Source organism: Cytobacillus sp. FSL W7-1323 (assembly GCF_038595015.1).
GTDB classification, from domain to species: domain Bacteria; phylum Bacillota; class Bacilli; order Bacillales; family Cytobacillaceae; genus Cytobacillus; species Cytobacillus kochii.
In genome coordinates, this window is record NZ_CP151998.1 from 1,727,167 (window position 1) to 1,842,509 (window position 115,343).

A 115,343-nucleotide genomic window follows, 5' to 3' on the forward strand; every position below is an offset into this window, starting at 1 on the left:
GCAGATTTAGATGAAATCGTTGCACAAGGATTATTAGGAAAAGAATCAGAAGAATATATTGGTCCCGAAAAAGAATTCTCCAACGTAGGTTTAAACGATTTAAGGATTTATTTATCTTATCTTAAAGAAAATTACACAAAGACATTATCATTAGCTAAATCATATAATGTTAATCCCATGGGGTATTACGAAGCCGTATATTCTCATAATGAACATATTAAAGAATTTAATGTTTCTTTCTTACGGAATGATGGAGAATCCTTTAAGATGAGATTAAATGATTCAGAATTAGGTTTTCTTATATTAGATGCAACTCGATATTTGGAACATCGAAGTAATTTAGGGGTATCAATTAATAAGTCAAACGAAGAACAATTAAGGACAATTGCCACTTTATTAAGTCGTGCAAGTGATAATATTCATAGCCATATCGCAAATTCGAATTTCGAGGAAGATAAAGATGGAAGCTCCTGAATCAACAAGAAATCAATTTGGTATAATAAACGGTGGGAAGGATGGAATGGCACGTCCAAACACTAAAAGTGAAGTAACGAATAAATTTGAGATATCAAATACTCCTAAGAAAAGGGAGGATAACAGTATGGATGAGGGTTATAAATTAATTATTGAAAGATTAGATAAAGATGCAAGAGAAAGAGAAGCTCGCATATCTAGGGATGCAAGAGAAAGAGAAGAGAGACAAGAAAAAAGATCATCAGAATTAGAAAACAGACTTACTCAGTTACACATTGATTCTTTAGATAAGGTTGAAAAAAGTCTTGAAGCTAGTTCATCCCTGCTCAAGAGTGAATTTAAAAATATAGAAATTCAAGTTGGTCAAATAAAAGAGCAAGTAAATGAAATCCATAATAAGACTAGATTTTGGGTTAATTTAATTGTACCGGGTATTGTCGCAATTGTTGTAGGAGTTGTAACAGCCTTGTTGACAAGAGGTTAATATCAATCAAATTCTCTTAACAAACTTTACTAAAAATAAGTATAGCCCTTCTCATTGAGAGGGGCTAATTATCTTATAATTTACTAATAATCATTTGATCTTCATATTGTATGAATTTACTAAAGTTATCATCAATGTATTTAATCCCTTTTAATTTTAGATGGTCCTCTAAAATACTCAACTCTGTTATTTGAATTTCACTAGAGTAATTTGTTACTTTTTGTAAAGTACTGTTGTTAACATCATAGGTATATACATTACCGCCCACATTTACTGTTCCCCAACCAAAACCGATTATTAGAGCTATAATATTCTCGTTAATCCATTTAGCGTATTTAGGAATATTTTGATCTTTATCAGGGCCAACAATTTCTGTTATGTACCCATTTTCTAAGTTGTATAAATACAGACTACCCGGACATTCCCATTCCAATGGAGATATATAAATTGCCTTTTTTCCATCAGACGAAAATTCGGGTTTAGATGGGAAATCATTAGTAATAGTTGTTTTCTTACCAGATGGATCAATTTGATAAATTTCATTTTTAGTTTCATCATGAATTAGTTGAAACAATATTATCGCTCCCTTCAGGTAAAGTGCCGGTTAGTAATAATTCCTTAGTTTCTGGATATGCTATTATAATTTCTTCAATTGCTACTAACGGTATTACCTGTATCTTAAGATTATTATTTTTATTTAGATAGCTTATGTAGTCAATTTGACTTGCTGTTAGATTAACAGGTATTACTAATACCCAGAAATCTGGTTCATGTTGCTCAGCAGTTAGTATCTCATTAACTATTATATTTTTCTGTGGAAAAGCAGTCCACTTTTTACATTGAAAGACCCATCTCCTTTCATATCCCATATGAAACGGTAACTCTTCATAAGTGGTAGCTACAACATCTCTACCTGTGTCACCACCACCTCGACCAAACCACTCCCTATTTCTAAATCCGATTTTTGGTAAAATATAATAAATGAATTTCTCAAAGTCTGTAGGATTTACTTCTTTCCAATTTATCATATTTAATAACTCCTAGTTTCTTTATAGTAATAATTTATCAATATATGTTGAACTTTTCAAAAATTTAATTGAACAATTCAACTCACATGAAAACTTAAGAAAATCAGAAATACTTATCTTCGTTCTAGGCATTCTTCCTTCTTAATAAAAATTCATTTCTTTGGTTAAAAGGCAATTTAATCGAAAGAAGCTCTTTAACTCTAGAATTCGAAAACCAAAATTTTTTTTAAGAAATTTAAATAAGTTCTACAACTTCAGTTATATTCTCAGGTGAGATACAAACTTTTCCTTGTAAGAAAACCATAAAGTTTTGACCTGGATCCCAATAACCTGTGTTTTTGAATAAAACATACTCAATTGCCTTTAAAACATAATCTGATGGTTCATAATAATCGACATGCTCAAAGTTTACAAGCAGTGATAGTTTCATCGGTTTAGCACTTTTCTTCCATTCGCTAACTATTTCGGGCATTTTAATAAGATCACTAATATCCCATATAAACTCTGGACATTCCCTAATATGCCCCACATTTGAATTATTTTCAGCATCTTCCTTTATTAGGAATCCGTTTATACAGTTGTCATTGTTAAAACGATGAAAAAGCATCTTATCTGTAAATTCTTTGCCCTTAAACCTAATTATTGGTGGTGAATTTATCTCATAATGAATCTTAATTCCTAAATCAGCAAAGAAATCAGATAAAATACCCTTTGTAATTATAGATTCTAAATTCAAGATTCCGTTTTGTCGAAAGCTACTATCATCTATTCCCGTTGTAAGATGAAACATAAGTAATTTGTCAGGAAGAATTTCGTCGACTTTTAAATTAAAATAATTTAGTATATCATCAATATATAAATTATCATAATGCCAAAGTTTATCTTTATTAGTTATTCGGTACTTATTGCTTTTAATAAATGATATTATATTCACCTCATCAGTTTTGAGTAAGTCAGAGAGAGATTTTATTGTTGTTTCGACAGTTGAACAGTTTAATATACGCAATTATGTCACCTTCATATATATTATAATAATATCAATCAAGTATTTTTACTTCTGGCTGTTTGTTAATTAAACCTCTCAATCGAGGTGGGCTCCCATTCTTTCAAAGGCTTTCTGTAACGCTCGTTTTTATTGTATCACCCTCAACTTTTATCCCACCGTTGTCAGATGTTCCAACAACACTTACTGGCTGACTTTGAGCAAAAATATAGTATTTATCACCTTTCTCATCAGTAACAGAAACATACATGTCCTCAGGTTTCATGACATCATTCCTTTTTTACATAATAGTTCTCTTTGTATGTTAAAAGTCCTTTTTGAAAAACAAAAAACCCTTCTGATCTAGAGAGGGTGTTACTTAATTGAAGGAAGTTCACTACTAATAAGTCCTTTAGCTTCTGCAATAGTCTCTTTAAATGTAACTCCTATACATTTAATTTCGAGTTCTCCTTTTTTGGCAGTTACTGTAACTGTATTTTCATCTGCATAAATATGATAAGTAACGCCATCATCAATAAATCCCAATGGCTCATATTTCATTAAAACATACCTCTTTCCTATAATATGTAATTATATTAACAAAAAATAGGTAAAAAAGTCCCGTTATTTGCTCAGGTAAAAGTTTAAAAGTTCCTCACACTTATTCCTAATCCTTGGATTAAAATAATTATGCTGCTCATCATAACCTTTGTAATGGAACTCATACATGGTAAATGATTCATCATGTCCAATCTGGCTTACTCTCATATTTCCTTTTCTCATCTTGTTTTTTACTTCTTTCAAATCACGCTGAACGTTCTTTATTGTATTTTCCATCAAGGTAATATAAGGCTGTTTAATCTTAAACGGGGACCTTTCAATGATCTTTAAATCTCTTTCAAGGATGATAATAATCATCGGTAAGTATATAGCTTGCTCTAGTACATCACGATCAGCTTCATTAATCCTAGTCATGTTGTTAAACCCTTTCGACTGATATCACTTCATCAATGTGGAATTTTAAGATTCTTAAATTGTTCGTTTCCAAGTGAATGCACATATTAATATGATCGATTTTATCGACAATGCCCTCAAAGGTTTTTGTGGACCCATCAACCCAAATGGTCATTTTGATTGTAAGGGTGTAGTTTAATGATTCCATCGTTATTATCTGTATTTCCTCAAGTTCTTGCTCATCTAATTCTGGCTTTTTTACTTTTTCGTATTCGGCTGGTATCTTCTTAAGTAATTCAGTATGTTCGCTCATAAAGAACCCTTGCCATTTCATTTTTCCGCGGTCACGAATCATAAACTACATCTCCTTTTTTAATATTATATGCGAACTTTTGTTCTTAATTCAATTGAAATCGAACAAAAGTTCGTATAAAATAATGGTAAGGGAGGGCTAATCGATGAAAGGTTTACTTATTAGAGGAGTTAACAATAAAGAAGAATTAGAAATGATTTATCTGGATAACAAGGGAGATATCAGCCAGAGAAGAATTAAAATTTTGGCCGTTTACGAAGATTACTTTCGTGCATATTGTTTTACCAAGAGACAGCAGCGCACTTTTAAGGTAAGTAATGTCTTATCGATTGGTCCAGTCAGGATAGTAAGGAGAGGAGCTTAATCATGGGAGTGAAAATGCCGAAGAAGTCAAAACCACAAAGACCTTCAAGGGATGAATTTGAATTAGAAGAGCTGGGAAATGCAGTAGTTGAAGCGCATAGGGAGAAAACTGAAGTCTTAATATTGTTGTGGCAAAGAGATCCTGTACAAGGGAAAATTGTTAAACTTGATGGTCAATCTCAATTAATACATATTGAAAGTAATTATGAAACGATAAAGGTTAAATTTATAGATATATTATCGATACAGAGCGCACCTCAATGAGAGAGCGCTTTTTTGTTTGAAAAGTATATCACACATTTTTGCATGTTTATTAAAAGTGTTAGAGCACGGACTGGTATTCAGAATGGAGCGCTCGGGTATGCGCTTATACAAATTATGCAGATGCTGTTGAAGGATTTGAAGGAGCTTGGAGGTGCGATTTAGTGATGAAAAAACCAAAAAAAATCTATTCCGACCCCAAACCGACCCCAAATAAGAATTTATATATGGATTTATAAAACACAAAAACAAAAATAAAAGGTCGATAACCCCTTTAATACCAAGGGTTATCGACCTTTTATAATTAGCGTCCCAGATAGGAATCGAACCTACGACCTACAGCTTAGGAGGCTGTTGCTCTATCCTGCTGAGCTACTGGGACATATATTGTTTTTTTCTTTTGACAATATAAAATTATATACCTATATAAATAAACGGTCAATAATAAAGCCTTTGAAAATTTTTAATGATTTTTATGGTTTTAAAATAATGGGGAAAGAGCGCCCATAGATGTATAAATTATAAAAGGCAGTAGTTACATAGCAATGTAACTACTGCCTTACCTATTTAACCAATTCGGTATTTTCTACGATAATATCGAAAGATCGTTCTAATCTGTCTCTTTAGTTGTTTAAACCGTGCAGTGCTTAACTCAATCAGCGGCTGAGTCACTGCGGTGACCCATTTGCTTGATAATAGCAAAGTAAGCACTAAGGCGAGTCCTGCTAACAAGAGAAAACTTCTTGCATCATTGAAGAAATCCTGCACTTCACTTTCTCTAAATACTCGTACGAAAAACCCGTGAAGAAGATAAACGTATAATGTGTTTTTACCTAGCTTTGTAAATGAATAATGTCTATTAGGCACAAAGGCAAAGAAACATGCCATCATCATCAAACTGAGTAAATAGAAACCTAATCTAGTTAACATGGACGAAATAGATGCATCATCAACGACGGAATATGGCTTTGACCCAAGTAACCATTCATAGTTGATGTTTGGATTAAAGTAGAATAACACAAAGACAGCTACAAAAATACCAATCGCACCGATGCGAACCGATGGTCTAAATAAAACTTGGAAATGCTCTTTCTTCATTAAATAACCTAGTAAGAAGAATGGGAAAAACACAAAAGTTCTAGATAAGCTCAAATAGTTTGTAACCCAATCAGCATATCCTACAGCTAGCCCAATCGCAAAAGAGAGGATAATGGCTACACTAGGTTTGAATTTGGCAAATATCAATAACAATAGATGCCAGAAAAATAAAGAAATTAAGAACCATAGCGACCAATGTGGATTAAGCGGATCCACGTTAAAGGCTGCACCTTGATGTAAGAAATAATAAAAGACCGAATAGATTAGTTGGAAAATAAGGTATGGCAAAATCAATTTTTTAGCTATTTTTTGAATATATCCCTTTTGATAATACCCTTTTGCAAAAAAGCCTGAAACTAATATAAATGCAGGCATATGAAATGTATAAATCACTTTGTAAAGCGTATAAATTGTTTCACTATCTTCAATAAAAGAGCGAATCAAATGTCCGAATACCACAAAGAAAATAAGAATAAACTTTGCGTTATCAAAAAAGTAATCACGCTGTCTCATAAATCCTCCTTTATTAAAGACCCCCTAAAACATCACTTATTATATACCCATTATGTAAGAAAATAAATCAATTCAAACATGTGAACGAGTGGATAAAAATCCAAAACATGGACATGTAAAGGTAATATGGCATTGAAATGTATAGGTATATATAACTATTTTTAGTTAAAATACTACTTCAATATCCCCTTTTTATCGATTATAATGTTAGCAGAATCTAGTATAATAGAATCATTATTGTTAAAAGGGATACATTTTTTTAAAAGGAGGAATTATATTGAAATTACTGAAAAAATGGCGTTTAAAACAAAGTAGCATCCCCTTTTTAAATGCGATGTTAATACGGGTGTCCAAGTCAGATAAATGGAGAAAGTTAAAAATCGGTCAAAAGTATGGGGTAGCTTTGTGGCTTACTTTAGGCGTATTCACTATATCAACGATTTTGTCTTTTATTATGCTTGTCTACAGTACCTTTAAACTTAATGAAGCAGAGAAGGCAAGTGAAAGAGCGCTAGAAATCGCTGATATAGGCACAGATTTCTACTTAAAAGGCGGGACAATTGGGAATTATATTATTGATTCTAATCCAAAACATTTAAATACATATGAAGATTTAGAAACAGACATAAAGAATAAACAACAAGAAATACAAGCAATGATCCAATCGGAAACAGCACAGGAAATGTTTGTTAAAATCAATGAATATGATAAAGAAGTAAATCAATTATTTTATGATGAAATCGCACCAAATGTGAAGTTACAACATGTACGCGAATACCGCTTAGGGAAGTTGCAGGTGGATAATTACATCGAGCAAACAATGAATACATTAGATGAACTAACATCTATTATTAAGGAAGAGCAGGAATCTGCCATTAACCAAGCGAGTTGGATGATGATCGTTTCAATTGTTATCTTAGTACTGTCACTAGTACTATCAGCAATTTTCGGATTTTTTAGTCATAAAATCGTGAATAAACAATTAGCTTATCGTCTTACAAAGGTTGTGACAGCTTCAAAGGAAATAACAAAAGGAAACTTAAAAGCTAGTGATATTCATTCGAATAATCAGGATGAAATTACAGAAATCGCAGACGCTTTTAACCAAATGAAACACCAGTTGCGCCAAATGATTCAAGAAATGCTTACAGTTTCACAAAGTTTAAATGAGAGAAGTGTTCACCTTGGTGCCGTTTCATCTGAAGTCGCAGCTGCTAGTCAAGAAATATCGGCGACAATGGAGGAATTATCGGGAGGAGCAGAAGAGCAAGCAAGTGCAAGTGCGGATTTATCAAAAATTATGGAAGATTACTTATTTAAAGTGGAGAATGCAGAAACGAAAAGTGTTTCTATGCGTGAAGCAGCCTCAAATGTGAAGAATATGACATTAGCAGGAAATGAATTGATGGAAAATTCTAAAGAGCAAATGAATAGGATAGATGAAATAATTAATGATTCGATGCATCGAGTGAAAGGGTTAGATCAAGAAACGAAACAAGTAAATAAGTTAATATCTGTGATACATGAAATCGCTAACCAAACGAATTTATTGGCATTAAATGCGGCGATTGAAGCTGCGAGAGCAGGAGAGCATGGCAAGGGCTTTGCTGTTGTTGCGGAGGAAGTAAGAAAACTTGCTGAAAAAGTCTCCTATTCAATAAGTGATATCACTTCAATCGTCAATAAAATTCAGTCAGAGTCTGTTGGAGTCGTAGAATCGTTACAAGCCGGCTATGAGCAAGTAGAGATTGGTAGTAATAAAATTCATCAAACAGCGAATACCTTCCAAAGTATATCAACTGCCATCACTGATATCCATGGAGATATCGAACATATTTCATCAAGTATGGTAGAAATGCTAGATAATTCAGTTGGGATGAGCGAATCTATAGAAAATATCGCTGCGGTTTCTCAACAATCAGCAGCTGCAGTAGAAGAGACGAGTAATTCTGTTACACATACAAATGATTCAATGGAAAACATTCAGCTATATGTACAAAAGTTAGTTGAAATGGCTAATACATTAAGTAAACTTATAGAAAAATTTAAACTATAATGGGGAAAACAAGTATTCTGCTAGTTTAAGCGGGTACTTGTTTTTTTATTATGAATAAAAAGGATTATGGCGATTTTTGTAGAATAACCTCGTGGTAGAATAATTTGTTTTAGGGGGTAAGGTAGTTTGCCAACATCGAATAGTTCTTTTGAAAGACAAAAGTTGTTAGAAAAGCTCTCAAATGATGAAGGAATCTATTCAGAGCTCTTTATGGAAGCCATAGATGGAATCATCCTATGGGAGGATGGTGGTAATATTGTACATGCGAATGAATCAGCGTGTCGAATATTTGAAACTTCATATAATGAAATTACAAAATGTAAGATTGAAGATTTTGTTGTCGATAAAGATAAAAAGTACAAGGAAATCCTAAATGTATTATATAAAAGAGGGGCAATAAGAGATGAAATTCTATTCTTTATGCCTAACGGACAATCTAAGATTTTAGAATTTACAATGAAATTACAATCTTACACTGGTTTTCATATGGGTATTTTTCGTAATGTGAGTGAGCGAAACCAAATGGAACAAGAGTTAAGAAAGAGTGAATTGAAGTTTAGAAGAGTATTCGAGGGTACACTTGAAGGTATCATTTTATGGGATAACGAGGGAGTGGTACAAGACGTTAACCCTTCTGGAGAGAAAATTTTAGGGGCAAGTCGTGAAGAATTAATCGGAAAGTCGTTAAAACATATGATGGCTAGATTTTCTGGGAATTTAGATGAAATGAGAGAGATCATCACACAAATAACAATGAACGGTTCTTATGAAGGAAGGATACAACTACAAGGTAAGGGAAATGAAAATAAATTATTTGAGTATTTAGTTAACTATAATTTGTTTTCAGAGTTTACAATTTCTACATTTAAGGATATAACGGATAAAGTCGAAATGGAAGAAAGATTAAGAAAGTCTGATACACTGAATGTATTAGGACAACTTGCTGCAGGTATTGCTCATGAGGTGCGCAATCCAATGACTGCAGTAAAAGGATTTATACAATTGCTTGAGAACTCATTAAAAAAAGAATCTGATCATGATATGTATTTTAATATTATTTCAACGGAACTCGCAAGAATCGATTCTATTATTAATGAATTTCTTTTTTTAGCAAAACCACAGGCCGTGAGATATATGGAGAATGACATAATTAACATTATGCGCGAAACGGTTAAGTTATTAAATGCTCAGGCCCTACTGAATAATATCCAATTCCGTACTTATTATGAATATGGTTTACCAAAAATGATGTGCGAAGGAAACCAACTAAAAAAAGTTTTTATAAATATTATAAAGAATGCAATTGAAGTAATGCCGGATGGTGGATATATCACAATTACCATTAAACGTCTTGAGGATCAAACTGTAAGAATTTCAATTCAGGATGAAGGTGGAGGAATACCACAGGATAAGTTAGAAAAGCTAGGACAGCCATTTTATACTACAAAAGAAAGGGGAAATGGTCTTGGATTAATGGTTTCATATAAGATTGTTGATGAACATAATGGGGCAGTACAAGTGGAAAGTAGTGAGGGAGTAGGAACAACTTTTCATATTATTCTTCCTATGAATAATTAATTTTTTTAAAATATAAGTAGGAAGAATGTAATTTATGTTTCAAAATTAGATATATATCTAATTAGATATATGTTAAAATGGATTTATTCATAACTGTTGTTAAGAAAAGGAGTGAAGGATTATGCAATTAAACCGCATTGTTGCATTTCATAAAACCATGGGCGATCCAACGAGAATAAGAATTGTTTATTTGTTATCAAAAGGGCCATTACACGGACAAGCAATAGCAGGAAAGTTAGGATTAACACCACCAACGATTACACATCACCTTCATAAATTAAGGGATATTAATTTAGTTTATACAAGAAGAGAAAAAAATACGGTCTATTATTATTTAAACGAAAAGATTATTCTTCATCAAGCTGTTACATTAGAGAAAATCATTAGCCAAAAGGAGGAGTTAGAAGAAATGGAGCAAGACAACGCATATAGAAAGAAAGTACTAGACGCTTTTATTCAAACTGATGGAAAATTAAAATCTATTCCTGCTCAAAGAAAGAAAAAGCTTATCATTTTTGAACATATGGTAAAAGGGTTGAAAAAAGGTGTGAAATATGAAGAGAAAGAGATAAATGAATATATTAAAAATTTTCATGATGACTTTGCCACGATTAGAAGGGAATTTATTACGAATCAATATATGTATCGTGAGAATGGGATCTATGAAGTAAATCCACCAGAAATGTGGGCGAAAATAGAATAGTAGTAGTTGGCCTACTTTAGACGGCAAAATCCACTGTTGTGAGTGCTGGTTGGCCAAGTATAAAAGAAGCTGCGAACCTAATTTGGCTCTAAAAAATACGAGCAAATGCTGACAGATATATAACAGTATTTGCTCGTATTTGATTTTAGCTAGTCATGTATTTCTTGAAAATATTAATAAAATTCAGGTTTGCGATCATCGAAAACAGGGATGGTTTTCCTGACACGATCAACCTCCGAAAGATCAATCGTCGCTGTGACAATCTCTTCTTTTTCCGTACCACTTTCGAGAACTTCCCCCCAAGGATCAATGATCATCGAATGTCCAGCGAATCTATTATTAGGATCCTGCCCTACACGGTTACAAGCAATCACATAACATTGGTTTTCAATCGCTCTTGCCCTTAATAATGTTTGCCAATGATCGACTCTTGGTTTTGGCCATTCTGCTACAACAAAAATAGCTTTGGTCCCGTTTAATGTATGTGCTCGAAACCATTCCGGGAAACGAATATCGTAACAAATCATACCGGCTACTTTCTCACCATTAATATTAAAGCTGCCTTTTTCTTCTCCCGCAGATAAAAATTTATGTTCATCCATTAATTTAAATAAGTGCATTTTATGATATTCTTGTAGCAATTCTCCGTTTTTATCAACTGAAATCATCGTATTAAAGTATTCCTTATCACGCTTAGTAGCAACTGATCCGCCTACGATATGGACTTGATATTTTTTTGCTAAGTTTTTTAAGAATTCAATTGTTTTTTCACCTTTAACATCAGCAGTGGACGACAAATTTTCTAGATCATATCCAGTTGTCCACATTTCTGGTAGGACAATAATATCTGGATATGGTTGAACTTCACAAGCTTCCTTTACTTTTATTTCTACATGCTTATAGTTTTCTTCAGGATGGCCAAATTGTATATCCATCTGTATACAAGCAATATGTAATTTCATCGTTAAAACTCCCTTATTTCAATCTTATTTATACTTTAAATATATACGATTTTTAAAAAGTTTACTACTGTTAATGATTTTAAGTACTTGTCGAAAAGTAATGCAAACTATTCTCAGAAAGTGTCGAATCATGTTGATATAAAAAAAGATTGTCTTATTTTGCGAATCTATTTACTTTTATAAAAATTCTTGTAATAATTTCTCAAGTAGACAAAAAATAATCGAAAGCAGGACAAATTTAGGAGGAGAAAAGTTGAAGTTAAATCAAAGGGAATTATTGGACAAGATTCAAATGAAAAGAGAAATTATGATGAAATGTGCGTGGAAAGTAGGTATTAATGACAAATTAACTATCCAGCATAGTCAGGAACTAGACATGCTTATATATGAATATCAGAAGGCAAAAATAAACTCCGAGCCCCGTAGGACCCGAGAATTTAAGTTAAATATTAAACAATACCATGTAAATATAAAAACAAAAGCTGTATGAAATTAAAAAAGGTCAATTAATAAGATCATGAAAAGTAAACCAATGATAAAAGAATAGGTAGATGTTCTTTCATGACCATCTCCATGGCTCTCTGGGATTAATTCCTTATAAATAATAAATAGCATGGCTCCTGCGGCAAATGAGAGCCCATAAGGGACAAGTGAAGCAACATAAGAGGTTAAATAAAATCCTAATAAGCCTGTGAAAATTTCAATTGTACCTGTTAAAGTGGCAACAATAAATACTTTAAGTCTACTAATTTTTTGGTTGACCAAAAATAAAGCAACTAAGAATCCTTCAGGTGCATTTTGCAAACCAATGGCAAATGCAATTAAATTACCAGTGTCTCCTCCGTTTTCGGACGCATAACTAACACCAACAGAAAGTCCTTCTGGAATGTTATGAAGTGTAATAGCAGCAACAATTAACATCGCTTTTTCATCAAATTCAATCCCTTTTTTGTTATGAGCGATGTCAATATGTGGAATGTTTTTTTCTAGCAATGTTAAAGTTAAAACCCCTAGAAAAATTCCTACGACTAATGGTAAAAACCCTCCTGCATTTAATGCCTCTGGAATAAGACTCATTGTTGAAGCAGCCATCATAATACCTGCAGTAAATGCGAGTAATATATCACGCCATTTATGTGTCATCGATTGGCCAATAAACAAAATAATCAATGCACCAAGTCCTGTAGACATAGCTGAAAGGATTGTTCCATATAGCACTTCTGTCATTTTATAAATCACCTCTTTAGAATCATCCCTGATTTTTATCAATAAGATGCAGTAATCATTTAGCCTAGTATATGCATAATTAAGGAAAGAGGTCATATAAAAAATGTGACCTCTTCTTTAATGTCAATTATGAATAGTAACTAACATTCATTAATCATTCATTCCATTCAGCAATTTTTTGATCTGATGGTAATGATAGGGTGAGGAACCCGATTAAAGGAAGTAACCCAGTGAACATCATCGTCTGGTTTATACCAACCCAGTCACTTAAATAACCTAATGCAATCGATCCAATTGCACCCATTCCAAATGCAAATCCAACTGTTAAGCCAGACATCATACCGATTTTACCAGGTACTAATTCTTGTGCATAGACAACTGTTACAGAAAAGCTAAGCATCAGTATAAAGCCTGTAAGTGCCAAAAATACAAACGCAATACTAGCTGGCACAAATGGAATGAGTATGGAAAATGGACAAGATAGGGCCAATGATAAAAATATAACTGTCTTACGTCCAAATTTATCTGCTAAAGGTCCTCCGAAGAAGGTACCAATAGCACCAGCTAATAAAAATACAAATAGCATTGTTTGTGCGCCGCTGATAGAGAATTCATAATTCTCAATTGCGTAAAAGGCATAAAAGTTTGTCATCCCAGAAACATACCAAGATCGGGCAAAAATAAGAATGAGCACAATAGCTAATGCTATTTTTACTGATTTAGTAAGTGGTTTATGTGCAGCTACCTTTTTCTTTGCCTTTTTATTAGCTGCTTGCAATCTTAGATTTTTAGCATACCAAATGGCAATATAGGCGAGAAAACAAACAGCTAAAAAAGCGGCAATAGTAAACCATAAAGCTCCTTTTTGTCCAAAAGGAACGAGTACCAAGGCGGTAATTAATGGGGCTAGCGATTGACCGCTATTTCCACCAACTTGATAAATGGATTGGGCTAATCCTCTTCTTGGACCAGCGGCCATGTAAGCAACTCTTGAGCCCTCAGGATGAAAAATAGCAGATCCTAATCCTATAAATATGACGGAAATGATAATCCATTCATACTTAGGCGCAAAAGCCAATCCAATGATACCGAATAAAGTAATGGTTAACCCAATGGGTAAGGCAAAAGGCATTGGTTTTTTGTCTGTCATGTTGCCAATAACAGGTTGAAGAACAGACGAAACAATATTTAATGCAAATGCAATCATTCCTAATTGGGTGAAACTTAGTCCCATTGATCTTTCTAAAATAGGGAACATTGCGGGGATTATCGCCTGAATGGCGTCATTTAGCAAATGACAAAGCCCAATAATAAATAAAATACGATAGCTAGTATTTCCTTGTTTAGGAAGGGCTTTAAGAGAAATAGCTTGGCTCATTGGAAGGACTCCTTTTATGTAATAATAATTCAATATACGAAATAATTATTGGAGTTAAATGAACAAAAATCAAGTCTTTCTTTAAAAAAATTGAAATATTCTAAAAGACATCCTTTTCAGTTACCATTTGTACTTCTATCCTCAAACATTAGTTGTATGTGAAATACAACTATTTTTCATCCTTTTTTATTTCTTATTGCTTGAAAGACTACGTATGTTAGAACTTAGTCGAATCCTATGACATTTAGCTATCATATAAAAAACAAAAAGTAGGAAATGGAAAAAATATAGGTTAATTCCTTTTTTATTAGCCTTTCCAGCAGAAGGAAACATATCCATCTTATAAGGGAAGCAAATCTTTTATAAGGCTTCCCTTATGATTGATATGTTTATGAATCAAATGAATGAGAATCTAGCGGTAAAATGATCGTCACAACTGTACCGTTAGAAGCACTACTTTCGATTGTGATTTCTCCCTTATTTGCTTCGACAATCCTTTTGCATACAACAAGTCCAAGACCTGTACCATAATCTTTAGAAGTGTAAAAAGGTTCAAAGATTCTGTCCATCTCTTTCTTTGGTATACCTACTCCAGTATCCTTAATGGTGAGATAACAATGATGAGCGCTTGTTGTGAGAGATATAGACAAATATCCATTACTACTCATTGACTCAAGAGCATTTTTGGCGATATTTAAAAACACTTGCTTCATTTGATCTTTGTTGCAATATATTCCTACGGGTTCTTCTGGTAAAGAATCTTCATAGTGGATATTGGCTAAGTTGGCTTCAGATTTAATAAGTGGTTCTAGTTCACGTATAATGTCTTGTACATAAATATGTTCTTTCTTTTCAATTGTCGGTTTCCCAAGAATAAGAAACTCACTAACGATTTCATTGATACGACTGATTTCATTATTTATAATAGAGAAATAATACTGATCTTCTTCTTGTTTATGTTTCTCTGATAATAATTGGATTAAACCTTTCACACCAGTAAGTGGATTCCTGATTTCATGGGCTGTACTTGCAGCTAAATTTCCGACTAGCTCTAGTTTCTGTATTTCATTTTCTTTCTCAGCATTTTTGGCATGTTTTTTTAACATGAAATATTTTATAAAGAAAAAGAAAATATGAAGTAATATAAAAAGGGGAAAGAAGAAGATTGCTGTACGCTTAAGTAAATTACCGCTAGCGACATCTGACACACTCACTTCAATATTCCAAGGTAGACGATCAATTGGTAAAGTATAAACTTGATCATTCTTACCTATACCACCATTCATATTCATTATTTGCTTACCACTAGAGTTCGTAATGGAGATGGAAGCATCAGGAGTAAGCATCCTCATAATATTTTGCATGTAATCTACTCTTAAATGTGCACCTACAATTCTTTCTAGTTGGAAATTAACATCGAGAATAGGGTTTGCAATCCCGATGACCTGTTGTTCAGGTGTTAATGTTTCCACTTCTTCGGATATAATTAAATCATTCGTGCGCATAATTTCTTGGATATACGGATCATTATTAAAGTCATGATCCTTTAATAATTCTGATGTTCCTGTTTCGAAGGTACCTGTTGCGTCAAGGAGAAACATACTGCCATATCTCATGTCAGTTAATTGTGTGCTTCTTACTACTTCACGAACAGTTTCCATATCATTTTGAGCGTCAATTGATAATGCTAAAATATCTAATGTGGTAACTGTTTCAGAGATGAATTGATCCCAGTTTTTTTGATGAATGGTTGCAATCCACTTTGCGTCATTTAATCTTTCTGTTTCATCACGGTCTGTTACATAATGATAAATAGTAAGCATTCCTAGAATAGACGGCATAATAACTATAATTACATATAGGAAATAATTATTCTTTCTTTTCATTTTCTTTTTCTTCTCCATAAAATCGGATCCATGAGTATTTTTAGTAAAAATATAGAAATTGACAGTATGCTGTTCGTTACTTATAATTAGTTTGAATTCAATAATCTCTATTTTAAATTATTTTAGGAGGATTGGAGACATGACAGAATCTAGCCAATCACTCAAACTATATATTGTGCTTTCAAGAGCGAATAGAGCGATTAATGAAATTGTTAATCGTAAAATTCAAACCTATGGATTAAATCCAACTGAATTTGCTGTACTAGAATTACTATATCATAAAGGTAATCAACCTTTACAGCAAATAGGTGGTAAAATTTTGCTTGCTAGTGGAAGTATTACGTATGTAGTTGACAAATTAGAAAGTAAAGGGTATTTGCGAAGAGTTGCATGCCCGAATGATCGAAGAGTGACTTATGCTGAAATATCGGAAGATGGTAAGGCGTTTATTGAAGACGTATTTCCAGGCCACGAAGAGTATATTCATGAATTAATGAGTGAATTAGATGCAGAAGAAAAAGAGACAGCTATAAAATTAATAAAAAAACTCGGGTTATCTATTAGTAATCGATAAAAACGGTTCATACAGAATCGTTTTTTTCTTTTATTATAGAGTTGTGAACTTTAGTGAAGTAATTCTATGTTAAAAGAAAATTGAAAATTTCTAATTAAATTTAATCATTGTTGGTCGCTACTTAAGTCCTGAGCATAATTTAATAATAAATATGCAGGATTTTATAATCTATTATAGAAAGAGTTAACTTGCTTAAAATTTTTTTCTTCATGAAAAACATACAAATTAGCGATTATTACTTGGAGGTGTAGGGAATGAAATTTCCTGAATATGAATACAAAAGGCCGCAAATGGACAAAGCAAAAGTTCAATTTGATGCTGCACTACTGGCATTTAAACAAGCAAAAACAGCTGAGGAACAAATAGAAGCGATGAAAAAGATTAATCGTATACGAAATAAATTGTATACGATGTTAAATTTGGTTATGATCAGGCATTCGATTGATACGAATGATCAATTTTATCAACAAGAACAAGATTATACAGATGAGATAGGCCCAGAGATAGAAGGACTTAGTACACAATTTTACGAAGCACTAGTGCAATCTAAGTTTCGCGAAGAGCTCGAAAACAAATGGGGCAAACAGTTATTTGCTTTAGCTGATAGTGAATTGAAAACTTTCAAGCCGGTAATTGTACCATTACTACAAAAGGAAAATAAACTGACAAGTGATTATAATAAGTTGATCGCTTCCGCAAAAATAAATTTTGATGGCAAAGAATTAACATTAGCGCAGCTAGATCCATACATAGAATCGAAAGACCGCCAACTAAGGAAAGAAGCGAGTGCGGCTAAGTTCCAATTTTTGGCGGATAACGAACATAAACTAGACCAAATCTATGATGACTTAGTTAAAATAAGAACAGAGATTGCTCATCAATTAGGGTATGAAAACTTTGTTGAACTAGGGTATTATCGAATGCTTAGAATTGGATATGATGCCAATATGGTTGCAAAGTTTAGAAAACAAGTGGAAGAGTTTATTGTCCCGATGGTCGCTAAATTAAAAGAAAGACAGCGCGTAAGAATTGACGTGGATTCATTAAAGTATTTTGATGAACCGTTTAATTTTCTTTCTGGCAATCCAATGCCTAAAGGCTCTTCCGATTGGATTATTAATAAAGGGCAAACGATGTATCAAGAACTTTCACCAGAGACAGGCGAATTTTTTGATTTCATGATTGATAATGAATTAATGGACTTACTCGCGAAGAAGGGGAAAGAAAGTGGAGGCTATTGTACATTTATTGAGGATTACCAAGCACCATTTATCTTCTCTAATTTTAATGGGACATCAGGGGATATTGATGTTTTAACACATGAAGCAGGTCACGCTTTTCAAGTTTACGCAAGCAAAGGTTTTGAGATTCCTGAATATATATGGCCAACACATGAAGCGGCAGAGATACATTCAATGAGTATGGAGTTTTTCACTTGGCCATGGATGGATACGTTTTTTAAAGAAGATGGAGACAAATATCGCTTTGCCCATTTAAGCAGTGCCCTAATTTTCTTGCCTTATGGCGTAGCTGTTGATGAATTTCAGCATTGGGTTTATGAAAACTATCAAGCTACTCCAGCGGAAAGAAAAGCAGCATGGAGAAAGATTGAGAAAAAGTATATGCCTTATAAAGATTATGAAGACAACGAGTATCTAGAAAGAGGCGGTTATTGGCAAAGACAGGGCCATATTTATAGCTCGCCATTTTATTATATAGATTACACGTTAGCGCAAATTTGTGCCTTTCAATTTTGGCAAAAATCACAAGAGAACCATGAAGAAGCTTGGAATGATTATCTTCATTTATGTAAACTTGGCGGTAGCCAATCATTTACAGGATTAGTATCTGAAGCAAATCTGATTTCTCCTTTTGAAGATGGTTGTGTAGAATCCGTTGTTGGATCAATTGAGAAGTGGCTGAATCAAGTCGATGATAAAAAACTTTAAAGAATGATGTGGAAAAAAGGAGAGGCAACAAACCTCTCCTTTTTTGATGAAATTATCCTTTTATCGAATGACAATCATATCTTCTTTTAAAACTGCGGTTAATTCGCTTTGTTCTTCCTCATCAATAATTTTGTCTGCAATCTTATCTTCTAATTGTTCCTGAATGACCCTTCTGAGAGGGCGGGCACCGAATGCAGGGTGATAACCTAATTGTGCCAATTTTGCTTTTACCTCATCTGTCACACTTAGGTGTATATTAGATTGTGCTAAGATTAAATTCAATTCTTCTAATAGTAAATCAGTGATAATAAGAAGATGCTCTTTGGTTAATGATTTAAATTCAACAATATTGTCAACTCTGTTTAGAAATTCAGGTTTAAAGAATTGTCCTAATGAGTCGAGTATACTTGCTTCATTCCAAGCGTTGTTATCCGTTGCAAAGCCGACTTGGACTTCTTTTGTTTGAACACCGGCGTTACTTGTCATAATAATAACGGTTTCGTTAAAGTGTACAGTCCTACCTTGACTATCTGTTAAGCGACCATCTTCAAGTATTTGTAGAAAAAGGTGCTGCACATCGGGATGTGCTTTTTCAATCTCATCTAATAGGATAATGCTATACGGATTTCTACGTACTTTCTCTGTTAATTGTCCTGCTTCTTCATGACCAACATATCCTGGAGGAGAACCAATAATTTTCGCTACACTATGTTTTTCCATATATTCACTCATATCAAGTCTTATCATAGATTCTTTTGTACCGAATAATTCTTCAGATAATGTTTTCGTTAATTCTGTTTTACCAACACCTGTTGGTCCGACAAATAAAAACGATCCGATAGGTCGATGTTTAGATTTAAGACCTGCACGACTTCTTCTAATAGCTTTTGCTACTTTTTCGACTGCTACTTCTTGGCCAATAACTTTACGGTTTAGATTTTCTTGTAAATGTTTCATCTTAGATTGTTCATCTGTCATTAATTTTCCGATTGGTATACCGGTTTTATCTTCAATGATTTTTTGGATATGTTCGACTTCTACTTTCGCTCTTTCTCTTGTGTTTGAACCAAGAGCCTTCTCCAATTCTGTTTCTTTATCTCTTAATTGAGCTGCTTCTTCATACCTTTCTTCTTTAAGCAACTGTTCTTTTTGCTTTGCTATTTCTTTTAAACGCAATTCAATATCCTCATCAGATGAAACACCTAATGTTAGGTTTAATTTTGAGCCAGCTTCATCCATAAGGTCAATTGCTTTATCTGGTAAGAAGCGGTCTTGAATATATCTTGACGATAGTTCTACACAAGCTGTGATGGCTTCCTCTGTATAAATAACATCATGGAAGCTTTCATAATTGTCTTTTAATCCTTCGAGGATATGTCTTGCTTCCTCTAAACTTGGTTCTTTGACGTGAACTGGTTGGAATCGTCTTTCTAATGCTGCATCTTTTTCTATTTTTCTATATTCAGAAAGAGTAGTTGCCCCAATTAATTGCATCTCACCACGTGCTAGTGCAGGTTTTAAAATATTGCTAGCATCCATTGATCCTTCAGCTGAACCCGCACCAACTAATAAATGGATTTCATCAATAAAAAGGATTATGTTTTTTCGTGTTTGTACTTCATTTATTAGTTGTTTCATTCTTTCTTCAAATTGACCTCTAATACCTGTATTCGAAACAAGGGAGGCCACATCTAACAAGTAAACTTCTTTATTGAGTAATTTCTTTGGTACATCACTATTAGCTATTTTTAGTGCAAACCCCTCAGCGATAGCTGTTTTCCCCACACCGGGTTCACCGATTAATACTGGATTGTTTTTACTTCGTCTATTTAGTATTTCAATTACTCGTGCTATTTCTTTATCTCGACCAATCACGGGATCAATGAGACCCGCTCTAGCCATTTGCGTTAAGTTTTTAGCGAATTGATCAATGAATCCACCACTACCACTTTGTTTTCTTTGAGATGGTTCATTCGGTTGTTGACTTTGATGATGAGTATTTTGCTCATTTGTCAATTGTTTAAAAAGATCATCGAATGGTATAAAACCTGAGAAACCATTCATCGTCGGACCAAAGGCAGGAAGAGATTGTTTTTCATTCTCGTAACAGCTTTGACAAAGACGAATGGTTGTCTCCTTACCATTAATCGCATATCTCATATTGACATTCGCTTCATTTTGTTTGCATGCTTGACATTTCATTAAAGTTTCCTCCTTTTGACTTTGACTAACTTTGACCTTATGAATACAGTATACTTTGACCTTATTTGACTTTCAAGTATTTTGATTATCTTTTTTATTAAAATTAGAAAAAAGGTATTCCGTAAGAAAAAGCTCGTCTTTGTTTGTCCTTCTTTACATATATTGTGGAGAAGGAGGAGATCGACTTGACGAAAATTAATTGGGGAGCTTCCTTTCAAATCGCAGCAGTTTATGTAGGGACTGTTGTTGGCGCAGGGTTTGCAACTGGGAGGGAAATCGTCGAATTCTTTTCGAGATTTGGTTTTATTGGTTTAATTGGGATTTTAATGAGTGGATATATATTTGTGTTTTTAGGATCAAAACTAATGATCATTGCTGCAAAAATAAATGCAAGATCTTTTCAAGAGTTAAATACACATTTGTTTGGAAAGCATTTTGGTTTAATTATCAATGGATTAATGCTCATCATGTTATTAGGTGTCTGTGCTGTTATGCTTTCAGGTGCAGGTGCTGTGTTTGAAGAACAACTAGGGTTATCTAAATCAATTGGTGTGGTATTTACAATTGCTTTATCAATTATAACAATGCTTGTAGGTATAAAAGGATTATTTGCCGTAAACGTTGTTGTCGTTCCTATGATGATCAGTTTTAGTTTCATCTTATTGTTTTTCTCTATTCAACAGCCTTTCTTTTTAGAAAATATTTTATATATTCCTTTTGCTGAGGATGGTTGGAAATCAGTTGTATCTCCATTTACGTATGCCGCATTTAATTTAATGTTAGCGCAAGCTGTGTTAGTTCCAGTTGCTTCGGATATTAAAGATATACATACGATTAAATGGGGAGGATATTTTGGTGGGATTGCACTAACAATGATTTTAGTTTCTAGTCATTTGTCATTGGTGAATATTCCTAATTTAGAAAGTTATGAAATCCCTATGGCAGCTATTATGAAGTCACTTGCGTCTTCAATATATTGGATATTCGTATTTGTTATTTATGGTGAAATATTTACTTCAGTAATTGGAAACGTTTTTGGAGTGGAAAGGCAAATTCGGCAATATTTTAATATTCCTACGGTTGTAACAGTGATTGGGATTTTTACCATCTGCTATTTCGGTTCATTCATTGAATATGGAGAACTGCTTTCCTATTTATATCCTTTATTTGGTTATATTAGTTTAACATTTATCATCTTATTATGGATGAAAAAAGAGACTGACAGCTAGGACAGTCTCTTTTTTTATTAATTTGTATGAATCGTTTTTGCCATTTCTATAAAAGCATCTTTATAGTTAGTATCTTCATTCTTATTAAATAAAGTCAGCTTTACTTGGGCTGAATCATTGTGGATAATAAATGCCGTTACTGTATCGGTTTCAGATGAAGCTTCCATCATAACAGCATCTTTGAAAAAGTCATCTTGAGGAAGAGAAGGATGCTCTACTTCTTCGTTAACAGATTGAAGTTGGATCATTGTATTCTCCTCAAGTTGTTTCATGTCTACTTCTTCAGGAAGTACCTCAATTCGCATAAACACCTCAGATTGATCATTTAAATGAAGGATATCTTTATTTGGTTCCTCTGCAGTTAAGGTGAAATCAGGTAAAACATGTAAAGAAAACGCTTGATTGTCACTTTCTTTAAGAAAAGCAGTTTCTTCTTTTGTTTCACCGTCTATTTCATATGATAAATTTTCCTCCATCACGCGAATTTCATTTTCACTTTTTTGGCTATCTTCTTTGTTTTCATTTTGATTTTGATCTTCATCTTCATCTACTTCTTCATTTGGTGGATTACTATTATTATTTTCACCATTGCCATTGTCTGTTTCTGATGTTCCGCATGCTGCTAATAGAAAGATAGCTAAGGGAACAGTTAACAATTTTAAAAAGTTCTTCAAAACAAATTTCCTCCCTAAGTTACGTGATCAAAGCATTAGACGAGAAATGCTGCGTACTTGTTACAATTTTCCTCTAATAATTTTGGATGGAGCTAATAGCTAAGAAATAGTAAATATATGCTTACGACTATTTTACAAAATCTTTCTGGTTATACTAGAGGAAAGAATACAAAAAGGAGCAAGGAAAATATAATATGTGAAGTGATAAGTAAAACAATGCTTCTTTTCCAAAGGTAAATGGTTCCCCAATATAATCCTGCTATTAATGCTGCCAGTACCAGAGCCCATGAGCCTGAATAAAACTGTACAGAAGCAAAAAGAATAGAAGAGATGCCAACAGCAAGAAAACCATTGGTATAGTTCATTACCCTCTTTTGTACAAATCCACGCCAGAAAATTTCTTCACCTGGAGCGAAAAGAACTATTAATAACAAATACTGCCATATATTCTTAGCTCCATAATAACTATAGAGCTTTGCAACAGGTTCTGTGATCGAAAGGCCAATAAAACTTAATCCTGTATAACCTAACCAAAAAATGCCATATAGAAAAACCCCTGATAAAGTACCCCATAATAAGTTTTGGGTAAAGGTTTCTTGATGATCTAGTTCTATACTTATAATGGCAAAACTAATAAGAAATAACATGGTGGCACTAAAGATATACCAGAAGATTGATTTGTCCTCAAATGTGAAATACATTAGTACATGTGCAAGGACGATCCCGACAATTAAGCGAATGTCAGGTGAATTCTTACGCATTTCATATAACCCCTTTCATGCAAGCCAATCATTATTCTATCAAAAAAGCAGTAAAAAAAATATGATTATCTCATTTGAGGATTATATTTATGACGAATATATGTCAAAGAGAAAGAAAAGGTTGAGTATATAGGTAGAACTGGAGTAGAGAGATGGTATGGGTGATAACTATATATTCTGTCTGAAGGAACTAGATGTTAGCATCGCAACTTTCATTGATGTAGGAGTAGCAGAAACAAAAAAATCCAAACAAATCTGAATTCTTATGAAGGAATTCACTTTGTTCGGACTTTTCTTTTTAATGAAATGTCGATTATTTTATAGTTATTTCTCGGATTTATATTAATTTTCTTGGACAATTTTATAGTTTTTATGATTTACTACTGTCCTGTGTTCTAATTCTAAATCTCTGTAGTTTTCCATATAGCTCAAGTCAACGATGACGGAGTTCTCATTTACTTTTTCGACAATGCCTCTTAAGCCATCTCTAAATTCAATAATGTTTCCAACTTCAGCTTTTTTCACATAAATTGCCCCTTTTCTTTCCAAATTTTTTGTTAATAACCATTTTGCACTAAAACTGTTTATTCGTAAAGGAATTTACACTAATAATACGAAAAATACAAACCCTTTTGTGTGACGCGTCTACATTTTCCACCTTTGCTGTCATCCATAGTTCTTACGTTGATTTATAGATATAACCTAAATCTATTTGATTCTCTTTAAAAGAGCGCATTTTTTTTATAAAATAGAAGGAAGCAGAGGTGAATAATATGGATGCATCATCAATAGATGAAATCATAAACAAATTAAAGAACAAAGAGATTGAAGAGTACTATGTGAAAAAAGAAGATTTTTTAACTTTTCGCTCCGTCATTGTAAAAAGGGAAGATTTTAAATACATTAGAGGAATTGCACAAAGAGGTGGGGATGTTATTTATCAATATTTAACTGAACCTAGAAGTTAAAAAAGGTTTGTTTTTTATACATGTGATATAGTAAAAGAATCCTAAAAAATATGTTATTCTAATGGATATCTATATTACATATAAGAGTGATGAAAAAGGAGATCGATGAAAATGATAGAGAAAAAATTTATTGTAACTTCACCAACAGGAATTCATGCTAGACCAGCCACACAATTGGTGCAAACAGCGAGCAGATTTACTTCAGATATTCAATTAGAGTATAAAGAGAGAAAAGTAAATCTAAAATCGATTATGGGTGTAATGGCATTAGCAGCTGGCAAAGGTGCGGAAATTACTATTATCGTTGATGGTAACGATGAAGAGGCAGCTATTGAACAACTTGCTACAATGCTTAAAGAAGAAGGTCTTGCGGAATAATGGCTTTCTTACAAGGGATACCTGCATCAGAAGGAATCGCTATTGCAAAAGCTTTTCGCTTTGAGCCAATTGATGTGAAGATCGAGTGTAAAAAGGTCGAAAACAGTACGATAGAAGTTAACCTTTTTTATGAAGCACTCGAAAAAACCGTTGATGAACTAAAGCAAATTAAAGAGCATGCGAGTACCGAGGCAGGAATTGAAAATGCTACAATTTTTGATGCACATCTTCTTGTTTTGAGGGATCCGGAATTAATTGAACCAGTGATAGATCGGATAATGAAGAAACAGTATAATGCAGAATTTGCTGTGAAAGAAATAACCGATCACTATATTCATTTATTATTACAAACTGAGAACGAGTATTTAAAAGAAAGAGCAGCAGACATTAAAGATGTTGCCAATCGATTGCAGGCACATCTTTTAGGGATACCTGTTTTTGACCCAGCCATGGTGACGGAAAATGTAATTATTGTATCCGAGGATTTAACACCATCAGACGCAGCACTTTTGAATCCTAGCAAAGTGAAAGGGGCAGTGACAAATGTGGGAGGTAAAACCTCTCACGCTGCCTTCATTGCCCAATCACTTAATATTCCCTCTGTTGTGGGTACAAAAACGGCCTTAGGTGATATCGAGAATGGTGATGTACTTGTCGTTGATGGGTATACTGGTATCGTTCATATTAACCCGACGCCTGAATTGATTGAAGAATATGAAAAGAAACAGGAACAGACTTTAAGAGATTTGTCCGAACTATCTTGGTTAGCAAAAGAAAGAACGATTTCACTCGATGAGCAATATTTCTCTATTGTTGGAAATATCGGTAGTATGGAGGAAGCAAAAGGGGTTATCGAGCATGGGGGAGAAGGAATCGGCTTATTTAGAACCGAGTTTCTTTTTATGGAAAAAAAGCAATTACCGACTGAGGAAGAACAATTTCACGTTTATAAATCGGTTCTAGAGTCTATGGATGGCAAACCGGTAGTTGTTCGAACTATTGATATCGGTGGCGATAAAGAACTGCCATATCTAAAATTATCAAAAGAAATGAACCCTTTTTTAGGCCTACGAGGAATACGCTTCTGTTTAGGTGAACAATCAATTCTACGGACACAGTTACGCGCATTAATAAGGGCAAGTGCGTTTGGAACATTAAAGATTATGTTTCCTATGGTTGCTGTAATTGAAGAGTTTAGACAAGGCAAGCTTATGTTCAAAGAAGAATGTGAGAAACTGATAGAAGAAGGGGTAGAGATTGGTCATATAGAACTTGGTATGATGGTCGAAATTCCAGCTACGGCACTAATGATTGAGGCATTTGCAAAAGAAGTTGACTTTATCAGTATTGGTACAAATGATCTCATTCAGTATACATTGGCTGCCGATCGATCTAATGAGCAGGTTTCGTATTTATATCAACCTTACCACCCTGCTATTTTACGACTCATCAAAAATGTCATTGATGCTGCCCATAAAGAAGGGAAATCCGTCAGTATTTGCGGTGATATGGCGGGCAATGAGGTCGCAATACCATTATTAGTGGGAATGGGCTTAGATGAGTTCTCTGTTCACTCAGCAGCCATTATTAAGACCAGAGCGCATATACGTAAGTTAAATAAGGCAGAGATTGAGAAAAAAATAGATATTCTCCTTAATTTGCCGAATGCTGTTGAAATTGAATCGGCACTAGAGAATTTTTTCTATAAAAAGTTATAAAAAATGGTTTAGGTTCTGACTGATGCGGGTAATTCTTAAATATGCACTTAAGAAAACCTTAAGTCAGCTAAATCATTCTCATTTTCCCCTTATTAGCTAGCCGATTGGCTAGCTTTTCTTTTGTTCTAAATATGGTGTATTAGGGTAATTATGTGAGGATATTTTTTATCTCGTTCAATAAGAGTATATGGTAGATAAAAAAACCGAACAAAGGTATTGTTCGGTTCAATAATTTTGCTAAAAACTTATTAGTTACAACGATTTTATTGATTTATTTCTTTTGAATTGTGATTGTCCAAGCTGCATCTCCAAGTTGTTCATAGTTGGTTACTTGGTGACCAGCTTCTGCAGCCCAGCGTGGAAGACTTTCAGTTGCTTGTGTACAATCAAATTGAATAATTAGTTCATCTCCTGATTGGATCGATTCAATTGCAGACTTTGCTTCCACTAATGGAAATGGACAAACTTGACCCATTACTTCTAATGTTTTTTGCATGTTTGTTTCCCCCTATACAGCTTGTTGTGATGTCGTACTTTGAGAAGCACGTCTTTTCTGTGGTCTAACATAGACAAAGTAGGCAGCGGTCCAAGTACCTAAAATAATAAATAAGAGACCGATCCATCCTTGCCATGTCATCATTGAAGTCATTACTAGTCCATTGCCTATTGAACAGCCACCGGCAAGGCTAGCTCCAAACCCCATCAATAATCCACCAATAAAACTATTTATACCTGTTTTTTTATCAGGCATTCTAAAACGAAATTCTTTGCTGCCTTTGGCTGCGATAAATGATCCTATGAAGATTCCTAATACAAGAAACACTCCCCAGTTAATAAATGCAGCATCACCAATCACTAAATATTGTAGAATGTTAGCAGATGGTGTTGTAATGCCTAAACCAAACATTCTACCTGTAGCAGCGCTTAGTGGCCATGCAAGGAGAGCGATTAGCCCAACAAGAATTGCAGTGACAAATGGATGCCATCTTTTTTCAAACAATAAATGGCTAAGTCCAGTACGTTTAGGTTTTAAAGATGGTATCGCAATTTTTGGCTTTCTAAGCTCTCGATAAACAAGACCGCCAGTTATAAGTAATAAAGCGATAATGAAAATCCAGTTGCTTATACCAAATGTAGCAGCAATTGAGTTTTCCGGTAAAGTAATTGAACTTATTTCTGTATTTAAAGGTGCGAGTACGCCTGTTTTCATAACCGCAGCCATTACCATATAAGCGAACAGAGCAATCCAGCTACCTAGTAAACCTTCTCCCGCTCGATACCATGTACCAGTCGCACAACCACCTGCTAATACGATGCCGATACCAAATACAAAAGAACCAAAGATAACTCCTAACCAAGCGAAATTACCAGCAGTGAAATCGATGATTCCTAATTGAATAAGAGTAAACACGCCAATACTTTGCACGCAAATAGCAATGAGTAAGGCATAAAACATTCGATTATCTTTTGCGATGAACATATCACGGAAGCCCCCTGTTAAACAGAAGCGCCCACGTTGCATAACAAAGCCTAATAACGCACCGCAAATCAATCCAGTTATTAACATTTGTATCATATTTATCCCCTCTAATTCCGAGTAAACTTATAAGCCTTTACGAATTATGATGATAAAGGATAGACAGAAATATTGTCAAGGGTTTTTTAAATAAATGAAAATAGATGTATGAATAATTGTTGTTAAGTTTGACAATAACTGGATTAATCGTATCTGGAAGGGGAGTAGAAAATGTTGAGTCGTCGAATATTTATCGTATGCCTTCTCTTTTTTCTTAGTGGATGTACGAGTAATGATCAGCAATCAATTATTAATCATCACGCAGATGCTTTATTGACGAAAACAAATGAATTACAATTTAGATTTCAGTTAAATGATAAAGTGTTATTAGAAGAAGAAGCTTATGTCATTAAAGTCAATATTCATAATAAAGAACTAGCCTTAGCTTTAGGGGCAGATGAAATCTTTTATGGTAATGAAAACGGGCAAGCGGTAGAAGTGATTGAACCTGAAGGGAATAAAGATTTCTTCATCTATATGGAACCCATACCACTACAAAAAGATTTACATGTTTTTGACATTGAAAATATGATTGAGAATCAAGCAGTTTCTATCGAAATAATCAATAATGAGCATAGTGTGGCGAAGGGTTATTTAACTCATTTTTCTTCACAACTTTGATAAACCGTTATCTTTCAAATAGTAAATATAAATGATAGAATAATCAATATATTTATTTTGAAGGAGAGAGAGAATGAATAAAGAAGAGACGAAGATTGGTTTTATTGGTACAGGAGTGATGGGGAAGAGTATGGCTCTCCATTTGATTAAAGCAGGCTATACAGTCCTGGTCTATTCACGTACAAAAGAAAAAGCAGCTCAATTAATATCTCAAGGGGCTAGTTGGATTCATTCACCTAAAGAATTAGCCAAGCAAGCAAACATTGTTATTACTATGGTTGGCTATCCTGATGATGTGAAATCAATCTATCTAGGTGAAGAAGGATTAATTGAAAATGCAAATCCACATACTTATTTAATCGATATGACAACGTCAACGCCTACTCTTGCGAAAGAAATTGCTGAAAGGGCAAAACAAAAAGAGATTTATGCAATTGATGCGCCTGTTTCAGGTGGAGATATAGGTGCTAAAAGTGGAAAATTGTCTATTATGGTGGGTGGTGAAGCTACTGCCTATCAGGCAATTTTACCAATTCTAAAATATATGGGCGAAAACATTGTCTATCAAGGAGTTGCTGGAGCTGGACAACATACAAAAATGGCCAATCAAATAGCAATAGCCTCGAATATGATCGGTGTTTGTGAGGCGATTATTTATGCAGAAAAAGCAGGATTAAATAGTGAGAACGTATTAAAAAGTATCACTAGTGGGGCAGCTGGGAGCTGGTCACTTTCTAATCTTGTCCCACGAATGATTTCTGGTGATTTCTCTCCAGGTTTTTATATAAAACACTTTATTAAAGATATGACAATTGCCTTAGATGAAGCGGAAAAAATGGGAATGGAAACACCTGGCCTAAGGTTAGCGCGAGAAATGTATGAAAAATTAGCTGCTGAAGGAGAAGGGGATAGTGGAACACAGGCATTATATAAATATTGGGAAAGATAGTTTTTTATAAAAAGAAAAGCTTTGTCGGCAGGAAGTGGGCCGACAAAGCTTTTTTATTGTTTTTCAAGAAAAGAAGCTAATCGATTTAAACCCTCTTCCAATGTAGTCATTGAATAGGCAAAAGATAATCTAAAATAACCTTCCCCGTAAGAGGAGAAAGCACTGCCAGGCACGACAGCGACACCTGATTGCTTCACTAATTGTAAACAAAAATCGAATGAGGATATTTGTTTCGATGGAATTTTTACAAAAAAGTAAAACGCTCCGTTCGGTTTAACCACCTCAAGATTCATCGCTTTTAGGCGCTGAAAAACATAATCCCGTCTTTTCTTATATTCTTCCTTCATGGGGAGAGCATCATCTATCCCTTTTGTTAATGCTTGTAGCGCAGCCATTTGCGAGATAGATGAGGCGCAAGTCACATTATATTGATGAACTTTTAAGATATGCTTAGCTATTTTCTCTGGAGCAAATAATAACCCGATTCGCCATCCAGTCATGGCATGTGATTTTGATAAGCCGTTAATGACAATGGTTTGCTCTTTTAATATTGAGCCAATGGAGAAATGTTGCGAATCAAAGCTTAACTCACTATAAATTTCATCTGCAACAATAAAAATATCTTTTCCTCTTATTAGATGCGCAATCTCTTCGATTTCACCTTTAGATAAACTGACACCAGTTGGATTTGATGGGTAAGGTAAAATAATTGCTCTTGTGTTTTCATTGATAAGAGGAAGTATGACGCTTGCTGTCATTTTGAATTGATTTTTTGTTATATCTGCATAGACGGGTGTTGCCCCGCAGAGGCGAATAATAGGCTCATAGCCGGGATAAACCGGGCCAGGAAGAATAACCTCACAATTTTCATCTAATATTGTTCTTAAAGTAATATCTATTGCTTCACTAGCTCCTGAAGTAACAATCACTTCAGTTGATTCATCATAATCTAACTGATATTTTTCTTTAACAAAATTAGTTGCTGCTGCTCTTAATTTCAAATCGCCCGCATTATGTGTATACGATGTATAATCTTCATCAATCGCTAATTTAGCTGCTTCTTTTACATGTGTGGGTGTGGAAAAATCAGGTTGTCCGATAGTCAAAGAAATCATATCTTTTGTATCTGAGACCATATTAAAGAATTTTCTAATACCCGAAATTTCAATGGATTTAACTTTTGGATTAACTAAATGTTCCAATGGATTCACCTCAAATTAAAAATAATGAGAACGGTTCAAACATATTTATATGTAGTGTAGTTATACAAACCATTTGCGAAAAAAGATTTATTTTAATTGATTTTGTTGTCTTTCTACATTGATTCTTTTCCGAATACATGGTTTTATCTCTTTATTGTACAAAAGTTTTCCTATAGGATAAACCTTTTTCTTATGTAGCTTTATTTACAATTTCTTAACTGCTAATAAATAAGGTTTTAGAAAAAAGAGATAAAATAAATTCTAAAAAATGGTATGATGAAAGAAAAAATTACCTAATTTTAATTTGCAAATGTAGAGGGGAGAATGAGAGTGGAAATAGAAAGAGGATTAAAAAAGAAAAAAGGAAATCAATCGTGGAAGGCATATTTAACCTTACCCATTATTTCATGGGCATTATATGATTTTGCCAATACGATTTTTTCCTCCAATATTAATACCATTTTTTGGCCATTTTATATGCAGGAAATTATCGGGAATAATGAAGTACAAGAACAATTAGCGAATACTTTTATTGCTTACGCGAATTCAATAGCCAGTTTTTTATTGGTGATTTTTAGCCCATTGTTTGGTGTCCTCATTGACAGAACAGGGAGAAAGAAAAAATATATCGTTATCTTTACCTTGTTATCTGTAAGCTTTACCATTTTAATGGGCATATTTGCAGAGGTAAATTTGACAAGTACCATCATGGGTGTTCCTTTGTATTTAGCCCTCGTAATAGTCTCATTTATTATAGCGAAGTTTTTCTTTCATTCAAGTCTTGTTTTCTATGACACGATGATAGCTGATTTAGGGAAAAAAGAAGATGTTCCTCTTATATCTGGATTTGGTGTTGCTATAGGATATTTAGGTACATTACTAGGGTTAACTGTATATTTATATGTAGGAAACAGTGATTTCCATCATGCTTTTATTCCAACTGCCATTTTATTTTTATTATTTTCATTACCTTTATTCTTTTTTATAAAAGATAATCCGAAAAAAGTACAGGTCGAAAACAAAGCTTCTTTCTTGTCAGGATATAAGGAGATTTATAAAACTTTTAAAGAAATAAAATCACATCGGGTAATTTTTACATTTATGATTGCTTACTTTTTCTTAAATGATGCCTTAGCAACAACAATCGCAATGATGGCACCTTATGCGAGCACCATTGTTGGCTTTTCTGCAGGAGAATTTATCCTACTGTATTTAGTTTCAACTGTATCAAGTATTATTGGCTCTTTTATTTTCGGTTATATTACCAAATCAGTTGGTGCTTATCGGGCCATTAGATATGTGAGTCTGCTCCTATTAGTTGCTTTAATAATCGGTACTTTTGCCGTTAATGCCTGGATGTTCTGGATAGCTGGTAGTATGTTTGGAATCGCTCTAGGATCCATGTGGGTAACATCGAGAACTTATATTGTCGAACTTACACCAGAAGATAAGAGAGGCCAGTTTTTTGGATTATTCGCGTTTTCCGGCAAAGTCTCATCGATTATTGGCCCGTTTATTTTCGGAACGATTACGTATCTGCTTGCTTCTCACGGTAGTATAGCTAGTAGGTTTGGGATGGGCTCCTTAATCGTCTTAACGCTAGTGGGATTATTCTTCTTAAATAGGATTAAGCCTGAAGAGAACTAAAAATCTACTTCTTCTTATCTATACTTATTGTTTTTAGCCGATATAAGCTAAGGGTAAGAAAAAGATTGAGAGGAAGACGTTTATATGATTTCAGAGAGACAATCAGTTGTAGAAAGCGGCATGAATGAACTAGAAATAATTGAATTCAAAGTAAATAATCAACATTATGGAATGAATGTTTATAAGGTGAAAGAAATTGTTGCACCATTGGCGATTACGCCTATTCCACATGCCCATCCATTTATTTTAGGGATTACACAACTAAGAGGTGAAGTTTTGCCCGTTATTAGCTTAAGAAATGCATTGGTTTCCAATCAAGACTCGTATACACAAATTGTTAAAGATGACAGTAGTTTTCTCATTGTAGAGTTTAATAAGCAAAAGGTAATATTTCACGTAGATGAAGTAAGGCAGATTCATCGTCTGTCATGGGATCAAATTGAAAAACCTGATGATATTTATAATAATGATAATAGTTATACACTTGGCGTAGTAAAACAATCAGAAAATATGATTCTAATGCTTGATTTTGAAAAAATCCTGACTGATATCAATCCCAATATTGGTTTCTCCAAAGATGATTTACAAGCGGATATTGCTGGTGATAAAAAGAATGCGAGAATTGTTATTGCTGAAGATTCCCCAATGCTACGCAGTATATTAAAAGAAACATTAAATAAGGCTGGCTTTCAGCAGTTACTTTTCTTTGAAAATGGAGAAGAATGTTATAACCATTTAGCATCTGATAAAAATAAAGTCGATCTTGTTATTACTGATATTGAAATGCCATTAATGAATGGTCATTTTCTGACAAAATATATTAAGCAAGATAGTAAACGGCAATCCACACCTGTAGTTATTTTTTCATCGCTTATTACGGAAGATCTTCTACATCAGGGAAAGAAGGTTGGTGCAGATGCACAAGTAAGTAAGCCTGATATCCAAAACCTTGTAAACGTCATTTTAGAGTTATTGTAAATAAAGTGACAGGTGCACATTATTGCTTGGCATTTTCTCATTTACTTGTTTGTTTAAGCTTAGAATTTAATTAGATTCCATTTTTATCTCTAGTAGAATTGGATTTTCTCCAATATAAAAACCGAACCATTTGCTGTGACCTCACGTAAGTAGACAGGTTAAGATATCTGAATACTTACGGGAGAGCGCCAATTGGTTCGGGTTTTTTGGTGTATAGCTTTGTTTAGGTAGAATAAACTAGACTTCAATCACTTCATTTTTATTTAAAAAGGTAAGGTACTATTTTAGAAGTAGGATTCCCCTAGTTTTTTAAATACAGGTTTTTCATATTTATTTGATTTACGATTATTTGGATGATGTTGGCCTTCTTTTAAACCGGTATAAGTCATGAGTAGCTTTTTGGCTTGGCTTAAAGAAATAGAGGAGCGTGGATTTCTTACTGACGAGTCCAGGTTTCCTAAATGGGGCAACGCTGTAAAATCCATTTTTGAAGGTGGTAAGTGAAAGGTGTAGGCACCACACTTAATTAATACGTCTGATTGTTGTTGGCTATTTTTTGGGTTTCGTGAATAATGTAGACCAATCTTTTTTGCTTTACCCTCCTTCAGAAGTTTTTGTAGCGAATCATGTTTCACTTTATATAAAAACTTCGGATTTGGAGCCGTTTTGGCGTGACGGTTAACGGTGAAGATTGCTTGTGAGAGGTTTTCTACCGTTGGTTTTAACTGAGGGTGGTGCTCATTGCTTGCAGAGTTCAATTGAAGTACTCCTTTCATATTTTAGAAAAAATTAAATTATTAGTATACATTATACCCCTTTTTAAGGAAATACAAAAGGGTAAGTTCAAATACGCTATAATTTATTAAGTAATAACGACTGAAGTTCCATTGGGAACTAAACTAGCTAATTCAAGCACATCACTATTATGCATTCTAATACATCCTTTCGAAACAGCTTTACCTATTGAACTCGGGTCGTTTGTGCCGTGAATGCCGTATCCCTTCTTAGAGAGTGATAGCCATAATGCCCCAAAAGGACCTCCAGGGTTTGGTTCACGGTTAACGATAACGAATTGACCTACAGGTGTAGTTGTTAACATCTTACCAACTGCAATCGGATATGTTTTCACTAATTGTCTGTTTTTGTATAAGGAAAGCGTTCTTTTTTCTTTGGATACAACAATAGAATAGGGAATATCTGATGAATTAGGGAGTCCAGGAATTATTATTTGTTGCCCGATATAAATAACTGATGGATTAACAATAGCAGGGTTTGCTAATAGTAATTGGTGATAGGGTATACGGTAATTTGCAGCAATCAGCTGCATCGATTCTCCAGGTTGAACAATATGATACATTTCCGATCCATCCTTTCTAGAGAAGGGTACCATATATATATGATAGGAGAAGTTGTAACATACATTTTTTTAAATGAATAGGAATGTGGTGGATTATTTTTAAGGTGAGCTTTCATTTTAATGAATAACTCACCCAATATAATAAAAAAAACGATGTTATTGACTTTTCAAAGTAAAGATTGTTAGTTCGGGCCGACAGAGAAAACGAAAAGGTAGTCTTGTTGTCCCAATTCCTCTATTAACGTATAATTTAAGTGGTTTTTCATCCCCTACATCATAAAAACCTTCATAATAAACTTCTCCAAAGGGTGGCTTTACCAGTGCACCAATGAAGGGGATTTGAATTTGTCCACCGTGACTATGGCCGCTAAATTGAAAGTCTACATGATATTGACTTGCTTCATCAGCTAAGTCAGGGGCATGTGATAGAAATATATGATACCCGTCATTAGGTATGTCCGCAAAAGTAGTTTGGAAATTTGGTTTACCGAGCATCGCATCATCAATGCCTGAAATATATATGCTCTCATTATTAATGGTTACTTTTTTACTCTCGTTAAGTAAAACCTCAAATCCCGACTCTTCCATTATCTCTCTGTAAATATCAGAACCATATCCACCGTGATCATGATTGCCATAGATAGCAAATTTACCAATCGATGCATGAAGTTTTGATAATATGGGACTAATTTGATTGATGTAAGGATACTCATTAGGTTTGTCCATTAAATCTCCAGTGAAGAGAATTAAATCAGGCTGGAATGAGTTAATTTTATTCATTAATTTTTTGAGTTCATTTAAGTCATAATGAAAGCCTAAATGTGTATCACTGAATTGTACAACTTTTAAATTATGAAAAGAGTGGGGTAATTGAGGTTTGATGATGTTATGATGAATTACTTGTAAATATTTCGGCTCAATATCACGTGCATAAAAAAAGCCACCAGTACCGATAGCGGCTAGAGCTACGAAAGATCCCATACTTTTTTTTAAAAAACTTCTCCGAGTCATTTTATCTGCCATTACATTATACCAACCAATCTCTTTAATATACTCTCTCATACTATCAAATATATGAACGAAAAAACAGCAAAGACCAATATTTCCAATCATTGATAACAATTTGTAATAATTAACTAGAAAAAATTGTAAGGGTGTATAGGTTAATAGTTTTTACACACATATATATAATTTTAATTTTCGACCTATTGGCAATATGTAGGGGAGAATATGATATAATGGGATATCGTATTAAAAGTTCAGATAAATGGGAGTGCCACTTTATGGAACCATTAGAAATCTTACAAGACAGCAAACATATTATGCCGTATTTTTTTCCGATATTTAGTGCGGATGAGCATAGAATTATCGGTTATGAAGTGATTGGTAAGTTTATAACTGAAAATAATGAGATTGATTTGAAGTCATTTTTAGCTGACGATTCCATACCAGAAGAATATCGTAATAAAGTCGATGATATTTTGCTGGAAAAAGCGTTAGAGCATGCTATTCAAATGAAAGATGATGTAATGATATATATTAATCGAAATGTTGATTTGCTATTAAATCAAGATAGTGAGCATCTACTGAATATTTTAAAACAATATGAGGATCAAGGTATTGCGTTAGATCGAATTGTCATCAGTATGACGAAAAGAACACCTATCGATGATGATTTTGACTATTTGGATCATTTCATTAGTTATTATCGTACATATGGCATTAAAATTGCCATCGACAATTTAGGAGAAGCGAATAATAATTTAGAGCAGATTGGGAAGTTAGCACCAAATATTTTAAGAATTGATTTAAAAGCTTTACGTTCTTCATCAAATAATCATCATTATCAAGAAATTCTTTATTCTCTATCGATGTTAGCCAGAAAGATTGGTGCAACATTATTATTTGAAAATATTGATATGGATTTTCAGTTACAGTTTGCTTGGAGAAATGGTGGGAGATATTACCAAGGAGACTATTTACATAAAGCTGGAAGTGTATTTGTTGATCGAGATATCTTGAAGGAAAAATTAAAAGAAAAATGTCATCAATTTATCACCTATGAAAAGAAAAAATTGCACTCATTACACACGATAACTGAAAAGTTTAACGAAACGATGACAGAATACTTACAGAAAAACCATGTATATGAATCTTATGTGCCATTCCTGACAAAACTAGCAACGAAGTTAGATCATGTTGCCTTTAGGTTATATATTTGTAATGAAGATGGTTTTCAACAAACACCAAATATTTTTAAGAAAAATAAGAATTGGATACAACAAGATGAATACATGCATAAAAATTGGAGCTGGAGACCATATTTTTTAGAGCATATAATGAGAATGAAAAGTAATAAAAAAGGTTTATTGTCAGATTTGTATACAGATATTGAGACGGGAGAAACAATTAGAACTTTTTCTTTTCCGTTAACAGCAACAGAGTATTTATTCGCAGATCTTTCCTATGATTTTTTATATGAGAGAGACGGGCTATTATAGGTAAAGGCAATATCAACCAGCATAATTCATACTTTAGCGCACATCCTATCTTTACTAGAACGTATTATGTAAAGGAGTGAAATAGGGTGAGCGGCTGGTTAATTGCTTTAATAGTTATTTGTTTAGTTCTCATCGTTTGGTCATTGATATCCACTTCATCTATATTAAAGGAAAAAGCATCAACGAATAAGGAACTGGATGCAGACATCCCCGATGAGGTGAAGAAAAGACCTTATTTATTCAATCCTATCCTTGTCGTCTATGTTGTTTTTTTTGTTGCCTTAGCAGCCATTACAATCTTTTACGTTTTTCGATAATTTCCTCTAAAAAGGCTTCCTCTTTTGACCTGGAAGCCTTTTTTATTCATTGATTATTCTTCTATATCTAATAATTCTTTTAGCTTTTCTAAATTAAATCCGCTAATCACTTCGTTTTCGATAACGACCGTTGGGGTTGAGTAGGAATGATATGTTTGTGTTAGTTCTTTCATTGCTTTAGGGTCTTTTTTAATATCTTTTTGTTCAAAAGAAAATCCGTAGTCTTTTAAAAACATTTTAGTAATTTCACACGGTGGGCATTCTGGTTGTGTATAAATAGTAATTGATTTCACGTACAATCATTCCTCCTGAAAAGTCGAACTTTGAAAAAATCTGGACTTTTTTTATTCTTTTACTTGTGTAATCATACCATATTAATTATCCTGTTAATATTGGCATGTGAAAAAAACGGTTTAGTAACCGCTTTTTTAGAAGTAGGATAAAAACATGCCTAGAGAGAAACCTTAAGTTAAAGGGTTGTTTTGGAAAGGAGATAAACAATTGTCACAATTACAAGGCATATTGACTAGATTAAAGAATTTACAAGAGCAGGCAACTGGCTCAGAACCCACACAGAGATTTTTTGAGGTGAATGGTGAAAGAAAATGCCAAGTTACTTATCATCCGAAAAACGAAACATTCGAATTGGAAGTTTACAATGACAAAGAGAAGCCTAAACGTTATCAATTTGATAATGTTGATATGATAACAATTGAAGTGTTCGAGCTCATTCAGTAATCATACCCTTATAAGCGGAGAGACCAACTAAATGGTCTCTTTTTTTTATTTGATATAAAAATTACGGGTAAGGAAGGCAAAACTTATCACCACACCACCTGCTCTTGCTTACGTAGGGATACAAAAAAGCGAACATTCAAGATGATATTCAATCCTCCAAAATACAATGAGGGGCTAATAAATGAATGAAGCAACAGATAAATTATATTTAGAGAGTAAAACATGTTATCGAGTTAAATAAGGATTTGTCTTCTTCATTCCCATCGGCTAAATAATTTCATCGTTCTTCGGTCATTCTATAAAAGAGGTGATGTTGATATGGTACCAGAGGTTATTTGTCCAAACTGTGATAGAAGAGCGAAGATGGATAAAACACTTACTGCGCAATCAAACCAAAACTTGATTTTTCATTGTCCTTACTGTCAATATCGTAGTAGAAATATTCATACAAGTAAAGGATAGGTTTATGGGGTAAATATAAGGCAGATATGAGGAAACTATGATAAAATCATAATTGAATACAAATCATTAAAGTTTGAGGAGTTTTCAAATTATGATCAGTCTCCACAGTGAAGAGTTTTTAGAAATTGATATTAAAGACTTGCTCATTCCTTCAGAGCGAGTGGCACATGTTCAAATCGGCAATAATTTAGAGCACACCCTTTTAGTTTTGACGAAAAGTGGTTACACAGCTATTCCTGTCTTAGATCCTCACTATAAGCTCCATGGATTGATTAGCACTCCAATGATTATGGAATCTATTCTTGGGTTACAGAGAATTGAATTCGATCAATTGGAAGAAAAGCGTGTAGAAGAATTTATGAATCATGATATACCACGCCTAAATATTAATACTTCTCTTAGAAATGCCACAGGACTATTAGTCGATCATCCATTTATTTGTGTTGAAGATGATGAAGGGTACTTTGAAGGTATTCTTACCCGTAGATCCTTATTAGTTCAACTGCAAAAAGCATTGCATAGCAAAAAGAAGAAGGACTAAAGAGCTCCCAAAAGATATTGGGAGCTTCCGTCTGTCAAGATTATTCCCCCACTTGCCCGAATGTGAAGGTGAGTGGTGTGAGTTTTAGAGGTGGTGAACGTCAAAAGTGGCTTCTCTATCGGAATTCCATATGTTAAGTGTACTTGCACAAGAAATGAATATGCGTAAAGCAGCTGAACGTTTGTTTGTATCACAACCAGCTCTTTCTCAAAGGTTACAAAATATCGAGAAAGAATGGGGAAGTAGATTATTCGTACGATCTCAAAAGGGATTGTCCTTAACACCAGCAGGTGAAATGGTCATCAAGTTTGTAAATGAGGTCGTGATAGCTGAGGAAAAGGTAAAAGAATCGATTCAGTCTTTAAATACTGAAGTATACGGGACATTGAAAATTGCTGTAGCTTCCATTGTCGGGCAAAATTGGTTACCTCAAGTATTAAAGAAATTTGTTAATACCTATCCTCAAGCGAAAATATCCTTGATTACAGGCTGGAGTAGTGAAATTTTAAGGTCACTTTATGATGACGATGTACATATTGGGATTATTCGCGGTACACCAGATTGGAAAGGTGTTAAGATACCTTTATTTAAAGATAGTCTGTATCTTGTTGATACAGAGATTAAGGATACAAATCAAATATTAGAAACCGATCGGCCCTTTATTCAATTCAAAAGTGATTCAAATTATTATCAAGAGATACAAGACTGGTGGCTAAGGAAATTTAAGACACCACCGAAAAGGACGATTGTAGTCGATCAAATTGAGACCTGTAAACAAATGACCTTAAACGGGATAGGTTATGCGATATTACCTGCCATTACATTAACGGGGATGGAGAAAAATATATTTATTAGTCCCCTAGAGGATGAAAACGAACAACCTATTAGTCGTGATACATGGTTACTTGGATATGAATCAGCTTTTGAGCTGAAGCAAGTACAAGCATTTGTCGAATTAATTAAGCAACATATAGCTGAAGAACAAAAATGATAATATCACTTGTTTTCAATGCGTTAGTTTGTTAAATTAATTCTAGTTAGTTTATACATATATGAACATCAAAGGAGGAATTACAATGAAAATGATGGATGCAAATGAAATCATTTCTTTTATTCAAAATAGTACAAAATCTACACCTGTAAAAGTCTATATTAAAGGTGATTTAGAGAATATCGATTTTGGTAGCTCAAGTCAATCTTTTCTGAATGGTCAAAGCGGTGTTGTTTTTGGTGAATGGGCTGAAATTGAACAAGCAATTAAGAATAATGAAGCGAAAATTGAAGATTATGTAATCGAAAATGATCGCCGTAATTCTGCTATTCCATTATTAGATATGAAAAACATTAAAGCACGTATTGAACCAGGTGCAATCATTCGTGATCAAGTTGAAATTGGCGACAATGTGGTCATTATGATGGGTGCTTCTATTAATATCGGTGCTGCTATCGGAGAAGGAACAATGATCGATATGAATGTTGTTCTTGGTGGACGAGCAACTGTCGGTAAAAACTGCCACATTGGTGCAGGTTCCGTATTAGCAGGTGTGATTGAACCCCCTTCTGCAAAACCAGTTATTGTTGAGGATGACGTAGTAATTGGGGCAAATGCAGTTATTTTAGAAGGCGTAACAGTTGGTAAAGGTGCTGTTGTTGCAGCGGGTGCAATTGTCATTGATGATGTAGCACCTAATACAGTTGTAGCTGGTACACCAGCAAAGGTCATCAAACAAATTGATGAAAAAACAAAATCAAAAACAGAAATTAAGCAAGAACTTCGTCAACTTTAATCATAAGGTAAAATGAATATAGAAAAAGCGTGGAAGTTTATTTCCACGCTTTTGTATATGGAGGAGAATGGTAGTTGATTGATAATCTATTTGTGAGAATACGCCGAGACTTGCATAAAATACCGGAACTAGGATTTCAAGAAGTGAAAACACAGAAATATTTATTAGAATATATTGCCTCATTGGATCAAACGCGAATGGAAGTAAAAACGTGGAGAACTGGTATTATCTTAAGGATTAAGGGCTTGAATCCGTCCAAAACGATTGGTTACAGGGCAGATATAGATGGTCTGCCAATTGATGAAGAAACAGACTATCCTTTCCAATCTACGCATAAAGGAAATATGCATGCCTGTGGTCACGACTTTCATATGGCAATCGCACTTGGTGTAATAACTAATATCGTCAATCATCCAATTAATGATGATATGGTATTTATTTTTCAACCTGCTGAAGAAGGACCAGGTGGAGCCAAGCCGTTATTAGAATCAGCAGAATTTCAACAATGGAAACCTGACATGATTTTCGCTTTGCATATTGCACCAGAATACCCTGTTGGTACAATCGCTGTGAAAGAAGGACTGTTGTTTGCTAATACGTCAGAATTGTTTATCGATTTAAAAGGCAAAGGTGGCCATGCAGCGTATCCTCATCAAACAATAGATATGGTCGTAGCAGCATGCTCTTTAGTTAATCAACTTCAGACCATTGTTTCAAGAAACATTGACCCTCTTGATAGTGCTGTTGTAACAGTAGGAAAAATCACTGGTGGTACAGTACAAAATATTATTGCTGAAAATGCAAGAATAGAGGGAACGATCAGAACGCTCTCACCAACATCGATGAACAGAGTAAAACAAAGAATTGAGGCTCTTGTACAAGGAGTAGAAGTGGGCTATGAATGTCAAACAACAATCGATTATGGAAGTAATTATTATCAAGTATACAATGATGAAGTGTTAACCGCCGATCTCATGCAATTCACAGAAGGCCATAATGAAGCAAACCTATTTATTTGTAAAGAAGCGATGACTGGTGAGGACTTTGGTTATATGCTACGTGAAATTCCCGGTTTTATGTTTTGGCTAGGAGTTAATTCTCCTTTTGGTTTACACCATGCACGTCTTAAGCCGGATGAGGGAGCAATTAATTTAGCGATTAACTATATCGGTGATTACTTGAATTATAAAGGGAATAGGGCGTAATCATTTCACATCAATCGAGCGCACGCTCAATTATTTTCATCGCCTAGCTCTTTTTGATAATATAATAATATAGATAATAAATTGAATAATTTAGAATAAATCCTAATTTAAATTCATTTTAATTTACCTTGACTATTATCAATAAGAAATGTATAATTATTATCGATGAACAAGTTGCAAATGAGAATATACATATCAATTCTTGTTTAGTACATAATTACTGGAGGGAATTAATCATGGCAGAACGTATGGTAGGAAAACAAGCACCAAGATTTGAAATGGACGCTGTATTGGCTAATAAGGAATTTGGTAAAGTAAGTCTTGAAGAAAATATGAAGAATGATAAATGGACAGTTCTTTTCTTCTATCCAATGGATTTCACTTTTGTTTGCCCAACTGAAATTACTGCAATGTCAGATCGCTATGATGAATTCGAAGATCTTGATGCAGAAGTAATTGGTGTATCAACAGATACTATTCACACTCATTTAGCATGGATTAATACTGATCGTAAAGAAAATGGACTTGGTGATCTTAACTATCCATTAGCTGCGGATACAAACCATGTTGTATCACGTGACTATGGTGTCTTAATTGAAGAAGAAGGTGTAGCACTTCGTGGGCTATATATCATTAACCCTGAAGGAGAGTTAATGTATTCAGTAGTAAACCATAACAACATTGGCCGTGACGTTGATGAAACCCTACGTGTGCTTCAAGCACTTCAAACGGGTGGCCTTTGCCCAGCTAACTGGAAACCAGGTCAAAAAACTCTATAATTCATTTAGAGTCTTATAAACCCATTGTTGGGTTACATAAGAAAAGAGGCCTAACATTCGTTTGTTAGGTCTCTTTTCTTCAGAGTTATATATTCATGAAGGGAGATTGACTATATGAAATTACGTGCGCCAATGCCTGAATTAACGGGAGCAACAGAATGGTTAAATGGACAAGTGACAAAAGAGGAGCTTATTGGTGAAAAGCCAACACTTATTCATTTTTGGTCTATCAGTTGTCATCTATGTAAAGAAGCCATGCCTCAAGTGAATCAATTTAGAGATGAATATAATGGAAAGTTAAATGTGATTGCTGTTCATATGCCAAGGTCTGAAGATGATCTAGATTTAGAAGAAATCAAGAAAGTGGCTGCAGAACACGATATCACACAACCAATTTATGTTGATAGTGAACATAAATTGAATGATGCCTTTGAAAATCAATATGTCCCTGCTTATTATGTATTTGATAAAGAGGGTGTTCTTCGTCACTTCCAAGCGGGTGGTAGCGGAATGAAAATGTTAACAAAGCGCGTTAATCGTGTGTTGGATGAAATGGAGAAAGCTGAATAAAGGGTAGCTTAAAAGCTGAGATTCATAAATCTCAGCTTTTTTTATTGAAATCGAAAAGATAAAATGAATCACTACATTTATGGCTTTTCCATTCATAAATGTGGTAGAATAATGTTCGTTAATAGGTGATAATTCGGAGGTTTACTTATGAGAAAAAACTTTGTTGTCATTGGTCTAGGTAGATTTGGTGGTAGTATTTGTAAAGAGCTAACGGAACAAGGGATGGAAGTAATGGCCATTGATTCGAATGAGGCAAGAGTGAATGAGTTTTCAATTATTGCCTCTCACGCAGTAGTAGGTGATACAACAGATGATGCTGTTATTAAAAGTTTGGGTTTACGTAACTTTGATCACGTAATTGTAGCCATAGGAGACGATATTCAAGCAAGTATACTGACAACATTAATGTTAAAAGAAAATGGCGTTAAAAAAGTAACTGTTAAAGCTCAAAATGATTATCATGGCAAAGTATTAAGTAAAATAGGGGCAGACGTCATTGTGCACCCTGAAAGAGATATGGGGATTAGGATTGCTCATAAGTTAGCCTCCAATAGTATACTTGATTATTTAGAGTTATCTGATGAGCATAGCATCGTTGAAATTGAAGCAAATGAAAGAATTGGCGGCCATTCGATTATTGATTTGGATATAAGAGCGAAGTATGGTGTGAATATAGTAGCAATCAAACGCAGGTCAAGTATTATTGTCTCGCCACAAGCTACGGAAATTATACAATATAAAGATGTACTTATTGTTATTGGGGCAGATAATGATATTAATCGTTTAGAAAAAAAGATGTTAAGCTAAAAAAAAGCATTCGAGGTAAACTCGAATGCTTTTTATCATACTTCCATAATGATAGGTAGTATCATTGGACGGCGTTTTGTTTTTTCATATAAGAACGGAGCAAGTGTATCTGTAATTTCATTTTTAATCTCAGACCATTGTGTTGTTTTTCTTTCCATCACTTTATTTAAATGTTTAGCGATTAAGGATTGTGCATCATTGATAAGGTCTCCAGATTCTCTCATGTATACAAATCCTCTGGAAATTAAGTCTGGGCCAGCAGAAATCTTAAACTCTTTCATGTTAATACTAACAACAACCACAACTAGTCCTTCTTCTGATAGAATGCGGCGGTCACGTAGAACAATATTTCCTATATCGCCAATACCATTACCATCGATATACACATTACCTGATGGGATTTTCCCTGCAACTTGAGCAGTCTGATCACTGAGGGCTAGCACATCACCATTGTCCATGATGAAAATATCTTCTTCATTCACACCACAATCTATAGCTAGGCCAGCGTGCATTTTTTGCATGCGATATTCACCGTGTATCGGCATGAAGAACTTTGGTTTAATTAATCTTAACATAAGCTTTTGCTCTTCTTGTCCACCATGTCCTGATGTGTGAATATTATTTAATTTACCATAAATCACTTCGGCACCAGCGCGTGAGAGACGATCAATTGTTCTACTTACACTAATCGTATTACCAGGTATTGGTGAAGAAGAAAAGACAACAGTATCACCAGGGTGAATCTGTATTTGGCGATGTGTACCATTTGCGATTCTTGAAAGTGCTGCCATCGGTTCGCCTTGACTTCCCGTACAAAGGATAGTGACTTGGTTAGCAGGTAGACGATTAATTTGCTGTGCATCAATAAATGTATCTTTTGGTGCAGTAATATAACCAAGCTCTTGACCAATATTAATTGCAGCTTCCATACTTCTTCCGAACACTGCGACCTTTCTTCCGTTCCTTACAGCTGCTTCTGTTACTTGCTGAAGACGATGAATGTTCGAAGCAAAGGTAGCAAAGATAATTCTACCCTCTACTTTACGGAAAATATCTTGAATGCTATCTCCGACTTTTCTTTCAGACATCGTAAATTCAGGAATTTCACTATTTGTACTATCTGAAAGTAAGCAAAGGACACCTTCTTTACCAATCTCAGCGATTTTAGTTAAATTAGCAGGTTCGCCAACTGGCGTAAAATCAAATTTAAAGTCTCCAGTATGAACGACTTGACCTGGAGGAGTTTTTACAACAATCCCATAAGAATCAGGGATACTATGCGTTGTTCTAAAGAATGTCACAGAAGTTTTTCTAAATTTAATGATATCATCTTCCTGAATCTCATATAACTTCGTCTGTCTTAGTAAACCATGTTCTTCAAGCTTATTTTTTAATAAGCCTAGTGCTAGTTTTCCACCATAAATGGGGATATTTATCGTTTTTAATAAATACGGAATCCCGCCGATATGGTCTTCGTGTCCGTGCGTAATAAACAAACCTTTAATCTTGTCTTCATTCTTCTGTAAATAAGTGTAATCAGGAATAACATAGTCAATCCCTAATAATTCATCTTCCGGAAATTTAATTCCCGCATCAATTAGGATAATCTCATCTTGGAATTGTACTGCATACGTATTTTTTCCGATCTCTCCAAGACCACCAAGAGCGAATACAGCAGTCTGGTCATTTTTAACAAATTTCATAAATTATTCAATCTCCAATACTTTAAAATCTTGATGGTCTTGCTCATAAGCTAAGTAGTCACCTTCAACTGCTGTAACAAACTCAATATTGATTGGACGCGTTTTTAGTTTAGTTCGGACGTCCCTTTCATTTTTACCTTCTACATACACGGTTTTTGTGTGCTCACGTACAGGCACTTCTTTCGCGGACTCTTGATAGTAAACTTTAAATAACATAGGGTATCTCTCCTTATTCCGTAGTCTTTATCTATATTTTTAAAAAGTAACATGAGATATAGGATAAGATATCGTCACATGTAAGTATATTAAGGAAAAAAGACTGCTCATACATTGACTAATTATTTATTTTTAGTATGGTTACCTACCAAGGTAACAAAGACCTTTTTTAAGGAATCAATGTTTAGCATTACTTACTCGACTTTACATCGTATGTTTAAATAATTTATAGACTAAGCCAAATAGTTGTCTTATATACTTAACATCGTTGGATTTCTTAACACAATCTTATGTATTTACTTAGTTAAAGCGTTAATTGTATAATAAAATTAAATCAGTCTAGAGGCTTTCATCATCATGCCCATTCTTATTTATGTCTAAAACAGTGACTTTTTATTTTACGAATTGCTATTTCATTTCTGAAGTCATGTATGTAATTAAGTGTATTGATTATAAATTTACAATAATGAAGGAGCCCTTCGCAAGTTTGAAGGGCTCAAAATCCGTTTTCACTACTATTTGTCATACTTTAAACACTCTTCGATTCAATTCCCTTAATCCTATTGTATACGATATGTCTGTAAAGTAAAGCCTTCGGTTAGAGTTTTAGTAAAAAATGTTATTGACTGTAGTTGTTTGACATATTAAACAAGAAGGTTATAAGGTTTTAGTGGTGGAAATCGTAATAAACCGAAATCATTTATCATGTAGGTAGAAAAAGGAGTTATAAAATGAAAATTGTATTTTTTGATATAGACGGGACTTTGCTCAATAAAGAAAATGTTATACCTGATTCAACGAAAAAAGCGGTCAAGCAGTTACAGGAAAATGGCATTTATGTAGCGATTGCTACAGGAAGAGCTCCATTTATGTTTAAGCATATTAGAGAGCAATTAGATATTGAGTCTTTTGTTAGTTTTAACGGTCAATATGTTGTGTTTGAAGGAAACGTCATCTATAAAAACCCATTAAATAAGGTCCAGTTAAGACAATTAGAGAAACATACACATAAAAATGGTCATCCGATGGTTTATTTAAATGAAGAGACAATGAAGTCATCTGTTTCTCATCACCCATATATTCAAGAAAGTATGGATAGCCTAGATTTTCCACACCCTGAAGAAGATGCTATTTTCTATGAAAAGAAAGAGATTTATCAGGCACTTGTTTTCTGTAAACATGAGGATGAAAGCCTATATTTAGATGGTTATGACGAGTTTGGCTTTGTAAGATGGCATCGTGTATCTACTGACGTTGTCCCAACTGGAGGTACAAAAGCAGAAGGGATAAAAGAGATGATTAAGAGACTAAACATCAGTATGGAAGATGTATACGCTTTTGGTGATGGTTTAAATGATATTGAAATGCTTGAGGCCAGTGGTGTCGGTGTTGCTATGGGAAACGCTTTTCCAGAAGTTAAAAAAGTCGCAAATATGGTGACAGAACATGTAGATGAAGATGGGATATGGAAGGGTTTAAGAAGGCTGGAATTAATATAACGAAAGACCTGGGTAAAGATTAAAATGGAGGGGAGTAATCATACTCTCCTCCATAACTCAAGTACTTTACATTCTTTCTATCGCAATAGCATTTTCAATCGGTTTGAAAGGGTCTTCTTGATTTATATGGTCATAGAACATCACACCGTTTAAATGATCAATTTCATGTTGAAAACAAATAGCAGGTAAGCCTTTTAATCTTATTTTAACTTCCTCATTGTCAATGTTATACCCTTTAACTGTAACTCGTGCATACCTTGGAACAAACCCTTCAATCGCCTCATCCACTGAAAGACAGCCTTCACCAGCTGTTAAATATGCCTTCTCAACTGAATGGCTAATAATTTTGGGGTTGAAGAGTGCGTAACTGATTAAGTTGTTTTTTTCATCCGAACAATGAACGGCAATCATTCTTTTTGATACATTTATCTGTGGAGCTGCTAACCCTATTCCTGGCCTTAATCCATATTGCTCCGCAATGACAGGGTTTTGACTATTTTGTACATACATCATCAAATCGTTTAATAGTTTCTTGTCCTCTAAAGAAGCTGGTAAAATAACATCTTCGGCTACTTTCCTTAACACAGGATGACCATCCCGGACAATATCATTCATCGTTAACAAAATCTCAACACTCCTTGAAAAGGTAAATATCATGTTTTTGTATTTTTTAAGATTTATTGAAAAGTTTTAGTGAAATAAGGATGTCTTATGTTCCCTATCTTTTCAATTGAAAAGGTAATGAAATAAGTTTACCAAACAAAATTGAAAAAGTTAATCTAATCATTGACTTATTCTGTATGTAAAGGTGTAGATAGTATCTACACCCTCCTAATACTAGTTCCAAAGAGCTGCCCCTACGATAATCAATAAAATAAAGAGAACGATAATTAAAGCAAATCCGCTTCCACCACAACCGTTTCCACAACCAGCATTACCGTATCCATATCCATACATATGTTTATACCTCCAGCATTTTTCATTTTCATCCTTAGCGGACGATTAGTATAGGCTATGACCATGAGAAGCAAATTGTATGGGCCAGCGCCTAAAGCATAGTTCAAAATAACAAGAATATATATAGTACTAGTTAATAATTGTAAAATGTTTAAAGTATCGATATAGTAGAAGTGATAAACGACAAATATTTTTATAATTAGACAAGTTTATGCAAAGAGAGATACATAATGGTCTAGACAAATTTATGTGGAGGGATAGGATGTATAAGAAAGTAAAACTCATTGGACTAACAATGGTCGCAAGTATCATATTCCTAGGTGGTTGTAGTCAAAGTCCAAAAGAAGAGATGCTCAATACGTTAGAGGAAGTTGCGCAAGCTGAACAAGAATTCAAAAATCAACAGGAGCCTCTTGTAGAAATTGAGAAAAAAGAAAAAGAAATTTATGATCAAATCATTGCTTTAAGTATGAAAGAATTCGATCAAATTAAAGAACTATCAAATGAGGCGATTGAACTTGTTAATGAACGACAAGAATTAATGAAAAACGAAGAAGGTAGCATTAAAGCTTCGCAAAAAGAGTTCGAAAAAACGGAGAAGCAAATAAATAAAATAGAAGATGAAGATTTAAAAAAGTCAGCTGATGAATTATACGATGTTATGATGCAGCGTTATGATGTACACAGTGAATTATATAATCATTATATGAATTCAACTGAAATGGACATCGAATTGTATGAGCTATTTAAAAAAGAAGATGTTACATTAGAACAGCTTGAAACCCAAATTGAGAAAATTAATCAATCATATGAGAAGATTGTAGAAAATAATGAAACATTTAATGAGAAAACGAAAGAATATAATGATAAGAAGCTTGCGTTTTATAAAGATGCTGGTATAGAAATGGAAGAGAAAAAAGAATAGTATACGTTAAAAGAGTATATGTAACGAGCAAATTCAATAATATGGATTTGCTCGTTGTTTGTTTATATAATTATTTTCCTTAAAAAAGTGATCTTTTGATTAATAAAACTTTAAAAGTTACAATCTGTTTTTGTGAGGGAGATCAATATGTGCTCAAAGATTTTGGTAGAGTTTATTCAGACTAGTATACTGGAAAGTTTCGAAAAAGCGGATTATAAAATAATGAAAATAGTCTAATTATATCTCTTTTTATGAATATTACCTTTATTATAACAGATGGATAAAACCTCTCTTTTATATAGTACAGATTAAGACAGTTAAAGTTTTAAATTTTCATTTATTATTATTTGAAATGATTTAAAACCAAAAAAATAAAGGTTTTCACAATTGACGAATGAAAAACCTTATATTAAAATAAATGCAAACGAAGAAAAGTGTGTCATTCATTTTTGTGATACAACTAGTACAGTTTGAAGAAAAGAAGTTATAATAATAAAGACGTTTTTTTTGTTGGTATTTGTGGAAAACTATACTATGTGTTGTCATCAGACAAATATAAACGTGATATTCTCCATTTGATAATCAATTAAGCGTTTTTAAAATAAGAAAGGGTGACTTTTTATGGCTTCAAAAACGAAAAAGGCTAGTTTAGATGTAAAGAAGCAACTTGAAAAAGTAGAAGATCAATTTGAAACACTGCAAATTTTAGATGAAGAAGGTAAAGTTGTTAATGAATCAGCAATGCCAGATCTAAAAGATGAGCAATTACAAGAACTAATGAAACGGATGGTGTACACACGTATTCTTGACCAACGTTCCATTTCTTTAAATAGACAAGGTAGACTGGGCTTTTATGCACCAACTGCTGGACAAGAAGCATCTCAACTGGCTTCACAATTTGCTTTAGAGAAAGAAGATTTTATTTTACCTGGATATAGAGATGTCCCTCAAATCATTTGGCATGGCCTTCCGCTTGCTCAAGCATTCTTATGGTCTAGAGGTCATTTTGAAGGTGGAAACATCCCAGAGGACGTCCATGTGATTGCACCACAAATTATTATTGGTGCACAATACATTCAAACTGCAGGAGTAGCATTAGGAATTAAGAAACGTGGCGAAAAGAAAGTAGCGATTACTTATACTGGTGATGGTGGAGCTTCACAAGGTGATTTCTATGAAGGAATTAACTTTGCTGGTGCCTTCAAAGCACCTGCTATTTTCATTGTTCAAAACAATCGCTTTGCCATTTCAACACCTGTAGAGAAGCAATCTGCTGCTAAAACAATTGCACAAAAAGCGGTTGCTGCAGGAATTCCTGGTATTCAAGTTGATGGTATGGATGCTCTAGCTGTTTATGCTGCTGTTAGTGAAGCACGTGAGCGCGCTATTAATGGAGAAGGACCAACATTAATTGAGACATTAACTTATCGTTACGGTCCTCACACAATGGCTGGCGATGACCCGACGCGTTACAGAACAAGTGATCTTGATAATGAATGGGAAAAGAAAGATCCACTTGTTCGCTTCCGTAAATTCCTAGAAGGCAAGAAGTTATGGAATGAAGATATGGAAAACGAGGTCATTGAAAAAGCAAAAGAAGATATAAAAGTGGCTATTAAAGAAGCTGATAGCACACCAAAACAAAAAGTAACTGACTTAATTAATATTATGTATGAAGAAATGCCTTATCACCTTAAAGAACAATATGAAATTTATAAAGAGAAGGAGTCGAAGTAAGCCATGGCGCAAATGACAATGATCCAAGCAATCACTGATGCACTTCGTACAGAACTTAAGAATGACCCGAATGTATTAGTATTTGGAGAAGACGTAGGCGTAAACGGTGGAGTGTTCCGTGCTACTGAAGGTCTTCAAAAAGAATTCGGCGAAGAGCGTGTGTTTGATACACCATTAGCGGAATCTGGAATTGGCGGTCTTGCAGTCGGACTTGGTTTACAAGGCTATCGCCCAGTTCCTGAAATTCAATTCTTTGGATTTGTTTATGAAGTAATGGATAGTATTTCCGGACAGCTTGCTCGTATGCGCTATCGTTCTGGAGGAAGGTATAATGCCCCTGTTACTATTCGTTCACCATTTGGAGGCGGTGTACACACACCAGAAATGCATGCTGATAGTTTAGAAGGATTGATGGCTCAACAACCTGGTTTAAAGGTCGTTATTCCTTCTTCTCCATATGATGCAAAAGGTCTTTTAATTTCTGCGATTCGAGATAATGATCCTGTCATCTTCTTGGAGCATATGAAATTATATCGTTCATTCCGCCAAGAAGTACCTGAAGAAGAATATACAATTCCACTAGGTAAAGCTGAAGTGAAACGTGAAGGTAATGACATTTCAATTATTACTTATGGTGCAATGGTTCATGAAGCTTTAAAGGCGGCTGACGAATTAGAAAAAGAAGGACATTCAGCAGAAGTGATTGACCTTCGAACAGTTAGCCCAATTGATATTGAAACAATTATTTCTTCAGTTGAGAAAACAAACAGAGCAATTGTTGTGCAAGAAGCACAAAAACAAGCTGGTGTTGCAGCAAATGTTGTGGCTGAAATTAACGACCGTGCGATTCTTAGCTTAGAGGCACCTGTATTACGTGTAGCAGCACCTGATACTGTGTTTGCTTTTCCACAAGCGGAAACAGTATGGTTGCCGAACTATAAAGACATTATTCAAACTGCAAAAAAAGTAATTGAATTTTAAATAAAATAGGGAACGTGACCCCTAATTTTTTTAATAACTATGATACAATAGGATGGTGAATTTAATTGGCATTTCAATTTAGATTGCCTGATATCGGTGAAGGTATCCATGAAGGCGAAATCGTCAAATGGTTTGTAAAAGCTGGTGATGAAGTTCAAGAAGATGATGTTCTTTGTGAAGTTCAAAATGATAAAGCGGTAGTTGAAATACCTTCTCCTGTAAAAGGGAAAGTAGAAGAGATTCACGTAGAAGAAGGTAGCGTAGCCACTGTTGGACAAGTACTTATTAGCTTCGATGCACCTGGTTATGAAGACTTAAAGTTTAAAGGTGACCATGAAGAAGAAGAGTCTGAGGAAAAGAAAGAAACAGAATCTCAAGTTCAAGGAACTGCTGAAGAAGGAGAAAGTGTAGAAAAAGAGAAAACAGCTCCTAAAGATGAAGACAAAAAAGAAGGAAAAGTCATCTCTGAAACAAACACTGATTCTAATCAGCGTGTTATTGCTATGCCTTCAGTACGTAAATACGCAAGAGAAAAAGGTGTAGATATTCAACAAGTAAGCGGTAGCGGAAAAAATGGACGTGTGGTAAAAGAGGATATTAATCTATTCTTAGAAGGTGGAAATGAGCAACAAGCTGACACTGAGCCTCAACAACAAGACGCTTCGGTTGAAAGTAAGGAAGAGGAGAAATCCCAAACTCAGTCTATTCCTGAAGGAAGCTATCCTGAAACACGTGAAAAAATGAGTGGTATTCGAAAAGCGATTGCTAAAGCAATGGTTAAGACGAAGCAAACAGCTCCACATGTGACATTAATGGACGAAATCGATGTAACAAAATTAGTTGCTCATCGTAAGAAGTTCAAAGAAGTTGCCGCAGAAAAAGGAATTAAATTAACCTTCTTACCTTATGTAGTAAAAGCATTAACAAGTGCATTACGTGAATATCCAGTCCTTAACACTTCTCTAGATGAAGAAGCGGGAGAAATCGTTCACAAGCATTATTACAATATTGGTATCGCTGCTGATACTGATAGAGGGTTACTTGTACCAGTGGTTAAAGATGCTGACCGTAAATCCATATTCACTACGTCAAATGAGATAAATGAATTAGCTACAAAAGCAAGAGATGGAAAACTTTCAGGAAGCGAAATGAAAGGTGCTTCTTGTACGATAACAAATATCGGCTCTGCTGGTGGTCAATGGTTTACACCACTTATTAACCAACCAGAAGTAGCTATTTTAGGTATCGGTCGAATTGCTGAAAAAGCAATCGTCAAAGATGGAGAAATTATCGCAGCACCAGTTCTAGCATTATCATTGAGCTTTGATCACCGCATCATCGATGGCGCTACTGCTCAAAATGCACTAAATCACATCAAGCGTTTACTAAATGACCCAGAATTATTGCTAATGGAGGCGTAAGAAATGGTAGTAGGAGATTTCCCAATTGAAACAGATACTATAGTAATTGGTTCAGGTCCAGGAGGATATGTGGCAGCCATTCGTGCCGCACAAACAGGACAAAAAGTAACAATCGTAGAAAGAGGTGAAGTAGGGGGCGTATGCTTAAACGTTGGATGTATTCCATCTAAAGCATTGATCTCTGCTGGTCACCGTTATGAAACGGCTAAAGAATCAGAATCAATTGGTATTACAGCTGAAAACGTAAAAGTTGATTTCTCTAAAGTCCAAGAATTTAAAGCTGGCGTAGTTAAAAAGTTAGTAGGCGGTGTTCAAGGCTTACTTAAAGGGAACAAAATTGACATTGTTAAAGGTGAAGCGTATTTTGTCGATGCCAACACGTTACGTGTAATGGATGACAATTCCGCACAAACATACACTTTCAAAAATGCGATTATTGCAACTGGTTCAAGACCAATTGAACTACCAGCATTTAAATATTCTAAACGTGTATTAAATTCTACAGGGGCGCTAGCGCTTGAGGAAATTCCAGAAAAAATCGCTGTTATTGGCGGCGGTGTAATTGGTGTCGAGCTTGGTGGTGCATACGCAAGCTTTGGTTCTCAAGTAACTATTCTAGAAGGTGCAGATGATATTCTTCTAGGTTTTGAGAAACAAATGACAACACTTGTGAAAAAGAACTTAAAGAAAAAAGGTGCAGAAATTATTACTAAAGCATCTGCAAAGTCAGTTGAAGAAACTGAAAATGGTGTAAAAGTAACTTATGAAGTAAAAGGTAAAGAAGAGGTTTTAGAAGCTGATTACTTATTTGTTATGGTTGGTCGTCGTCCTAACACAGATGAACTTGGCCTTGAGCAAGTAGGTGTGAAAATGACTGATAAAGGCGTCATTGAAGTTGACAAACAATGTCGTACAAATGTAAATAGCATTTTTGCTATTGGTGATGTTGTGGCTGGACCTCAACTAGCACATAAAGCTTCGTATGAAGGTAAAATTGCTGCTGAGGCAATTGCTGGTGAACCGTCTGAAATTGACTATCTTGGCATTCCTGCTGTTGTATTCTCAGAACCTGAACTTGCAACTGTAGGCTATTCAGAAGCCCAAGCAAAAGAGGAAGGTCTTGAGTATACAGCTGCTAAGTTCCCATTTGCTGCAAATGGTCGTGCATTGGCTCTTGATAGCACAGATGGTTATGTGAAGTTAATTACGCGTAAAGAAGATGGATTAGTAATCGGTGCGCAAATCGCTGGTGCAAATGCATCTGATATGATTGCTGAGCTCGGCTTAGCAATTGAAGCGGGAATGACTGCAGAAGATCTTGCGATGACTATTCATGCTCATCCAACTTTAGGTGAGATTACAATGGAAGCAGCTGAGGTTGCTCTAGGTACACCTATTCATATTGTAAAATAATTATTTTACAAATAGCTGTTTATATGATGAACTGCACCACAAATGTTTGCTACATTTGCTGGTGCAGTTTTTTTGCATAAAAGTGGCTGTTTAAGATAAAATTCCCGGAATGAAAAAAATTCAGATTATTGATAAGAGTGACTTATGTTATTTTTCATAATGTAGGATAACCCAGATCTCACAACGACTAAAATTCTACATGAAATTAGCACTTTTTTCACTTAATTGGAAATAATACGGAAGTTTTTGGTATATGTTGTATGGTACAATGGAAATATCGTTCTGTTCGCATGCATACAATGATAGAAATAAAAGTGCAAATTTTCAGGACGGTGAGGGTATGAGGCTATATACGGTCGTTATTTTACAGTTAATCATATGGAGTGGTTATACATTTGTTGAATGGTTATCAAAATATGACAAATTAAGTATGAAGGTCATCATCCTGCTTATATTTGTTTATTTTGCTATGGTATTGGGTAATCATTTATTACATTCAAAAATGAGAACAGTATTAGCTACTTCTATTAGTATTAGCGTATATTTATTTTTCTATTTCATTATGTTCTACATAGATGATCTAATAAGATAACTTTTAACAAAAGAATTGCTTGAGAGGAATGAATGTGATGAAGAACAGTTTTTTCGTTTTATTACTTAGTCTTGTTTTAGTTGTTACAGCATGTGGTAATGAAGAAAAAGAAACAACGAATGAGCCAAAAGGCGATGAAGCGATAGAAGAAACAGAGCATGAGGAAGAAACGGCACAAGAAGAAAAGGATGAAGAAGTAACTGAAGAGAAAGAAGATTTGGCAGAAGTTGATGTCCAACCATCATATATCGTTAATGAAAAAACATGGAAGGTTGAGCCGATAAAAGATGCTAATGATAAAGTTGTATTGTTAACGATTGATGATGCACCGGACAAGTATGCATTGGAAATGGCAAAAACATTAAGGGAAAAAAATGTGCCTGCTATTTTTTTTGTCAATGGTCATTTCCTGCAAAGTGAAGAAGGTAAAAAGACATTGAAAGAAATAGCTGATTTAGGTTTCCCGATTGGTAACCATACATATCACCATGAGAACTTAACAGAGATTTCAGAAGATAAGCAAAGAGAGGAAATCATTTCTTTAAATGATTTAGTCGAGGAGATCATTGGAAGTAGACCACAGTTTTTCAGAGCTCCGTTTGGGGCGAATACAGACACTAGCTTGAGAATTGCTAAAGAAGAGAAAATGATACCAATGAATTGGACTTTTGGGTATGATTGGGAAGTAGATTACCAGTCAAAAGATGCATTAGAAAAGATCATGGTAGAGAACCCTTATTTGAGTAATGGAGCTATTCTATTAACACATGATCGTTCATGGACCAATGAAGCATTGGAAGGAATTATTAATGGCATACAAGAGAAGGGCTATGAGTTTCTAGATCCAAACAAAATACAAAAAGAAAAAGAGGCAGCTTAAGGCTGATCCTCTTTTTCTTTTCTTGTTGCCCGCCCATTAATAAATCGTGAAGTAATGGAGTAGATCGAGAAGAATAATAGAAAGTAGCTTAAAATATTTAAAAGAAATGGAACCCATTGGATACTCGTCTCAGCGTCAAGGGGTGAGGTGAATTCTATTACTTTCGGGTAGGATGATGTATCGTCTGAAACGGTTACGCTCTGTTTGGCATATGGAAATGGCCCCCCAAACAAAAATGATTGTTCTAATGGTTCTGGTACATCTTCGAGATATTTACTAAAAATAAAAGGCGAGATGAATGTGAAAATAAGTGCAATGATTAAAGTAATTATGACTGGTTTTCGCATGAAGATTATAACCCCTCTAGCTGAAGTATTTTTTTCATTGTAGTTTTCTTTTGTAGTAGTACATGACTCGTCCATTGAATAGATGAAGCTCGGCTTGTAGTTTTTTAGCGAGAAATTTGCAATATTCATTTGCTTTTCCTTTATCGCCGAACGTCGCTACTTCAGGCAATGTAAAGCAAATATTTGTTTGAATCCTCGGTGTATCATCATTATCCATTATTTTTTCTTTTTGAATAGAAATAAGGATGGCACGATATCTTTCATTTTCAGAATAGAGAGTAATTTGTTCCCCTTGTTTCTCATTAGAATCAATGATCTCATATGGGAAAGCAGCTTGACTATAGGCCCAATCCACCTGATTTCCAGTTTTCGCAGTGATGTCTTTATAATATTGGAAATAACCTCTTAGTTCAGTTGTTGTAATTGTGTCAATCTTGGATGCAGGCACTAGCTTAATCGATGCATATGCATTCATTTAAAAAAGCCTCCATTCAAAAATCCTTAGGGTATACACTATATCTATTCTATCACCAGTGAAATATATGTGACAATGAAAATGTTGCATAGAGATCAAAGATAAATTATAATAATATTCAAATTATTTAAAGGAGGGTGGATATGAAGTTTTTAAATCAAATGTATGATGATTTAGAGGATGTACATGCCAGATTTGTTGGCTTTTCTTCTTCTATTACTCGCTACGATTTTGCCATTTTTGCGGTCCCTTTCTTTACAAAACCCCTTGTGGTTTGCTTGCAGACGAGTTGTTCTACTCTCCTCGATATAAAAGATCTTGATGATCGCCATTACCTCCAAAAAGCTTTTCAAATTGAAAGTAATGAACAAACAGCTGAACTTATTCAATTTTTTAAGCTTGAATTAAATAAGTAAGGTTGTAGATAAATCAAGGTTAATAAGGTACAAGAAATCAGTTAATGTGCTGATTTCTTTTTCTTTTGTGAGATTTAGTATGTCTTATTTTATCGTTATTAGTTAAAAAAAGGGCTTGATAAGTTAAATAGTATGTATTATTATAATATATATGATGAAAACGATTACAATGAATGATGAAAGGATGGATGAAGAATGGGTACCATCGTTTGTCAAATATGTGACGAAACTATTGAAGTTTTTGAAGATGAAAAGGTGACAGTTTTATACGGTCAATGTGGATGTAAAAACGAGCATAGCAAGATGCACATTGAAGAATAGATGATATATTAAACTATTAATCTTTATAATAAACAGAGTGCAAATGCCATAGATTAAATCTATGGCATTTTTTATTGGGTTCTTATCATAATAATTTTCCATAAAAAATGCGAATCAAATATGTCATTTGATTCGCGATAGAAATGTGAAACTAAGCCAATTATCATTTTATCTCGAGTTTTATTTTATCGCTTTATGTTCTTTAATTACTCGAATATATTTAAAATCATAATCTTCTGGTCCCTGGACTGGCAGTCCGGCTTCCATATTTGTTTTGATATAGTTAAGGTTTTCCTTTGTAATAATCTCCCCAGGAGTAAAGATAGGAATACCTGGTGGGTATACCATAATGAATTCAGCAATAATTCTACCTTCTGATTCATCAAAAGGAACAAGTTCACTATCAGCATAAAATGCATCTCTAGGAGATAGTGCTAATAATGGAATATTGGGTAATAACACTTGCGGGTTTACTTTCGCTGCTTTCCCGTGTCTTTCTTTAGATAGCTCTTTCAAGGCATGAATAAGCTTATCTGCATCAGTTCTATCATCACCAGCTGTGATGATACAGAGAATATTATATAGGTCAGATAATTCAACTTCGATATTGTAATGCTCTCTTAACCATACTTCTACATCAAACCCACTTATACCTAAATCTTTCACAGATATGATTAATTTTGTAGGGTCGTAATTAAAGGTTGCATTTGTACCAAGAATTTCTCTTCCTACACAATAAATATGTTCAATTTCGTTTAATTCTTTCCTCATATATTGAGCAAGCTCAATAGTTTCCTCGATAATTGCTCTTCCTTCAGTGGCTAAACGTTTTCTAGCAACATCTAATGAGGCAAGAAGTAAATAAGAGGTAGAGGTAGTTGTTAGCATGCTAAGTATGGACTGTACCCTTTTTGCTGACACTCTCGTACCCTTTAAGTTAAGAATGGAGCTTTGTGTCATAGAACCACCTAGCTTATGGACGCTCGTAGCAGCTAAATCTGCACCAGCTTGCATGGCAGACAATGGAAGCTCATCATGAAAATGAATATGAACACCATGTGCTTCATCTACTAATACAGGAATATCGTACGAATGGGCCAAATCAACAACTTCCTTTAAGTCACAGGCAATACCAAAATAAGTAGGGTTAATAACAAGTAACCCTTTGGCATCTGGATGTTGTTCTAACGCTTTCTCAACAGCATCAGTTGTAATACCGTGTGAGATACCTAACTCTTTATCAACGACAGGGTGGATAAAGATAGGGGTTGCGCCAGCAAAGATAATGGCAGACATGACAGATTTGTGCACATTTCTTGGTACGATAATTTTTTCTCCAGGACCACAAACAGCCATAACCATCGTCATAATAGCACCACTCGTACCTTGTACGGAAAAGAACGTATGGTCAGCACCAAAGGCTTCAGCTGCTAAGTCTTGTGCTTCTTTTATGATGCCTGATGGGCGATGCAGGTCATCTAGTGGACCTATATTTATCAAGTCAATAGAAAGTGCATTTTCTCCAATGAAATTTCTGAAATCAGGATCCATCCCTCTTCCTTTTTTATGTCCAGGAATATGAAATTGAATCGGTTCGCGTTTTGCGTGGGAGAGAAGTCCATTAAATAATGGTGTTTCTGTTTGAGACAATTAAATTCACACCTCTTTAAACAATCAATTTTGCAAACAAACAAGTGAATTATAGCATTTATCCTTCCTCCTGCATAGAAAGATAAACAAAAATTTTTATTGCGCTAACTTTGCACTCCATTCGTTAGGATAGATAGTTAACACTCCATCATCTTTATAGGATTCAATTATCCGTATGAAATGATTCATTTGAGTGGATTCTTCCCATACTAAGATATATGCATATCCACTAAATAATCTTGTCTATGTTTTTTTAGATTCTAAAATTTAGCATATGCTTGCTCTTCTTCGTTAACTCCCGTACAATCAGCATGTAATCTAAGTGAGAGGTGTTTATATGGAGTATCAATATCCAATGGAAAGCGATTGGTCAACAGAAGAAATTATAGATGCGATTGCTTTTTTTCAAGCAGTCGAAAAAGCTTACGAAAAAGGTATTCAACGTGAAGATTTCATGGCTGCTTATCGTCGTTTTAAAGAAATCGTACCGGGCAAAGCACAAGAGAGAAACCTTTGTAATGATTTTGAAGAAATAAGTGGGTATTCTTCTTATCGCACGGTTCAAATGGCAAAAAAAGCAGATGAGAGTAGTAAAATTAAAATGTAATAAGAAAAAGCAGTAAGAGACGGTTTGAACCAGTCTTCACTGCTTTTTTCTTTTTATAAAATGATTAAACTTTACAGAGGTTTATTACAATTTATAGAGGGGTATAACTTTTTTAAAAACACTCTCTGTGTAAGTAATAAATTCAGAAGCAGAAAGTTTAATTGCTTCTTCTTTTGTCATATTTATACCACAGAGTAACTCTGCTTTTTTGACATTCTGTAGTCGAACAAACATGTTTTCTAGCTCATCCTTTGTAAGGTCGCTATGTTTGATCACTTCTGGTTTCGTGTGATCTAATGACCAAACGAAGTCTTGTGGGATATCATCATAGATTTTATCTATTTTGGTTTGCAATTTTTCAGCAATCTCAACTTTATTCGGTGCTTCATAAATAATGGCAAACCAGACAAATACATGCGTTTCCCACAGACCAATCTGAAAGTGAGGAAGCATCTTATAGCCTCTTGTATTATTGGCGAAAGCGACCCAAGTATCATTTGGTGGATTTTTTGTCCTTCTCGCATGCTTAGCCACATGAGGAATCATTTCATCACCTGTTTCTGCAGAGAGAAAAGGGGAAAATGTTTCTCCAAGTGCTTCAAGTTTGGGTCTTACTGTTGCAATTAAGGCTTCCATTCTTTCTTCTAAACCATCAATTGTAAAAACATCGAAATCTTCTTTCTTAAATCCATTAAATGTCATATGTAAACACTCCTTAAACCGTTTTACTATGTCGCATATTGTAGCATAAAACCGGGAGAGAGAACCAATTTTGTACACCAAAATAATAATCAATTGGGTAAAATCATCTTCTTCATAGGTAAACGTACAATTTTGTTGCACTGTGAAAAGAAGCTTCATATGATAAAAGTAAAAATAATCAGAAAACTTTTCTTGTGAAATTACTAAAACGAAAAGGGGTGCACTGTCTAATGAAGCAGCTAATTAATTCAATCAAAATGGCTACATTTGAAAAAGAAAGAACGGCAGTATTGCGATTAGAGATGGATTATGAGTTAGCAACACTTTTTGAAGCTTTAGAACTGAAAGATGAAGAGGAAGTAAAATCTACAAAGAAAAAGCTTGAAAAAATCAGACAGGAACTTCTCAAGCTTAATGCATTTTAAGTTGTGATGAATAAAGATGTTAAAGCGAACTTAACAGCAAGCAGTTAAGTTCGCTTATTGCTTTTTAAAGCTGTTCACTTGAAGTATTGCTATTTTTTCGATAAGCTAATGGTATTTTATACCGCTTAATAAAGAGTGGAGGATGAAAATGACTAATTGGAATGAAATACATAGATTAGCCACCACATGGGTGAAGGAAGCTGGAGAGAGAATCAAAGCATCATTTAGTGAAGAATTAACCATTGCAACAAAATCTCATCGCAATGACCTTGTCACGGATATGGACAAAGGAACCGAGCAATTTCTTATTGGTAAAATACATGACCATTTTCCATCACATCACATCTTAAGCGAAGAAGGTTTTGGTGATGATTTTGCGGATGTAGGTGGGATTATTTGGGTGATTGATCCCATTGATGGCACCATGAATTTTATTCACCAACAAAGAAATTTTGCCATTTCCATTGGTGTATTTCATGAGGGAGTCGGTAAAGTCGGGATGATTTATGATGTGGTACATGATGAAATGTATCATACGATTAGTGGTGAAGGTGCATACATGAATGACACGAAGCTGAAGCCATTGACTAAGGGTGAAGTAAAAGATGCAATAATTGGCATCAATGCCACTTGGGTAACGAGTAACAAGCGTATTGACCCTAGTTACCTTGCTCCATTAGTAAAGGATGCGAGAGGAACAAGATCGTATGGTTCTGCTGCGCTTGAAATGGCCTATGTTGCTTCTGGTCGCCTAGATGCTTATATAAGTTTGCGACTTGCTCCATGGGATTACGGTGGCGGTATGATTTTAATCAATGAAGTAGGAGGAAAAACGACTAATTTAAAAGGGGAAGCCTTGATGATTACACCTCAAACTTCAGTATTTGTTGCAAGGCCGGGTGTACATGAAGAAATTCTTCAGCAGTATTTAAACAGTGGAAATTGGTAATAAAAAAATGGTGCCAAGCTTGTCCAATTCAGGATAGTCGGCACCATTTTTCTTACTTGAGGTTGTGATTTAGCCTTTATAATTCTCCGTTTTCTCGCATTTTTTTCTTCAGCGTAAAGCCGTATCCCATAACAGCAACGATACCTACGATACATAGAAGAAAACCAAGAATACTTCTTTCTCCGATAGCAATACCAATTCCGCCTATACATATAGCCGCAGCAATCGCACAAGCTAATAATGGCCATTTAATATTTTTCATTTTAATCCTAACCTCCAATTTTGTACATTGGATACCATAATCGTCCACAGAACTTATTTTACACAAAAAGAAGTTAGTTTTCTACAATATATGTGATATAATGTATCAGTTATAGTATGAAGGCAGTGATTTTTAGTCAAAAATGAAAAGAAAATAAACTGATTATATATCTTCACATAGTAAGAAGGTTTACACAATCAGCTAGGAGGAAACATAGTTGAAACATAGAGATGATATACGTAATATTGCGATTATCGCCCACGTTGACCATGGTAAAACAACTTTGGTTGACCAATTATTAAAGCAGTCTGGAACATTCCGTACAAATGAGCATGTAGAAGAACGTGCAATGGATTCCAACGATATCGAGAGAGAGCGTGGAATTACAATCCTTGCTAAGAATACAGCTATCAAATATCAAGATACGCGTATTAATATACTTGACACACCAGGGCACGCTGACTTTGGTGGGGAAGTAGAACGTATTATGAAAATGGTTGATGGGGTATTGCTTGTAGTCGATGCTTATGAAGGTTGTATGCCACAAACACGATTTGTATTGAAAAAAGCATTAGAGCAAAACTTAACACCAATCGTCGTTGTCAATAAAATCGATAGAGACTTTGCTCGTCCTGAAGAAGTCATTGATGAAGTTATTGATCTATTTATTGAATTAGATGCAACGGAAGAGCAATTAGAATTCCCTGTTGTTTACGCTTCTGCTATTAATGGAACAGCTAGTCTAGATCCACAAAAACAAGATGAAGATATGAAATGCTTATATGAAGAAATCGTCAATAATATCCCAACACCAATTGATAATAGTGAAGAACCTTTACAATTCCAAGTAGCACTATTAGATTACAATGATTATGTTGGACGAATTGGGATTGGTCGTGTATTCCGCGGAACGATGAAAGTAGGCGAACAAGTTGCGTTAATGAAGCTTGATGGGTCTGTTAAACAATTCCGTGTAACAAAAATGTTTGGTTTCTTTGGCTTGAAACGCCTTGAAATTCAAGAAGCAAAAGCAGGAGATTTAATTGCTGTCTCTGGAATGGAAGATATCAATGTCGGGGAGACAGTTTGCCCAGTAGATCACCAAGACGCTCTTCCTGTATTACGAATCGATGAACCAACATTACAAATGACCTTCCAAGTGAACAATAGTCCATTTGCTGGTAAAGAAGGAAAGTATATTACTGCAAGAAAGATCGAAGAACGTTTGCATGCGCAATTACAAACAGATGTCAGCTTAAGAGTTGAAGAAACGGATTCTCCTGATGCATGGACTGTATCTGGTCGAGGAGAGCTTCACTTATCTATTTTAATTGAAAATATGCGTCGTGAAGGCTTCGAACTTCAAGTATCTAAGCCAGTTGTTATTATAAAAGAAATTGATGGCGTTAAGTCTGAACCAATTGAACGCGTTCAAATTGATGTTCCTGAAGAGTATACTGGTGCCATTATGGAATCTATTGGTGCGCGTAAAGGTGAAATGCTAGATATGGTTAATAACGGGAACGGTCAAGTGAAATTAATTTTCCATGTCCCTGCTCGTGGATTAATTGGTTATACAACCGAATTCTTAACACAAACTCGTGGTTACGGAATCATTAACCATACTTTTGACAGCTATCAACCAATGATGCAAGGTCAAGTAGGTGGAAGAAGACAAGGGGTTCTAGTTTCCATGGAGAGTGGAAAAGCATCTACTTATGGTATCATGCAGGTAGAAGACCGTGGTACAATATTTGTAGAGCCAGGCACAGAGATTTACGAAGGTATGATTGTTGGTGAACATACACGTGAAAATGATCTAGCTGTTAATATTACAAAAGTCAAGCATGCAACGAATGTTCGTAGTGCAACGAAAGATCAAACGTCAACAATTAAAAAGCCTAGAATTATGACGCTTGAAGAAGCACTAGAATATTTAAATGATGATGAGCTTTGTGAAGTTACACCTGAATCGATTCGTCTTCGTAAAAAAATTCTAGATAAAAACGAACGAGAAAAAGCAGCTAAAAAGAAAAAATACGCTGAAGCTTAAGCAAACATAGTCACTCGAAAAAGAGGAGGTAATTCATATTGCCTCCTTCCTTAATACATACTAAGGAGGATTTGGAGCATGATTGAAGATCGCCTTTCCTTTTTTGCAGCACTATATAAAGTTCATGAGAATTCAGATCTTGGGATGTGGTTGTTGTATCTCACCATTGTTGCGCTCTGTATTATTGTCTTTAAATTAGGATTTGCTAAAAAGCTCCCTTTACTAAAATCAATAATTATATATGCGTTCTTATTTATGGGATGTACAATGCTAACTTTCTTAGGGGTATTTTTACCAATTGCAGAAGGACTTGTCGTTGCTGCTGTCATATTAATTATATATAAAATCCGTCTTCATCAAGAAAAGAAACAACAAAGAGCCAGCGCGGAATAATGAAGAGTGGGGGAGATTTTAATTGAACGTGCATGATACCATTTATAATTGGCTTACCATTAAAGTTGTGACTGATGCCAGACCAGAGGATGAAGCAGCAACCGAAACAGAAGAAATGTTTTTACAAATGTTGAAAAATGATCATGGAATTAACGAAATCCAATATGAAAAAGCTGATCTATTCTATCATGTCTCTTATAGTGATAATGAAGATAGTAAATCCACAAAATATCCGATTGAATTAATAGAAGTGATGTTAAAACAAATATTAGCAGAACCTGAAAAATACAAAAACTTCCCCACGATATAAAAAAACGTCACCCGATTGTGACGTTTTTTTATATTGTAGTAGTACAAAGGAAAATAGTGCGCCTTTAAAGATTTGACGATGGGGCGAAGATTCAATCGCCTCAGAACTGAGAAAGAATAGGAGTGATAGGCTAGAATCTTGATTAGACGTGAGGAAAAAGGGTACATTATTATTTGTTCAAAACGGCTCTACCGGATTGAAGAGTATTTCGTTCATGAACATATTTTGAAGATAATTTCTTAAACCACCTTGGACACTGATAGTGCATTTTGTACAATTTATATCTTATGTACAGCTCTCTACTTTATCGATAAAATAAAGGTACTAAACAGTGCGCCTGCAAAAGTTAGTGAATGAAAGCTTTATTTTATATCGAAAAGGTAATTGTCGAGTTTGTCCCTTTTGTTTGGAATTGATAGTATGCTTCAGAAATTTTTCCATTGATTGAGCTAGACAATTTCATGGAACTTGTTATGGTTTGGCGTTTAGTGGTGAGTGGGTTATTGAAGGGATTGGAGAAAGCTTAGGGGAGGAAATAGATGATTCGAAATGAAGGCGATATTTTACAGTTAATTAGAGATGATAAAGAAATGATGGCCATATTAAAAGCCGCTAAACAACTTCATTTACCTGATTGGTGGATTTGTGCTGGTTTTGTTCGATCAAAAGTATGGGATACCCTCCATCATTTTCAAGAAAAGACGCCATTGCCTGATGTTGATGTAATCTATTATGATGATCAGCAATTGAGTGAAACCATTGAAAAATACTATGAAGAAAAATTACATAAAATACTACCGCATATTCCTTGGTCAGTTAAGAATGAAGCTAGAATGCATTCTGTTAATGGCCTGCTGCCTTATCAATCCTCAGAGGACGCTATTGCGAAATTTCCGGAGACGGCCACCGCTATTGGCGTAAAGTTAGATAACGAAAATCAATTAGTCATAACGGCACCATGGGGCATAGAAGACCTTATTCATTTTCGTATTAAGCCAACTCCTTTTTTTGCAGCTTCGAGGAAGAGAATGCAATTATATCAAAGCAGGATTATTTCAAAAGGTTGGAAAAAAAGATGGCATTTTGTTAACTAATATGAAATCCCTCCGTTTCATCTCTAACGGAGGGATTTTAAATTACCATTCTTCTTCTTCTTGCTTACTTCTATACAATTTAAAGTTGCCTGTAGCTGCTCTTTCATTCGTCTTCGTAGTTATTCTGTCATTGCATTCAACACACATATATGTGTGAATAGGTCGGTTTCTTAACCGTTTTGCTTCATAAGATTCATTATCAATTGATTCAATTTTATCACAAATAACGCATTGTACTTTCATTTATATACATCCTTTTCTAATAAACAAGCATTTTCCTTATTATAAACTAGCTGTTTTTGAAATGAAAGGATGCTGTTGTGAATTACTTATGATAATTCGATTGTTCTTCTTGATGTTTATTTAATTTTTTTGATTCTGTTTCATTAAGCTGTTCTTTTGATTCTTCCGTTTCCTCTGATTTATTCGGTTCAATGATATCACCAGGTACTTCTGGCATCATTCGACCAGAAATATCAGCTAACTCATTTAAAATCCCTTTTATCGGATGGCCATTTTCCACATCCTCTTTTACTTCCTTAAGTCGGGCATATAAATCAGGATCGGCAATAATTACAGCGTTCGCACCGTAGGGGTCATGCTTTAAGCTTTCAGCAACTGCATATTTTATTGAGCCAACCTCAGACCGCTCAACATCTTCATCAATATCAATACCTACGATGCAATAGTCACCTAATACGACAGCAGTTGCATCGTTCACACGACGATTATCAGAAGCTAATGTGGCTAAGTGCTTAGAAGTCTCTTGTCCAGTCAATACTTCTTGTTCAGATATGGTACTATTTTTTACATTAACTGTATGAGGTGTACCTTTCTCATTTTGTGAAGATTGTGCGTTATTTTGTGCACCACACCCCGTTAAGTTGAGTACGATAAATAATGATAGTAGAACGTGAAAGTACTTCATTATACTACCTCCATCAAGATTAAACTTTAATAAAAGTAAATGTTTACAACTAGTGTGCGAAAGTTCTTCTATCTTTATGCGATAAATCATATATTTTAGCAAAGTTAGATTTGTCCATGTTGATATTTGAAAATGTTGAAACTAACAAGCAATGAACTATTTATGCACTAATGTATTTCTAATGGCGGGAGGCATCGGGTTGAGTAAAATATACGTGTTAGATACAAATGTCTTATTGCAGGATCCAAATTCCATTTATTCTTTTGAGGATAATGAAGTCGTTATTCCAGCTGTTGTGTTAGAAGAGGTAGATTCGAAAAAAAGGTATATGGATGAAATTGGGAGGAATGCAAGGCAAGTATCAAGAATGATTGACAGTATGAGGCAGTCCGGGAAATTGCATGAGCAAATCCTTCTTGAAAATGGAGGAAGCTTACGCATTGAACTAAACCATCGTTCTTTTCATCAGCTCCAAGAAATTTTTGTTGAAAAAACGAATGATAATCGGATTTTGGCTGTCGCTAAGAACCTCTCATTAGAAGAAGAGACAAAAGAAGGTGGTAGACCAGTTATTCTTGTGAGTAAAGATGCGCTTGTAAGAGTAAAGGCAGATGCTATTGGTTTACTAAGCGAAGATTTTTTAAGCGATCGTGTGATTGAAAATGAACATATATATACAGGTTTTCTTGAAGTATATCTCCATTTAGATATGGTGAATGAATTTTACAGTCAAGGAGAATTATCACTAAATAAAGTAGGGAACCATTCATTCTATCCTAATCAATTTGTCATTCTAAAAGATGCGCTTGGTTCATCAGCTTCTGCACTTGGCATTGTTGATCAAACGAAAGGGAAGTTGAAAAAACTTATTTTTGATTATGATCATATTTGGGGAATTAAACCAAGAAATGTACAACAAACGATGGCATTAGAACTGCTTTTACGCAGGGACTTGCCTCTTGTGACTTTAATTGGTAAAGCAGGAACTGGAAAGACGTTACTTGCGCTAGCTGCAGGCCTAATGCAGACTGAGGATTTAGGAGATTTCAAAAAGTTACTTGTCGCTAGACCAATTGTCCCGGTTGGTAAAGATTTAGGGTTCTTGCCAGGAGAAAAAGAAGAGAAATTACGGCCATGGATGCAACCGATTCATGATAATCTTGAATACTTATTTAATGTTAAGAAGCCGGGGGAATTAGATGCCATTTTGGCAGGAATGGGTTCAATTGAGGTTGAGGCTCTTTCTTATATAAGAGGGAGAAGTATACCTGACCAGTTTATTATTATTGACGAGGCACAAAATTTAACAAAGCATGAAGTAAAAACGATTTTAACAAGAGTTGGCGAGGGTAGTAAGATTGTCTTAATGGGGGATCCTGAACAAATTGACCATCCATATTTAGATGCCTATAATAATGGTCTTACTTACGTTGTCGAAAAGTTTAAAGATCAGAAGATTGCCGGCCATTCCAAATTGATTAAAGGGGAAAGGTCAGGGCTAGCTCAACTCGCTGCTGATATCTTATAAGGAAACTCTTAAATAACTCTATATAAAAAAGACTGAACGAGCATAGTTGCTCTCGATTCAGTCTTTTTTTTTATATAATATGGAAATCTTGTACATTTTTAATTGGCTGAAGGCGATTGCTTCCATCTTTATAATAAATATGCACTGGACCATCTTCTTTCAAAGGTTTACCCTTTAAAGAAAAGGCGAGAATAAGGCTTTCTGCCTCTGTCATAGGGATACTGACTGTTTCATTCTCACAATGTACTTCTATTGTCCTCGATCCACTATTTGGCTCAGCATTTGTAAGAAAAGGCAAGAAGGGAATCCCAAAAGTACCGGTTAAGACACGAACTTTTTCAAATTTCTTCTCCGTTTTAAGTGTTGGTGGGTAAACTGCACCTTCCATTATTTCACGATCCCAATGTTTAGAGGCTGCTTTCGTATATTCCTCCTTTTCATTCGGTAATTCTTCTTGATTCTCAAAATATGTATCAAGGTCAATTTTTCGATCATCAAAAATCCATACACTTGGATCGAGTGTAATTGTATATTTGACGTTGCCTGTAATATGGATGATATCCTTCATTTGTCATACCCCCTGCTTGTGTCACTAATATCTAATGTTCCTTATAAAGTATAACGCTTTTAACTGCAAATGTCATTTCAACTCGAATGGAATGTTACTAAATGTATTAAACTATAAGGAAATATTGAAGGAGAGTAGGGGTGTTATGGGTTGTCAGACTGATCAAGAATTGTTAGGAATAATTGAACGAGTAAAACCGCTTGTTGCTAAAGGTAAAGTAGCAGATTATATCCCGGCTTTGAAGGCTGCTGATCAGTCAAATGTTTCAGCAGCTGTCTTTCATATTACTCGAGGCAGTGATGTTTGTGTTTCAGCTGGAGATATTGAACAAAAGTTCACATTACAAAGTATTTCAAAAGTGCTTGTTCTAGCACTAGCATTAATTGATCAAGGATACACAAATGTGTTTCAAAAAGTAGGTATGGAACCAACTGGGGATCCTTATAATTCAATGATTAAGCTTGAGACGAGCTCACACTCTAAACCTCTGAACCCAATGATCAATGCAGGAGCATTGGCGGTTACAAGCATGGTAAATGGTAATTCTCCCGATGAGAAATGGCGCCGTATTCTCCACTTTGTCCAGTGCTTATTAGGTGGTAAAGCCATCGGTTACAATAAAGAGGTAGCAGATTCGGAATATAAGACAACGGACTTAAATCGTTCATTATGTTATTTTATGAAACAACATGGAGTGATTGATGGAGATGTAGATGAGTTAATTGATATTTATACGAAACAATGCGCGATTGAAATGAATTGTTTAGATTTGTCAAGAATTGCAGCTGTATTTGCCAATAATGGTCGTGATCCGCAAACAGGAAACATATTAATTGAGGAGGAAGTTGCAAGAATATGCAAAACATTCATGGTAACTTGTGGTATGTATAATGCTTCAGGTGAGTTTGCAATTAAAGTGGGAATTCCTGCGAAAAGTGGTGTATCGGGTGGTATAATGGCAGTTGTGCCAGGGAAGTTAGGTATAGGCATTTTCTCTCCTGCCCTAGATGAGAGAGGGAATAGTATTGCCGGTGCAGAAATTTTGAAGATTATGGCAGAGGAATATCATTTTAGTATTTTTTAATCAGCGGATATCCCCTGATTATCCTTGCTTTTTTTTTCACTTAAGTTTAAAATTTATAGATAGGATAATCGCTCGGAAACGGGGGGATTGAAAGTTGGCTTCTGAAATGGTTATTGATCATAAAGAAAGAGCTAATGCTCTATTACAAGCAGATGCTGAAAAAATATTAAAATTAATCAAAGTCCAAATGGATAATTTGACTATGCCTCAATGTCCATTATACGAAGAAGTACTTGATACGCAGATGTTTGGCTTATCTCGTGAAATTGATTTTGCTGTGAGACTTGGATTAATTGCTGATAAAGATGGAAAAGAAATTCTTGATAAACTTGAGAGAGAATTATCCATTCTACATGAAGCATCGGTAAAAAAATAAAACATATTAAAAACTCAAGCTAAAGATATTAGCTTGAGTTTTTTTATTTATTAGAACTTGGTTAAGGGGAGAGAAGAGAAGAGTAGAGAAAAAATAAGAAGAAATAATATGTTATGCTGCTTTAAAATTAATAGTCAATATTATGCTAATCTATACAATTGATTCTATGAATTAAGCATATATAGTAGACAAATAAATAATTATGATGTATAAATATATTAATTAGTATGTCACATTAAATGAAATAATACAGAACAATGATGTAATCATTTAACGAGTTACGTTTTAATTACATTCCTTTTTATCTTTATTTTGGCAGGAAAATCAATGCTATAGTAGAATAAATATACTACTTAAGAGAATAAAGGAAGAGGCATATGTTTAAAAAAATTCTGAAATCTTATGATTATTCATTGATCGTTGTATTAGGTCTACTATGTATTTTTGGACTGGTTATGGTCTATAGTTCAAGCATGGTGACTGCTGTCCAACATAATGGAGTTGCTAGTGACTACTTTTATGATAAACAAAGAACACATTTAATTCTCGGTACGATTGCGTTTATTGTTGCTGCTCTATTCCCATATAAAGCATATAAAAGTAACAAGTTTCTCATTCCAATCGTCTTCTTTTCATTTTTTGGATTGTTACTTGTATCGATTATCGGGAACGCGGTTAATAACGCACAAAGCTGGATTGATTTAGGTACCCGTTCTATTCAACCATCGGAGTTTGTAAAGGTTATTGTTATTGTTTATTTGTCTGCCGTTTATGCAAAGAAACAATCGTATATTAATGAATTTAATAAGGGCGTTGTACCACCGCTTGTTTATTTGATTCTCGTTTGTGGCCTGATTGCGATGGAACCAGATTATGGAACGGCAGGAATTATCTTTTTAATTGGTCTAGCGATTATTTTATCTTCTGGTATGAATATGAAAAACCTATTAAAGTTAGCTGGTATTGGTGCTATTTTTTTAGTTCCAATGATGCTTATTTTAAGAGATAAAATCTTTACAGATACTAGGCTAGCAAGATTCGATTTCCTCCATCCGTTTGAAGCTGAAGGGGGATATCAATTGTCCAACGCATTTATCGCCCTTGGTAATGGTGGATTAAGTGGTTTAGGATTAGGACAAAGTATTCAAAAAATGGGCTACTTACCAGAAGCTCATACAGATTTTATTATGGCTGTTATCGTTGAAGAACTGGGTGTTTTTGGTGTGATGTTTGTGCTTTTTGCTTTAGGTTTTATCGTACTGAAAGGCATATTTGTCGCACTCAAGTGTAAAGATGCATTTGGAAGTTTATTGGCTATAGGTGTTTCTAGTATGATTGGCATTCAAGCATTTATTAACCTTGGCGGTATATCAGGAGTCATTCCTTTAACTGGGGTACCTTTACCATTTATAAGCTATGGTGGATCATCTTTATTAGTACTTATGGTTTCAATGGGCATTTTAGTGAATGTATCAATGTTTGTAAACTATGAAAAGAAATATAAAGATAAAGAAGAACAAGATGTAACGACTGACAAACCAGTAAATACAACAGCAAGTATGGGTGGTCGTTTTACATATAATAGACGATAAAAATATACGGGGTGTTATTATGGGTCAAAAGATTAGTAAGGTATTAGTCGCCAATCGAGGAGAAATTGCCATTCGCGTTTTTCGTGCCTGTACGGAATTAAATATCCGTACAGTTGCGATCTATTCAAAGGAAGACTCAGGGTCGTATCATAGATACAAAGCAGATGAAGCATACCTTGTTGGTGAAGGTAAGAAGCCGATTGATGCTTACCTCGATATCGAGGGTATCCTTAAAATCGCAAAAGATAGCGGAGTTGATGCGATTCATCCTGGTTATGGCTTTTTATCAGAAAATATTCAGTTTGCTAGAAGATGCGAAGAAGAAGGTATTAAGTTTATTGGGCCTGAATCTAAACATTTGAATATGTTTGGAGATAAAGTAAAGGCGCGGTCACAAGCTCAAAGTGCGAATATTCCAGTTATTCCTGGTTCTGATGGTCCGGTGCAAGCTGTTGAGGAAGTAGAACAATTCGGAAGAGATTACGGCTACCCAATTATTATTAAAGCCTCACTTGGTGGTGGCGGTCGTGGAATGAGGATAGTTAACAGTGGCGAGGAAGTGAGAGAAGCATATAATCGCGCGAAATCTGAAGCAAAAGCGGCATTCGGAAATGATGAAGTGTATGTCGAGAAATTCGTACAAAATCCGAAACATATAGAAGTGCAAATTATTGGGGACCAACATGGCAATATTATTCACCTGTTTGAACGGGATTGTTCTGTACAAAGACGTCACCAAAAAGTTGTCGAAGTCGCACCATGTGTATCGTTAGATGAGGAATTAAGAGGACGTATTTGCGAGGCAGCCGTACAATTAATGAAGAACGTCGATTATATTAATGCAGGAACAGTTGAGTTCCTTGTTTCAGGAGAAGAGTTTTATTTCATTGAAGTAAATCCTCGTGTCCAAGTTGAACATACAATCACTGAAATGATAACTGGTATTGATATCGTTCAAACACAAATTTTAGTTGCTGAAGGATATGAATTACACAGTCAAAAAATTGGTATACCTGATCAAGCAGATATCAAAACAATGGGATATGCGATTCAATCTCGTGTAACGACAGAAGATCCTTTGAACAATTTTATGCCTGATACAGGAAGACTAATGGCTTATCGTAGTGGTGGAGGGTTTGGTGTTCGTCAAGATGCAGGTAATGCTTACCAAGGTGCAGTAATCACACCCCATTATGATTCTTTATTGGTGAAACTTTCAACTCATGCAATTACCTTTGAACAAGCTGCATCAAAAATGGTTAGAAATTTACAAGAATTTAGAATCAGAGGGATAAAAACCAATATTCCGTTTTTAGAGAATGTTGTTAAACATAAAAACTTTTTGACAGGTGAATATGATACATCATTTATTGATCGTACTCCGGAACTGTTTATTTTCCCAAAAAGAAAAGACCGGGGAACAAAAATGCTTTCATACATCGGTAATGTAACTGTTAATGGTTTCCCTGGAATCGAAAAGCAGAAGAAGCCAGCATTTGATCAACCAAGAATGCCTAAAATTATTTTACCTAATGAGTATCAGTCTGGTACAAAGCAAGTACTTGAAGAACGTGGTGCAGAAGGGCTTGTGTCATGGATTAAGGAACAAAAGAATGTTCTATTAACAGATACGACGTTTAGAGATGCTCATCAATCCTTACTAGCGACAAGAGTCCGAACGAAGGATTTACAAAATATTGCTGAACCGACGGCCAAACTACTTCCGCAAATGTTTTCTTCAGAGATGTGGGGCGGTGCGACTTTTGATGTGGCTTATCGCTTTTTGAAAGAAGATCCTTGGGAAAGATTATTAACATTACGTCAGAAGATGCCAAATATTCTCTTACAAATGTTGTTAAGAGCATCTAATGCCGTTGGTTATAAAAACTATGCGGACAATGTTATTCAAGAGTTTGTAGAAAAGTCAGCACATGCAGGTATCGATGTCTTCCGAATTTTCGATAGTTTAAACTGGGTAAAAGGTATGGAGGTAGCAATAGATGCTGTTAGACAGACAGGCAAAATCGCTGAGGCAGCCATTTGTTATACAGGTGATATTTCTGATAAAACAAGAAAGAAATATGATCTAGCGTATTATAAAGAGTTGGCAAAAGAACTCGAGAATCAAGGTGCCCATATTTTAGGGATTAAGGATATGGCTGGATTATTGAAGCCGCAATCAGCTTTTGAGCTCATCTCAGAATTGAAAGAAACTGTAGATATTCCTATTCATTTGCATACGCATGATACTAGTGGCAATGGAATTTTCACTTATGCAAAAGCAATCGAGGCGGGCGTTGATATTGTTGATGTTGCCTTAAGTACAATGGCTGGATTAACATCACAACCTAGTGCAAATACATTATATTATGCGTTAGAAGGGTCAGAAAGACAACCTGAGATGAGTGTGGATGCATTAGAACAGCTTTCTTATTATTGGGAAGATGTACGTAAATATTATCAAGAATTTGAAAGTGGTATGAAAGCACCTCATACGGAAATTTATCAACATGAAATGCCTGGAGGGCAATATAGTAACCTACAACAACAGGCAAAAGCAGTTGGTCTAGGAGAGAAATGGGATGATGTAAAAGGGATGTATTCCCGCGTCAATCAAATGTTTGGTGATATTGTCAAAGTTACACCATCATCAAAAGTTGTAGGAGATATGGCTCTATACATGGTACAAAATCAATTAGATGAAGAAGCGGTCATTCAAAAAGGTGCTTCACTAGACTTCCCTGATTCTGTTGTCGAGCTGTTTGAAGGTTATTTAGGGCAACCGTATCAAGGATTCCCTAAAGATCTACAAAAGGCGATATTGAAAAATAGAGAAGCCATCACTGTTAGACCTGGTGAGCTGCTAGAACATGTTGATTTTGATGAAATAAAAGCGATTTTATATAAAGATTTAGGTAGAGAAGTGACAAGCTTTGATGCAATTGCCTATGCACTTTACCCTAAGGTGTTCATGGACTACCACAAAACATATACGCAATTTGGTGATGTTTCTGTTCTTGATACACCTACATTCTTATACGGTATGAACTTAGGTGAAGAAATTGAAGTGGAAATTGAAAAAGGAAAAACGCTTATTGTTAAATTAGTGTCAATTGGTCAAGCGCGGGCAGATGGAACGAGAGTGATTTATTTCGAACTAAATGGACAACCTCGTGAAGTGGTGATAAAAGATGAAAGTATTAAATCTTCCGTTGCAACGAAAGTAAAGGCAGATCCTCACAATGAAACACATATTGCTGCGACAATGCCTGGAACAGTTATTAAGGCAGTAGTAAACAAAGGTGACGTCGTTAATCAAGGTGACCACTTGATGATTACTGAGGCGATGAAAATGGAAACAACTGTACAAGCTCCATTTACTGGTACGGTAAAAGAAATTTATGCAGCTGATGGTGAATCGATTGCTACTGGTGATCTTTTAATTGAATTAGCGCGATCATAATAAAAAACTTTTCCTCTTAAATAGAGGAAAAGTTTTTTTGCTTACTTTAATCAAAAGAAAATTTATGATAATGGAACGTTTTTGTCTTTTTTATTGTCCGTTTTCTTTGATTGAGTCAATTCATTTGCTTTGCTTCGTGTTGTGAGAAGGATAAAGTAGCTTAACACCCCAAACAAGCAAGAAATAAAAAATGCATGGGCGAGCGCAATGTATAAGTTTAATTGGGTAATTACAACTAGTGCACCAGCGATGACTTGCAAACTGACTAAAATAAACGAGATAATCCAGCCGATATAAATAACTGGCTGATGCTTATAATGTTTCAGTGCCAGTATCATGATATAGGTAATCCAAATAAATATGATACCAGCTGCTGCACGATGTCCCATCTGAATCCATTCATACATATTTAGGGGAAGACCGATGGCGTCATTCCTACAGAATGGCCAATCGATACAAACGAGACTAGCATTTACATGTCGTACGAGCGCACCTGTATAAACAACGATATAACTGTAGAGTGTAACCCCGATAATGTGGCGCTTCATTCGTTGATCGAGAACAAGTTTTTCTGCTTGGAACTTCTTATCCACTTCGAAAATTAACAAAGTAAGTAATAGAACAGCGGCAAATGATATTAATGAAATACCGAAATGGAGTGCCATCACAAAATCAGATTGTCCCCACATGACTGCAGCTGCACCGATGAGTGCTTGCAATACTAGAAAGATGACAGATGAAATGGCTAGAAATTTAGTTTCTCTTACATGACCAATCTTTTTCCATGACCAAATGGCTAAAATTAGAACCATAAATCCGACAGAACCTGAAACAAGTCTATGCGCGAGCTCAATAATTAATTCGGGTGAAATATTGCTTGGGATAAATTCACCGTGACATAATGGCCATGATGCCCCGCAGCCGTCTCCCGAATCTGTCTTTGTAACTAATGCCCCGCCTAATAGAATGAGTAGCATGCCTATTGTTGTTAGGACAGCGAACCATTTTAATGATCGTTGCAAATCTTTCACCTTCTTCTGAATGTATAGGTATGTATGAGCGCTATGGCTATAAGAATATAGGTTTACGCGGCGCGTGATTATACTTATAAATACCATTTAAATGCTGATATTAGTCATATTGTATAACCAAAAAATTGTGTTCATTATGTTTATTTACTTCATTTTATTCGGATAAGTTATGATTGAAGTAAATGTGAAAAAAATACGTCTATGTATACTCACTTTTTTGATACTACAGGATTCATCAAAATATTACAATACTTATAAAAATTCTTCCGTATTCATCCTTATTTCCCTTGAAAACATAAGTTTTGTCTGCTAGAAATATAGTTGTCATGTAAATATTTCTAAAAAGCATAAGTTGTGTTATTACCTTAATTTATCATTTAATGAAAAAATTATTAACTTAATTATCTCAGAAAAGTGATGAATATATAATGGAAAACAAACTTCTGACACAAATTAGTCATAATTAATTCTAGAAAATTTCACAAAATAACTAAAAAATGTGATTTAATATACAGTGAATGCATCACACTTGTTTTGTGTGGAATTGTAAATGATTTGGAATTAATTATTTTTACTGCTTTGGTGAATTTAATGACAAATATGGTAATGTAAACTAATTTGCTTTATAGTGGAGTTAGTGCTTAACTTTTAATCTGTCATTAAATGCTTTCCAGTATCACATACTAAAAGGGAAATAGGATGAAAACGTAAAATTAGCTTGAAATCTGTCTGAGATTTTTTTAATAATCTGGATATTATGTTTACTCATAAATACATAGCAAACACAATGAGATTACTTACATATTTAAAAAAGTGAACATAATAGTAAGGAAGACAAGCTTTTTAAGAAAGTTGTTTTCTAAGATAGGAATACCTTTTCCAAAGTTTGTAACAATATGATTAGAAGTATGTGTTGGGCTTTACTTAATTTTACTGGTGGGTAGCTCATTTTTCATTTGTTGGGAGATTCTCTCTTGTTGAGAGATTTATCCATATTAAGTTTTAGCACTCAAAGAAATTTTCACGAAAGAGGGGTATGAATAAGCTATGAAAAGGCTTGCAAAAGGGCGTCTGCTATTTATGTTAGCTGTAACGACGTTATTTCTAGCCGGCTGTGGTGAGCCATTTATATCGGCACTACAACCAGCGGGTGAAGTTGCGCAAACACAATATGACCTTATGCTATTGAGTACATTCATTATGGTTGGTGTCATTATTGTCGTGACAGTCATTTTCCTTATCGTACTGTTTAAGTTTCGTCGTAAAGACGATAAGATTCCTAAACAAGTTGAAGGAAGTCACAAATTAGAGATTATCTGGACTGTTATACCAATTTTATTACTTCTAGTTTTAGCTGTACCGACTGTTGCAGCTACGTTTGACTTAGCTGATGTTTCTCCTATGGAAGATAAGAATGAAGAGGGGAAAACGGATGTAACGGTGGTAAATGTTAAAGCGAATCTTTATTGGTGGGAGTTCGAATATCCGAATCAAGGTATTGTAACTAGCCAGGAGCTAGTAGTTCCTACTGACGAAAAAGTATATTTCAATCTACTATCAACAGATGTGAAACATTCATTCTGGATTCCAGCTGCTGGTGGTAAGCTTGATACCAATACTGAAAATACGAATAAGTTTTGGTTAGAATTTGATAGTAAAAAAGCTGATGAAGTAGGTAATATTTTTTATGGGAAATGTGCTGAGCTTTGCGGACCATCACATGCATTAATGGACTTTAAAGTAAAAGCTATTTCAAAAGATGATTTTGATGCTTGGGCTGAAGACTTGGCTTCTATGGAAGAAGCAGCTCAACCTGAAACTGCGTCTGCAGAACAAGGGCAAGAAATCTTTAATCAAAGCTGTATTGGGTGTCATGCAGTTACACCTACAGGAGCAAATGCTGTTGGTCCTAACTTGACAACTTTTGGTGACCGTACGCATATAGCTGGATACTTAGAGCATACAGAAGAGAATCTGAAAGCTTGGATAAAAGATCCAGAAGAATTTAAGCCTGGAAATAAAATGACAGGTCAGTATGGTGACCTTTCAGATGAAGAAATCGATGCATTAACAGATTACTTAATGGGCCTTAAAGTTGAGGATTGATAAGGCGATTTGCGTTTAAGAAGGAGGTAAAATTGTGAGTACCTATGCTCAGAAAAAAGGTGTTGGCGCCGTTTTATGGGATTACTTAACAACTGTTGACCATAAAAAAATCGCCATCCTTTATCTAATTGCTGGTGGATTTTTCTTCCTAGTCGGTGGACTAGAGGCAATGTTTATCCGTATCCAGCTAGCCGTACCAGGCAATGATTTTGTAAGTGCTGGAGTATACAATGAAATACTCACTATGCACGGTACAACAATGATTTTCTTGGCAGCGATGCCGTTGATATTCGCATTTATGAATGCGGTTATGCCACTACAAATTGGGGCACGTGATGTTGCATTCCCTTTCCTTAACTCTTTAGGGTTCTGGTTGTTTTTCTTTGGTGGTGTATTTCTAAACCTTTCATGGTTTTTAGGAGGAGCTCCTGATGCTGGTTGGACTTCTTATGCGTCCCTTTCACTTGCGTCAGAAGGTCACGGGATAGATTTTTACGTACTAGGATTACAAATCTCAGGTGCGGGTACATTAATAGGGGGAATTAACTTCCTTGTAACGATTATTAATATGCGTGCACCAGGAATGACTTATATGCGTATGCCATTATTTACATGGACAACGTTTGTAACGTCAGCATTAATACTATTTGCATTCCCTCCACTAACTGTGGCACTTTTCTTAATGCTTTTTGATCGTTTATTTGGAGGAAATTTCTTTAACCCAGATATGGGTGGTAACACAATTATTTGGGAGCATTTATTCTGGATCTTTGGACACCCAGAAGTTTATATCTTAGTATTACCAGCTTTTGGTATCTTTTCGGAAATCTTTGCGATTTTCTCAAGAAAAAGATTGTTTGGTTATTCATCAATGGTGTTCGCTACTGTGTTAATCGGGTTTTTAGGTTTCATGGTATGGGCTCACCATATGTTTACAACTGGATTAGGTCCGATCGCTAATGCCATTTTCTCTGTGGCGACAATGGCAATCGCTGTTCCGACGGGGATTAAAATATTTAACTGGCTCTTTACAATGTGGGGCGGTAGCATTAAATTTACAACCCCAATGTTGTATGCTATTGCGTTTATACCAACCTTTACAATGGGTGGAGTAACAGGTGTTATGCTTGCGTCAGCTGCACAGGATTATCAGTACCATGATAGTTACTTTGTTGTTGCTCACTTCCATTATGTTATCGTTGGTGGAGTTGTCTTCGCATTACTTGGCGGTTTACATCTATATTGGCCGAAGATGTTTGGCACAATGTTGAATGAAGCCCTTGGTAAAGTAACATTCTGGTTATTTTTAATTGGGTTCCATTTAACCTTCTTTATTCAACATTTCTTAGGTTTAATGGGGATGCCGCGTCGTATCTTTACGTTTAACGAAGGTCAAGGGTTTGAAACTGCGAACTTGGTAAGTACTGTTGGTGCCTTCTTTATGGCGGTAGCAACAATCGTATTATTAATTAATGTGGTTATGACCATTGCGAAGAATAAAAAAGTTGGTGGCGATCCATGGGGTGACGGACGTACACTTGAATGGGCAATACCATCACCACCACCGTTTTATAACTTTAAACAGCTTCCGCTTGTACGTGGGTTAGATGCTTACTGGATTGAGAAAATGGAAGGTAATAAAGAGATGACTCCTGCTGAGCCAATAGGTGACATCCATATGCCTAACAATTCATTTGTTCCATTTGTTATTTCAGTAGGATTGTTTATCGCGGCATTTGGTGCAATGTACCATAATGAACATTCATGGGGCATCCCAGTACTTATTATCGGCATGTTGGTTGTCTTTGGTTCTATGTTCTTTAGATCAGTGAAAGATGACCACGGATATCATATTCATAAAGAGGAATTAATGGATGATGATAAAGGGGGTAAGGCATAATGAAGGCAGATGAAAAATTCACATATGAAACATGGCCTGCAGCGCCTGAAAAGCAAACCCTCGACGGAAAGAATAAATTTTTAGGTTTCTGGCTATTTCTTGGTGGTGAAACTGTTTTATTTGCGACTTTATTTGCGACTTATTTAGCATTAAAGGATCGTGTACCAAACAGTGACCATTATTTAGCAAAAGACCTTTTTGAAATACCATTAGTGTTTGTTATGACAATGTTGTTATTAACAAGCTCATTAACAAGTGTTTATGCAATGTACCATATGAAGAATTTCAACTTCAAAAAAATGCAGTTATGGTTAGGCATTACCGTATTACTCGGTTTAGCTTTCCTTGGTTTAGAAGTTTATGAATTCAACCATTATGTACATGAATACCATCATACATTTACAAGTTCAGCATTTGGTACAGCTTTCTACACACTTGTAGGCTTCCATGGTGGTCACGTTGCATTTGGTCTTGCATGGATCATTACATTAATGGTACGTAATGCAAAACGTGGATTAGACCTTTATACAGCACCAAAGTTTTATGTTGCAAGTTTATACTGGCACTTTATTGATGTTGTATGGGTGTTTATCTTTACGGTTGTATATTTAATGGGAATGGTGGGATAACTGATGGCAAATGAAGAATTAAACTCAGGTAACCCAAAAGTTGACATTGAATATCGTCGCAGAAAAAGCGCAGAGGAAATGAGATATCAGGTTGTTTCATTTGCAATGATGATCTTTTTAACATTTGTGGCTTTCATTGCTGTTGGCTATGATATTTCCGGATGGTTTACCATTCCGTTTATCTTAGTACTAGCAATCGTTCAAGTAGGCTTCCAACTATATTATTTCATGCATATGAGCCATAAAGGACATGAAGCTCCTGCATTGTTCCTGTATTCAGGTGTCTTTGTAGCTTTCATTACTCTGCTGGCATTCATGACAATTATTTGGTGGTAAAATGAAAAACGGCTGATAAATTTCAGTCGTTTTTTTGTGGGTTAAAAATGGTTAAAATAGATTGCTAATTAATTCATGTAATAGATGAATAACAAAATTGAGCTACAATTCTTAAAAATTTATGACAGTTACAACAATCAAGGTAAGATGTTGACACCGATTCCATAAAGTGGGTTGCCACGGTCTTTAAGACAAGCGTATAATAGACATTGATATCAGAAACAATAATGATGGCCTGTAGTATTACATAAAATGAGGTGACGTAAGAATGCCACTTAGTATTTTTGGATTTAGAGCATTATGGAGTCCGTATTTTCTTCTAGCATTGGTCTTGTTGTTAATTTTGTATTTTTTAGTGACCGTTAAGTTTCGCCACCGTTTTGCAAATAGTGAACCATTACATAAGAAAGAAGCGCTATTCTTTTCCAGTGCAATCTTAGTCTTATATCTGATTAAGGGATCTCCGCTTGATCTAATGGGACATTTGATGTTTTATGCACATATGATTCAAATGGGTGTACTCTATTTAGTTGTGCCAATCTTGTTTATTTACGGAATTCCTAAATGGATGTGGCGTTCCTTTATTGCCTTACCAATCATAAAACCATTGTTTCGCTTTTTTACAAAACCATTAATTGCTTTAATCTTTTTTAATGGCTTATTTTCTTTTTACCATATCCCATTGATTTTTGATGTAATTAAAGTAGATATGACTTTGCATACAGTTTATACAATCATCTTATTTCTCTTTGCTATATGTATGTGGTGGCCACTTATCACGCCGTTACCTGAGCAGCAAAGAATAAGTGGGCTAAAAAAAGTCGGTTATATTTTTGCAGATGGTATTCTATTAACACCGGCTTGTGCACTGATCATATTTGCAGACGCACCGATGTATGCAACGTATTCTGATCCACATGCATGGGGACAAGCATTAGCTCTCTGTGTTCCCACAGGAACCCTCGCAGGATTAAATTTAAGTGGACCAGAAATGTTTAATAGTATGTCTCTACTGCATGATCAGCAGTTAGGCGGCGTTATTATGAAAATTATACAGGAAATTGTTTATGGCTATGTTTTGGCGCTTGTATTTTTTGAATGGTATCGCAAAGAACAGTCAGAGGAGAAAGAAGCTGAAAATCAGCTCATGAACCCAAGAACAGTGGAATAAATCTCGAGCCTACCTAGCTACTAAGGTAGGCTCCATTTTTGAACAATTAAAGAACTTTTACGAAAACCATTCAATCATGATTGAAAAAGAAGGAATACTTTTATAAAATGAGCATAGCTTCTTCATGTAATTATATGAAGAATAAAGTACATATAGGAAGTTTGATAAGAGAAAGGAAGTTACTATGGAGCATTCATTGCCTGTCTTACCAACAATCAGTACAACCTTTATCGTGTTAAGTGCCATTATGGTGGCAATTGGTTGGGTTCAAATTAGTAAGAGAAAAATTGACGCACATAAAAAATCGATGACATTAGCTGGCATTTTTGCCATCATATTCTTTATTATTTATGCTAGTCGAACAATCTTTATCGGAAATACATCATTTGGTGGCCCTGATGATATAAAAATTTATTATACCCTTTTTCTTGTCTTTCATATTACATTGGCCACATCAGGAGCGGTACTTGGAATCATTAACTTGTATACGGGATATAAGAATAAGTTAAAGCTTCATAGAAAGATCGGTCCCTTTACAAGTATTATTTGGTTTGCTACTGCCATTACGGGGGTAGCCGTTTATTTACTACTATATGTTTTTTATCATGGCGGAGAAACAACATCATTAATCAAAGCGATATTCGGATTCTAAAAAGTCCAAAGTCATGTAAGTCCGAGCTTATTCGAGTGCTAGTATCATTCGAATAGGTTCGGACTTTTTTTGCTTGCTTGTATTTCCATGTCAATACTTGACACAGTAATACATAAAACTGTAAATGAAGAAAGAATAAATGAGAATAAAGTAAGTAAGACCATCAAATAGTAAGAAACAAGAAGTTTTTAGGTTACTGTCTAAAGAGTACTTTTTGTAAACATAGCAGAACAAAATGAGATCAAACTGCATTAACTATAATATCCTTTACTTAATAAGGTTGAATTCAGAAATGAATGGATGATGCAATTGGAAAAGCGAGATGTGGAAAAACAAAAAGTACGCAAATTTATCATTTCATCCATTGTAGAATCCAATATACGCTATCTTCAAATGGATGGTGCAGAGGAAAAGGTAAGGTTAATTAGAAGAAGTAGTGAAGATATTATTACGCGATTAGATGATCAGGTGATAATTGAAGTAAGATTAAGTATTAGACCTTATAAAGAAGTATTAACAGATTTGATGATTTTACAAAAACAAATTATTGAAGATATTCGATTATTGACTGGACTTCGCGTTGGTAAGGTGGTTTTGAAAATAGAGCATTGCTCTATCGACTCGATAGAAAAAACGTGAAGATTTGTTCTTCACGTTTTTTTTGCTTACTTAAGTATTTGTTCTAAATCATTATTAATGTCTGTTAGGATCTTTTCAGATTGCTTAACAAGTGATTGTGGAAAGTGTTCGCCATCCCCATATTCTACTCCATGAGGATAATAATGTTTGCCTAATAAAGGAGTAAGTAATTGAATCGTCGCCTTTCTAGCGCCAACGTCCCCTTCGACTGCATGTCCAAATACACGAAGATAGTAGATTCCTTCTTTTAATTCAAATTTTCGATCGTATGTAACTCTTTCATAATCCCACTGTCCTGCACGTACTAACTGATAAGAATCCATTAGGTCATCTAGTCGCTTTAGTTCAACTTGCTTGTTTTCTAAACCCGTATTTTCAAGCTTCATAATAATCAATCCCTCCTGAAAAAAACAATTGGTAAACAGAACCAATATTGAATCATCTCAAATTTAATAATAGTTGAAAAATGGACAAGTTGCAATCTTTTTCAAATGGATCATTATATTCACCTAACACTAGTATTCCCAACATCCTTCATATATGTATAATGAAAAAATTAGTGAAAAGAATGATACATATAGAGGTTAATGATATAAAGTTCATTTCCATGTATAATAAGATGTATAAACCTTTAAATCGAGATTTTTAAACAATTTAAATTAGCTTCTTTATTGAAGCGTACCTTATAGTTGTTGTAAAGGTTTTCTTAATTCATAAACAACTTGCTATTATCCATTTCTATGTGATGATATACTATATTTAAACATATGTTATAAAAAATACTTTTTCGTGTATTGGAAAGATTGGGAGTTATGTGATTCTTAACGATACTCATGTTTATGACATGGATATAATAGAAGTGTCCGGGTTTAAAAGAAGTCATGGGAGGTGCAAGTTCTCTGAAGAGTGTATTACGCGTATTTGTACTGATATTGGCTCTTACCGTTATATGGTTATACTTAGATTTTAGTAGTGAAGATCAACTGCTGTTGAGTGATGAGGGTACAGAAGTTGCTCAAGATGAGACGATAGGTAATCAACAGGATGAAGAGTCAATGGTTGCTGAGATGCCTGAAGAAGGGTTGCTTACTTTAATGGGGTCAAAAGCTTCGGATATAAAGAAAGAGTTTGGTGAACCGGAACGGATTGATCCTACACTTCAAGGCTATGAATGGTGGATTTATCCGAATGGCAACCATGAATATATACAAGTCGGTATATGGGAAGGGAAAGTTATTTCCATATATGCCACAGGTGAAGAAGTGGATGTTACCCCTTTTAAAATAGGACAACCATCAGGAGAAATTTATTCTTCGTTATATGCAGAAACAAATATAGAAATTGAATTCGAAGGTAGTGTTTATCGCTTTGAGTTATCAGAAGCGGACATGAATATGAGACCAATTATTAGAATTGGCGATTATTATGCATTACTTTATTTAGATAAATTTACAGGTACGCTTTCTAGTGTACGTTTTCTAAATGATGAGTCTTTCGTGATGTTAAGGCCTTATGAATTAGTTTATAGGGGCGAGTTATTTGTCGTAAATGATATAGAAGAAGAGGAAGAAGCCGCTATCAATCGAGGAATGGAGCAGCAGATTATTGATATTACAAACGTAATGAGAGAAAGATATAATGTGAATGAGCTTAGCTTAGATGAGCAGACCCAAGAAGTAGCATATAACCACAGTGTGGATATGTATGAAAGTGAAGCCTTTTCGCATACGTCGGATGAATATGGTGAACTGTCAGATCGCCTAAAAGCGGGCGAGGTTGCTTATCTATCTGCTGGTGAAAATATCGCTGCTAATTATGTAGATGCACCTTCAGTAATGGAGGGATGGTTAAATAGTAGTGCGCATCGTGAAACTTTATTGAACGAACAATTTACTCACATTGGTGTAGGTGTTCATAAGAAGCACTTTACACAAAACTTTATTGAAAAATGGGAACAAGAATAAAGACGTGGCATACTCATTGTATGATGAGTGCACGTCTTTTTTTTGTTCACTTTCCGATAACAAAAAAGTTAGAGGAAGCAGTTGCAACCTTCTTACCGTCGTCTCTTTCAACGACTGCAGAGAGGACCATCATACGACTTCCTTTATGAGTGATTGTTGCATGACAAGTAAGGTTGTTGCCTTTAATTGTAGCTAAATAATGAATGTTTAATTGTGTAGTCACTGCCACCTTATCTAACGGAGCTGCTTCATTGCTTAGAGTACCCATTGCAGTATCAATGAGTGTAGCAATCATACCTCCGTGAACAATACCAAGCGGATTATAAAGTAGAGGTGTAATAGGGATGGAAATTGTAACAGCATCATCTTCTAACTGTTCTTCTACATTCATAAATGCTTCAATATATGAACGATTAGCCCCATTTTGCTCTCTTTCTAAACTATCCACAATACTATCGATTAACGCTAAATCTTTGTCATTAGTCTCGGCAATAATTTGTGAAAACTTTTGAAGTAAGAAATCTTTCTTTGTCATAATTTGTGAAACTCCTTGTTATATCATTAACTTTAAGCATAAACCGTTTTCATCCTCATTCCAATAAAATGAAGTTTTGTATATGTGCTTATCTTTATCGTAACAGAAACCTAACCAATAGAAATATAGAAATTTATCACTATTATGGAGGTGCACTCATACAATAAAGTAGGCATTTGTAACGAAAACGAGGTGAATAATAGTGGCACAGAAACAATTGCACCCAACTGTGGAACGGTTTAAGTCTTATGTGAAAAAGAATCCATCAGTACTAAAAGAAGTGAGGTCCGGCAAAAAGTCGATGCAGCAATTGTATGAAGAATGGTACCTATTGGAAGATGATGAGCAAGATGTGCGTGATCAGAAGAGTGATTCTTCCGAAACCACTACTGAAAACAAACAAGATTGGATCAATCAAGTGATGGGAACTGTAAAAAACATGGATGTTAATCAAGTACAAGGTTATATTACAAATATGAGCCAGGCTCTCGGAGCAATTCAAGGGGTGTTATCACAATTTCAAGGAGGAGCTACATCCTCTAAAAGCTCTACTAAATCAAATTCAATTGCTCAAAAGCCAAATCCATTTGCATTTAAAAAAGATTAAAAGAAGGTGAAAATCTTTGCGTAAAGATATAAGAGAGTATATTCAACAAAATGAAGAATTAAAAAAGTTCGTTAGAGAACAGCCACAGTGGTATCGAACGTTATCGCGAAACCCAACAGAAATACAGAAATTAGAAGTAGCGTCTTTACATTATCATAAAAAAACAATTCCTCATCATGTAGAAAAGTTTTCTAATGGGGTTCAGATGGCATCTATGATGATGAGCATGTTTCAAGCAATGAACAGTCAATCATAAATGGTCTTCTTCGCTTAGGAAGAAGGCTATTTTTTATGAGTAATTATTATGTAAAAGCAAATAATACATAATAAAAAGGGTTGATGAGCTTGCAGAAAATATATCAATACTTCTCGCTTTGTATTTTATTCATCTTATTAGTAGCTTGCACCAAAGATATTCCAGAGCCAGAAACAAATAGCATACTAGCTCCTGTTAAGGGGCTTGAAATTAGAGAATCTATTCCGGTAACAACGGCCATGGCAAAAGGGCCACAAGATTTCTTCGTCAAGCATTTAGTGGAAGGTAACGATGTATTTATTGAATGTATTGTTGATGGGATAACATTTAGAGAAGATCGACAAGGGGTGAAGGGAAAGTTTATTGTTTATGTTGATGGGGAGAAAACAGAAGAAATCAACCGCGCAGCTTTCAAAATAAAAGGGTTGTCACAAGGGAAACATCATATCAAACTAGAAGTAGTGAGTAGTGATCCCGCGCTTTACTTTTTGACAAAAGAATTTATCGTACAAGTGGAATAATTCTTCTCAGTACTTTAGATTTTAGGTATTCCATGATATGATGAAAAGTGGAGGTGAGCTTCCAGATGCTTGCTACTTTAGAAAGATTAGAGATATTGGACGTAGCCGATGAGATTGTCACGATGATTGTCAAGTCTGAGGAAGCTACTCAATACAAGCAATGCCTCAAGGAGATGCAATCAAATCCTGAAACTCAGGAAAAGATTCGTCAATTTGTTGAAATGAAAGATCTTTATGAGGATGTACAACGATTTGGTAAGTATCATCCTGATTATAAAAGAGTTACGATGTCTATACGTCAGTTAAAGAGAGAAATGGATATGGATCCGTATGTTGCAGCGTATAGGCAATCGGAAACAGAGTTACAGAGTTTGCTTGACGAAATTAGCGTCATTATAAGTCACTCTGTGTCTCAACATATTAAAGTCCCAACAGGTAACCCATTTTTTGATAATGCTTGTTCGGGTGGTTGTGGATCAGGCGGAGCATGTAGCTGTTCTGCTTAACAGTGCGGTCATGACCGCACTGTTTTTTTAAAAAGATAGAGAATGAAAAAATCAATCACATTGTAAAAATAATGAAATATATGCTAGACTAATAACAATCATTTGAACAAAAGGGGAAGTATTATGCTTGGAGAGAGGCAAGGTTTAATTGTTTGGCTTTATTCATTAAAGCAAGCGAAAATGTTACGTCGCTTTGGGAACGTTCATTTTGTATCGAAACGGTTAAAGTACGTAGTTGTTTATTGTAACATGGAGGATATCGACGCTTTAACTGAAAAGATTAGTTCATATTCGTTTGTTAAAAAAGTTGAACCTTCATACAAACCTTTTTTAAAAACTGAATTTGAAAACGCAAAACCAGATAAAGCAAAAGAGTATGATTATAAGATGGGCATTTAACAACTTAAACAAACCTAGGCACATATAGTAAATATAGTGCCTAGGTTTGTTTAAGTTAGTGCAGGTAAATAGTGATTTAACCTGAAAATAGCGATTAAATGTTGAAAATATAAGTCTTTCTCAGAGAAAAGTGTCGAAGGTTTCACATTGAATTGGATGAGTTCTTTATTTAACTCTTTCGCTGTATCCGCAAATAATTGAAAGCGTTTATTAGGTTTGATTGTATGATTTGGCACGCCTTCTCTGCATATATATATAGGTTGGAATTTACCTTCAGCAGGTGGGTTTAATATCACGATAAGTGAACTCATCGCCTTGTCATTTATGGTTGTATGTAAAACCATCATATGTTTAAGGCGGTCATCATTCCTTTTCGCTATCTCTATCAATTCATAAATGTCAGAAAACCCTTCTCCGAGTTCAATAAATCTTTGAATCATATTTGTTCTCCTTTTATGTTTAATCAACACTTCCCTACTTTATCATTTTTTTTTATTGATTAGAAGGATATTCGGTGTTTATATATAATTAGGTACAATTATCTCTTGAATGAGTAGTAAGGGAGCACAAGATGAAAAAGGTCATTTCTATTCTTTTTGTTATCATTATTCTCTGTATATTTTTTAACCAATGGGACCAATTCATAACAGATGAGCAAACTGTCAATGCACAAGAAAGTGCACAAACAAATGTTACCATTCATTCAGATGAAAAATCTGTGCAAGTCTTTCAAACGATTTCTAGTTTATCTGACAAATCCATTTACGAAATAATCGTACCGGAGAAAGCTTCAAATTGGACATGTACATATAATGATAAAGATGAGTGTAAGAGAGTTTGGCGAGCTGAAAATATAATTGAAACTAAAGGTAGTCAGTTACATATTACCTATAGTTTGCCTCTAAATAAAAAGACTAACACTTTGATTCGTGATTGGTTATTTCAATTAAAGGGTGTCACTATAGATCATGTGGAATTAAAAATCATTGAATCTCACCATCGAAATGGAAAGTGGCTGGCTGGTATTCCTTTATCTGGGTTCGTAAAAGAGGATCTAATAGATTATTACTTCTTTTCTGGTAAGACCAACAATCCGGCACTGCTTTGGTATAATGAAGAAATAAACACCGAGCGAAACGAAACGCAGTATTCGTACTATGGTAATCACTATCCTGAGATCAAAGAACTGATACAAAAACATGAAGAAAAGGTAAAAGAAGCAAATTTTTTAAGTATCATTACAACTAATCAGTTGAAAAGTGGTCTATTTGGAGGCATTCTCATTTTACCTAGTGGAGAATTATTAGAAAGAGAATTAGTAGACGCTCTCTATTTCCATTCTATTGAAAGTGAAGAAATAGAATGGTTATTGGATTTGTTAACCTCATTTATTATTGATGAAAATCCTCGGTTTGATTTAAGTATGTATGCTTTTAACGAACTAAAAGAAAAGCTAACTTCAAGTGAGTTGGAACAGCTTGTTGCCAATATTTCCGACTTGGATGAAAGTTTCGTGCCAGAAGATATGGATGAGATACTTTATCAAATAACGGGAAAACAAACGAACTTCTTTGCTGAATTATTAAGGAATAAACAACCGGTTTCTTTAGAATTATATACAATGAAAGATTATCATTGGAATAATAAAAAATTAACTGTGAAAGTAATTGAAATTGATGGAATAGAGTGGGTACCTCTACAAAAGACAATGTCATTCCTCGAGTTTGAAACAGAGCGTTTATCTGAAACGGAATGGGCAATCTTTAATGACAAAGATGTTTATCGTCTATATTCAGACCAGTCGATTTTTATAAGAAACGAAGAGGTTTTTGGCTTGTTAGAACATCCACTGAAAAAGATGAATGGAGAGTATTATTTAGAAAAAAAATGGCTCCAGTCTATTTTTCATATAAACTTCAGAGAAGAGGGTAATAAAGTTTATTTTGACATGTAAAAGGAAAGCATATGTGGAATGATAGAATCATTCCTATTTGAATGAGTTCACCGTCGATAAAAATAAAAAAATCCCTGTAGCAAAAACCTACAGGGTCCTTCCAACCATCTAATAGGCAGAAGGTAAAGGGAGAGGAGAAACCGGAGGAAGAACTTATGGGGAAACGTAAGTCTTCTCCGCGGTTGGCAACAACATCGTTTAGATGCTGTTAATTTCATTATCTCCATATAAGACATTGTTATACATTTTTATTCGACATCTCTTGAAATACTTAGGAGAATATGAGTTTGTTTCCTATAAAAAGTATGGTAGGATGATGAAGAAAAATTGAATTTAGAATAAGTGGTGAGTAGTAGTATGCGGGTAGTATCTGGTCAATATAAAGGAATGCAACTTAAAGCCGTTCCTGGCAAATCAACAAGACCAACAACTGATAAAGTAAAAGAAGCAATCTTTAATATGATAGGACCCTATTTTGATGGTGGCATTGCACTTGATTTGTTCGCTGGAAGTGGCGGCCTTGGGATTGAGTCATTAAGTAGAGGTGTAGAAAAAGCGATTTTCGTTGATCGTGATAGCAAAGCAATACATACAGTACATGAAAATTTACGAATTTGTAAAATCGAAGAAGACGTTGAAGTTTATAGAAATGACGCAGAAAGAGCTTTAAAAGCCATTATGAAAAGGGAGTTGCAATTTGATTATATCTTCCTTGATCCACCTTACAAAAAGCAGCAACTCGTTAAATTGTTAGAAATCATTAGTCAACAGAGGTTACTAAAGCAAAGTGGCATTATAATGTGTGAACATAGCTCGGATATACAATTACCCACATTATGCGGGGACTTAGAACAAGTAAAGTATGAAAGCTATGGTATCATTGCTGTTTCCATTTATCGTTATATTGTACCTAATGAATAAATTAGAAAGCAGGGGGAATAAAAATGAGCGGGATTGCCGTATGCCCAGGAAGTTTTGATCCAATTACTTTTGGCCATTTAGATATTATTAAAAGGGGAGCAAAAGTATTTGATGAAATACATGTCGTGCTACTTAATAATTCTTCTAAGAATCCACTCTTTTCTGTTGAAGAAAGAATTCATTTAATTGAAGAAGTGACGAAAGACATTCCTAATGTCAAGGTTGGGACTTTTCAAGGTTTATTAGTGGATTATGCAAAAAGTGTAAATGCAAAAGCAATCATTCGCGGTCTAAGGGCAGTATCTGACTTTGAATATGAGATGCAAATCACATCGATGAATCGCGTATTAAATGATGAGATTGAAACATTCTTTGTTATGACGAATAATCAATATTCCTTCTTGAGCTCAAGTATCGTAAAAGAAGTGGCAAAATATCAAGGAGATATTTCTGACCTCGTTCCAGCTGAGGTACAAGATGCGCTACATAAAAAATTCGCTAAGTAAAATAAAGAGGCAGATCAACTCAGGGAGTGTCTGCCTTTTTTTATACAATCTTTTAGTTTTAAGGTCGTGTACTAATGGGAAAGAAAATGCCTACGATAGTAGATGAAAATATATAAAATAAGAGAAAATAAAGTAATGAGAGGTCCAAGTGTTATCATGTAATCATATATGGTAAAGGCTTCGCCTTGAAAAACGGGTATGGCGTTAGATGGTTGCTCAAATGACACACGGTCGTAGAGTAAATGCCAAAAAAGGTAGGCGTAAAAAGCAGCAATAAATGAATGAATAATACGAGCGATGAAAAATGGCTTAAAACGAATATCGGATTGAGCGATAATGCTTGCGACTTGTGATTGAACACTAAATCCACAGAAGGCCAAGATAGCACTGGCGATCATTACTTTTTGTAGCAACGGAACATGATCGACTTGAGCAGTCATCTGATTTCCTTGAGTCAGTTCAAATATGCCAGAAAATAATGCTTTACTAAAATCAGGGGAGATTTGGAAAATAGATAATAATAAACCGAGCCCATGAGCGAAAAAGTCTGTAATGCCGATGTGGAATAATAATTTATTTATGACCGAAAATAAAATAATAAAGCCACCGATCATTAATAAAGTATGAATAGAAGATATTACAGCATCACCAACAAGTTTTCCTAATGGACGCTGTTCTTGTAATCTTGTTTCATGTAAGACATTAAATGCTTCCTTAAATGAAAATTTTCGCGCGGGGGGCGTCGCTATCTTAGTGTTCTTCTTTTCTTCCTTTCGTCCGTAAAACCGCATGATTAAACCTACAGTTAAATTACCAAGATAATGGGCTAAAGCAAGGATAATCCCTAATTTTGTATTATGAAAGAAACCAACAGACACTGCGCCAAAAATAAACAAGGGATTGGAACAGTTAGAGAAGGAAACAAGTCGCTCTGCTTCCAGACGTGATATTTGTTTCTCTTGTCTTAATCTTACAGTGAACTTTGCTCCAGCTGGATAACCAGATGCCATTCCCATGGCTAACACAAAGCCACCTACACCTGGAACTCTGAATAGTGGTCGCATGAGTGGTTCTAATAGTACACCAATAAATTTTACTACACCAAAACCGATTAAAACCTCGGCTATAATAAAAAACGGTAAAAGTGAAGGAAAAACAATCTCCCACCACATTTCGAGGCCCCTTCTCGATGCATCAACGGATTCTTGTGGATATAATATAAGTGAAACGGCGATTAATGATGCCGAAAGTGCAAGCATGAATGTTTTTAACTTTGAACGTGACACGAACGAGCCTCCCTTATGTAATACGGCTGGAACACAATGTAAGCATGTCCTTCTTCTATTGAATATACGACGACAGATGAAAAATTAGACCATTGATTTCAAAATGACATTTACTTACTATTGATGAATCTTCATTTTAAAAAGATTCGAACTTTACAAAAAAGTATGGAAATATCTGAAAATGAAATCATTCGTCTGTTAACTAAAGCAACTATTTATACATAAGATAATAAATAGTATTTGGTTGTTTGATATCAATACATTAAAGAAGAAAGACAATCATTTTATGAAAGGGATTGGAGGGAAAGATTTTGGTTCGACCAAAAATAGGTCTTGCTCTCGGATCTGGTGGTGCGCGTGGGTTTGCACATCTTGGTGTAATAAAAGCGCTTGTGGATGAAGATATACCAATTGACATGATTGCAGGGAGCAGTATGGGGGCAATGGTAGGCTGCTTTTACGCTACAGGAATAGATATTGAAACATTATATAAATTTTCCACTGTTTTTAAAAGAAAGTATTATTTAGATTTTACGGTCCCTAGAATGGGATTTGTCGCTGGTAATCGAGTGAAGGAATTCATCCGTGTATTCACACAAGACAAGAAAATAGAAGATTTAAAAATTCCTGTTTCTGTAGTCGCAACTGACATCCAGAAGGGAGAAAAGGTTATTTTTCAAGACGGGCCAATAGCAGAAGCTGTTAGAGCAAGTATATCTATTCCTGGTATTTTTGTACCTGAAAAGGTTGAAGGACGGCTACTAGTTGATGGAGGGGTTATTGACCGTGTGCCTGTTTCAGTTGTAAAAGATATGGGCGCAGATATTATTATTGCTGTTGATGTCTCAAGAGTAAATGTTCAGACAGAGATACACTCCATTTATGATGTTATTATGCAGAGCCTAGATATTTTACAAATGGAGAATGTGATTAACCGTGAAATAGCATCCAATGTGATGATTCGACCAAGTGTAGAGATGTATAGTTCAAAAGCTTTTACAAATATAAATGAAATAATTAAGATAGGAGAAGAGGAAGCGCTCAAATATATCGACACAATAAAAGAAATTATCAAAAATTGGAAGGAGCCAAATGAATGAAAAGAAAAATTTGGGCTCGCTCCTTCTTTGTCTTAGCATTACTCGTCCTTGTTACTTCTTTTATACAACTTCCTTATTATGTCTCAAAGCCAGGTATGGCGAAAGAATTAGAACCAATCATTGAAGTTGAGAATGGTGACAGCGCTACAGGTAGTTTCATGCTTACGACTATAAGAATGGGCAAAGCTAATATTTATACTTATTTATGGGCAAAATGGCAAAAATATCAACATATTTATCCTATCGAGGATATCCGAAGAGATGATGAAACAGATAGAGAATATCAGTTAAGGCAATTATACTTAATGGATAACTCCAAGCAGTCAGCCATAGAAGTGGCATATCAACATGCTGGATTAGATGTGAATTACAATTATCAAGGCGTGTATGTACTTAATATTATGGAAGGTATGCCAGCAGAAGGGAAACTTGAAGCATCAGATAGGGTAACAAAAGTAGATGGAAAATCTTTTCAATCTTCGGAGCAATTCATTGATATGGTTTCATCAAAATCGGAAGGTGATAGCATATCCCTTACGTTTGAAAGAAATGGGGAACAAAGAGAAACCGATATCGAACTAGAGAAAATTGCTGCGACTGGGAAGGCTGGTGTGGGCATTACTTTAGTGGATGATAAAGAGATATCAGTAGATCCAGAAGTGGCGATTGATACAAGTGAAATTGGAGGTCCATCAGCTGGCTTTATGTTTTCATTAGAAATTTATAATCAGTTAGTTGAGGGAGATTTAACAAAGGGTTATGAAATCGCTGGAACTGGCACAATCTCACCAGATGGCACAGTAGGGCGCATCGGTGGAATAGATCAAAAAATTGTGGCTGCAGATAATGCCGGCGCAGACATTTTCTTTGCACCGAATGAGAATAATAGTAATAAGTCAAACTACAAAGAAGCTGTTAAAACAGCTAAAGATATTGGTACTGATATGAAAATCATCCCAATTGACACTTTTGCTGATGCCGTGAAGTACTTAGAAGGGCTAGAAAATAAATCATAGATCCAAGGACCTGTCGTGTGGGGCATGTAATGTATAAACGGAGAGATTCTGCTCAATCATCAGAATTTCTCCGTTTTTTTTATGAGATTTATTTCTGCTTAGTTATAAGTAACACCAAATTATACAATCTATGTAAATTTATTCGAATTCTATTGCCTAGGTGTACAAGTAGTGTGAAGAATGAAGAGGAGAAGGACCTAGCTCGGTCAACTAGAAATAGCCAATCAAAGGATTATATGTACATCTGGAGTGGAAAACTTCAAGATAGATAAGCAAAACGGTCTTGCGCGTCCATCCAGATTAAAAAAATGAGAGATAGACGAGCAAAAGCAGTTTTATTCGACCATCTCTCAAACATTGTTTTTCGCAGTAAACATTCGGCACGTATCTATATCATTTGTCATAAATGATTGGTGGTTGGCTAAAGTCAAGTTTTAAAAGCTCCTGCTGTTGTGGAGAATTAGCTGCAAGCGCATATATTCTAGTTGCTTTAAGATCTAGTGCTAATGACTCTCGATTTTTGTCTGAGACCTTAGAAATGAGAGGAAGCTTAAACTCGCCTTTATATTTATTTAAGTAAACCCTTCCTTTTTTGGACATACCAAGGAGGCGAAGGTATGGTGCTTGTTTTAAATGTGACATAGATTGTTTACCTGCATTGATAAGTATATATAAACAAATTCTCTGGATGCGTGTCCAAGTATATCGTTTTGTTTTCACTGCTTCCATAAATGTTTGAAAAGAAGTTGAAGTCTTGCTCGCTTCGATTAAACGGAATTCGATTCCTTCTTCAACCTCATAAATTTCTCTAAGTTGAGCAGGTGACGAACTGAGCAAGCGGTATTGTAGCATAGGCCAATACAGTTCCCAATGATGCAGAACTCCAAACTTTTTATAATACGAATGCAAGGCTTCATATGAGGTTCTCGGCATATATTTAAAAGTTTCTTCTATATTTGCTTCTTGAGAAAATATCTTTTTTCTTATGCTAGTTGCACTTGCTATGGTTGATGAGTTAAAGTCTTCATCATGGTACTCGGCATTCTTTCTTGCGATGGTTGTTGGCTCCATTTTCGCATTTTGTTGCTTTATAGCTTTTATGTATTGGAAGCCAAGAATATTATTTGGTTTAGTTAGGTCCACTATTTCTTCATCGATGGTCAATTGTTGGAAAGCAAGAGATGCAGATTTAGGATAACTATAGCCTTCTTTACTATAATTTCTAATCAGTTGGTTATACTCCTTTTCATGTTGATGTAACTGACGATAAGTTGATAAAAAGGGCTGTATACTACCTTGCTCACTACCAAATGATAAATATTGACACAGAGTGGCATCGAGTATTGAAATGGCTCCATTTGCAAATATATCTGCTTGAGATGTCGCAAATGAAAAAGGAAGTTCAAAAACAAGGTCACAACCACCAGCCAATGCCATTTCAGCCCGTGCCCATTTTGACACGATTGCCGGCTCTCCTCTTTGCAGGAAATTACCACTCATCACACAAATCACCACGTCTGCACCTGTTTCTTTTTTTGCTTGCTCTACTTGATAGGCATGCCCATTATGAAAAGGATTATATTCAACGACAATACCAACAGCTTTCATCTGTTAACCACTCCTTCTTAAATCTTAATTATAAATGAAGAAATAAAATTTCACTAATGCTTACATAAATCGACGATAAAGGTTTGCAAATTGAACAAAATTGGTTACAATACTAAGAGAAAATGAGATAAATGAATCTCTTTTCAATAACCTTCTGACTGTAAAGAAAAAATATTGACAAATAATTATATGAAAGCTATAATTACCTTTGTTGCCTTGGGGTGATTTATATGAAATGGACTTTAAGTCAGTTACAGAAATATCGAAGCAAGGACTTCTCTTTTGATGAAATCGTCAATGTTGATGAAGTAATCAAAATGGATGCTGAAATCAGAGATGCATCACCAATGAGAATTACTGGTCGAGCAGATATTGATTCTGAGAAAGTGATTGTCCATTTTAAAATGGAAGGTCATTTGATTCTCCCTTGTTCTCGCACATTAGTTGACGTTAAATATCCAATTAGTGTGGAAACAATTGAAACATTCCTCTTGAAAGCTAGTGATTATGAAACTGAAGAGGAAGTTCATCAAGTGCAAGGTGATGTAATAGACATGATGCCTATTATACATGAACTGCTTGTGCTTGAGGTCCCTATGCAAGTATTCTGCGATGATAGCGGTGAAGAGGGCGCTCCTCAATCAGGAAAAGATTGGGAGGTCATTTCCGAGCAAGAGAAAACGGAAAAGATTGATCCACGTCTTGCTGGACTTGCTCAGCTACTTAATCAAAAGGATTCTTCTGATTCATAACTGGAAGAAAACAGTGAAAGCTGGTCTTAATAATTTTTTCTTCATAGTGTATGTTCAAAATATAGAGAGGTCTTTTCTACTCTATTTTATTAATAGAAGTTAATCCTCAAGTTTGAACGACTCTAAATCTCTATAAGGAGGTGGGAATAATGGCTGTACCTTTTAGAAGAACATCTAAAACTGCAAAAAGACAACGTCGTACCCATTTTAAATTACAGGTTCCTGGTATGGTAGAATGCCCAAATTGTGGTGAAATGAAACTTTCACACCGCGTTTGTAAAGCTTGTGGAACTTACAAAGGAAAAGAAGTTGTAAACAACTAATTTTTCATATGACAAAACGCTGGAGCAATAAAAGCTTCAGCGTTTTTTCTATTGTCAATTTAGCTGGCAAAAGTAGATAGGTTATGCAGTGGAGTATTCTTGAGCACCCGTAATCACCTATTACGCATCTACAACTTGAGAAAAGGTTCATACTAGAGCGAGAAAGAACTGCATTTCGAAGTGGAATCTTATTAGGCTGAATCAGTAGGAATAATGGATTTAAACCCGTCAAACATAAAAATGATAATGAAAAACCAAGGTATAAGCCCAATGGACCTAAATGCTTTGCAAAACGGATTCCTAATTTTTTTAGTTAAATTATACTTTTTAAAGGAGATTTGATGATAATGAGCAGTTATTCAATACATAAAGAAGAAAATTTGCTTGTATTCACGATTACTAGAGAACATAAGAGAAATGCCATTAATTATGAGGTAATGGATGGCCTACTTAAAGTAATTAAAATGACTAAACAAGAAGCAAATATAAAAGGGTTGGTCATCACTGGAGAAGGAGAGAGTGCTTTTTGCTCTGGTGGTGACTTATCCGCTTTTCAAAATTTGATCACTGCAGAAGATGCCTATAACATGCTATCTAAAATGTCAAAGATTTTATATAAGCTCACTACACTCAACAAGCCGACAATTGCCCTTATTAATGGAACTGCAGTAGGTGGTGGTTGTGAACTAGCTACAGCATGTGATTTCCGCATCGCTAAAAAAGGAACGAAAATGGGCTTTATTCAAGGTACTTTAGCCATTACTACAGGTTGGGGCGGAGGTAGCCTATTGTTAGAGAAGTTGGAGAACGAAGTCGCTTTAAAGTTACTGATGGAAGCTAGGCCACTCCCGGCAGAAGACTTGTATAATAAAGGTTTTATTCATGCTATTTATGATCAAGTGAGTATGGAAGTAGTGCAACAATTCTTTGCCAACATTAATAGAATTCATACAAATGTTTTATCTGCCTATAAAGAGATCCTTGTTCGTAAGTGGAAGGTCACACAATTAGAAAAAAGAATGGAAGAAGAAGTTCGCACTTGCTCGACACTTTGGAGTATGGAAAGTCATCATCAAGCGGTAAATAAATTTTTAACAAAAAATAAGTAAATAAAGAAAACGAGTGAATATCCCATGTTTAAGTCTATCTTTTCTAGTATAAGCATAAGATGAAATAAAAACACTACTAGGAGGGGTTAGGGATGTCTTCTACTCGTCAAGATGCGTGGTCACAAGATGAAGATGTTTTGCTAGCTGAAGTCGTTCTTCGCCAGATAAGAGGGGGAGGAACACAACTTCAAGCATTTGAAGAAGTGGGTAAAAAGCTATCAAGAACAGGTGCTGCGTGTGGGTTTCGTTGGAACTCTTATGTAAGAAAGCAATATAAGAAAGCGATAGATGTAGCAAAGAAACAACGGAAAGAATTAAAGAACCGTAAAAAAGACCCAGAACTAACATCATTGGTTGTTGAAGAGGTGGCAAAAGATAAACATGTTTCAACAAGCCACCCGCAATTAAGCTTTAATGAAATTGTAGAGAGCCTTAAATCTGTATTTGAACAAGCGGAAAACGCCAATTCTGCTGAAAAAAACTCATTATCTCAGTATGAGGGAAAAATTATTTCTTTAGAAAAACAAACATTTTATTTAGCTGCTGAAAATGAAAGGTTATTAAAAGAAATACAAACATTGGAGCAGGATTATAAGGCGCTTGTAGAAATAATGGAGAAGGCAAGAAAAATGGTTGTACTAAAAACGGACGATCGCGAAAAGAATGTTCGTGTTTAGTTTCTATCCTACAATTTATTGATACTATTTATACTTAAATTTCCTTATCCATTTTTATTTTAAATTATAAACATAAAAGAGCACTCCATCCTAATGGAGTGCCTATTTATGTTTATTCGTCTTCTTTTAAAGATTCCTTTACCATACCTTCGGGAAACCATAGAACAGGATTTTCCCCTAAATCCCTATCCATATCATATTGGGCTGAAGTGAAGCCCATCTTTTCCCAGAATTCCTTTGACTTAATTCTTGTGTTTGTCTTAATAGGTAGGTTAAAGCTCTTGGCGAAGTTAACAAGTGCTGTTCCATAACCTTTTGATTGATAATCCTTCAATACTTCAAGCTTCCAAAGTTCTAAATAATCATGAGAAGGTTGGAAGTAACGGTCGAATTTAGCTTCTACTTTATAAAGACTCATGCGGGCAACCAGTAGGTCCCCAAAGTAAATGCCATAAAAAGGCGATTGGCTTCCGTTTTCTATTATATTGCCTTCGAGATCCTCGAGCATTGATAATTCTTGAAGACCATATTCTTTAAACTTTTTAAAATCTTCTAAGGTTCTGTAATTTACTTTTAGTCTTTCAACTTTATAGCTCATGATTCATCCCCCTAAAACACCTATGTAATTTATTGAATGCGCTTACTCTATATCATTATATAACAATATTAAGAAAATTTCTTTAGTAAACTGTCATTCTTTTATCATTCAAGACATAAAAATGTATTGTTCAAAAATAAACGTAAGCGTTTTCAATAAAAAAGAAGGAAAAAGAGCGAACCTTGTAGAAATAGGGAATATTGCGATAAATTAATTTTATTTGCATTTGGTTAATGTAACAACGAACGAAGGGAGAATAAATGATTGCAGAAAATTTTAATTGCCAATAGAGGAGAAATTGCCTTAAGAATTATTAAAACTTGTAAAGCACTGGGGATCGAAACGGTAGCAATATACTCAGAGGCAGATGAAGGGATGCCTTTTGTTATTGAGGCAGATCAAGCATTTTTAATTGGACCACCACCGGTCAATCAATCTTATTTAAATGTTGAGAAAATCATTCAAATAGCTTTAGCAGAGAAAGTTGATGCCATTCATCCAGGCTATGGTTTCTTATCGGAAAATGCAGAATTTGCTAGAAGAATTCATGCAGCAGGTATTATCTTTATCGGTCCAAACCCTGACACAATTGAAAAAATGGGAGATAAGATTATATCTAGGCAAACGATGGAAAAAGCGGGTGTACCTATTGTGCCCGGTAGCAATAGTGGTGTTGTAACAGTTGAAGCTGCTCTGGCTTTAGCTGAAACATATGGTTACCCTATTATGCTTAAGGCAAGTGGGGGCGGTGGTGGAATCGGTATGGTGCGCTGTGAAACTGAGCAAGCGCTCAAAAATGCCTTCTCCTCGACAAAATCAAGAGCGAAAGCATATTTTGGCAGTGATGAAGTATTTGTAGAAAAGTGTATAGAGGGTAGTCGTCATATTGAGGTACAAATATTTGGTGATGATAAGGGACAAATTGTTAGCTTATTTGAAAGAGATTGTTCTATTCAAAGAAGGCATCAGAAAGTCATTGAGGAATCGCCTAGCCCTTCTCTTTCAATGAAAACGAGGGATAAGATGCTTGAGACTGCTATTAAAGCAGGAGAGGCAGTAGGTTATAAAAATGCTGGTACCGTTGAATTTATCGTCGATGCGGATGAGAATTTCTACTTCCTTGAAATGAATACACGTCTCCAAGTCGAGCATCCTGTCACAGAACAAATCACCGGGATTGACCTTGTAGAATGGCAAATTGATATTGCTAAAGGAAATGAACTTCCCCTTAAGCAAAGTGAAATCAAATCAGTTGGACATGCGATGGAGTTCCGCCTGTATGCGGAAGACCCCGTTACATTTATGCCTTCACCTGGTACGATTAGTAAACTAAAATGGGGAAACCTTGATGGTATCCGTATTGATTATGGCTATGTTGAAGGTTCTAAAGTAACTCCGTTTTACGATCCAATGATAGCGAAATGTATTATAAATGGCGAGAATCGAGAGGAAACATTACAAAAGGCAGCACAATTTTTTAATGATCTAGAAATTTCTGGTATTAAAACGAATGCTCCGTTGTTTGTAGAAATTTTAGCTGATCAAGATTTTAGTAAAGGTAAATATACAACTGATTTTTTGAAAAATAAATCTTTAATAAAAAAACAGTAATACCATCCAAGGAGGAAAAGAAAATGAAAGAAATCGTAGCAAATATGGCAGGTACAGTTCTTAATGTGTTAGTTGCAAATGGTGATGAAATTACTGCAGGGCAGGAAGTGCTTGTCTTAGAAAGTATGAAAATGGAAATTCCTGTTGAGAGCAATGAAGGCGGTAAAGTAGCTGAATTAAAAGTTAATATCGGTGATTTTGTAAATGAAGGCGATTCTTTATTAGTTTTAGAATAAGGAGAGATAAATCATGACAACGATACAAACATTAACAGACGATTTAAAAGAGAGACGAAAGAAAATTGAAGCAGGTGGTGCACCTAAATACCACGAAAAGCTTGAAGGCCAAAATAAATTATTTGCACGAAAGCGTTTGGAACTATTATTGGATGATGGTTTTTACGAAGAAGATGGTAAGTTTGCTAACTGTAGTGAAGAAGGATTGCCAGCTGATGGAGTCATCACGGGAGTAGGAAAGATTAATGGGCGCACAGTTTGTGTGATGGCGAATGATTCTACTATTAAAGCAGGTTCATGGGGAGCTAGAACAGTTGAAAAGATTATTCGAATTCAAGAAACAGCTGAAAAACTTAAAGCTCCATTGCTTTATTTAGTAGATTCAGCCGGTGCAAGAATAACTGATCAATTAGATATGTTTCCAAACCGTAGAGGTGCTGGGAGAATTTTTCATAATCAAGTAAAACTTTCAGGTGTTGTACCACAAGTTTGTTTACTATTTGGACCATCTGCAGCAGGCGGCGCGTATATTCCCGCATTTTGTGATATTGTCATTATGGTAGACGGGAATGCTTCTATGTATTTAGGATCACCAAGAATGGCGGAAAAAGTGATTGGGGAAAAGGTTTCCTTAGAAGAAATGGGCGGAGCAAGAATGCATTGTTCTGTTAGTGGTTGTGGCGATTACTTAGCATACAGTGAAGAAGAAGCGATTACGGTTGCACAAAACTATTTATCTTATTTTCCGGGGAATTTTCAAGAGTTACCTCCAACTAAAGAACCTGTAGCGCCTAAAGCTGGTAAGTCTTTAGAAGAGATCATTCCTGTGAATCAAAATGCCCCATTTGATATGTATGAATGTATTGAACAACTAGTTGATGAGAATAGTTTTTTTGAAATGAAGAAATTATTCGCTGCTGAACTTATTACTGGAATAGCGAGAATAGATGGAAAGCCAGTCGGGATTATAGCGAATCAGCCAAAGGTTAAGGGTGGCGTTCTTTTTGTTGACTCGGCTGATAAAGCAGCAAAGTTTATCTCACTATGTGATGCTTATCATATTCCGTTGTTATTTCTAGCGGATGTTCCAGGGTTTATGATTGGCACAAAAGTAGAAAGAGCAGGTATTATTAGACATGGTGCGAAGTTAATTGCTGCAATGAGTTCCGCGACAGTACCGAAGATTTCAGTTATTGTCAGGAAAGCTTACGGTGCGGGATTGTATGCGATGGCGGGACCTGCTTTTGAACCGGATTGCTGTATTGCCTTACCAACTGCTCAAATAGCCGTTATGGGACCTGAGGCTGCAGTTAATGCTGTTTATTCTAATAAGATTAATGAAATTGAAGATATGAAAGAGCGCATTGCGTATGTACAAGAAAAACAAAAAGAATATAAGGAAACAATTGATATTTATAAATTGGCATCGGAACTCATTATAGATGATATTATCGCTCCAGGCGAGCTTAGAAGTGCCCTTATTAACCGCTTTGAGTTATACGCAACAAAAGATATACCAATCGTTTCTAGAAAACACCCAGTAAATCCAGTTTAAAGACCCTACCCTGACCTTTCTTAGGAGAGTAATCAGGGTTTTTTCTTTTATAGATATTTATTGATTGAATTTCTGGAAATGTACAATCTACCAATTGATCTTATCGGTGCTAATGTTTAAGTTTTGCTTTCTCAGTTGATTGATAAACTCAGTTTTGTTTTTAGGTGAAATGGCAATTGTTTTGAACTTCCCATAATTAATTTCAAGTTTATCAATAGACAAAGCAGGATCTGTAAACGGGTTTTTCGTTTCCGTAACGCTGTGTATTTCAGCTAACTTGATTGTCCACCTAAAAGGGCCATATTGAATAGTAAGAACATCGCTTTTAATTGTATACCCTGTCTTAAACCAAATCCACAGCAGACATAATCCAATGAGCGATAAAGTAGAGATTTTTATCCATTGTTTATCTAGGAACGATGGGCTTATCCAAACACCGAAGTTTGGAAAGAAGATGGGTGGAATAATAAAAAACAATGCACATAACCAATAGATTATTGACAACCATAAATCTTTCTTTGATGGAAAATACATATCATCATTTCCTTTCGTTATTATGCATACGCTTTTCTTGTTTAATCGGTTTCGTAAATGTTGAAAAATTCACAAGTATGTTCGTATTACCTCATATCATTATTTATTTTAAAAGTGAAACGAATGTACTCTTTTAGATCTATATTGTTTATTTGCATGTAGAATTTTTAGTAATAATTATGTTATACCTAGTCAAACAAAAAAGAAAAATAGATGAAACTTTCATGAAAAAAAGAATCGTCTCACCTTTCAATAGCGAAATTTGCTAAAATGAGACTAAATACATTGTAAGTGAAGTGATAATGATGAAAATTGGGATTATTGGCGGAGGTTCTATCGGACTATTATATGCCTTCTATTTAAATAAACAACATGAGGTTACTCTTTATGTGCGTTCAGATGAGCAAAAGGACATTATCTCCTTAGAAGGTATCTTTTTAAATACGAAAGAAAATCGGAGGAATGAACGTATTCATGTTGAATATATACATAATTGGAAAGGGCAAGATGAGATTACCTTTGTTGCTGTAAAAGAATATCACCTTGACACACTCCTTGCCACTCTTAGCATACATACAAAAACGTTATTTATCTTCCTGCAAAATGGTATGGGTCATTTAGAAAAGCTCGAACGGTTAAAAAATCAACAAGTCTATATTGGTACAGTTGAACATGGTGCACTAAAGGTAAATAAAAATGAAGTGAATCATACGGGGTTAGGAGTAACAAAGCTTGCTCCTTTAACGGAAAATGCTGAACCCATCCAACTTTCAAATGTAATGGCTAATAGTGAAGATTTTCCATTCATGCTTTATCAGAACTATGAGGACATCATGCTGAAAAAATTAGTTGCAAATGCTGTGATTAACCCTTTAACAGCCATTTTAAAGATTCGAAATGGTTTACTAATTGAAGACCCATCTTATTTTAAAGTATTTAAAATCTTATTTACAGAAGTAACAGCTGCGCTTTCAATTAAAGATAGTCAAGAGATTGAAGCATATGTTGTATCAATTTGTAGGAAGACTGCTCATAATCAATCATCTATGTTTAAAGATATTGTTGAAGGCAGGAAAACAGAAGTTGATGCAATTGTTGGTTACTGTCTTACCCAAGCAAATAAAAATCAAGAAAGTGTACCATTATTAACATCTTGTTATTTTATGATCAAGGGGATGGAGAAAAAGGGGGAGAAAGATTGAGTGTATTTTTATCCTCGATGATTGCGACATTTATTACTATACCATTTCTAGGGTATTTACTCGTTTTTATCATTTGTAAACAAGTGACGAAAAAGCATAAGAAATCTGTACATCTAGCTCTTGATTTTAGCACATTGCTGCTCATTCTCTCTGTCCATTTTATGATTGCTTCAATTTGGAATCGCTCATACATTTGGTTGATTTTTCTTTTCCTTATTAGTACTGCTATACTTTATCTATTGTATTATTGGCGGGTTAAGCAAGAAATAGATTACGGTAAATTGTTCAAAGGATATTGGCGCATTAATTTTTTGTTTTTTCTCACTGCTTACTGTGTTTTAATAGCAATTGGTATTTTTAACAGAATTAGTCATTTGATGTTTTAAAAAAGACTCTTTAGTTGACTAAGGAAATATATTATCATTATGAATGATGAAATCAAAAGAAGTTAAAATCTAGCCCATCATAAGCAAAGTTTTTTTCTTTTCTTTTCTGACAATGCTATACTCATAAAGATACTTGGAAAATGTGTTTAGAAAGGAAGTTCATAGATGGAGATTTTGCATCTCACAATACCGGCCACTAATCGGTTTGCAACAGAGTATACTGCTCAAGATGAGAAAATTCAGCCATACTTCCACTACCGTTATAATCATATTAGTGATTTAAAGAGACGTATAGAAGAACTTGGTCAGAGAAATTTTTCACGAGATAAGCTAGTAAGTCATATAAGTGATTTCATGAATGGCTTTCCAACATCTGAGAAGGTACAAGAATCTCTTAAAAAGCTAAATGATGATAAAAGTGTAGTTGTTATTGGAGGGCAGCAGGCAGGTATAATGACTGGACCTCTTTATTCCATACATAAAGTCATTTCTATCATTGCCTTTGCTAAGGAAAAAGAGCGGGAATTAAATATTCCTGTTGTACCTGTTTTTTGGATTGCTGGTGAGGATCATGATTATCAAGAGGTAAACCATATTTATCGTTATGAAAACAACCAAATGAAAAAGCTGGTTTATCCAGAATCACCGAATGATAAAAAGATGGTATCAAATATCGCTATTGATTCAGATGTTTGTATCAAGTGGGTTGACGACATCATTGAGTCATTTGGTGAAACCGCATTTACAAAAGATATTATGTCATTCATTCATAAGGCTATAGAACAATCGAAAACATATGTAGACATATTTGCTCATTTAATTATGGGGATGTTTAAAGAACATGGTCTTTTATTGGTTGATTCAGGTAATGCGCAATTAAGACAATTGGAAAAGGGCATATTAGCTGAGCAAATCAAAGCTGCGACAAAAATGACAACAGCTGTGCTTGAAAATCAACAGAGATTACAAGCTGATGGTTATGCAAAAATGCTAGAAATTAGTGAAAATGCTGCTAATCTCTTCTATTATGATGAAGTTTTTAAAGAGAGAATCCTACTTGATTACAATCATCAAACCCAATGTTTTGTGAATACAGATGCTAAAATAAGCTTCACATTAGAAGAAATGTTAACGATGGCTGAAACAACACCCGAGAAACTGAGTAATAATGTTGTTACCAGACCTTTAACACAGGAATTACTTTTCCCCACATTAGCGTTTATTGCTGGACCAGGGGAAATCGCGTACTGGGCTGAACTGCAAAAAGTGTTTGAGCAGTTCTCTTTAAAAATGCCGCCACTTGTCCCACGCTTGAATTTCACGATTTTAGAGAGAGCAATTGAATCGGAAATGACAGAGCTTGGATTACAATTAGAAGACGTATTAATGAATGGTACTGAAGAACGAAAGAATCAATTTCTTCAATCAGTCCAAAGTAAAGAACGAGATGAAATCTTAAGCGAATTACAAGCGAAAATTGAAGAATCTTACAAACAGTTGTTAGCTTATACTTCAGAGAAAGAAAAGGGTATGTACCCACTCGTAGAAAAAAATCAAGCACTTGTACAAAAGCAAATTGCATTTATACAAACTAAATTTAAACAATCGACTGAGCAAAAATATACAAATATACTCTCGAAATTTGATCGTATCCAATCTTCCGTAAAACCAGACGGTATCCCACAAGAAAGGGTTTGGAATGGACTTTATTTTATCAATAAGTATGGTTTATCATTCTTCTCCCGGATTCTCGATCATGAACTACCTTTTGATGGTACGCATAAAGTGATGAAGGTATAAAGCAAAAGACTTAAATACTTCTCAATATTAGAGGAGGATTTAAGTCTTTTTTTGTGCACAAAGTAAAATAATAGGCACATAAAAGGTGGGAGAGGTTTAGGCTAGCCAAACGACAAGGGAAGATTTTGTAGTTGTCCGTAAGAATATGTCTTTGTCGATTTTTAAAATGTGTGACTAACGAATCTTCTTCTTTTGACAATTCTCTTTCAGCTTAATTCAAAATGAAATGGATAAGGTAAAAAAAGCAAATATTTTTGTAAAAAGATAGCGAAAGAAAAATATTTGAAAAATAAAAAAACAGCAGGAATTTATTGGACGTGAGCGAATCATTTAAAATAGTGGAGGAAAGTGGGGGAATGTGGTACATTTGTGTTAGAAAGTGGGTGAAGCGGGTATGTTTATGGGAGAATACCATCATAATGTTGATACAAAGGGCCGCTTAATCGTACCTGCTAAATTTCGTGAGAACTTAGGAGAGACATTTGTATTAACACGAGGTTTGGATCAATGTTTATTTGGTTATCCCTTAACAGAATGGAAAGAGCTTGAAGAGAAACTTAAAGCTTTACCCATGACAAAAAAGGACGCCCGCGCTTTTACCCGATTTTTCTTCTCGGGTGCAACAGAATGTGAAATTGACAAACAAGGACGAGTAAATATCGCTTCCCCACTAATGCAATATGCAAAATTAGATAAAGAATGTGTCGTATTAGGTGTTTCCAACCGAATTGAGATTTGGAGTAGAAGCCTTTGGGAAGAATATTTTGCAGAGTCAGAAGAATCTTTTGCTGAAATTGCAGAAAATATGATTGGCTTTGATATTTAAACAAGGCCTAACCCGAATGAATACATAAGGGGACTTTTACACACAATTACAGGTTGGGAAGGATGAGCAACAATGTTTAATCATACAACAGTACTTTTAAAAGAGACCGTAGATGGACTAAATGTGAAAGAAAATGGGATATACGTGGATTGTACTTTAGGTGGAGCTGGGCATAGTGAATATTTATTATCACAGCTCTCAAGTGAAGGAAGATTATTCTCTTTTGACCAAGATGAAACGGCAATTGAGAATGCGAAGGAGAAACTTGCTAAGTACAGTGGGCAAGTGACACTGGTAAAAAGTAATTTTAGTCATTTAAAGGAAGAATTGAATGCAAGAGGGATTTCTGAAGTGGATGGTATTTTGTATGACCTAGGTGTTTCATCTCCTCAATTGGATACACCGGAAAGAGGTTTTAGTTATCATCATGACGCTCCGCTCGATATGAGAATGGATAAGCAAGCGGAGGTTTCAGCCTATGATGTTGTCAACCATTGGTCATATAACGAACTTGTGAAAATCTTTTTTAAATATGGTGAAGAAAAATTTTCTAAACAAATTGCAAGAAAAATTGAGTTAGCAAGAGAAAAAGCGCCGATAAAAACAACAGGTGAATTAGTAGATTTGATCAAGGAAGGCATACCTGCCCCAGCTAGAAGAAAAGGGGGTCATCCAGCTAAGCGGATTTTCCAAGCGATACGCATTGCTGTTAATGATGAATTAGGGGTATTCGAGCAGTCATTAGAGCAAGCGATGGGCTTGCTAAAAAGTGGTGGGAGAGTGAGTGTTATTACATTCCACTCGTTAGAGGATCGTATTTGTAAAGCGGCTTTTAAAGAGGCCAGCTCAACACCAGATCTACCACCGGGACTGCCGGTTATTCCTGATGAATATCAACCTAAGATGAAATTAGTGAACAGAAAACCTATTATTCCATCTGAAGAGGAGTTATCCCATAATAATCGATCTCGTTCAGCTAAACTCAGGATTATAGAAAAAATATAAAATAAAAGATACACACTCAGGAGGGGAAATATGGAGAATGTAGCTCGTAAACTACAGCAAGAACAACATGTATCTAATCAGCCGGCTCAAGCGCCAAAAAAGAAAATAAAAGATCGTAAATCATTGCTCTCGCCTGGAGAAAAAATAATGGGTATCGTATTTGCGGGTGCAGTTTTCTTTGGCGCCACAACAATTATTTCAAATCAAGCAGGTTTATATGAAGTAAATGCGGAAATTCAAGACACGCAAAAAGCAATCACTGAACAACAGAGTGTGAATAGTGATTTAAAAATGCAAATCGAGGAATTAAGTCGTCCAGACCGTGTAAAACAAGCAGCTGAAAAATCTGGCTTTGAAATGAATGAATCTCCTAAGGTTGTTGGTGGTGAGTAATGTATAAGAAGCAAAGAAATATGAATGTTGGAGCAGCGATATTGTTTATGATATTCAGTCTGCTCTTTTTTGTCTTGCTTTTCCGGTTTATCTCTATTCAAGTGTCTGGTGAAGCGGGTGGTAAAGTCATTGCTGCACAAGCTGAACAGTTGTACCAAGGTTCAACAACCATTGAATCTAAACGTGGGACAATTTACGATCGTAATGGCAATGTCATTGCTGAGGATAGTACAGCTTACACTTTAGTTGCCGTCTTATCAGAAAAAATGACCAAGAATAAAGATAATCCGAAACATGTGGTTGAACCAGATGAGACGGCAAAGCAATTAGCTGAAGTCATTGATATGGAAGAGTCTGAAATCTACGAAAGATTAACAATCAATGAGAGGCGAGGCAAGGATGAACAGTTATTCCAAGTGGAATTCGGCCGTGCAGGTCAAAAATTAACAGTTAGTCAAAAGAAGAAAATAGAAGAGTTAGAGTTGCCAGGTATTGTTTTTCAACCGCAAACCATCCGTTTTTACCCTAATGGAACTTTTGCCTCGCATCTTATCGGGTATGTTGATTCCGTAGAAGGTGAAGATGGAAAACTCGAAGACAAAGGAATTATGGGCTTAGAGAAGAGCTTGAATGATTTAATGTTAGGAGAAGATGGCAAGTTTTCTTATGAAAAAGATATTTGGGGATACTTATTACCAAATGGTGAAGAAGTCGTAGAAAAAGCAGAAGACGGAAATGATGTATATTTAACAATCGATAATAAAATTCAAATCTTTTTAGAAGAAGCAATGAGCAAAGTAAGTGAAAAGTATGACCCAGAAAAGATGGTCGCCGTTGTCGCTGACCCGAAAACAGGCGAAATTCTTGCGATGAGCCAACGACCTACATTTAATCCAGAAACACGGGAAGGCATTGACCAAACATGGCGTAATCTCGCTATTGAGGATTCGTTTGAACCAGGTTCAACAATGAAAGCTTTTACGTTAGCAGCGGCAATTGAGGAAGGGGTATTTACACCTAATGCAACCTTCGAATCTGGTACGTATAAAGTTACGGAAAAATCTCCACCAGTAAGAGACCATAATAATGGACAAGGATGGGGTTCAATTACGTATTTAGAAGGCATTCAACGTTCTTCTAATGTAGCGATAGCGAAAATGGTAAAAGATCAACTAGGCTATGAAACATATCGAGAATACTTGACGAAATTTGGTTTTGAAGAACCAACCGGAATTGATTTACCTAATGAAGCTGGAGGGAAAATCGTTTACGAATGGCCATTTGAAAAAGTAACAACGGCTTATGGTCAAGGAACCGCTATTACACCCATTCAACAAATACAAGCGGCGACTGCTATTGCTAGTAATGGGTCTATGAAGCAGCCTCATGTAATAAGTGAAATAATTAATCCAAACAATGATAAAGTGGTAAAAGAAGCAAAAGAAGAGATTAAGGGTCAACCGATTTCTGAGAATACAGCCAAGGAAGTTAGAAAGGTATTGGAAACGGTTGTCTCTTCTGAGAATGGGACAGGCCATAACCATTATCAAATTGATGGCTACAAAGTAGCTGGTAAAACAGGAACAGCACAAATACCCAAAGAGGGTGGTGGCTATATTACAGGGCGAGAAAATTATGTGTTCTCCTTTTTAGGAATGGCACCTGCTGAAGACCCTGAATTACTAGTATATGTGGCTGTTCAGCAACCGGAGCTTGAAAATACAGAAACAGGCAGCGATCCTGTTTCAGAAATTTTTAAACCGGTTATGAAGAATAGCTTAAGTTATTTAAGTATTGAACCTACTGACTACGATAAACTTCAAGTGAGTAAAGGATTGAATTTTGAAGGAAAATCTGTTGAAGAAGCGAAGAAGTCATTGGAGAAAAATGGTATGCAGCCAATTATTATCGGTGAGGGTAAAAAGGTTGTAGAACAATCACCAGGCGCTACAGAAAGTGTGTTAGAAGGTGAAAAGGTTATTCTTAAAACGGATGGGAAGCTTACTGTTCCAGACTTAACTGGTTGGTCGATGAGAGATGTGATGAAGTTCGTTAAGCTATCTAATCTTAAGCTTAACAGTGTGGGCAACGGTTTTGCTGTCAAGCAAAATCTAGCTCCAGGAAGCGCTATAAAAGAGAATGAATACTTAATCGTAGATTTTCAACAAAGTGGAAAGAAAACCTCTACTAATGAGGGAGAAGAACTGAAAGATGATAAAAGTGCGAGCGAACAGTAGAAGTTAAAGACGAGCTTCTGTTCTAAAAATAATGTACAAGCATAAAATGGAACGAGCCAGATAAAAAAGGAGGGTTCGTTCCATTTATGCGTGTATCTAATGTAACCGTTCGAAAAAGATTAATTGCTGCATTATTTATTGGGTTATTTGTTTTTTTAATTATTGATGTTCGCTTGGGCTATGTCCAATTTTTTATAGGAAATGTTCTCACAGATGGAGCCAAAGAATTATGGAGTAGGAATATCCCCTTTGAGCCTGAAAGAGGGGAAATTGTTGATCGGAACGGAGTCGCTTTAGCAACCAATGTAAGTGCTCCAACGGTTTACGTCGTCCCGAGACAAATTACCGAGCCTGACGATGCTGCTGAAAAGTTAGCCGCTACGCTTAATTTATCTAAAGAAAAAGTATTTGAAGAAATTACAGAGAAACAATCGAGTGTAAGAATTACTGGTGGCAGAAAAATCACCCATGAAAAAGCAAAAGAAGTAAGGTCATTAAATATAGATGGTGTATATATCGGTGAGGATTCTAAAAGGCATTATCCGTTTGGTGATTATCTATCCCATGTGCTCGGTTTTGCTGGCGTTGATAATCAAGGGTTGATGGGTCTAGAATTATACTACGATAAAGAACTAAGTGGAGAAAAAGGATCGGTTAAGTTTTATGCAAATGCAAAAGGACAGAGAATGAATGATATGGCTGATGATTATCAAGCACCCGTTGACGGTGATACATTAAAGTTAACTGTTGATACAAAAGTACAAACAATTATTGAAAGAGAACTTGACAATGCAGAGGCTAAATATAATCCAGATGGATTAATAGCGATTGCGATGGATCCGAATACAGGAGAAATTCTCGGAATGTCTAGTAGACCGACATTTGATCCTGCAAATTTTCGTAATGTATCTGCAGATGTGTATAATCGTAATTTACCTATTTGGAGCTCCTACGAACCAGGATCAACTTTTAAAATTATTACATTGGCAGCCGCATTGGAAGAGGGGAAAGTTGATCTAGATCATGATCATTTTCACGATCCAGGTTATGTAGAAGTAGGCGGAGCAAAGCTTCGCTGTTGGAAAAAAGGTGGACATGGTTCACAAACCTATTTAGAAGTGGTACAAAATTCTTGTAACCCAGGTTTCGTTAATCTTGGTGAACGGTTAGGAAAAGACACTTTATTTAAATATATTCATGATTTTGGTTTTGGAGAAAAAACGGGGATTGACTTACAAGGGGAATCTACAGGAATACTATTTAACTTAGATAAAGTAGGACCAGTAGAGCAAGCGACAACGGCATTTGGTCAAGGGGTATCAGTCACACCCATTCAGCAAGTTGCCGCCATTTCTGCAGCTATAAACGGTGGAACATTGTATACACCATATATTGCTAAAGAAATCGTGGATTCTAAAACAGGCGATGTCCTAAAACAAGTCACACCTGAAGCGAAACGAAAGGTAATATCAAAAGAGACATCAACTGAGATTCGCAGAGCATTAGAAACCGTAGTTGCTCAAGGGTCAGGTAAGAATGCATTTGTTGAAGGGTATAGAGTAGGAGGTAAGACAGGAACAGCCCAGAAGGCTCAAGGTGGTAAATATCTAGAAAACAACCATATTGTTTCCTTTATTGGCTTTGCACCAGCTGACGACCCTGAGATTGTCGTTTATACAGCTGTTGATAATCCGAAAGGCACGGTCCAATTTGGTGGTGTTGTAGCTGCACCGATTGTTGGTAACATTATTGGTGATAGCTTACGAGCTATGGGAGTTGAACCTAGGAAAGATCAAGTAGAAAAAGAGTATGCTTGGCCAGATACACCGCTTTTAGAAG

General features: G+C 35.1%; 125 protein-coding genes and 1 tRNA gene (2 of these 126 only partly in view). 82 read left to right on the forward strand and 44 right to left on the reverse strand.

Annotated elements, in window-relative coordinates:
• Both MKX67_RS09010 and MKX67_RS09015 read left to right on the forward strand, forming a co-directional pair.
• Positions 1-474, forward strand: partial view of a hypothetical protein gene (locus MKX67_RS09010; RefSeq protein WP_342489180.1) — the 3' portion only. 228 nt of this gene lie to the left of the window's left edge; the window shows 474 of its 702 coding nt (coding positions 229-702); its start codon lies off the left edge, out of view; it ends in the stop codon at positions 472-474.
• The gene (locus tag MKX67_RS09015) at positions 461-958 is read left to right on the forward strand and encodes a hypothetical protein (RefSeq protein WP_342489181.1); all 498 of its coding nucleotides are present in this window, start codon (positions 461-463) and stop codon (positions 956-958) included. The genes MKX67_RS09010 and MKX67_RS09015 overlap by 14 nt, the downstream gene beginning before the upstream one ends.
• 73 nt (positions 959-1,031) lie before the next feature.
• On the opposite strand, the gene MKX67_RS09020 is transcribed toward MKX67_RS09015, so the two are convergent.
• The 7 genes from MKX67_RS09020 to MKX67_RS09050 form a co-directional block, all read right to left on the reverse strand.
• Positions 1,032-1,532 carry a DUF4652 domain-containing protein gene (locus MKX67_RS09020; RefSeq protein ID WP_342489182.1) on the reverse strand — a complete coding sequence of 167 codons (501 nt, stop codon included), beginning with the start codon at positions 1,530-1,532 and terminating at the stop codon, positions 1,032-1,034.
• Positions 1,513-1,986 carry a restriction endonuclease gene (locus MKX67_RS09025; protein WP_342489183.1) on the reverse strand — a complete coding sequence of 158 codons (474 nt, stop codon included), beginning with the start codon at positions 1,984-1,986 and terminating at the stop codon, positions 1,513-1,515. The genes MKX67_RS09020 and MKX67_RS09025 overlap by 20 nt, the downstream gene beginning before the upstream one ends.
• 235 nt (positions 1,987-2,221) lie before the next feature.
• Positions 2,222-2,992 (reverse strand): hypothetical protein, encoded by a 771-nt coding sequence (locus tag MKX67_RS09030; protein ID WP_342489184.1) that lies wholly within the window; start codon positions 2,990-2,992, stop codon positions 2,222-2,224.
• Positions 2,993-3,092: 100 nt separating this feature from the next.
• Positions 3,093-3,254 carry a hypothetical protein gene (locus tag MKX67_RS09035; RefSeq protein ID WP_342489185.1) on the reverse strand — a complete coding sequence of 54 codons (162 nt, stop codon included), beginning with the start codon at positions 3,252-3,254 and terminating at the stop codon, positions 3,093-3,095.
• Between the two features lie 89 nt (positions 3,255-3,343).
• On the reverse strand, positions 3,344-3,529 hold the full coding sequence (locus MKX67_RS09040; RefSeq protein WP_342489186.1) for a hypothetical protein: 186 nt from the start codon (positions 3,527-3,529) through the stop codon (positions 3,344-3,346).
• Positions 3,530-3,592: 63 nt separating this feature from the next.
• On the reverse strand, positions 3,593-3,943 hold the full coding sequence (locus MKX67_RS09045; protein WP_342489187.1) for a hypothetical protein: 351 nt from the start codon (positions 3,941-3,943) through the stop codon (positions 3,593-3,595).
• A gap of 4 nt (positions 3,944-3,947) precedes the next feature.
• Positions 3,948-4,277: a YolD-like family protein gene (locus MKX67_RS09050; RefSeq protein ID WP_342489188.1), complete on the reverse strand. Its 330-nt coding sequence runs from the start codon at positions 4,275-4,277 to the stop codon at positions 3,948-3,950.
• 103 nt (positions 4,278-4,380) lie between these two features.
• Here MKX67_RS09050 and MKX67_RS09055 point away from each other — a divergent pair, with 103 nt between their 5' ends.
• Both MKX67_RS09055 and MKX67_RS09060 read left to right on the forward strand, forming a co-directional pair.
• Positions 4,381-4,599 (forward strand): hypothetical protein, encoded by a 219-nt coding sequence (locus tag MKX67_RS09055; protein WP_341050642.1) that lies wholly within the window; start codon positions 4,381-4,383, stop codon positions 4,597-4,599.
• 2 nt (positions 4,600-4,601) lie between these two features.
• Positions 4,602-4,862 carry a YolD-like family protein gene (locus tag MKX67_RS09060; RefSeq protein ID WP_341050645.1) on the forward strand — a complete coding sequence of 87 codons (261 nt, stop codon included), beginning with the start codon at positions 4,602-4,604 and terminating at the stop codon, positions 4,860-4,862.
• A 305-nt stretch (positions 4,863-5,167) separates the two neighbouring features.
• Here MKX67_RS09060 and MKX67_RS09065 read toward each other — a convergent pair.
• Positions 5,168-5,241 (reverse strand) — tRNA-Arg (locus MKX67_RS09065).
• 185 nt (positions 5,242-5,426) lie between these two features.
• Positions 5,427-6,470 carry an acyltransferase family protein gene (locus MKX67_RS09070; RefSeq protein WP_095369725.1) on the reverse strand — a complete coding sequence of 348 codons (1,044 nt, stop codon included), beginning with the start codon at positions 6,468-6,470 and terminating at the stop codon, positions 5,427-5,429.
• A 277-nt stretch (positions 6,471-6,747) separates the two neighbouring features.
• Here MKX67_RS09070 and MKX67_RS09075 point away from each other — a divergent pair, with 277 nt between their 5' ends.
• The 3 genes from MKX67_RS09075 to MKX67_RS09085 all read left to right on the forward strand — a co-directional run bounded on the left by MKX67_RS09075 (position 6,748) and on the right by MKX67_RS09085 (position 10,807).
• Positions 6,748-8,526, forward strand: coding sequence for a methyl-accepting chemotaxis protein (locus tag MKX67_RS09075; RefSeq protein WP_095369724.1), 1,779 nt, complete (start codon positions 6,748-6,750; stop codon positions 8,524-8,526).
• Positions 8,527-8,652: 126 nt separating this feature from the next.
• The gene (locus MKX67_RS09080; RefSeq protein ID WP_095369723.1) at positions 8,653-10,104 is read left to right on the forward strand and encodes an ATP-binding protein; all 1,452 of its coding nucleotides are present in this window, start codon (positions 8,653-8,655) and stop codon (positions 10,102-10,104) included.
• Between the two features lie 121 nt (positions 10,105-10,225).
• Entirely contained in the window at positions 10,226-10,807 is a 582-nt protein-coding gene (locus tag MKX67_RS09085) for a metalloregulator ArsR/SmtB family transcription factor (RefSeq protein ID WP_224937820.1), read from the forward strand.
• 173 nt (positions 10,808-10,980) lie between these two features.
• Here MKX67_RS09085 and MKX67_RS09090 read toward each other — a convergent pair whose 3' ends face one another.
• The 4 genes from MKX67_RS09090 to MKX67_RS09105 form a co-directional block, all read right to left on the reverse strand.
• Entirely contained in the window at positions 10,981-11,769 is a 789-nt protein-coding gene (locus MKX67_RS09090) for a carbon-nitrogen family hydrolase (RefSeq protein WP_095369721.1), read from the reverse strand.
• Positions 11,770-12,261: 492 nt separating this feature from the next.
• Entirely contained in the window at positions 12,262-12,996 is a 735-nt protein-coding gene (locus tag MKX67_RS09095) for a ZIP family metal transporter (protein WP_342489190.1), read from the reverse strand.
• A gap of 154 nt (positions 12,997-13,150) precedes the next feature.
• A complete protein-coding gene (locus tag MKX67_RS09100) occupies positions 13,151-14,374 on the reverse strand; it encodes an MFS transporter (protein ID WP_095369718.1) in 1,224 nt (407 codons plus the stop codon).
• Between the two features lie 389 nt (positions 14,375-14,763).
• Positions 14,764-16,260: an ATP-binding protein gene (locus tag MKX67_RS09105; protein ID WP_095369717.1), complete on the reverse strand. Its 1,497-nt coding sequence runs from the start codon at positions 16,258-16,260 to the stop codon at positions 14,764-14,766.
• Positions 16,261-16,399: 139 nt separating this feature from the next.
• Here MKX67_RS09105 and MKX67_RS09110 point away from each other — a divergent pair, with 139 nt between their 5' ends.
• Together MKX67_RS09110 and MKX67_RS09115 are read left to right on the forward strand one after the other, a co-directional pair.
• The gene (locus MKX67_RS09110; protein ID WP_095369716.1) at positions 16,400-16,834 is read left to right on the forward strand and encodes a MarR family transcriptional regulator; all 435 of its coding nucleotides are present in this window, start codon (positions 16,400-16,402) and stop codon (positions 16,832-16,834) included.
• A gap of 254 nt (positions 16,835-17,088) precedes the next feature.
• Positions 17,089-18,783, forward strand: coding sequence for a M3 family oligoendopeptidase (locus MKX67_RS09115; RefSeq protein WP_340974331.1), 1,695 nt, complete (start codon positions 17,089-17,091; stop codon positions 18,781-18,783).
• A 60-nt stretch (positions 18,784-18,843) separates the two neighbouring features.
• On the opposite strand, the gene MKX67_RS09120 is transcribed toward MKX67_RS09115, so the two are convergent.
• Complete coding sequence (locus MKX67_RS09120) at positions 18,844-20,985, reverse strand: AAA family ATPase (RefSeq protein ID WP_328197227.1); 2,142 nt, start codon at positions 20,983-20,985, stop codon at positions 18,844-18,846.
• Between the two features lie 185 nt (positions 20,986-21,170).
• On the opposite strand from MKX67_RS09120, the gene MKX67_RS09125 reads away from it, so the two are divergent.
• The gene (locus MKX67_RS09125; RefSeq protein WP_233435265.1) at positions 21,171-22,214 is read left to right on the forward strand and encodes a hypothetical protein; all 1,044 of its coding nucleotides are present in this window, start codon (positions 21,171-21,173) and stop codon (positions 22,212-22,214) included.
• A gap of 17 nt (positions 22,215-22,231) precedes the next feature.
• Here the strand turns inward: MKX67_RS09125 and MKX67_RS09130 are convergent, their stop codons facing one another.
• From MKX67_RS09130 to MKX67_RS09140, 3 genes are all read right to left on the reverse strand, one after another.
• Positions 22,232-22,888: a hypothetical protein gene (locus MKX67_RS09130; protein ID WP_328197229.1), complete on the reverse strand. Its 657-nt coding sequence runs from the start codon at positions 22,886-22,888 to the stop codon at positions 22,232-22,234.
• Positions 22,889-23,037: 149 nt separating this feature from the next.
• Positions 23,038-23,649 (reverse strand): type II CAAX endopeptidase family protein, encoded by a 612-nt coding sequence (locus tag MKX67_RS09135; RefSeq protein WP_307314702.1) that lies wholly within the window; start codon positions 23,647-23,649, stop codon positions 23,038-23,040.
• 342 nt (positions 23,650-23,991) lie between these two features.
• On the reverse strand, positions 23,992-24,174 hold the full coding sequence (locus MKX67_RS09140; RefSeq protein ID WP_095369711.1) for a DUF2187 family protein: 183 nt from the start codon (positions 24,172-24,174) through the stop codon (positions 23,992-23,994).
• A gap of 248 nt (positions 24,175-24,422) precedes the next feature.
• Between MKX67_RS09140 and MKX67_RS09145 the strand changes: the two genes are divergently transcribed.
• From MKX67_RS09145 to ptsP, 3 genes are all read left to right on the forward strand, one after another.
• On the forward strand, positions 24,423-24,617 hold the full coding sequence (locus tag MKX67_RS09145) for a hypothetical protein (protein WP_307314814.1): 195 nt from the start codon (positions 24,423-24,425) through the stop codon (positions 24,615-24,617).
• Positions 24,618-24,728: 111 nt separating this feature from the next.
• On the forward strand, positions 24,729-24,995 hold the full coding sequence (locus MKX67_RS09150; protein WP_095369710.1) for a phosphocarrier protein HPr: 267 nt from the start codon (positions 24,729-24,731) through the stop codon (positions 24,993-24,995).
• Positions 24,992-26,713, forward strand: a complete 1,722-nt coding sequence (ptsP, locus tag MKX67_RS09155; protein WP_307314813.1) for a phosphoenolpyruvate--protein phosphotransferase — start codon at positions 24,992-24,994, stop codon at positions 26,711-26,713. The genes MKX67_RS09150 and ptsP overlap by 4 nt, the downstream gene beginning before the upstream one ends.
• A gap of 271 nt (positions 26,714-26,984) precedes the next feature.
• Here the strand turns inward: ptsP and MKX67_RS09160 are convergent, their stop codons facing one another.
• Together MKX67_RS09160 and MKX67_RS09165 are read right to left on the reverse strand one after the other, a co-directional pair.
• Complete coding sequence (locus MKX67_RS09160) at positions 26,985-27,209, reverse strand: sulfurtransferase TusA family protein (RefSeq protein WP_095369708.1); 225 nt, start codon at positions 27,207-27,209, stop codon at positions 26,985-26,987.
• Between the two features lie 12 nt (positions 27,210-27,221).
• A complete protein-coding gene (locus MKX67_RS09165) occupies positions 27,222-28,289 on the reverse strand; it encodes a YeeE/YedE family protein (protein WP_224937836.1) in 1,068 nt (355 codons plus the stop codon).
• Positions 28,290-28,460: 171 nt separating this feature from the next.
• Between MKX67_RS09165 and MKX67_RS09170 the strand changes: the two genes are divergently transcribed.
• Together MKX67_RS09170 and MKX67_RS09175 are read left to right on the forward strand one after the other, a co-directional pair.
• Positions 28,461-28,910: a hypothetical protein gene (locus MKX67_RS09170; protein ID WP_095369706.1), complete on the forward strand. Its 450-nt coding sequence runs from the start codon at positions 28,461-28,463 to the stop codon at positions 28,908-28,910.
• Between the two features lie 73 nt (positions 28,911-28,983).
• Complete coding sequence (locus MKX67_RS09175) at positions 28,984-29,859, forward strand: NAD(P)-dependent oxidoreductase (protein WP_307314695.1); 876 nt, start codon at positions 28,984-28,986, stop codon at positions 29,857-29,859.
• A gap of 53 nt (positions 29,860-29,912) precedes the next feature.
• Here the strand turns inward: MKX67_RS09175 and MKX67_RS09180 are convergent, their stop codons facing one another.
• On the reverse strand, positions 29,913-31,061 hold the full coding sequence (locus MKX67_RS09180) for an aminotransferase A (RefSeq protein ID WP_322909196.1): 1,149 nt from the start codon (positions 31,059-31,061) through the stop codon (positions 29,913-29,915).
• Between the two features lie 330 nt (positions 31,062-31,391).
• Here MKX67_RS09180 and MKX67_RS09185 point away from each other — a divergent pair, with 330 nt between their 5' ends.
• Both MKX67_RS09185 and MKX67_RS09190 read left to right on the forward strand, forming a co-directional pair.
• Complete coding sequence (locus MKX67_RS09185; RefSeq protein WP_095369703.1) at positions 31,392-32,708, forward strand: MFS transporter; 1,317 nt, start codon at positions 31,392-31,394, stop codon at positions 32,706-32,708.
• A gap of 84 nt (positions 32,709-32,792) precedes the next feature.
• The gene (locus MKX67_RS09190) at positions 32,793-33,686 is read left to right on the forward strand and encodes a chemotaxis protein (RefSeq protein ID WP_095369702.1); all 894 of its coding nucleotides are present in this window, start codon (positions 32,793-32,795) and stop codon (positions 33,684-33,686) included.
• A gap of 284 nt (positions 33,687-33,970) precedes the next feature.
• Here MKX67_RS09190 and MKX67_RS09195 read toward each other — a convergent pair whose 3' ends face one another.
• The 3 genes from MKX67_RS09195 to MKX67_RS09205 all read right to left on the reverse strand — a co-directional run bounded on the left by MKX67_RS09195 (position 33,971) and on the right by MKX67_RS09205 (position 36,066).
• On the reverse strand, positions 33,971-34,444 hold the full coding sequence (locus MKX67_RS09195) for a YkyB family protein (protein WP_095369701.1): 474 nt from the start codon (positions 34,442-34,444) through the stop codon (positions 33,971-33,973).
• Between the two features lie 104 nt (positions 34,445-34,548).
• Positions 34,549-35,043: a L,D-transpeptidase family protein gene (locus tag MKX67_RS09200; RefSeq protein ID WP_307314687.1), complete on the reverse strand. Its 495-nt coding sequence runs from the start codon at positions 35,041-35,043 to the stop codon at positions 34,549-34,551.
• A gap of 156 nt (positions 35,044-35,199) precedes the next feature.
• Positions 35,200-36,066 (reverse strand): metallophosphoesterase, encoded by an 867-nt coding sequence (locus MKX67_RS09205; protein WP_322909670.1) that lies wholly within the window; start codon positions 36,064-36,066, stop codon positions 35,200-35,202.
• 260 nt (positions 36,067-36,326) lie between these two features.
• Between MKX67_RS09205 and MKX67_RS09210 the strand changes: the two genes are divergently transcribed.
• On the forward strand, positions 36,327-37,544 hold the full coding sequence (locus MKX67_RS09210; protein WP_322909197.1) for an EAL-associated domain-containing protein: 1,218 nt from the start codon (positions 36,327-36,329) through the stop codon (positions 37,542-37,544).
• An 86-nt stretch (positions 37,545-37,630) separates the two neighbouring features.
• Positions 37,631-37,861, forward strand: coding sequence for a hypothetical protein (locus MKX67_RS09215; protein ID WP_095369698.1), 231 nt, complete (start codon positions 37,631-37,633; stop codon positions 37,859-37,861).
• A gap of 53 nt (positions 37,862-37,914) precedes the next feature.
• Here MKX67_RS09215 and MKX67_RS09220 read toward each other — a convergent pair whose 3' ends face one another.
• Entirely contained in the window at positions 37,915-38,154 is a 240-nt protein-coding gene (locus tag MKX67_RS09220) for a glutaredoxin family protein (RefSeq protein ID WP_095369697.1), read from the reverse strand.
• Between the two features lie 208 nt (positions 38,155-38,362).
• On the opposite strand from MKX67_RS09220, the gene MKX67_RS09225 reads away from it, so the two are divergent.
• The 8 genes from MKX67_RS09225 to MKX67_RS09260 all read left to right on the forward strand — a co-directional run bounded on the left by MKX67_RS09225 (position 38,363) and on the right by MKX67_RS09260 (position 44,750).
• Entirely contained in the window at positions 38,363-38,599 is a 237-nt protein-coding gene (locus MKX67_RS09225) for a YkuJ family protein (protein WP_095369696.1), read from the forward strand.
• 553 nt (positions 38,600-39,152) lie between these two features.
• Positions 39,153-39,602: a cyclic-di-AMP-binding protein CbpB gene (cbpB, locus tag MKX67_RS09230; protein WP_307314679.1), complete on the forward strand. Its 450-nt coding sequence runs from the start codon at positions 39,153-39,155 to the stop codon at positions 39,600-39,602.
• Between the two features lie 106 nt (positions 39,603-39,708).
• On the forward strand, positions 39,709-40,593 hold the full coding sequence (locus MKX67_RS09235) for a LysR family transcriptional regulator (RefSeq protein WP_095369693.1): 885 nt from the start codon (positions 39,709-39,711) through the stop codon (positions 40,591-40,593).
• Positions 40,594-40,678: 85 nt separating this feature from the next.
• A complete protein-coding gene (gene dapD / locus MKX67_RS09240) occupies positions 40,679-41,389 on the forward strand; it encodes a 2,3,4,5-tetrahydropyridine-2,6-dicarboxylate N-acetyltransferase (RefSeq protein WP_095369692.1) in 711 nt (236 codons plus the stop codon).
• 74 nt (positions 41,390-41,463) lie between these two features.
• Entirely contained in the window at positions 41,464-42,594 is a 1,131-nt protein-coding gene (locus MKX67_RS09245; RefSeq protein WP_307314675.1) for an N-acetyldiaminopimelate deacetylase, read from the forward strand.
• A 236-nt stretch (positions 42,595-42,830) separates the two neighbouring features.
• Positions 42,831-43,373, forward strand: coding sequence for a peroxiredoxin (locus MKX67_RS09250; RefSeq protein WP_095369690.1), 543 nt, complete (start codon positions 42,831-42,833; stop codon positions 43,371-43,373).
• Between the two features lie 114 nt (positions 43,374-43,487).
• On the forward strand, positions 43,488-43,943 hold the full coding sequence (locus MKX67_RS09255) for a TlpA disulfide reductase family protein (RefSeq protein ID WP_095369689.1): 456 nt from the start codon (positions 43,488-43,490) through the stop codon (positions 43,941-43,943).
• Between the two features lie 147 nt (positions 43,944-44,090).
• Positions 44,091-44,750 (forward strand): TrkA family potassium uptake protein, encoded by a 660-nt coding sequence (locus MKX67_RS09260; RefSeq protein ID WP_095369688.1) that lies wholly within the window; start codon positions 44,091-44,093, stop codon positions 44,748-44,750.
• 35 nt (positions 44,751-44,785) lie between these two features.
• Here the strand turns inward: MKX67_RS09260 and rnjA are convergent, their stop codons facing one another.
• The gene (rnjA, locus tag MKX67_RS09265) at positions 44,786-46,453 is read right to left on the reverse strand and encodes a ribonuclease J1 (protein WP_307314671.1); all 1,668 of its coding nucleotides are present in this window, start codon (positions 46,451-46,453) and stop codon (positions 44,786-44,788) included.
• Between the two features lie 3 nt (positions 46,454-46,456).
• The gene (locus tag MKX67_RS09270; protein WP_095369686.1) at positions 46,457-46,669 is read right to left on the reverse strand and encodes a DNA-directed RNA polymerase subunit epsilon; all 213 of its coding nucleotides are present in this window, start codon (positions 46,667-46,669) and stop codon (positions 46,457-46,459) included.
• 731 nt (positions 46,670-47,400) lie between these two features.
• Between MKX67_RS09270 and MKX67_RS09275 the strand changes: the two genes are divergently transcribed.
• Complete coding sequence (locus tag MKX67_RS09275) at positions 47,401-48,168, forward strand: Cof-type HAD-IIB family hydrolase (protein WP_307314667.1); 768 nt, start codon at positions 47,401-47,403, stop codon at positions 48,166-48,168.
• A gap of 66 nt (positions 48,169-48,234) precedes the next feature.
• Here MKX67_RS09275 and def read toward each other — a convergent pair whose 3' ends face one another.
• On the reverse strand, positions 48,235-48,792 hold the full coding sequence (gene def, locus MKX67_RS09280; protein WP_095369684.1) for a peptide deformylase: 558 nt from the start codon (positions 48,790-48,792) through the stop codon (positions 48,235-48,237).
• 213 nt (positions 48,793-49,005) lie between these two features.
• Complete coding sequence (locus tag MKX67_RS09285; protein ID WP_095369683.1) at positions 49,006-49,125, reverse strand: YjcZ family sporulation protein; 120 nt, start codon at positions 49,123-49,125, stop codon at positions 49,006-49,008.
• 262 nt (positions 49,126-49,387) lie between these two features.
• On the opposite strand from MKX67_RS09285, the gene MKX67_RS09290 reads away from it, so the two are divergent.
• From MKX67_RS09290 to MKX67_RS09320, 7 genes are all read left to right on the forward strand, one after another.
• On the forward strand, positions 49,388-50,050 hold the full coding sequence (locus tag MKX67_RS09290) for a YkyA family protein (RefSeq protein ID WP_095369682.1): 663 nt from the start codon (positions 49,388-49,390) through the stop codon (positions 50,048-50,050).
• A 621-nt stretch (positions 50,051-50,671) separates the two neighbouring features.
• Positions 50,672-51,787: a pyruvate dehydrogenase (acetyl-transferring) E1 component subunit alpha gene (pdhA, locus tag MKX67_RS09295; RefSeq protein ID WP_095369681.1), complete on the forward strand. Its 1,116-nt coding sequence runs from the start codon at positions 50,672-50,674 to the stop codon at positions 51,785-51,787.
• A 3-nt stretch (positions 51,788-51,790) separates the two neighbouring features.
• On the forward strand, positions 51,791-52,768 hold the full coding sequence (locus MKX67_RS09300) for an alpha-ketoacid dehydrogenase subunit beta (protein ID WP_095369680.1): 978 nt from the start codon (positions 51,791-51,793) through the stop codon (positions 52,766-52,768).
• Between the two features lie 65 nt (positions 52,769-52,833).
• Positions 52,834-54,189, forward strand: coding sequence for a dihydrolipoamide acetyltransferase family protein (locus tag MKX67_RS09305; RefSeq protein ID WP_095369679.1), 1,356 nt, complete (start codon positions 52,834-52,836; stop codon positions 54,187-54,189).
• A 3-nt stretch (positions 54,190-54,192) separates the two neighbouring features.
• Positions 54,193-55,602 carry a dihydrolipoyl dehydrogenase gene (lpdA, locus tag MKX67_RS09310; RefSeq protein WP_095369678.1) on the forward strand — a complete coding sequence of 470 codons (1,410 nt, stop codon included), beginning with the start codon at positions 54,193-54,195 and terminating at the stop codon, positions 55,600-55,602.
• Between the two features lie 340 nt (positions 55,603-55,942).
• Positions 55,943-56,194: a hypothetical protein gene (locus tag MKX67_RS09315; RefSeq protein WP_322909198.1), complete on the forward strand. Its 252-nt coding sequence runs from the start codon at positions 55,943-55,945 to the stop codon at positions 56,192-56,194.
• Positions 56,195-56,231: 37 nt separating this feature from the next.
• A complete protein-coding gene (locus MKX67_RS09320) occupies positions 56,232-57,074 on the forward strand; it encodes a polysaccharide deacetylase family protein (RefSeq protein ID WP_342489194.1) in 843 nt (280 codons plus the stop codon).
• Here MKX67_RS09320 and MKX67_RS09325 read toward each other — a convergent pair.
• Positions 57,071-57,421, reverse strand: a complete 351-nt coding sequence (locus MKX67_RS09325; protein ID WP_095369676.1) for a hypothetical protein — start codon at positions 57,419-57,421, stop codon at positions 57,071-57,073. The genes MKX67_RS09320 and MKX67_RS09325 overlap by 4 nt on opposite strands.
• A 34-nt stretch (positions 57,422-57,455) precedes the next feature.
• Positions 57,456-57,896 (reverse strand): DUF1885 family protein, encoded by a 441-nt coding sequence (locus tag MKX67_RS09330; protein ID WP_307314650.1) that lies wholly within the window; start codon positions 57,894-57,896, stop codon positions 57,456-57,458.
• A gap of 143 nt (positions 57,897-58,039) precedes the next feature.
• Here MKX67_RS09330 and MKX67_RS09335 point away from each other — a divergent pair, with 143 nt between their 5' ends.
• Together MKX67_RS09335 and MKX67_RS09340 are read left to right on the forward strand one after the other, a co-directional pair.
• Complete coding sequence (locus MKX67_RS09335; protein WP_095369675.1) at positions 58,040-58,312, forward strand: SAV0927 family protein; 273 nt, start codon at positions 58,040-58,042, stop codon at positions 58,310-58,312.
• A 195-nt stretch (positions 58,313-58,507) separates the two neighbouring features.
• Positions 58,508-58,633, forward strand: a complete 126-nt coding sequence (locus MKX67_RS09340) for a GapA-binding peptide SR1P (RefSeq protein WP_095369674.1) — start codon at positions 58,508-58,510, stop codon at positions 58,631-58,633.
• Positions 58,634-58,813: 180 nt separating this feature from the next.
• Here MKX67_RS09340 and MKX67_RS09345 read toward each other — a convergent pair whose 3' ends face one another.
• The gene (locus MKX67_RS09345; protein WP_095369673.1) at positions 58,814-60,283 is read right to left on the reverse strand and encodes an aminotransferase class I/II-fold pyridoxal phosphate-dependent enzyme; all 1,470 of its coding nucleotides are present in this window, start codon (positions 60,281-60,283) and stop codon (positions 58,814-58,816) included.
• 337 nt (positions 60,284-60,620) lie between these two features.
• Here MKX67_RS09345 and MKX67_RS09350 point away from each other — a divergent pair, with 337 nt between their 5' ends.
• The gene (locus MKX67_RS09350; RefSeq protein WP_095369672.1) at positions 60,621-60,890 is read left to right on the forward strand and encodes a UPF0223 family protein; all 270 of its coding nucleotides are present in this window, start codon (positions 60,621-60,623) and stop codon (positions 60,888-60,890) included.
• An 84-nt stretch (positions 60,891-60,974) separates the two neighbouring features.
• Here the strand turns inward: MKX67_RS09350 and MKX67_RS09355 are convergent, their stop codons facing one another.
• Positions 60,975-61,592 (reverse strand): DUF1054 domain-containing protein, encoded by a 618-nt coding sequence (locus MKX67_RS09355; protein ID WP_307314644.1) that lies wholly within the window; start codon positions 61,590-61,592, stop codon positions 60,975-60,977.
• A gap of 230 nt (positions 61,593-61,822) precedes the next feature.
• On the opposite strand from MKX67_RS09355, the gene MKX67_RS09360 reads away from it, so the two are divergent.
• Entirely contained in the window at positions 61,823-62,017 is a 195-nt protein-coding gene (locus MKX67_RS09360) for a hypothetical protein (protein WP_095369670.1), read from the forward strand.
• A 148-nt stretch (positions 62,018-62,165) separates the two neighbouring features.
• Entirely contained in the window at positions 62,166-62,966 is an 801-nt protein-coding gene (locus tag MKX67_RS09365) for an inositol monophosphatase family protein (protein ID WP_322909199.1), read from the forward strand.
• A 76-nt stretch (positions 62,967-63,042) separates the two neighbouring features.
• Here MKX67_RS09365 and MKX67_RS09370 read toward each other — a convergent pair whose 3' ends face one another.
• Positions 63,043-63,228 carry a YlaF family protein gene (locus MKX67_RS09370; protein WP_095369668.1) on the reverse strand — a complete coding sequence of 62 codons (186 nt, stop codon included), beginning with the start codon at positions 63,226-63,228 and terminating at the stop codon, positions 63,043-63,045.
• A gap of 217 nt (positions 63,229-63,445) precedes the next feature.
• Between MKX67_RS09370 and typA the strand changes: the two genes are divergently transcribed.
• The 4 genes from typA (at position 63,446) to MKX67_RS09390 (ending at position 67,078) form a co-directional block, all read left to right on the forward strand.
• Positions 63,446-65,281, forward strand: coding sequence for a translational GTPase TypA (gene typA / locus MKX67_RS09375; protein ID WP_095369667.1), 1,836 nt, complete (start codon positions 63,446-63,448; stop codon positions 65,279-65,281).
• A 78-nt stretch (positions 65,282-65,359) separates the two neighbouring features.
• Positions 65,360-65,674: a YlaH-like family protein gene (locus tag MKX67_RS09380; protein WP_095369666.1), complete on the forward strand. Its 315-nt coding sequence runs from the start codon at positions 65,360-65,362 to the stop codon at positions 65,672-65,674.
• A gap of 28 nt (positions 65,675-65,702) precedes the next feature.
• A complete protein-coding gene (locus MKX67_RS09385; protein ID WP_322909671.1) occupies positions 65,703-65,984 on the forward strand; it encodes a hypothetical protein in 282 nt (93 codons plus the stop codon).
• A 539-nt stretch (positions 65,985-66,523) separates the two neighbouring features.
• Positions 66,524-67,078, forward strand: coding sequence for a nucleotidyltransferase family protein (locus MKX67_RS09390; RefSeq protein ID WP_095369664.1), 555 nt, complete (start codon positions 66,524-66,526; stop codon positions 67,076-67,078).
• A 42-nt stretch (positions 67,079-67,120) separates the two neighbouring features.
• On the opposite strand, the gene MKX67_RS09395 is transcribed toward MKX67_RS09390, so the two are convergent.
• Entirely contained in the window at positions 67,121-67,321 is a 201-nt protein-coding gene (locus MKX67_RS09395; RefSeq protein WP_095369663.1) for a YlaI family protein, read from the reverse strand.
• An 82-nt stretch (positions 67,322-67,403) separates the two neighbouring features.
• Positions 67,404-68,006 carry a YhcN/YlaJ family sporulation lipoprotein gene (locus MKX67_RS09400; protein ID WP_095369662.1) on the reverse strand — a complete coding sequence of 201 codons (603 nt, stop codon included), beginning with the start codon at positions 68,004-68,006 and terminating at the stop codon, positions 67,404-67,406.
• 193 nt (positions 68,007-68,199) lie between these two features.
• On the opposite strand from MKX67_RS09400, the gene MKX67_RS09405 reads away from it, so the two are divergent.
• Positions 68,200-69,534 carry a PhoH family protein gene (locus MKX67_RS09405; protein ID WP_180317036.1) on the forward strand — a complete coding sequence of 445 codons (1,335 nt, stop codon included), beginning with the start codon at positions 68,200-68,202 and terminating at the stop codon, positions 69,532-69,534.
• Positions 69,535-69,604: 70 nt separating this feature from the next.
• On the opposite strand, the gene MKX67_RS09410 is transcribed toward MKX67_RS09405, so the two are convergent.
• Positions 69,605-70,102, reverse strand: coding sequence for a hypothetical protein (locus MKX67_RS09410; protein ID WP_095369660.1), 498 nt, complete (start codon positions 70,100-70,102; stop codon positions 69,605-69,607).
• Positions 70,103-70,247: 145 nt separating this feature from the next.
• Here MKX67_RS09410 and glsA point away from each other — a divergent pair, with 145 nt between their 5' ends.
• The 4 genes from glsA (at position 70,248) to pyc (ending at position 76,617) form a co-directional block, all read left to right on the forward strand.
• On the forward strand, positions 70,248-71,186 hold the full coding sequence (gene glsA, locus MKX67_RS09415; RefSeq protein ID WP_095369659.1) for a glutaminase A: 939 nt from the start codon (positions 70,248-70,250) through the stop codon (positions 71,184-71,186).
• A gap of 94 nt (positions 71,187-71,280) precedes the next feature.
• Positions 71,281-71,562 carry a YlaN family protein gene (locus tag MKX67_RS09420; RefSeq protein ID WP_095369658.1) on the forward strand — a complete coding sequence of 94 codons (282 nt, stop codon included), beginning with the start codon at positions 71,281-71,283 and terminating at the stop codon, positions 71,560-71,562.
• A 377-nt stretch (positions 71,563-71,939) separates the two neighbouring features.
• Complete coding sequence (locus tag MKX67_RS09425) at positions 71,940-73,154, forward strand: FtsW/RodA/SpoVE family cell cycle protein (RefSeq protein ID WP_095369657.1); 1,215 nt, start codon at positions 71,940-71,942, stop codon at positions 73,152-73,154.
• A 19-nt stretch (positions 73,155-73,173) separates the two neighbouring features.
• Positions 73,174-76,617 carry a pyruvate carboxylase gene (gene pyc / locus MKX67_RS09430; protein ID WP_307314628.1) on the forward strand — a complete coding sequence of 1,148 codons (3,444 nt, stop codon included), beginning with the start codon at positions 73,174-73,176 and terminating at the stop codon, positions 76,615-76,617.
• Between the two features lie 62 nt (positions 76,618-76,679).
• On the opposite strand, the gene MKX67_RS09435 is transcribed toward pyc, so the two are convergent.
• On the reverse strand, positions 76,680-77,639 hold the full coding sequence (locus MKX67_RS09435; protein ID WP_322909200.1) for a heme A synthase: 960 nt from the start codon (positions 77,637-77,639) through the stop codon (positions 76,680-76,682).
• A 1,056-nt stretch (positions 77,640-78,695) separates the two neighbouring features.
• On the opposite strand from MKX67_RS09435, the gene coxB reads away from it, so the two are divergent.
• The 7 genes from coxB (at position 78,696) to MKX67_RS09470 (ending at position 85,081) form a co-directional block, all read left to right on the forward strand.
• A complete protein-coding gene (coxB, locus tag MKX67_RS09440; protein ID WP_095369654.1) occupies positions 78,696-79,754 on the forward strand; it encodes a cytochrome c oxidase subunit II in 1,059 nt (352 codons plus the stop codon).
• 34 nt (positions 79,755-79,788) lie between these two features.
• Positions 79,789-81,654, forward strand: a complete 1,866-nt coding sequence (gene ctaD / locus MKX67_RS09445; protein WP_322909201.1) for a cytochrome c oxidase subunit I — start codon at positions 79,789-79,791, stop codon at positions 81,652-81,654.
• Positions 81,654-82,283 (forward strand): cytochrome (ubi)quinol oxidase subunit III, encoded by a 630-nt coding sequence (locus tag MKX67_RS09450; protein ID WP_095369652.1) that lies wholly within the window; start codon positions 81,654-81,656, stop codon positions 82,281-82,283. Before ctaD ends, MKX67_RS09450 begins: the two co-directional genes overlap by 1 nt.
• Before the next feature lie 3 nt (positions 82,284-82,286).
• A complete protein-coding gene (gene ctaF, locus MKX67_RS09455) occupies positions 82,287-82,619 on the forward strand; it encodes a cytochrome c oxidase subunit IVB (RefSeq protein ID WP_095369651.1) in 333 nt (110 codons plus the stop codon).
• A gap of 268 nt (positions 82,620-82,887) precedes the next feature.
• Positions 82,888-83,790: a cytochrome c oxidase assembly factor CtaG gene (gene ctaG / locus MKX67_RS09460; protein WP_095369650.1), complete on the forward strand. Its 903-nt coding sequence runs from the start codon at positions 82,888-82,890 to the stop codon at positions 83,788-83,790.
• Between the two features lie 184 nt (positions 83,791-83,974).
• Positions 83,975-84,442, forward strand: coding sequence for a DUF420 domain-containing protein (locus MKX67_RS09465; protein WP_095369649.1), 468 nt, complete (start codon positions 83,975-83,977; stop codon positions 84,440-84,442).
• A 309-nt stretch (positions 84,443-84,751) separates the two neighbouring features.
• Positions 84,752-85,081, forward strand: coding sequence for a hypothetical protein (locus MKX67_RS09470; RefSeq protein ID WP_095369648.1), 330 nt, complete (start codon positions 84,752-84,754; stop codon positions 85,079-85,081).
• 26 nt (positions 85,082-85,107) lie between these two features.
• Here the strand turns inward: MKX67_RS09470 and MKX67_RS09475 are convergent, their stop codons facing one another.
• Positions 85,108-85,467 (reverse strand): YugN family protein, encoded by a 360-nt coding sequence (locus MKX67_RS09475; RefSeq protein WP_095369647.1) that lies wholly within the window; start codon positions 85,465-85,467, stop codon positions 85,108-85,110.
• A gap of 495 nt (positions 85,468-85,962) precedes the next feature.
• Here MKX67_RS09475 and MKX67_RS09480 point away from each other — a divergent pair, with 495 nt between their 5' ends.
• Positions 85,963-87,045 carry a CAP domain-containing protein gene (locus MKX67_RS09480; protein ID WP_095369646.1) on the forward strand — a complete coding sequence of 361 codons (1,083 nt, stop codon included), beginning with the start codon at positions 85,963-85,965 and terminating at the stop codon, positions 87,043-87,045.
• Positions 87,046-87,091: 46 nt separating this feature from the next.
• Here MKX67_RS09480 and MKX67_RS09485 read toward each other — a convergent pair whose 3' ends face one another.
• Positions 87,092-87,580 carry a PaaI family thioesterase gene (locus MKX67_RS09485; protein ID WP_322909202.1) on the reverse strand — a complete coding sequence of 163 codons (489 nt, stop codon included), beginning with the start codon at positions 87,578-87,580 and terminating at the stop codon, positions 87,092-87,094.
• Positions 87,581-87,782: 202 nt separating this feature from the next.
• Here MKX67_RS09485 and MKX67_RS09490 point away from each other — a divergent pair, with 202 nt between their 5' ends.
• From MKX67_RS09490 to MKX67_RS09510, 5 genes are all read left to right on the forward strand, one after another.
• Positions 87,783-88,187: a YlbD family protein gene (locus MKX67_RS09490; protein ID WP_095369644.1), complete on the forward strand. Its 405-nt coding sequence runs from the start codon at positions 87,783-87,785 to the stop codon at positions 88,185-88,187.
• A gap of 16 nt (positions 88,188-88,203) precedes the next feature.
• Positions 88,204-88,443 carry a YlbE-like family protein gene (locus tag MKX67_RS09495; protein WP_191812444.1) on the forward strand — a complete coding sequence of 80 codons (240 nt, stop codon included), beginning with the start codon at positions 88,204-88,206 and terminating at the stop codon, positions 88,441-88,443.
• 89 nt (positions 88,444-88,532) lie between these two features.
• Positions 88,533-88,964, forward strand: coding sequence for a hypothetical protein (locus tag MKX67_RS09500; protein WP_095369643.1), 432 nt, complete (start codon positions 88,533-88,535; stop codon positions 88,962-88,964).
• A gap of 65 nt (positions 88,965-89,029) precedes the next feature.
• Positions 89,030-89,470, forward strand: coding sequence for a YlbF family regulator (locus tag MKX67_RS09505; protein ID WP_095369642.1), 441 nt, complete (start codon positions 89,030-89,032; stop codon positions 89,468-89,470).
• A 123-nt stretch (positions 89,471-89,593) separates the two neighbouring features.
• On the forward strand, positions 89,594-89,869 hold the full coding sequence (locus MKX67_RS09510; protein ID WP_095369641.1) for a YlbG family protein: 276 nt from the start codon (positions 89,594-89,596) through the stop codon (positions 89,867-89,869).
• A 50-nt stretch (positions 89,870-89,919) separates the two neighbouring features.
• Here MKX67_RS09510 and MKX67_RS09515 read toward each other — a convergent pair whose 3' ends face one another.
• A complete protein-coding gene (locus tag MKX67_RS09515; protein ID WP_095369640.1) occupies positions 89,920-90,309 on the reverse strand; it encodes a methylthioribose kinase in 390 nt (129 codons plus the stop codon).
• A 131-nt stretch (positions 90,310-90,440) separates the two neighbouring features.
• On the opposite strand from MKX67_RS09515, the gene MKX67_RS09520 reads away from it, so the two are divergent.
• The 3 genes from MKX67_RS09520 to coaD all read left to right on the forward strand — a co-directional run bounded on the left by MKX67_RS09520 (position 90,441) and on the right by coaD (position 93,250).
• Entirely contained in the window at positions 90,441-91,823 is a 1,383-nt protein-coding gene (locus MKX67_RS09520) for a hypothetical protein (RefSeq protein ID WP_322909203.1), read from the forward strand.
• 357 nt (positions 91,824-92,180) lie between these two features.
• Positions 92,181-92,744, forward strand: coding sequence for a 16S rRNA (guanine(966)-N(2))-methyltransferase RsmD (gene rsmD / locus MKX67_RS09525; RefSeq protein ID WP_095369638.1), 564 nt, complete (start codon positions 92,181-92,183; stop codon positions 92,742-92,744).
• 23 nt (positions 92,745-92,767) lie between these two features.
• Positions 92,768-93,250 (forward strand): pantetheine-phosphate adenylyltransferase, encoded by a 483-nt coding sequence (gene coaD / locus MKX67_RS09530; protein WP_322909204.1) that lies wholly within the window; start codon positions 92,768-92,770, stop codon positions 93,248-93,250.
• A 71-nt stretch (positions 93,251-93,321) separates the two neighbouring features.
• On the opposite strand, the gene ylbJ is transcribed toward coaD, so the two are convergent.
• Complete coding sequence (gene ylbJ, locus MKX67_RS09535; RefSeq protein WP_322909205.1) at positions 93,322-94,536, reverse strand: sporulation integral membrane protein YlbJ; 1,215 nt, start codon at positions 94,534-94,536, stop codon at positions 93,322-93,324.
• 311 nt (positions 94,537-94,847) lie between these two features.
• On the opposite strand from ylbJ, the gene MKX67_RS09540 reads away from it, so the two are divergent.
• Positions 94,848-95,636 (forward strand): patatin-like phospholipase family protein, encoded by a 789-nt coding sequence (locus MKX67_RS09540; RefSeq protein WP_322909206.1) that lies wholly within the window; start codon positions 94,848-94,850, stop codon positions 95,634-95,636.
• A complete protein-coding gene (locus MKX67_RS09545) occupies positions 95,633-96,652 on the forward strand; it encodes a SepM family pheromone-processing serine protease (RefSeq protein WP_322909207.1) in 1,020 nt (339 codons plus the stop codon). The genes MKX67_RS09540 and MKX67_RS09545 overlap by 4 nt, the downstream gene beginning before the upstream one ends.
• A gap of 393 nt (positions 96,653-97,045) precedes the next feature.
• On the opposite strand, the gene MKX67_RS09550 is transcribed toward MKX67_RS09545, so the two are convergent.
• Entirely contained in the window at positions 97,046-98,260 is a 1,215-nt protein-coding gene (locus MKX67_RS09550; protein WP_307314596.1) for a nucleotidyltransferase, read from the reverse strand.
• A 230-nt stretch (positions 98,261-98,490) separates the two neighbouring features.
• On the opposite strand from MKX67_RS09550, the gene MKX67_RS09555 reads away from it, so the two are divergent.
• The 4 genes from MKX67_RS09555 to MKX67_RS09570 all read left to right on the forward strand — a co-directional run bounded on the left by MKX67_RS09555 (position 98,491) and on the right by MKX67_RS09570 (position 101,121).
• Positions 98,491-99,012, forward strand: coding sequence for a YceD family protein (locus MKX67_RS09555; RefSeq protein ID WP_095369632.1), 522 nt, complete (start codon positions 98,491-98,493; stop codon positions 99,010-99,012).
• A 149-nt stretch (positions 99,013-99,161) separates the two neighbouring features.
• Entirely contained in the window at positions 99,162-99,335 is a 174-nt protein-coding gene (rpmF, locus tag MKX67_RS09560) for a 50S ribosomal protein L32 (RefSeq protein ID WP_095369631.1), read from the forward strand.
• 347 nt (positions 99,336-99,682) lie between these two features.
• The gene (locus tag MKX67_RS09565) at positions 99,683-100,444 is read left to right on the forward strand and encodes an enoyl-CoA hydratase/isomerase family protein (protein ID WP_307314590.1); all 762 of its coding nucleotides are present in this window, start codon (positions 99,683-99,685) and stop codon (positions 100,442-100,444) included.
• A gap of 92 nt (positions 100,445-100,536) precedes the next feature.
• Positions 100,537-101,121 (forward strand): RsfA family transcriptional regulator, encoded by a 585-nt coding sequence (locus MKX67_RS09570; protein ID WP_095369629.1) that lies wholly within the window; start codon positions 100,537-100,539, stop codon positions 101,119-101,121.
• A 112-nt stretch (positions 101,122-101,233) separates the two neighbouring features.
• Here MKX67_RS09570 and MKX67_RS09575 read toward each other — a convergent pair whose 3' ends face one another.
• Positions 101,234-101,719: an N-acetyltransferase gene (locus MKX67_RS09575; protein WP_095369628.1), complete on the reverse strand. Its 486-nt coding sequence runs from the start codon at positions 101,717-101,719 to the stop codon at positions 101,234-101,236.
• A 264-nt stretch (positions 101,720-101,983) separates the two neighbouring features.
• On the opposite strand from MKX67_RS09575, the gene MKX67_RS09580 reads away from it, so the two are divergent.
• From MKX67_RS09580 to MKX67_RS09590, 3 genes are read left to right on the forward strand one after another with little or no spacing between them, the layout of a single operon-like run.
• Complete coding sequence (locus tag MKX67_RS09580) at positions 101,984-103,330, forward strand: acetyl-CoA carboxylase biotin carboxylase subunit (RefSeq protein ID WP_095369627.1); 1,347 nt, start codon at positions 101,984-101,986, stop codon at positions 103,328-103,330.
• 23 nt (positions 103,331-103,353) lie between these two features.
• Positions 103,354-103,566, forward strand: a complete 213-nt coding sequence (locus tag MKX67_RS09585) for a biotin/lipoyl-binding carrier protein (RefSeq protein WP_095369626.1) — start codon at positions 103,354-103,356, stop codon at positions 103,564-103,566.
• Positions 103,567-103,579: 13 nt separating this feature from the next.
• A complete protein-coding gene (locus MKX67_RS09590; protein ID WP_307314581.1) occupies positions 103,580-105,121 on the forward strand; it encodes an acyl-CoA carboxylase subunit beta in 1,542 nt (513 codons plus the stop codon).
• An 87-nt stretch (positions 105,122-105,208) separates the two neighbouring features.
• Here the strand turns inward: MKX67_RS09590 and MKX67_RS09595 are convergent, their stop codons facing one another.
• Positions 105,209-105,655, reverse strand: coding sequence for a PH domain-containing protein (locus tag MKX67_RS09595; RefSeq protein ID WP_095369625.1), 447 nt, complete (start codon positions 105,653-105,655; stop codon positions 105,209-105,211).
• A gap of 302 nt (positions 105,656-105,957) precedes the next feature.
• On the opposite strand from MKX67_RS09595, the gene MKX67_RS09600 reads away from it, so the two are divergent.
• The 8 genes from MKX67_RS09600 to MKX67_RS09635 form a co-directional block, all read left to right on the forward strand.
• Positions 105,958-106,857 (forward strand): 2-dehydropantoate 2-reductase, encoded by a 900-nt coding sequence (locus MKX67_RS09600; RefSeq protein WP_322909208.1) that lies wholly within the window; start codon positions 105,958-105,960, stop codon positions 106,855-106,857.
• A complete protein-coding gene (locus MKX67_RS09605) occupies positions 106,854-107,243 on the forward strand; it encodes a DUF3397 domain-containing protein (RefSeq protein ID WP_095369623.1) in 390 nt (129 codons plus the stop codon). The genes MKX67_RS09600 and MKX67_RS09605 overlap by 4 nt, the downstream gene beginning before the upstream one ends.
• Before the next feature lie 165 nt (positions 107,244-107,408).
• The gene (bshC, locus tag MKX67_RS09610; RefSeq protein ID WP_095369622.1) at positions 107,409-109,043 is read left to right on the forward strand and encodes a bacillithiol biosynthesis cysteine-adding enzyme BshC; all 1,635 of its coding nucleotides are present in this window, start codon (positions 107,409-107,411) and stop codon (positions 109,041-109,043) included.
• A 394-nt stretch (positions 109,044-109,437) separates the two neighbouring features.
• Positions 109,438-109,869: a division/cell wall cluster transcriptional repressor MraZ gene (mraZ, locus tag MKX67_RS09615; RefSeq protein ID WP_095373480.1), complete on the forward strand. Its 432-nt coding sequence runs from the start codon at positions 109,438-109,440 to the stop codon at positions 109,867-109,869.
• A 72-nt stretch (positions 109,870-109,941) separates the two neighbouring features.
• Positions 109,942-110,874 carry a 16S rRNA (cytosine(1402)-N(4))-methyltransferase RsmH gene (gene rsmH, locus MKX67_RS09620; RefSeq protein WP_095369621.1) on the forward strand — a complete coding sequence of 311 codons (933 nt, stop codon included), beginning with the start codon at positions 109,942-109,944 and terminating at the stop codon, positions 110,872-110,874.
• Between the two features lie 30 nt (positions 110,875-110,904).
• Positions 110,905-111,267, forward strand: a complete 363-nt coding sequence (gene ftsL, locus MKX67_RS09625; RefSeq protein WP_095369620.1) for a cell division protein FtsL — start codon at positions 110,905-110,907, stop codon at positions 111,265-111,267.
• Positions 111,267-113,504 carry a penicillin-binding protein gene (locus MKX67_RS09630; protein ID WP_095369619.1) on the forward strand — a complete coding sequence of 746 codons (2,238 nt, stop codon included), beginning with the start codon at positions 111,267-111,269 and terminating at the stop codon, positions 113,502-113,504. Before ftsL ends, MKX67_RS09630 begins: the two co-directional genes overlap by 1 nt.
• 86 nt (positions 113,505-113,590) lie before the next feature.
• Positions 113,591-115,343 carry the 5' portion of a stage V sporulation protein D gene (locus tag MKX67_RS09635; RefSeq protein ID WP_095369618.1) on the forward strand. It continues 194 nt past the right edge of the window, so only the first 1,753 of its 1,947 coding nucleotides appear in the window; the start codon lies at positions 113,591-113,593; its stop codon lies beyond the right edge, outside the window.

Coding starts and splice junctions, on each gene's coding strand:
- MKX67_RS09175 (WP_307314695.1), top strand. CDS start 28,984: ATGAATAAAGAAGAGACGAAGATTGGTTTTATTGGTACAGGAGTGATG.
- MKX67_RS09325 (WP_095369676.1), bottom strand. CDS start 57,421: ATGCGAAAACCAGTCATAATTACTTTAATCATTGCACTTATTTTCACA.
- MKX67_RS09410 (WP_095369660.1), bottom strand. CDS start 70,102: ATGAAGGATATCATCCATATTACAGGCAACGTCAAATATACAATTACA.
- MKX67_RS09365 (WP_322909199.1), top strand. CDS start 62,166: ATGACTAATTGGAATGAAATACATAGATTAGCCACCACATGGGTGAAG.
- MKX67_RS09475 (WP_095369647.1), bottom strand. CDS start 85,467: ATGAAGCTTGAAAATACGGGTTTAGAAAACAAGCAAGTTGAACTAAAG.
- MKX67_RS09300 (WP_095369680.1), top strand. CDS start 51,791: ATGGCGCAAATGACAATGATCCAAGCAATCACTGATGCACTTCGTACA.
- MKX67_RS09320 (WP_342489194.1), top strand. CDS start 56,232: ATGAAGAACAGTTTTTTCGTTTTATTACTTAGTCTTGTTTTAGTTGTT.
- MKX67_RS09545 (WP_322909207.1), top strand. CDS start 95,633: ATGAAAAGAAAAATTTGGGCTCGCTCCTTCTTTGTCTTAGCATTACTC.
- MKX67_RS09110 (WP_095369716.1), top strand. CDS start 16,400: ATGACAGAATCTAGCCAATCACTCAAACTATATATTGTGCTTTCAAGA.
- MKX67_RS09600 (WP_322909208.1), top strand. CDS start 105,958: ATGATGAAAATTGGGATTATTGGCGGAGGTTCTATCGGACTATTATAT.
- MKX67_RS09260 (WP_095369688.1), top strand. CDS start 44,091: ATGAGAAAAAACTTTGTTGTCATTGGTCTAGGTAGATTTGGTGGTAGT.
- pyc (WP_307314628.1), top strand. CDS start 73,174: ATGGGTCAAAAGATTAGTAAGGTATTAGTCGCCAATCGAGGAGAAATT.
- MKX67_RS09170 (WP_095369706.1), top strand. CDS start 28,461: ATGTTGAGTCGTCGAATATTTATCGTATGCCTTCTCTTTTTTCTTAGT.
- MKX67_RS09090 (WP_095369721.1), bottom strand. CDS start 11,769: ATGAAATTACATATTGCTTGTATACAGATGGATATACAATTTGGCCAT.
- MKX67_RS09255 (WP_095369689.1), top strand. CDS start 43,488: ATGAAATTACGTGCGCCAATGCCTGAATTAACGGGAGCAACAGAATGG.
- MKX67_RS09095 (WP_342489190.1), bottom strand. CDS start 12,996: ATGACAGAAGTGCTATATGGAACAATCCTTTCAGCTATGTCTACAGGA.
- coxB (WP_095369654.1), top strand. CDS start 78,696: ATGAAAAGGCTTGCAAAAGGGCGTCTGCTATTTATGTTAGCTGTAACG.
- lpdA (WP_095369678.1), top strand. CDS start 54,193: ATGGTAGTAGGAGATTTCCCAATTGAAACAGATACTATAGTAATTGGT.
- MKX67_RS09590 (WP_307314581.1), top strand. CDS start 103,580: ATGACAACGATACAAACATTAACAGACGATTTAAAAGAGAGACGAAAG.
- MKX67_RS09035 (WP_342489185.1), bottom strand. CDS start 3,254: ATGAAACCTGAGGACATGTATGTTTCTGTTACTGATGAGAAAGGTGAT.
- MKX67_RS09550 (WP_307314596.1), bottom strand. CDS start 98,260: ATGAAAGCTGTTGGTATTGTCGTTGAATATAATCCTTTTCATAATGGG.
- MKX67_RS09575 (WP_095369628.1), bottom strand. CDS start 101,719: ATGAGCTATAAAGTTGAAAGACTAAAAGTAAATTACAGAACCTTAGAA.
- MKX67_RS09515 (WP_095369640.1), bottom strand. CDS start 90,309: ATGATTCAAAGATTTATTGAACTCGGAGAAGGGTTTTCTGACATTTAT.
- MKX67_RS09360 (WP_095369670.1), top strand. CDS start 61,823: ATGAAGCAGCTAATTAATTCAATCAAAATGGCTACATTTGAAAAAGAA.
- MKX67_RS09120 (WP_328197227.1), bottom strand. CDS start 20,985: ATGAAATGTCAAGCATGCAAACAAAATGAAGCGAATGTCAATATGAGA.
- MKX67_RS09335 (WP_095369675.1), top strand. CDS start 58,040: ATGAAGTTTTTAAATCAAATGTATGATGATTTAGAGGATGTACATGCC.
- MKX67_RS09315 (WP_322909198.1), top strand. CDS start 55,943: ATGAGGCTATATACGGTCGTTATTTTACAGTTAATCATATGGAGTGGT.
- MKX67_RS09115 (WP_340974331.1), top strand. CDS start 17,089: ATGAAATTTCCTGAATATGAATACAAAAGGCCGCAAATGGACAAAGCA.
- glsA (WP_095369659.1), top strand. CDS start 70,248: ATGGGTTGTCAGACTGATCAAGAATTGTTAGGAATAATTGAACGAGTA.
- mraZ (WP_095373480.1), top strand. CDS start 109,438: ATGTTTATGGGAGAATACCATCATAATGTTGATACAAAGGGCCGCTTA.
- MKX67_RS09045 (WP_342489187.1), bottom strand. CDS start 3,943: ATGACTAGGATTAATGAAGCTGATCGTGATGTACTAGAGCAAGCTATA.
- MKX67_RS09055 (WP_341050642.1), top strand. CDS start 4,381: ATGAAAGGTTTACTTATTAGAGGAGTTAACAATAAAGAAGAATTAGAA.
- MKX67_RS09205 (WP_322909670.1), bottom strand. CDS start 36,066: ATGGCAGATAAAATGACTCGGAGAAGTTTTTTAAAAAAAAGTATGGGA.
- MKX67_RS09290 (WP_095369682.1), top strand. CDS start 49,388: ATGTATAAGAAAGTAAAACTCATTGGACTAACAATGGTCGCAAGTATC.
- rnjA (WP_307314671.1), bottom strand. CDS start 46,453: ATGAAATTTGTTAAAAATGACCAGACTGCTGTATTCGCTCTTGGTGGT.
- MKX67_RS09485 (WP_322909202.1), bottom strand. CDS start 87,580: ATGACAAAGAAAGATTTCTTACTTCAAAAGTTTTCACAAATTATTGCC.
- MKX67_RS09275 (WP_307314667.1), top strand. CDS start 47,401: ATGAAAATTGTATTTTTTGATATAGACGGGACTTTGCTCAATAAAGAA.
- rsmH (WP_095369621.1), top strand. CDS start 109,942: ATGTTTAATCATACAACAGTACTTTTAAAAGAGACCGTAGATGGACTA.
- MKX67_RS09350 (WP_095369672.1), top strand. CDS start 60,621: ATGGAGTATCAATATCCAATGGAAAGCGATTGGTCAACAGAAGAAATT.
- MKX67_RS09355 (WP_307314644.1), bottom strand. CDS start 61,592: ATGACATTTAATGGATTTAAGAAAGAAGATTTCGATGTTTTTACAATT.
- ftsL (WP_095369620.1), top strand. CDS start 110,905: ATGGAGAATGTAGCTCGTAAACTACAGCAAGAACAACATGTATCTAAT.
- MKX67_RS09145 (WP_307314814.1), top strand. CDS start 24,423: ATGGATGCATCATCAATAGATGAAATCATAAACAAATTAAAGAACAAA.
- MKX67_RS09190 (WP_095369702.1), top strand. CDS start 32,793: ATGATTTCAGAGAGACAATCAGTTGTAGAAAGCGGCATGAATGAACTA.
- MKX67_RS09395 (WP_095369663.1), bottom strand. CDS start 67,321: ATGAAAGTACAATGCGTTATTTGTGATAAAATTGAATCAATTGATAAT.
- MKX67_RS09425 (WP_095369657.1), top strand. CDS start 71,940: ATGTTTAAAAAAATTCTGAAATCTTATGATTATTCATTGATCGTTGTA.
- MKX67_RS09555 (WP_095369632.1), top strand. CDS start 98,491: ATGAAATGGACTTTAAGTCAGTTACAGAAATATCGAAGCAAGGACTTC.
- MKX67_RS09340 (WP_095369674.1), top strand. CDS start 58,508: ATGGGTACCATCGTTTGTCAAATATGTGACGAAACTATTGAAGTTTTT.
- ctaF (WP_095369651.1), top strand. CDS start 82,287: ATGGCAAATGAAGAATTAAACTCAGGTAACCCAAAAGTTGACATTGAA.
- MKX67_RS09505 (WP_095369642.1), top strand. CDS start 89,030: ATGCTTGCTACTTTAGAAAGATTAGAGATATTGGACGTAGCCGATGAG.
- MKX67_RS09450 (WP_095369652.1), top strand. CDS start 81,654: ATGAAGGCAGATGAAAAATTCACATATGAAACATGGCCTGCAGCGCCT.
- MKX67_RS09570 (WP_095369629.1), top strand. CDS start 100,537: ATGTCTTCTACTCGTCAAGATGCGTGGTCACAAGATGAAGATGTTTTG.
- MKX67_RS09370 (WP_095369668.1), bottom strand. CDS start 63,228: ATGAAAAATATTAAATGGCCATTATTAGCTTGTGCGATTGCTGCGGCT.
- MKX67_RS09105 (WP_095369717.1), bottom strand. CDS start 16,260: ATGAAAAGAAAGAATAATTATTTCCTATATGTAATTATAGTTATTATG.
- MKX67_RS09050 (WP_342489188.1), bottom strand. CDS start 4,277: ATGATTCGTGACCGCGGAAAAATGAAATGGCAAGGGTTCTTTATGAGC.
- dapD (WP_095369692.1), top strand. CDS start 40,679: ATGAAAATGATGGATGCAAATGAAATCATTTCTTTTATTCAAAATAGT.
- MKX67_RS09330 (WP_307314650.1), bottom strand. CDS start 57,896: ATGAATGCATATGCATCGATTAAGCTAGTGCCTGCATCCAAGATTGAC.
- MKX67_RS09510 (WP_095369641.1), top strand. CDS start 89,594: ATGCTTGGAGAGAGGCAAGGTTTAATTGTTTGGCTTTATTCATTAAAG.
- MKX67_RS09025 (WP_342489183.1), bottom strand. CDS start 1,986: ATGATAAATTGGAAAGAAGTAAATCCTACAGACTTTGAGAAATTCATT.
- MKX67_RS09085 (WP_224937820.1), top strand. CDS start 10,226: ATGCAATTAAACCGCATTGTTGCATTTCATAAAACCATGGGCGATCCA.
- MKX67_RS09135 (WP_307314702.1), bottom strand. CDS start 23,649: ATGCGTAAGAATTCACCTGACATTCGCTTAATTGTCGGGATCGTCCTT.
- MKX67_RS09040 (WP_342489186.1), bottom strand. CDS start 3,529: ATGAAATATGAGCCATTGGGATTTATTGATGATGGCGTTACTTATCAT.
- MKX67_RS09465 (WP_095369649.1), top strand. CDS start 83,975: ATGGAGCATTCATTGCCTGTCTTACCAACAATCAGTACAACCTTTATC.
- MKX67_RS09480 (WP_095369646.1), top strand. CDS start 85,963: ATGGGAGGTGCAAGTTCTCTGAAGAGTGTATTACGCGTATTTGTACTG.
- MKX67_RS09400 (WP_095369662.1), bottom strand. CDS start 68,006: ATGAAGTACTTTCACGTTCTACTATCATTATTTATCGTACTCAACTTA.
- MKX67_RS09070 (WP_095369725.1), bottom strand. CDS start 6,470: ATGAGACAGCGTGATTACTTTTTTGATAACGCAAAGTTTATTCTTATT.
- MKX67_RS09100 (WP_095369718.1), bottom strand. CDS start 14,374: ATGAGCCAAGCTATTTCTCTTAAAGCCCTTCCTAAACAAGGAAATACT.
- MKX67_RS09150 (WP_095369710.1), top strand. CDS start 24,729: ATGATAGAGAAAAAATTTATTGTAACTTCACCAACAGGAATTCATGCT.
- MKX67_RS09565 (WP_307314590.1), top strand. CDS start 99,683: ATGAGCAGTTATTCAATACATAAAGAAGAAAATTTGCTTGTATTCACG.
- MKX67_RS09200 (WP_307314687.1), bottom strand. CDS start 35,043: ATGTATCATATTGTTCAACCTGGAGAATCGATGCAGCTGATTGCTGCA.
- MKX67_RS09210 (WP_322909197.1), top strand. CDS start 36,327: ATGGAACCATTAGAAATCTTACAAGACAGCAAACATATTATGCCGTAT.
- MKX67_RS09380 (WP_095369666.1), top strand. CDS start 65,360: ATGATTGAAGATCGCCTTTCCTTTTTTGCAGCACTATATAAAGTTCAT.
- MKX67_RS09015 (WP_342489181.1), top strand. CDS start 461: ATGGAAGCTCCTGAATCAACAAGAAATCAATTTGGTATAATAAACGGT.
- MKX67_RS09285 (WP_095369683.1), bottom strand. CDS start 49,125: ATGTATGGATATGGATACGGTAATGCTGGTTGTGGAAACGGTTGTGGT.
- MKX67_RS09250 (WP_095369690.1), top strand. CDS start 42,831: ATGGCAGAACGTATGGTAGGAAAACAAGCACCAAGATTTGAAATGGAC.
- MKX67_RS09160 (WP_095369708.1), bottom strand. CDS start 27,209: ATGCAAAAAACATTAGAAGTAATGGGTCAAGTTTGTCCATTTCCATTA.
- bshC (WP_095369622.1), top strand. CDS start 107,409: ATGGAGATTTTGCATCTCACAATACCGGCCACTAATCGGTTTGCAACA.
- MKX67_RS09630 (WP_095369619.1), top strand. CDS start 111,267: ATGTATAAGAAGCAAAGAAATATGAATGTTGGAGCAGCGATATTGTTT.
- MKX67_RS09060 (WP_341050645.1), top strand. CDS start 4,602: ATGGGAGTGAAAATGCCGAAGAAGTCAAAACCACAAAGACCTTCAAGG.
- cbpB (WP_307314679.1), top strand. CDS start 39,153: ATGATCAGTCTCCACAGTGAAGAGTTTTTAGAAATTGATATTAAAGAC.
- rpmF (WP_095369631.1), top strand. CDS start 99,162: ATGGCTGTACCTTTTAGAAGAACATCTAAAACTGCAAAAAGACAACGT.
- coaD (WP_322909204.1), top strand. CDS start 92,768: ATGAGCGGGATTGCCGTATGCCCAGGAAGTTTTGATCCAATTACTTTT.
- MKX67_RS09390 (WP_095369664.1), top strand. CDS start 66,524: ATGATTCGAAATGAAGGCGATATTTTACAGTTAATTAGAGATGATAAA.
- rsmD (WP_095369638.1), top strand. CDS start 92,181: ATGCGGGTAGTATCTGGTCAATATAAAGGAATGCAACTTAAAGCCGTT.
- MKX67_RS09270 (WP_095369686.1), bottom strand. CDS start 46,669: ATGTTATTTAAAGTTTACTATCAAGAGTCCGCGAAAGAAGTGCCTGTA.
- pdhA (WP_095369681.1), top strand. CDS start 50,672: ATGGCTTCAAAAACGAAAAAGGCTAGTTTAGATGTAAAGAAGCAACTT.
- ctaG (WP_095369650.1), top strand. CDS start 82,888: ATGCCACTTAGTATTTTTGGATTTAGAGCATTATGGAGTCCGTATTTT.
- MKX67_RS09595 (WP_095369625.1), bottom strand. CDS start 105,655: ATGTATTTTCCATCAAAGAAAGATTTATGGTTGTCAATAATCTATTGG.
- MKX67_RS09585 (WP_095369626.1), top strand. CDS start 103,354: ATGAAAGAAATCGTAGCAAATATGGCAGGTACAGTTCTTAATGTGTTA.
- MKX67_RS09520 (WP_322909203.1), top strand. CDS start 90,441: ATGAAAAAGGTCATTTCTATTCTTTTTGTTATCATTATTCTCTGTATA.
- MKX67_RS09165 (WP_224937836.1), bottom strand. CDS start 28,289: ATGATACAAATGTTAATAACTGGATTGATTTGCGGTGCGTTATTAGGC.